Source organism: Cohnella thailandensis, assembly GCF_014212135.1.
In the GTDB taxonomy this organism is placed as follows: Bacteria; Bacillota; Bacilli; order Paenibacillales; family Paenibacillaceae; genus Cohnella; species Cohnella thailandensis.
Genome location: NZ_JACJVQ010000003.1, coordinates 57,672 through 171,124, shown reverse-complemented (window position 1 = coordinate 171,124; position 113,453 = coordinate 57,672). Strand labels below are relative to the sequence as shown.

Annotated in this window: 107 protein-coding genes and 1 other annotated feature (1 of these 108 only partly in view); of the genes, 68 read left to right on the top strand and 39 right to left on the bottom strand. The window is 57.8% G+C overall.

The annotated features are described in order from the left end of the window. Positions 1–117: 117 nt before the first annotated feature. Together H7B67_RS03135 and H7B67_RS03130 are read right to left on the bottom strand one after the other, a co-directional pair. Complete coding sequence (locus tag H7B67_RS03135) at positions 118–1,416, bottom strand: MFS transporter (protein ID WP_185118342.1); 1,299 nt, start codon at positions 1,414–1,416, stop codon at positions 118–120. A gap of 22 nt (positions 1,417–1,438) precedes the next feature. Beyond that, positions 1,439–2,245 (bottom strand): methyltransferase domain-containing protein, encoded by an 807-nt coding sequence (locus tag H7B67_RS03130; protein WP_185118341.1) that lies wholly within the window; start codon positions 2,243–2,245, stop codon positions 1,439–1,441. 142 nt (positions 2,246–2,387) lie between these two features. On the opposite strand from H7B67_RS03130, the gene H7B67_RS03125 reads away from it, so the two are divergent. Together H7B67_RS03125 and H7B67_RS03120 are read left to right on the top strand one after the other, a co-directional pair. Beyond that, positions 2,388–2,768 (top strand): hypothetical protein, encoded by a 381-nt coding sequence (locus tag H7B67_RS03125; RefSeq protein ID WP_185118340.1) that lies wholly within the window; start codon positions 2,388–2,390, stop codon positions 2,766–2,768. Positions 2,769–2,943: 175 nt separating this feature from the next. Next, the gene (locus H7B67_RS03120; protein ID WP_185118339.1) at positions 2,944–4,122 is read left to right on the top strand and encodes an acyl-CoA dehydrogenase family protein; all 1,179 of its coding nucleotides are present in this window, start codon (positions 2,944–2,946) and stop codon (positions 4,120–4,122) included. A 1-nt stretch (position 4,123) separates the two neighbouring features. Here the strand turns inward: H7B67_RS03120 and H7B67_RS03115 are convergent, their stop codons facing one another. Beyond that, positions 4,124–5,722: a hypothetical protein gene (locus tag H7B67_RS03115; protein ID WP_185118338.1), complete on the bottom strand. Its 1,599-nt coding sequence runs from the start codon at positions 5,720–5,722 to the stop codon at positions 4,124–4,126. Beyond that, positions 5,706–6,422 (bottom strand): ABC transporter ATP-binding protein, encoded by a 717-nt coding sequence (locus H7B67_RS03110; protein WP_185118337.1) that lies wholly within the window; start codon positions 6,420–6,422, stop codon positions 5,706–5,708. The genes H7B67_RS03115 and H7B67_RS03110 overlap by 17 nt, the downstream gene beginning before the upstream one ends. Positions 6,423–6,617: 195 nt before the next feature. On the opposite strand from H7B67_RS03110, the gene H7B67_RS03105 reads away from it, so the two are divergent. The 10 genes from H7B67_RS03105 to H7B67_RS03055 all read left to right on the top strand — a co-directional run bounded on the left by H7B67_RS03105 (position 6,618) and on the right by H7B67_RS03055 (position 18,281). Next, positions 6,618–7,478, top strand: a complete 861-nt coding sequence (locus H7B67_RS03105) for a S1 family peptidase (protein WP_185118336.1) — start codon at positions 6,618–6,620, stop codon at positions 7,476–7,478. 198 nt (positions 7,479–7,676) lie between these two features. After that, complete coding sequence (locus H7B67_RS03100) at positions 7,677–8,648, top strand: hypothetical protein (RefSeq protein ID WP_185118335.1); 972 nt, start codon at positions 7,677–7,679, stop codon at positions 8,646–8,648. Positions 8,649–8,676: 28 nt separating this feature from the next. Then, on the top strand, positions 8,677–9,402 hold the full coding sequence (locus H7B67_RS03095) for an ABC transporter ATP-binding protein (RefSeq protein WP_185118334.1): 726 nt from the start codon (positions 8,677–8,679) through the stop codon (positions 9,400–9,402). Next, positions 9,399–10,118 (top strand): ABC transporter permease, encoded by a 720-nt coding sequence (locus tag H7B67_RS03090; protein ID WP_185118333.1) that lies wholly within the window; start codon positions 9,399–9,401, stop codon positions 10,116–10,118. The genes H7B67_RS03095 and H7B67_RS03090 overlap by 4 nt, the downstream gene beginning before the upstream one ends. Positions 10,119–10,121: 3 nt before the next feature. After that, positions 10,122–11,603 (top strand): sensor histidine kinase, encoded by a 1,482-nt coding sequence (locus H7B67_RS03085; protein ID WP_185118332.1) that lies wholly within the window; start codon positions 10,122–10,124, stop codon positions 11,601–11,603. A gap of 1 nt (position 11,604) precedes the next feature. Further along, positions 11,605–12,321, top strand: coding sequence for a response regulator transcription factor (locus H7B67_RS03080; RefSeq protein WP_185118331.1), 717 nt, complete (start codon positions 11,605–11,607; stop codon positions 12,319–12,321). A 457-nt stretch (positions 12,322–12,778) separates the two neighbouring features. Then, positions 12,779–13,768, top strand: coding sequence for an ABC transporter substrate-binding protein (locus H7B67_RS03075; RefSeq protein ID WP_185118330.1), 990 nt, complete (start codon positions 12,779–12,781; stop codon positions 13,766–13,768). Continuing rightward, positions 13,755–15,380 carry an AraC family transcriptional regulator gene (locus H7B67_RS03070; RefSeq protein WP_185118329.1) on the top strand — a complete coding sequence of 542 codons (1,626 nt, stop codon included), beginning with the start codon at positions 13,755–13,757 and terminating at the stop codon, positions 15,378–15,380. The genes H7B67_RS03075 and H7B67_RS03070 overlap by 14 nt, the downstream gene beginning before the upstream one ends. A gap of 525 nt (positions 15,381–15,905) precedes the next feature. Continuing rightward, positions 15,906–16,529, top strand: a complete 624-nt coding sequence (locus H7B67_RS03060) for a helix-turn-helix transcriptional regulator (RefSeq protein WP_245363748.1) — start codon at positions 15,906–15,908, stop codon at positions 16,527–16,529. A gap of 123 nt (positions 16,530–16,652) precedes the next feature. Continuing rightward, on the top strand, positions 16,653–18,281 hold the full coding sequence (locus H7B67_RS03055; RefSeq protein ID WP_185118326.1) for a helix-turn-helix domain-containing protein: 1,629 nt from the start codon (positions 16,653–16,655) through the stop codon (positions 18,279–18,281). 76 nt (positions 18,282–18,357) lie between these two features. On the opposite strand, the gene H7B67_RS03050 is transcribed toward H7B67_RS03055, so the two are convergent. The 3 genes from H7B67_RS03050 to H7B67_RS03040 all read right to left on the bottom strand — a co-directional run bounded on the left by H7B67_RS03050 (position 18,358) and on the right by H7B67_RS03040 (position 23,303). Further along, positions 18,358–19,143, bottom strand: a complete 786-nt coding sequence (locus H7B67_RS03050) for an IucA/IucC family C-terminal-domain containing protein (protein ID WP_185118515.1) — start codon at positions 19,141–19,143, stop codon at positions 18,358–18,360. A 1-nt stretch (position 19,144) separates the two neighbouring features. Further along, positions 19,145–21,103, bottom strand: coding sequence for an AraC family transcriptional regulator (locus tag H7B67_RS03045; protein WP_185118325.1), 1,959 nt, complete (start codon positions 21,101–21,103; stop codon positions 19,145–19,147). 196 nt (positions 21,104–21,299) lie between these two features. Further along, positions 21,300–23,303, bottom strand: a complete 2,004-nt coding sequence (locus tag H7B67_RS03040; protein ID WP_185118324.1) for a methyl-accepting chemotaxis protein — start codon at positions 23,301–23,303, stop codon at positions 21,300–21,302. A 297-nt stretch (positions 23,304–23,600) separates the two neighbouring features. Between H7B67_RS03040 and H7B67_RS03035 the strand changes: the two genes are divergently transcribed. Then, positions 23,601–24,494 carry a helix-turn-helix domain-containing protein gene (locus H7B67_RS03035; protein WP_185118323.1) on the top strand — a complete coding sequence of 298 codons (894 nt, stop codon included), beginning with the start codon at positions 23,601–23,603 and terminating at the stop codon, positions 24,492–24,494. Positions 24,495–24,623: 129 nt separating this feature from the next. On the opposite strand, the gene H7B67_RS03030 is transcribed toward H7B67_RS03035, so the two are convergent. The 3 genes from H7B67_RS03030 to H7B67_RS03020 form a co-directional block, all read right to left on the bottom strand. Further along, positions 24,624–26,168 (bottom strand): histidine kinase N-terminal 7TM domain-containing diguanylate cyclase, encoded by a 1,545-nt coding sequence (locus H7B67_RS03030; RefSeq protein WP_185118322.1) that lies wholly within the window; start codon positions 26,166–26,168, stop codon positions 24,624–24,626. Positions 26,169–26,279: 111 nt separating this feature from the next. Next, a complete protein-coding gene (locus H7B67_RS03025; RefSeq protein ID WP_185118321.1) occupies positions 26,280–27,473 on the bottom strand; it encodes an EAL domain-containing protein in 1,194 nt (397 codons plus the stop codon). A gap of 21 nt (positions 27,474–27,494) precedes the next feature. Continuing rightward, positions 27,495–28,946 (bottom strand): diguanylate cyclase domain-containing protein, encoded by a 1,452-nt coding sequence (locus H7B67_RS03020; RefSeq protein ID WP_185118320.1) that lies wholly within the window; start codon positions 28,944–28,946, stop codon positions 27,495–27,497. A 202-nt stretch (positions 28,947–29,148) separates the two neighbouring features. Here H7B67_RS03020 and H7B67_RS03015 point away from each other — a divergent pair, with 202 nt between their 5' ends. The 3 genes from H7B67_RS03015 (at position 29,149) to H7B67_RS03005 (ending at position 30,779) form a co-directional block, all read left to right on the top strand. Next, on the top strand, positions 29,149–30,006 hold the full coding sequence (locus H7B67_RS03015) for an SDR family oxidoreductase (RefSeq protein ID WP_185118319.1): 858 nt from the start codon (positions 29,149–29,151) through the stop codon (positions 30,004–30,006). An 85-nt stretch (positions 30,007–30,091) separates the two neighbouring features. Beyond that, the gene (locus tag H7B67_RS03010) at positions 30,092–30,460 is read left to right on the top strand and encodes a DUF6864 domain-containing function (protein ID WP_185118318.1); all 369 of its coding nucleotides are present in this window, start codon (positions 30,092–30,094) and stop codon (positions 30,458–30,460) included. Beyond that, positions 30,453–30,779 carry a hypothetical protein gene (locus H7B67_RS03005; RefSeq protein ID WP_185118317.1) on the top strand — a complete coding sequence of 109 codons (327 nt, stop codon included), beginning with the start codon at positions 30,453–30,455 and terminating at the stop codon, positions 30,777–30,779. The genes H7B67_RS03010 and H7B67_RS03005 overlap by 8 nt, the downstream gene beginning before the upstream one ends. A 284-nt stretch (positions 30,780–31,063) precedes the next feature. Here H7B67_RS03005 and H7B67_RS03000 read toward each other — a convergent pair whose 3' ends face one another. Then, the gene (locus H7B67_RS03000) at positions 31,064–31,747 is read right to left on the bottom strand and encodes a hypothetical protein (protein ID WP_185118316.1); all 684 of its coding nucleotides are present in this window, start codon (positions 31,745–31,747) and stop codon (positions 31,064–31,066) included. 185 nt (positions 31,748–31,932) lie between these two features. Between H7B67_RS03000 and H7B67_RS02995 the strand changes: the two genes are divergently transcribed. Both H7B67_RS02995 and H7B67_RS02990 read left to right on the top strand, forming a co-directional pair. Further along, positions 31,933–32,514 carry a dienelactone hydrolase family protein gene (locus H7B67_RS02995; protein WP_185118315.1) on the top strand — a complete coding sequence of 194 codons (582 nt, stop codon included), beginning with the start codon at positions 31,933–31,935 and terminating at the stop codon, positions 32,512–32,514. Positions 32,515–32,609: 95 nt separating this feature from the next. After that, on the top strand, positions 32,610–35,696 hold the full coding sequence (locus H7B67_RS02990) for an ATP-binding protein (protein WP_342592544.1): 3,087 nt from the start codon (positions 32,610–32,612) through the stop codon (positions 35,694–35,696). Between the two features lie 390 nt (positions 35,697–36,086). Here the strand turns inward: H7B67_RS02990 and H7B67_RS02985 are convergent, their stop codons facing one another. Continuing rightward, entirely contained in the window at positions 36,087–36,770 is a 684-nt protein-coding gene (locus H7B67_RS02985) for a hypothetical protein (protein ID WP_185118314.1), read from the bottom strand. Positions 36,771–37,072: 302 nt separating this feature from the next. On the opposite strand from H7B67_RS02985, the gene H7B67_RS02980 reads away from it, so the two are divergent. The 3 genes from H7B67_RS02980 to H7B67_RS02970 are packed head-to-tail and all read left to right on the top strand — an operon-like array spanning position 37,073 to position 38,244. Next, the gene (locus tag H7B67_RS02980) at positions 37,073–37,564 is read left to right on the top strand and encodes a MarR family winged helix-turn-helix transcriptional regulator (protein WP_245363704.1); all 492 of its coding nucleotides are present in this window, start codon (positions 37,073–37,075) and stop codon (positions 37,562–37,564) included. Then, positions 37,561–37,872: a luciferase domain-containing protein gene (locus H7B67_RS02975; RefSeq protein ID WP_185118313.1), complete on the top strand. Its 312-nt coding sequence runs from the start codon at positions 37,561–37,563 to the stop codon at positions 37,870–37,872. Before H7B67_RS02980 ends, H7B67_RS02975 begins: the two co-directional genes overlap by 4 nt. A gap of 3 nt (positions 37,873–37,875) precedes the next feature. After that, the gene (locus H7B67_RS02970) at positions 37,876–38,244 is read left to right on the top strand and encodes a VOC family protein (RefSeq protein WP_185118312.1); all 369 of its coding nucleotides are present in this window, start codon (positions 37,876–37,878) and stop codon (positions 38,242–38,244) included. Positions 38,245–38,253: 9 nt separating this feature from the next. Here H7B67_RS02970 and H7B67_RS02965 read toward each other — a convergent pair whose 3' ends face one another. Beyond that, positions 38,254–39,264, bottom strand: coding sequence for a zinc-dependent alcohol dehydrogenase family protein (locus H7B67_RS02965; protein ID WP_185118311.1), 1,011 nt, complete (start codon positions 39,262–39,264; stop codon positions 38,254–38,256). A gap of 114 nt (positions 39,265–39,378) precedes the next feature. On the opposite strand from H7B67_RS02965, the gene H7B67_RS02960 reads away from it, so the two are divergent. Further along, on the top strand, positions 39,379–39,756 hold the full coding sequence (locus tag H7B67_RS02960) for a winged helix-turn-helix transcriptional regulator (RefSeq protein ID WP_185118310.1): 378 nt from the start codon (positions 39,379–39,381) through the stop codon (positions 39,754–39,756). Positions 39,757–39,802: 46 nt separating this feature from the next. Here the strand turns inward: H7B67_RS02960 and H7B67_RS02955 are convergent, their stop codons facing one another. Next, complete coding sequence (locus H7B67_RS02955) at positions 39,803–40,450, bottom strand: GntR family transcriptional regulator (protein ID WP_185118309.1); 648 nt, start codon at positions 40,448–40,450, stop codon at positions 39,803–39,805. A gap of 173 nt (positions 40,451–40,623) precedes the next feature. Here H7B67_RS02955 and H7B67_RS02950 point away from each other — a divergent pair, with 173 nt between their 5' ends. From H7B67_RS02950 to H7B67_RS02915, 8 genes are all read left to right on the top strand, one after another. Next, complete coding sequence (locus tag H7B67_RS02950) at positions 40,624–41,517, top strand: phosphate/phosphite/phosphonate ABC transporter substrate-binding protein (protein WP_185118308.1); 894 nt, start codon at positions 40,624–40,626, stop codon at positions 41,515–41,517. A gap of 39 nt (positions 41,518–41,556) precedes the next feature. Then, entirely contained in the window at positions 41,557–42,342 is a 786-nt protein-coding gene (gene phnE / locus H7B67_RS02945; RefSeq protein WP_185118307.1) for a phosphonate ABC transporter, permease protein PhnE, read from the top strand. After that, positions 42,342–43,133 carry a PhnE/PtxC family ABC transporter permease gene (locus H7B67_RS02940; protein WP_185118306.1) on the top strand — a complete coding sequence of 264 codons (792 nt, stop codon included), beginning with the start codon at positions 42,342–42,344 and terminating at the stop codon, positions 43,131–43,133. The genes phnE and H7B67_RS02940 overlap by 1 nt, the downstream gene beginning before the upstream one ends. Positions 43,134–43,156: 23 nt before the next feature. Then, a complete protein-coding gene (gene phnC, locus H7B67_RS02935) occupies positions 43,157–43,969 on the top strand; it encodes a phosphonate ABC transporter ATP-binding protein (RefSeq protein WP_185118305.1) in 813 nt (270 codons plus the stop codon). Positions 43,970–43,998: 29 nt separating this feature from the next. Next, positions 43,999–44,790 (top strand): tyrosine-protein phosphatase, encoded by a 792-nt coding sequence (locus H7B67_RS02930; protein ID WP_185118304.1) that lies wholly within the window; start codon positions 43,999–44,001, stop codon positions 44,788–44,790. Positions 44,791–45,001: 211 nt separating this feature from the next. Beyond that, positions 45,002–45,988, top strand: a complete 987-nt coding sequence (locus tag H7B67_RS02925) for an iron-hydroxamate ABC transporter substrate-binding protein (RefSeq protein ID WP_185118303.1) — start codon at positions 45,002–45,004, stop codon at positions 45,986–45,988. A 107-nt stretch (positions 45,989–46,095) separates the two neighbouring features. Continuing rightward, positions 46,096–47,106 (top strand): FecCD family ABC transporter permease, encoded by a 1,011-nt coding sequence (locus tag H7B67_RS02920; RefSeq protein WP_185118302.1) that lies wholly within the window; start codon positions 46,096–46,098, stop codon positions 47,104–47,106. Next, entirely contained in the window at positions 47,103–48,110 is a 1,008-nt protein-coding gene (locus H7B67_RS02915) for a FecCD family ABC transporter permease (RefSeq protein ID WP_185118301.1), read from the top strand. Before H7B67_RS02920 ends, H7B67_RS02915 begins: the two co-directional genes overlap by 4 nt. Before the next feature lie 37 nt (positions 48,111–48,147). Here the strand turns inward: H7B67_RS02915 and H7B67_RS02910 are convergent, their stop codons facing one another. Continuing rightward, on the bottom strand, positions 48,148–49,032 hold the full coding sequence (locus H7B67_RS02910) for an alpha/beta fold hydrolase (RefSeq protein WP_185118300.1): 885 nt from the start codon (positions 49,030–49,032) through the stop codon (positions 48,148–48,150). A 74-nt stretch (positions 49,033–49,106) separates the two neighbouring features. Continuing rightward, a complete protein-coding gene (locus H7B67_RS02905; RefSeq protein WP_185118299.1) occupies positions 49,107–49,562 on the bottom strand; it encodes a MarR family winged helix-turn-helix transcriptional regulator in 456 nt (151 codons plus the stop codon). 204 nt (positions 49,563–49,766) lie between these two features. On the opposite strand from H7B67_RS02905, the gene sigY reads away from it, so the two are divergent. The 6 genes from sigY to H7B67_RS02875 are packed head-to-tail and all read left to right on the top strand — an operon-like array spanning position 49,767 to position 52,825. Next, a complete protein-coding gene (sigY, locus tag H7B67_RS02900; protein ID WP_185118298.1) occupies positions 49,767–50,327 on the top strand; it encodes an RNA polymerase sigma factor SigY in 561 nt (186 codons plus the stop codon). Next, a complete protein-coding gene (locus H7B67_RS02895; RefSeq protein ID WP_185118297.1) occupies positions 50,299–50,712 on the top strand; it encodes a YxlC family protein in 414 nt (137 codons plus the stop codon). The genes sigY and H7B67_RS02895 overlap by 29 nt, the downstream gene beginning before the upstream one ends. Further along, positions 50,700–50,885, top strand: coding sequence for a sigmaY antisigma factor component (locus H7B67_RS02890; protein ID WP_185118296.1), 186 nt, complete (start codon positions 50,700–50,702; stop codon positions 50,883–50,885). The genes H7B67_RS02895 and H7B67_RS02890 overlap by 13 nt, the downstream gene beginning before the upstream one ends. A 19-nt stretch (positions 50,886–50,904) precedes the next feature. Then, positions 50,905–51,108, top strand: coding sequence for a PLD nuclease N-terminal domain-containing protein (locus H7B67_RS02885; protein WP_185118295.1), 204 nt, complete (start codon positions 50,905–50,907; stop codon positions 51,106–51,108). A 2-nt stretch (positions 51,109–51,110) separates the two neighbouring features. Next, positions 51,111–52,034, top strand: a complete 924-nt coding sequence (locus H7B67_RS02880) for an ABC transporter ATP-binding protein (RefSeq protein ID WP_185118294.1) — start codon at positions 51,111–51,113, stop codon at positions 52,032–52,034. Next, positions 52,031–52,825, top strand: a complete 795-nt coding sequence (locus H7B67_RS02875; RefSeq protein ID WP_185118293.1) for an ABC transporter permease — start codon at positions 52,031–52,033, stop codon at positions 52,823–52,825. The genes H7B67_RS02880 and H7B67_RS02875 overlap by 4 nt, the downstream gene beginning before the upstream one ends. Before the next feature lie 75 nt (positions 52,826–52,900). On the opposite strand, the gene asd is transcribed toward H7B67_RS02875, so the two are convergent. Continuing rightward, on the bottom strand, positions 52,901–53,989 hold the full coding sequence (gene asd, locus H7B67_RS02870; protein WP_185118292.1) for an aspartate-semialdehyde dehydrogenase: 1,089 nt from the start codon (positions 53,987–53,989) through the stop codon (positions 52,901–52,903). Between the two features lie 116 nt (positions 53,990–54,105). Continuing rightward, positions 54,106–54,374 (bottom strand) — a binding site (T-box leader). Between the two features lie 169 nt (positions 54,375–54,543). Between asd and H7B67_RS02865 the strand changes: the two genes are divergently transcribed. Together H7B67_RS02865 and H7B67_RS02860 are read left to right on the top strand one after the other, a co-directional pair. Further along, the gene (locus H7B67_RS02865) at positions 54,544–58,092 is read left to right on the top strand and encodes an InlB B-repeat-containing protein (protein WP_185118291.1); all 3,549 of its coding nucleotides are present in this window, start codon (positions 54,544–54,546) and stop codon (positions 58,090–58,092) included. Between the two features lie 159 nt (positions 58,093–58,251). Then, the gene (locus H7B67_RS02860) at positions 58,252–60,279 is read left to right on the top strand and encodes a methyl-accepting chemotaxis protein (RefSeq protein ID WP_185118290.1); all 2,028 of its coding nucleotides are present in this window, start codon (positions 58,252–58,254) and stop codon (positions 60,277–60,279) included. Between the two features lie 99 nt (positions 60,280–60,378). On the opposite strand, the gene H7B67_RS02855 is transcribed toward H7B67_RS02860, so the two are convergent. Continuing rightward, on the bottom strand, positions 60,379–60,888 hold the full coding sequence (locus H7B67_RS02855) for a DUF2167 domain-containing protein (protein ID WP_185118289.1): 510 nt from the start codon (positions 60,886–60,888) through the stop codon (positions 60,379–60,381). Between the two features lie 238 nt (positions 60,889–61,126). Here H7B67_RS02855 and H7B67_RS02850 point away from each other — a divergent pair, with 238 nt between their 5' ends. Further along, a complete protein-coding gene (locus H7B67_RS02850; protein ID WP_185118288.1) occupies positions 61,127–61,363 on the top strand; it encodes an NHLP leader peptide family RiPP precursor in 237 nt (78 codons plus the stop codon). Here the strand turns inward: H7B67_RS02850 and H7B67_RS02845 are convergent. Beyond that, the gene (locus tag H7B67_RS02845) at positions 61,360–63,255 is read right to left on the bottom strand and encodes a sensor histidine kinase (protein WP_185118287.1); all 1,896 of its coding nucleotides are present in this window, start codon (positions 63,253–63,255) and stop codon (positions 61,360–61,362) included. The two genes, H7B67_RS02850 and H7B67_RS02845, sit on opposite strands and share 4 nt — an antisense overlap. A gap of 169 nt (positions 63,256–63,424) precedes the next feature. On the opposite strand from H7B67_RS02845, the gene H7B67_RS02840 reads away from it, so the two are divergent. The 3 genes from H7B67_RS02840 (at position 63,425) to H7B67_RS02830 (ending at position 65,323) form a co-directional block, all read left to right on the top strand. Beyond that, on the top strand, positions 63,425–63,703 hold the full coding sequence (locus H7B67_RS02840) for a LysR substrate-binding domain-containing protein (protein WP_185118286.1): 279 nt from the start codon (positions 63,425–63,427) through the stop codon (positions 63,701–63,703). Between the two features lie 290 nt (positions 63,704–63,993). Continuing rightward, on the top strand, positions 63,994–64,287 hold the full coding sequence (locus tag H7B67_RS02835; protein WP_185118285.1) for a hypothetical protein: 294 nt from the start codon (positions 63,994–63,996) through the stop codon (positions 64,285–64,287). Positions 64,288–64,450: 163 nt separating this feature from the next. Beyond that, complete coding sequence (locus tag H7B67_RS02830; RefSeq protein ID WP_185118284.1) at positions 64,451–65,323, top strand: AraC family transcriptional regulator; 873 nt, start codon at positions 64,451–64,453, stop codon at positions 65,321–65,323. Positions 65,324–65,332: 9 nt separating this feature from the next. Here H7B67_RS02830 and H7B67_RS02825 read toward each other — a convergent pair whose 3' ends face one another. After that, on the bottom strand, positions 65,333–66,556 hold the full coding sequence (locus H7B67_RS02825; RefSeq protein WP_185118283.1) for an MFS transporter: 1,224 nt from the start codon (positions 66,554–66,556) through the stop codon (positions 65,333–65,335). 60 nt (positions 66,557–66,616) lie between these two features. Beyond that, positions 66,617–67,756 carry a winged helix-turn-helix domain-containing protein gene (locus H7B67_RS02820; protein ID WP_185118282.1) on the bottom strand — a complete coding sequence of 380 codons (1,140 nt, stop codon included), beginning with the start codon at positions 67,754–67,756 and terminating at the stop codon, positions 66,617–66,619. Positions 67,757–67,953: 197 nt separating this feature from the next. Here H7B67_RS02820 and H7B67_RS02815 point away from each other — a divergent pair, with 197 nt between their 5' ends. Next, complete coding sequence (locus H7B67_RS02815) at positions 67,954–68,886, top strand: DMT family transporter (protein WP_185118281.1); 933 nt, start codon at positions 67,954–67,956, stop codon at positions 68,884–68,886. A gap of 295 nt (positions 68,887–69,181) precedes the next feature. Here the strand turns inward: H7B67_RS02815 and H7B67_RS02810 are convergent, their stop codons facing one another. The 4 genes from H7B67_RS02810 to H7B67_RS02795 form a co-directional block, all read right to left on the bottom strand. Further along, positions 69,182–70,084: a hypothetical protein gene (locus H7B67_RS02810; RefSeq protein ID WP_185118280.1), complete on the bottom strand. Its 903-nt coding sequence runs from the start codon at positions 70,082–70,084 to the stop codon at positions 69,182–69,184. After that, a complete protein-coding gene (locus tag H7B67_RS02805) occupies positions 70,071–70,616 on the bottom strand; it encodes an RNA polymerase sigma factor (RefSeq protein ID WP_245363707.1) in 546 nt (181 codons plus the stop codon). Before H7B67_RS02805 ends, H7B67_RS02810 begins: the two co-directional genes overlap by 14 nt. A gap of 71 nt (positions 70,617–70,687) precedes the next feature. Continuing rightward, positions 70,688–71,455 carry a TSUP family transporter gene (locus tag H7B67_RS02800; RefSeq protein WP_185118279.1) on the bottom strand — a complete coding sequence of 256 codons (768 nt, stop codon included), beginning with the start codon at positions 71,453–71,455 and terminating at the stop codon, positions 70,688–70,690. Positions 71,456–71,573: 118 nt separating this feature from the next. After that, the gene (locus H7B67_RS02795) at positions 71,574–75,068 is read right to left on the bottom strand and encodes a choice-of-anchor I family protein (protein ID WP_185118278.1); all 3,495 of its coding nucleotides are present in this window, start codon (positions 75,066–75,068) and stop codon (positions 71,574–71,576) included. A gap of 224 nt (positions 75,069–75,292) precedes the next feature. On the opposite strand from H7B67_RS02795, the gene H7B67_RS02790 reads away from it, so the two are divergent. The 6 genes from H7B67_RS02790 to H7B67_RS02765 all read left to right on the top strand — a co-directional run bounded on the left by H7B67_RS02790 (position 75,293) and on the right by H7B67_RS02765 (position 81,008). Then, entirely contained in the window at positions 75,293–75,721 is a 429-nt protein-coding gene (locus H7B67_RS02790) for a GNAT family N-acetyltransferase (protein ID WP_185118277.1), read from the top strand. A 117-nt stretch (positions 75,722–75,838) separates the two neighbouring features. Then, the gene (locus H7B67_RS02785; protein ID WP_185118276.1) at positions 75,839–76,360 is read left to right on the top strand and encodes a TetR/AcrR family transcriptional regulator; all 522 of its coding nucleotides are present in this window, start codon (positions 75,839–75,841) and stop codon (positions 76,358–76,360) included. A 355-nt stretch (positions 76,361–76,715) separates the two neighbouring features. Then, the gene (locus H7B67_RS02780; RefSeq protein ID WP_185118275.1) at positions 76,716–78,173 is read left to right on the top strand and encodes an MFS transporter; all 1,458 of its coding nucleotides are present in this window, start codon (positions 76,716–76,718) and stop codon (positions 78,171–78,173) included. A gap of 2 nt (positions 78,174–78,175) precedes the next feature. After that, entirely contained in the window at positions 78,176–79,663 is a 1,488-nt protein-coding gene (locus H7B67_RS02775) for a multicopper oxidase family protein (RefSeq protein ID WP_185118274.1), read from the top strand. A gap of 41 nt (positions 79,664–79,704) precedes the next feature. After that, positions 79,705–80,568, top strand: a complete 864-nt coding sequence (locus H7B67_RS02770) for a Rossmann-fold NAD(P)-binding domain-containing protein (protein ID WP_185118273.1) — start codon at positions 79,705–79,707, stop codon at positions 80,566–80,568. Positions 80,569–80,660: 92 nt separating this feature from the next. Then, positions 80,661–81,008 (top strand): DUF805 domain-containing protein, encoded by a 348-nt coding sequence (locus H7B67_RS02765; RefSeq protein ID WP_185118272.1) that lies wholly within the window; start codon positions 80,661–80,663, stop codon positions 81,006–81,008. A 39-nt stretch (positions 81,009–81,047) separates the two neighbouring features. Here the strand turns inward: H7B67_RS02765 and H7B67_RS02760 are convergent, their stop codons facing one another. Genes H7B67_RS02760 through H7B67_RS02750 form a run of 3 tightly spaced genes read right to left on the bottom strand, consistent with a single transcriptional unit; the run spans position 81,048 to position 82,919 of the window. Then, positions 81,048–81,668: an ABC-2 transporter permease gene (locus tag H7B67_RS02760; RefSeq protein ID WP_185118271.1), complete on the bottom strand. Its 621-nt coding sequence runs from the start codon at positions 81,666–81,668 to the stop codon at positions 81,048–81,050. Then, the gene (locus H7B67_RS02755; RefSeq protein WP_185118270.1) at positions 81,661–82,533 is read right to left on the bottom strand and encodes an ABC transporter ATP-binding protein; all 873 of its coding nucleotides are present in this window, start codon (positions 82,531–82,533) and stop codon (positions 81,661–81,663) included. Before H7B67_RS02755 ends, H7B67_RS02760 begins: the two co-directional genes overlap by 8 nt. Further along, positions 82,530–82,919 (bottom strand): GntR family transcriptional regulator, encoded by a 390-nt coding sequence (locus H7B67_RS02750; protein ID WP_185118269.1) that lies wholly within the window; start codon positions 82,917–82,919, stop codon positions 82,530–82,532. Before H7B67_RS02750 ends, H7B67_RS02755 begins: the two co-directional genes overlap by 4 nt. A 138-nt stretch (positions 82,920–83,057) precedes the next feature. Between H7B67_RS02750 and H7B67_RS02745 the strand changes: the two genes are divergently transcribed. After that, positions 83,058–84,536, top strand: a complete 1,479-nt coding sequence (locus H7B67_RS02745) for a protein adenylyltransferase SelO (protein ID WP_185118268.1) — start codon at positions 83,058–83,060, stop codon at positions 84,534–84,536. A 105-nt stretch (positions 84,537–84,641) separates the two neighbouring features. Continuing rightward, positions 84,642–85,352, top strand: a complete 711-nt coding sequence (locus H7B67_RS02740) for a tyrosine-protein phosphatase (RefSeq protein ID WP_185118267.1) — start codon at positions 84,642–84,644, stop codon at positions 85,350–85,352. A 49-nt stretch (positions 85,353–85,401) separates the two neighbouring features. Here the strand turns inward: H7B67_RS02740 and H7B67_RS02735 are convergent, their stop codons facing one another. Further along, positions 85,402–86,505, bottom strand: coding sequence for an ABC transporter substrate-binding protein (locus H7B67_RS02735; RefSeq protein ID WP_245363709.1), 1,104 nt, complete (start codon positions 86,503–86,505; stop codon positions 85,402–85,404). Positions 86,506–86,679: 174 nt separating this feature from the next. On the opposite strand from H7B67_RS02735, the gene H7B67_RS02730 reads away from it, so the two are divergent. Both H7B67_RS02730 and H7B67_RS02725 read left to right on the top strand, forming a co-directional pair. Beyond that, positions 86,680–87,789 (top strand): FecCD family ABC transporter permease, encoded by a 1,110-nt coding sequence (locus H7B67_RS02730; protein ID WP_185118265.1) that lies wholly within the window; start codon positions 86,680–86,682, stop codon positions 87,787–87,789. Between the two features lies 1 nt (position 87,790). Next, positions 87,791–88,558 (top strand): ABC transporter ATP-binding protein, encoded by a 768-nt coding sequence (locus H7B67_RS02725; protein WP_185118264.1) that lies wholly within the window; start codon positions 87,791–87,793, stop codon positions 88,556–88,558. Positions 88,559–88,620: 62 nt separating this feature from the next. On the opposite strand, the gene H7B67_RS02720 is transcribed toward H7B67_RS02725, so the two are convergent. Further along, complete coding sequence (locus H7B67_RS02720; protein WP_185118263.1) at positions 88,621–88,887, bottom strand: DUF6171 family protein; 267 nt, start codon at positions 88,885–88,887, stop codon at positions 88,621–88,623. A 31-nt stretch (positions 88,888–88,918) separates the two neighbouring features. Further along, positions 88,919–89,848, bottom strand: a complete 930-nt coding sequence (locus H7B67_RS02715; protein ID WP_185118262.1) for an ArsR/SmtB family transcription factor — start codon at positions 89,846–89,848, stop codon at positions 88,919–88,921. Between the two features lie 211 nt (positions 89,849–90,059). Between H7B67_RS02715 and H7B67_RS02710 the strand changes: the two genes are divergently transcribed. The 3 genes from H7B67_RS02710 (at position 90,060) to H7B67_RS02700 (ending at position 93,756) form a co-directional block, all read left to right on the top strand. Further along, a complete protein-coding gene (locus H7B67_RS02710) occupies positions 90,060–91,544 on the top strand; it encodes an alpha-N-arabinofuranosidase (RefSeq protein WP_185118261.1) in 1,485 nt (494 codons plus the stop codon). 163 nt (positions 91,545–91,707) lie between these two features. After that, positions 91,708–92,532 (top strand): AraC family transcriptional regulator, encoded by an 825-nt coding sequence (locus tag H7B67_RS02705; protein WP_185118260.1) that lies wholly within the window; start codon positions 91,708–91,710, stop codon positions 92,530–92,532. A gap of 168 nt (positions 92,533–92,700) precedes the next feature. Then, positions 92,701–93,756 carry an ABC transporter substrate-binding protein gene (locus H7B67_RS02700; RefSeq protein ID WP_245363711.1) on the top strand — a complete coding sequence of 352 codons (1,056 nt, stop codon included), beginning with the start codon at positions 92,701–92,703 and terminating at the stop codon, positions 93,754–93,756. Positions 93,757–93,815: 59 nt separating this feature from the next. On the opposite strand, the gene H7B67_RS02695 is transcribed toward H7B67_RS02700, so the two are convergent. The 4 genes from H7B67_RS02695 to H7B67_RS02680 are packed head-to-tail and all read right to left on the bottom strand — an operon-like array spanning position 93,816 to position 97,587. Further along, positions 93,816–94,586 carry an ATP-binding cassette domain-containing protein gene (locus H7B67_RS02695; protein ID WP_185118259.1) on the bottom strand — a complete coding sequence of 257 codons (771 nt, stop codon included), beginning with the start codon at positions 94,584–94,586 and terminating at the stop codon, positions 93,816–93,818. Positions 94,587–94,601: 15 nt separating this feature from the next. Further along, positions 94,602–95,381: an aliphatic sulfonate ABC transporter permease SsuC gene (ssuC, locus tag H7B67_RS02690; protein ID WP_185118258.1), complete on the bottom strand. Its 780-nt coding sequence runs from the start codon at positions 95,379–95,381 to the stop codon at positions 94,602–94,604. Continuing rightward, positions 95,353–96,540: an FMNH2-dependent alkanesulfonate monooxygenase gene (ssuD, locus tag H7B67_RS02685; RefSeq protein ID WP_185118257.1), complete on the bottom strand. Its 1,188-nt coding sequence runs from the start codon at positions 96,538–96,540 to the stop codon at positions 95,353–95,355. Before ssuD ends, ssuC begins: the two co-directional genes overlap by 29 nt. A gap of 24 nt (positions 96,541–96,564) precedes the next feature. Next, a complete protein-coding gene (locus H7B67_RS02680) occupies positions 96,565–97,587 on the bottom strand; it encodes a sulfonate ABC transporter substrate-binding protein (protein ID WP_245363713.1) in 1,023 nt (340 codons plus the stop codon). Positions 97,588–97,858: 271 nt separating this feature from the next. Here H7B67_RS02680 and H7B67_RS02675 point away from each other — a divergent pair, with 271 nt between their 5' ends. The 4 genes from H7B67_RS02675 (at position 97,859) to H7B67_RS02660 (ending at position 101,437) form a co-directional block, all read left to right on the top strand. Next, positions 97,859–99,058: a helix-turn-helix domain-containing protein gene (locus H7B67_RS02675; protein ID WP_185118256.1), complete on the top strand. Its 1,200-nt coding sequence runs from the start codon at positions 97,859–97,861 to the stop codon at positions 99,056–99,058. A gap of 322 nt (positions 99,059–99,380) precedes the next feature. After that, positions 99,381–100,412 (top strand): GDP-mannose 4,6-dehydratase, encoded by a 1,032-nt coding sequence (locus H7B67_RS02670; RefSeq protein ID WP_185118255.1) that lies wholly within the window; start codon positions 99,381–99,383, stop codon positions 100,410–100,412. Then, positions 100,409–101,116, top strand: a complete 708-nt coding sequence (locus tag H7B67_RS02665) for a glycosyltransferase family 2 protein (RefSeq protein WP_185118254.1) — start codon at positions 100,409–100,411, stop codon at positions 101,114–101,116. The genes H7B67_RS02670 and H7B67_RS02665 overlap by 4 nt, the downstream gene beginning before the upstream one ends. Before the next feature lie 3 nt (positions 101,117–101,119). Continuing rightward, the gene (locus tag H7B67_RS02660) at positions 101,120–101,437 is read left to right on the top strand and encodes a lipid-A-disaccharide synthase N-terminal domain-containing protein (protein ID WP_185118253.1); all 318 of its coding nucleotides are present in this window, start codon (positions 101,120–101,122) and stop codon (positions 101,435–101,437) included. 172 nt (positions 101,438–101,609) lie between these two features. Here the strand turns inward: H7B67_RS02660 and H7B67_RS02655 are convergent, their stop codons facing one another. Next, positions 101,610–102,482: a pentapeptide repeat-containing protein gene (locus H7B67_RS02655; RefSeq protein WP_185118252.1), complete on the bottom strand. Its 873-nt coding sequence runs from the start codon at positions 102,480–102,482 to the stop codon at positions 101,610–101,612. 266 nt (positions 102,483–102,748) lie between these two features. On the opposite strand from H7B67_RS02655, the gene H7B67_RS02650 reads away from it, so the two are divergent. Together H7B67_RS02650 and aguB are read left to right on the top strand one after the other, a co-directional pair. Continuing rightward, a complete protein-coding gene (locus H7B67_RS02650) occupies positions 102,749–103,762 on the top strand; it encodes an agmatine deiminase family protein (RefSeq protein ID WP_221468658.1) in 1,014 nt (337 codons plus the stop codon). Then, entirely contained in the window at positions 103,759–104,634 is an 876-nt protein-coding gene (aguB, locus tag H7B67_RS02645; protein WP_185118250.1) for an N-carbamoylputrescine amidase, read from the top strand. Before H7B67_RS02650 ends, aguB begins: the two co-directional genes overlap by 4 nt. Before the next feature lie 58 nt (positions 104,635–104,692). Here the strand turns inward: aguB and H7B67_RS02640 are convergent, their stop codons facing one another. The 3 genes from H7B67_RS02640 to H7B67_RS02630 form a co-directional block, all read right to left on the bottom strand. Beyond that, positions 104,693–105,745, bottom strand: coding sequence for an FAD-dependent oxidoreductase (locus H7B67_RS02640; RefSeq protein ID WP_185118249.1), 1,053 nt, complete (start codon positions 105,743–105,745; stop codon positions 104,693–104,695). A gap of 209 nt (positions 105,746–105,954) precedes the next feature. Continuing rightward, on the bottom strand, positions 105,955–107,046 hold the full coding sequence (locus H7B67_RS02635; RefSeq protein ID WP_185118248.1) for a mechanosensitive ion channel family protein: 1,092 nt from the start codon (positions 107,044–107,046) through the stop codon (positions 105,955–105,957). A gap of 84 nt (positions 107,047–107,130) precedes the next feature. Continuing rightward, a complete protein-coding gene (locus tag H7B67_RS02630; RefSeq protein ID WP_185118247.1) occupies positions 107,131–107,580 on the bottom strand; it encodes a MarR family winged helix-turn-helix transcriptional regulator in 450 nt (149 codons plus the stop codon). 246 nt (positions 107,581–107,826) lie between these two features. Between H7B67_RS02630 and H7B67_RS02625 the strand changes: the two genes are divergently transcribed. The 6 genes from H7B67_RS02625 to H7B67_RS02600 form a co-directional block, all read left to right on the top strand. Next, positions 107,827–108,705, top strand: a complete 879-nt coding sequence (locus H7B67_RS02625; protein ID WP_185118246.1) for an alpha/beta fold hydrolase — start codon at positions 107,827–107,829, stop codon at positions 108,703–108,705. Further along, positions 108,702–109,496 carry a DUF1684 domain-containing protein gene (locus H7B67_RS02620; protein ID WP_185118245.1) on the top strand — a complete coding sequence of 265 codons (795 nt, stop codon included), beginning with the start codon at positions 108,702–108,704 and terminating at the stop codon, positions 109,494–109,496. The genes H7B67_RS02625 and H7B67_RS02620 overlap by 4 nt, the downstream gene beginning before the upstream one ends. Before the next feature lie 245 nt (positions 109,497–109,741). Beyond that, positions 109,742–111,379: an ABC transporter substrate-binding protein gene (locus H7B67_RS02615; RefSeq protein WP_185118244.1), complete on the top strand. Its 1,638-nt coding sequence runs from the start codon at positions 109,742–109,744 to the stop codon at positions 111,377–111,379. A gap of 52 nt (positions 111,380–111,431) precedes the next feature. Then, on the top strand, positions 111,432–112,433 hold the full coding sequence (locus tag H7B67_RS02610; protein WP_185118243.1) for an ABC transporter ATP-binding protein: 1,002 nt from the start codon (positions 111,432–111,434) through the stop codon (positions 112,431–112,433). Next, positions 112,430–113,422 (top strand): ABC transporter ATP-binding protein, encoded by a 993-nt coding sequence (locus H7B67_RS02605; RefSeq protein ID WP_185118242.1) that lies wholly within the window; start codon positions 112,430–112,432, stop codon positions 113,420–113,422. The genes H7B67_RS02610 and H7B67_RS02605 overlap by 4 nt, the downstream gene beginning before the upstream one ends. Positions 113,423–113,443: 21 nt before the next feature. Next, on the top strand, positions 113,444–113,453 hold the 5' end (the start) of the coding sequence (locus H7B67_RS02600; RefSeq protein WP_185118241.1) for an ABC transporter permease. It continues 965 nt past the right edge of the window; the window shows 10 of its 975 coding nt (coding positions 1–10); it begins with the start codon at positions 113,444–113,446; its stop codon lies off the right edge, out of view.

Sequence of the window (113,453 nt, the reverse complement as noted above, 5' to 3'; positions counted from 1 at the left end):
ATCATTCCTTCATTGTAAGGACGAATTGTCAAAATCAGTTTATCGTTGATGGCGATCGAGATCAAATTACGCGGAAAAGAAGAAGGCAGCCGATCGCTCGATCGGCTGCCTTGTGAGTTAGTTCAACGGGATCCCGTCCGGAGAGACGGGCTTCGGTTTCCTGCGGGACCATAGCACCACGGGCACGAGCAGGAGAGCGAGTCCGCCGCCGGCAAGCGAAAGCGCCGCGTAGCTGGAATAGGCGGCGACCATGCCGGATAAGGCTCCGCCCGACGCCCCCGCCAGCGCGATCAGCACGTCGATCGTTCCTTGGGTTCGGGCGCGGGTTATCGGATCCGTCGCATCGACGATAAGCGCGGTACCGCTGATCAGGCCCAAGTTCCAGCCAAGACCTAGCAGGGCAAGAGCAACGATAAGAACGAATAAGGAATCGGCCGGCGCCAGAGCGGCGACAATCCCGGCAGCCAGCAGAACCGCGCCCGAAGCGATCGACATCGTCGTGCGACCGATCTTATCGACGAGAACGCCCGTAAGCAGAGAGGGCAGAAACATGAATCCGATATGGATGCTGATGACCAAGCCTACATCGCCCAAGCCATGTCCGTGATGCTTCATGTGGATAGGCGTCATCGTCATGATCGCGACCATGACGATCTGAGTCAAGATCATCACGGCGGCCCCGACGATGAGATTTCGGTTGTTCCGCATGGGGGTACCCGGCGTGGCTTCCGCGGGAAGGCCCTGCTCCGATCGGGCCTCGTATATCGCCTTTGCAACGACGGACGGGTCCGGACGGAGGAACAGATAGAAGACGAACCCGGCCAGGATAAAAGCGACGGCGGCAAAAATAAAAGGGCCCGCAAGAGCCGGGATGCCGACGGACGTTGCGAAACGACCCATGGCATCCACCAGATTAGGACCGGCTACCGCTCCCAACGTCGTCGAGACCATGGCGAAGCTGATCGCTTTGGCTCGTTGGTCGGGTTTAGCCAAGTCCGTGCCGGCATAACGCGCTTGCAGGTTCGTGGACGTCCCCGCCCCATAAACGAACAAAGAGAGGAACAGAAGAACTATGCTCTCGTTCATGGCGGCGATAATGACCCCTATCGCTCCGATGCCCCCCGCGAAGAACCCGGCGGCCAGACCCAAGCGGCGCCCGTGCCGCTGCGAATGACGCCCCACGAGAAAAGCAGCCAGGGCCGAGCCCAAGGTGAACAATGCCGTGGGCATCCCCGCGTAGCTTTCCGTGCCCAACATATCCTGGGCCAGAAGCGCGCCTACGGTTACCCCCGCGGCAAGGCCGGCTCCTCCGAAAATCTGCGAGAGGATGACGATCAGCAAGGATCGCTTGAATAGCTTGTGCTGCATGCTTGGAGAATCGACGTACTCTTGCATGCTGCGGGGTTCATGCCTCATAGCGTAGAACCGCCTTTCGTTGCTAGATTCGAGTTCCTTCGACGGCGAGGAGGTACATCGTTTGGCTGACGGCCTCTTCCGCGATCCAGTCTCGGTAGGAGGCCTCGGCATTAGCGCGCTCTTCCTCGGACAGATAACCATCGGTAACCAATTGATGCCCCCGGCTGGCCGCGACCTCGGCCCAGATGGCGATGCCGGCTTCGAACCCGGGCTCGCCTCTCTTCACCGTCTCCGATTGATCGGAGACGCGTACGTGGGTCAGCCCGGCGGCTTCGAACATCCCCTGCAGCTCGTCGGCGATCGCGTTATGCATGCCGCCGTCCGATCGCCACTTCAGGAACTGATCATAGAAGTGGCGGAATGCGGCCGGCGGCTCCGGCTCCCAGACGATCTTCTCGTGGTTGTAGTCGAGTACGAGCACTTGGCCGCCGGGCTTCGCCGCCTCGATCATTTGCCCCAGCGCCGCTTTCGGGCGGTCCAACCATTGCAGCACTCTCGCGGCGGCGACGATATCGAAGCTCCCGCTCGAAGGCAAGGCGTAGATATCGGCGATCTCGAAGCGGAGCGTCCCGCCTTTATCCCCGTGCTGCCGACGCGCATCCGCGATCAATCGCTCGTTGACGTCGACGCCCACCGCTTCGCCTTGCGGACCTACCGCTTCCGCAATGCCCCCCGTGATCGCTCCGCTTCCGCAGCCGACGTCGAGCGCCGACATGCCGGGCTTCAGAAGCTCGGCTAACCTCTTGTTGGACGCGGCGAGAGACCGCTTGTTAATGACCGCGTTCGTTCCTTCCGGCATATGGGCTCGCGCCCGGGATACGTCTGCCATGGCTGTACCGCCTCTCGAGAAATTTTCCCATATTATAGGTTGGCGCGGCTCGCTTGGGAAGGGGGAAAATCGGCAATGTGCATAATTCCTCTGCGCGAGACAGAAGCTACCAGCGTCAATTGCGATTGGAGGGAAGCTTCCTATGTCGGAGAGAACGCTGTTTGCTTACTTCAACACGCCCGATCAGGCCAAGGAAGCCGTGGATCGGATGAAGTCGCTTAGGCTGATCGACTACGCCATCGAGCGGATCGACGGCTTTGCCGGCACGGGATTTCAAAGCCTGGACAGGATCGGCGGAACGATAACGGGGGACTTCCCCGGCTTGGGCCACCTGACGCTAGGCGGCGACTTCGACGGCCCGGACGCCGGCGTGCTTGCCGCCGCCAATGTCAGCGCGAGCGGGATGAGCTCCGGCGGCTACGAGAATCGGGAGACCGGGCGGGACATCATGCTCGTCGCCATCTTCGAGGAAGAGGACTACGACGAGGCGGAGCGGATCGCTCAAGAATGCGGGGCTTTGTAAGGGGGGCGAGTCTAACCGTTTGTTTTCGGGATAACGCTATAGCTGTGCCGCTGAGACGATCAGCGGCTCTTTGCCGTCGGCGCGGCGGTTGACGCTCGAAGGGAATGGTGTTAGCGTTTAACCATACTTAGCGGCTAAGGAAAGGTAGCTTTTGGGCGAGGAGGAGGTTGGCGGCATGATAAGCAACGGCAGTTTCGCAAGAACGCCGGAGCAGGAGGAGCGGCTCCGGCTTATCGGCAAGGCGGCGGACGAGATGAAGATCGGCGCGCACGAGACGGATTTGGCCAATGGCTTCAGCCATCGTCATATCGAATTGCTGAGGGAGATCGGCTATCCCGGCTGGACGGTTCCGAAGGAATACGGCGGCGCGGAGATTAGCCTTTACGAATTCTTGCTCTACCAGGAACGGCTCGCGCAGGGCGATCCGGCCATCGCTCTCGGAATGGGGTGGCACCTGAGCGTTGTTTTCGAACTGGCGGTAAGACGACCCTGGTCGGAGGCGGCTCTGGAGCGGGTTTTCCGGTCGGCGGTGGCGGGTGGTCTTACGAATCGGGCGAATTCGGAGAAGGCGACGGGGAGCCCGTCTCGGGGCGGCCAATATCAGACGAAGGCGAAGCGGTCGGCTCAAGGCGGCTACGTGCTGAACGGGCGTAAAACCTTCACCACCCTGTCCCCGGTACTCGATACGGCGATCGTCGGCGTAACGCTGGAGGAAGAGGGAGAGCACGCGGACTTCCTGATCCCGATGTCGGCCCCCGGAGTGTCGGTCGATCCGACCTGGAACGTGATGGGGATGCGGGGGACGGGCAGCCACGACCTCGCGCTCGATAACGTCGAGCTTCCGGCCGACGCCCTCGTGTTCCGCGCTTCGCAGAAGGCCGGCCCGACGGTGAATCCGTACCTGCTGCACATTCCGGCCTGCTACTTGGGGATCGCCCTTGCGGCGAGGGCGGAAGCGATCGCCTTCGCCGAGAGCTATCAGCCGAACACGCTCGACCGCCCGATCCTGTACGCGCCGAACATCGGCCAGCAGATCGCCGCGATCGATCTCGAGCTGTCGGCGGCGCGGCACTATATGTATTCCGCGGCGGCCCGTTACGAGGAATCGGACGGTGATCCGAGCTACTGGCTGGCGGAACTGGGGGCGGTCAAGGTGTTCGCCGTTCAAACGGCCTTGTCCGTTGTGGACAAGGCGCTTCGCATTGCCGGAGCGCACGGGCTGTCGCAGACCCATCCGCTCCAACGGCTCTATCGCGACGTGAGGTTCGGCCTTTCTAACCCTCCGATGGAAGATTCGGTCATGCGTCTCATCCACCAAAGGGCGATTCTGGAGGTCGAGCGGCAGAAGGGTTGACTTATTTAATCCGGAAAGTGCGATAACCGATTCGGCGAACGAGCACGAGCGCGATCGCGAAGTAAAGCGGCGTCAGAACCAGAGCGACGGTGATGAAGACGGCGGACGGAGCGTGAAGCCATATGCTGGCCCCGCAGAACATCGAGATGACCGTATTCACGATATGGAAGACCGGACTCTTCGTCGTCCATTCGACGCTGTACGGCTGGAAGATGTAATACATGAACAGATGATGAATGGAGAACAGCACGGACAGCGCCAGAACGTAAATCCACAGCAGGAGAAGAGTTCCGTTTATCGCTGTTCCTGCAGCGACGGCCATGACCGTCATTGCGGCGCCAAGCGCGGCTGCGATCGCCAGATTCAGGCCGATGACCCGGAACAGGCGGATTCGGAAGTGCCGATCGGCCGCGCTGCGATAGAAGCTGTACCGCATCAAGCTCTGATCGCAGTTGTAGAACATCGCCTTGCATGCTCTTTCTCCCACGGAGAAGAAGAAAACGGTAATGGGCAGATACGGGAATAACGCCGCCAGCTCCAGCTGAGCGGCTTGTTCGCGATACAGCAAAGCGAGGACCGCCCCGACGATGCCGATGGCCAAGGCGATCGCGAGTCTCTTATACACCGGTTGCGCGATTAGCTTGCGGTGACGCGAGAAGAAGAGCGAGTTTAAGTAGGCGTACCCCTCTTTGCCCCGTGCCGACTCGTCCGTCAACGTTTTCAGAGAATAATCCCCGGTCGCTTGCTTCACGTCGGCCTTCTGCGCGTCCGCGATCATCTGCCCGATATTGAGCAGCGGATCGTCCTTCTTCGTCGCGGCTTCGACGGCTTTCGCGTAATCGGGGTAACGGGCTAGCCGGACAGCCGAGACAAGGCCCCATACGGTTACGGCCAGGGCGACGGGTACATTGGCCAGCAACGAAACCCAGGTTGGAGTTGCCTCCATTAGTAGCGGCGCATAGGCGGCTGCACATCCAAGTCCGATGGTTAGCCACACGATCGCATTCTTTTTGATCAGGACCACGCCGGTCTTATCGTACAGCCACAGATGAAAGCGCTCGATCCATACCCTCCACAACGTGACCGACACCGCCAGCAGGATCCCCTGCAGAATGGAGCCTCCCAGAAGAGAAACGAATACCGGCAGGGCGGCTAAGTACGTGACGAAGAACAAGGCGTACCGATAGCCGAGCGAAGCCTTCATGTAACGGGCAGCGGGCAGCCTCATCAGCTTTACCGCGATGTACTTCTCCCTCTTGGTCTCCAAGATAACGGCGTAAGAGACGCCCGCGACGATAAAGCTAAGCAGGATAAAAATATGGAAAAACAGCAGAAGCCGATCTTCCTGCGGCAGCTCCCCGCCGAGCGACGCGGCAGGCCAGAAGACGAACAACCCCGTATAAGCGAACTTCGAGACGAATGCCCATACGTAGCTGAAGATTCGAACGAGCACGGCAACGAACCGCTTTAGCTTCAGGTTGGAGTAGGCGGAAGCAGGCATGATTCGTCCGAGGAGCGGCAGCTTGCGGAAAAAATAAATAAACCAGTTGGCGGCGGAAGACGTGCGGATGGCGAGCAGCGTATTAAGCGTCTTCAGCATGGCTCTCATCCTTCAGCAGCTCGATCACGCTGGCTTCGAATTCCGGACTGCGCAGCAGGTCGGACGGAACGGGAGACAGTTGCCCGTTGTTCAGGACGACCAGCTCGTCGCACAGATCGGTTGCGAGCTGCAGAATATGCGTCGAGAAAATCAGAATGTGGTCCTGCTTCATCGACCGCAGCAGGTTCTTCATCTCCAGCGCCACGATGACGTCGAAGGAGGTCAGAGGTTCGTCCAGCAGAATGACCGGCGGCTTCGTCATGAGGAACAGCAGCATCTGGATTTTGTTCTTCATGCCGTGCGAGTACCCCTTGATCAGCCGGTGCCGGTCTTCCTCCGCGATGCTCATCAAGTCGAAATAATCGTCCGGAGTCTTATTCGGCTCGAGCTTCTCCCGGTTGATGTCCATGAAGAACTTCACGAACTCGTAGCCGGTCAGGAACTCGGGCAGAATCGGAAGCGAGTACACATAGCCGACGTCCTGCTCCCTCAGCTCGCGGGTCGTGCCGTTCTCCTCGATCAGCGCCTTCCCGCCATCCATCTTCGTTTCTCCGCTTAGGCAGTTGAACAGCGTTGTTTTGCCCGCGCCATTGCGTCCAAGCAGGCCGTAGATCTTCCCCTTCTCAAAAGTAAACCCAGCTCCTTGGAGCACCTTCTTGTTGTCGAATGTTTTTGCGATTTGGTCCAGGACCAACTGCAATGGGCTTCCCCTCCGATCTCCTAGTTAAGCCGCAAATCAGGCATTTCTATCTATTTACGGGAATGGGGGGAAGAGGTCTCGAACGCTTCGTTTTTTCGATACGTCGTATTTGCTTTTATGCAGGAGTAAAATAAGAAGAAGGGATTTGGTCATACAATTTTGGGACAAGATTACGGCGAGTACGGGAGGATACGCATGGCAAATAATCCGAATCGAAACAAAGAGAACTCCTTTTCTAATTCCGATGATAAGCAAGAAAATGAGAATCGCGACACGTATGCAGACGAGGAGTGGGACTTTGACTCGGAAGAGGAGGAGGATGACGGGGGGTCATCAGCCAACCGACGGAAATGGATCAGAAATACGATCCTATTCCTGCTCGTGGCCGCTCTAGTCGGAAATATATTGGCATTCTGGCCGCGAATCTACAACATGAAGACGCTGCCCCTCTTGTTCGAGTCGAAGGAATTATCCAGCCAGGCTGAAATTCTAAGGTATAAAGAAGCGGTTGTCACAGTCAGCACGGATAACGGAAAAGGCACCGGATTCCACATAAACGACGGCTACATTGTGACCAACTACCACGTAATCGAAAATAACGGCTATATCATCGTGAGGTTTCCGGAGCAAAGTCAGAGTTACAAAGCGAAGCTGTCGGCCAGTAATCCCGATCTGGATATCGCCATACTGAAGGCGGATATCGGGGATCAACAGCTGCCGTTCATCGAAATCGAGCGGGACAAGCAATGGGAGGCGGGGGAGCCTATCTACGTAATCGGCAATCCGCTTTATTTCACGCAAATCGCCATCGAAGGCGCTATTATCGGCTTGGTCCCGATCCGAGGCCGTCAGACGCCGGTCATGGCCCTTCAAGCGCCGGTCTATAGCGGCAATAGCGGCTCTCCCGTCATTAACGAACATGGCAAAGCCATCGCCGTTGTATACGCCACCGCGGATATCCAGCATCAAGACCAAATAATAGAGGCCGGTTTGGCCGTACCGATTACCGACATGGAGAGCCTGCTGCGAACATCGCTGCCGCCGGAGGCGAAGTAGGCCCAGCTCGTTAGGATTCAAAGAGCCAGTCATCGAAAGCGAAGCACAACACCTGAATGATTATGAATCATGATATTGATATAGATCTCCGATTTTAGAAAACTTTTCGAATTGCTTTCGAGGGGCTTTAGACTCCTCCTTTAGACTAAGGTTGTAGGCAAGAGAGAGACCAAACAACCTTAAAGGAGAGAGTGGAAAATGAAAAAGAAAAGCAAAGTCATCATGATAGGCTCGGCTGTTGGCGCAATGACACTATTTACGGCGACGGCTTTCGCGTATAGTCCGAACACGGAAGGGTATGATGCGTTCAAAGCGATGCTTAAAGCGAACCCTATGTCGGGGGCCGCCATCGAGAGCGCGACGGTCAACGGGAACTTCACCGTGACGGTTGACGGCGAGACGGTTCTGAAGGCAGACGGCTCGGGGAAGATGGGGGAAGCAGGCGGCGAATACAACGTCAGCGGCGACCTCGACTTCACGCTTATGGGTGTCGAGCGAAACGCCAGCCTGTACAGCAGTGGAGATGACAAGGTCTATCTCGTAGACCGGACGCATGATCTGCATTATCAGGTGATCAACTTGGACGATGAACGCGCCGGCGAACATCGCGAATGGTCGGATGAGGAGGAGTTCCAGGATCGTCCGATGAACAAAGCGGAAGAAGCGCTCCTCGATTTTATGGTCGGCGACCTGAAGGACAACTTCAGCGTGGCGAACCAGGCGGACGGCTCGAAGACGATTACGGTCGACATCAGCAAGGAGGATATTCCGCTCCCGCTACGTTTACTAATGGATGCGGCATCGGCTGAAGACCGGGCAGGGCGCGCACTTGCGCCGGAAGCGCATACGGAGTGGGATCAGCTCAGTCAGCTTCCTTTCTTCCAAGGACTTGAAGGGATCGACCTGGAAGCGCAGTTGCCGGAGCTGACGGAAGACGTTGCCATTGAACATGTGCGGCTGCAAATGACGGTCGATGCGAATAACGAGGTACAAGGCGTGCAAGGCGAGCTTGAAGTGAGCGGCAAAGATGAGGCTGGCATCGCCCACCGCGTAGAGCTGGAAGGCGCAGGCCACGTTAGCGACATCAATGCCACGACGCCAGAGGCATATGACCCAGCCGGCAAGTCCGTGGAAATAATCGACGCGGCAACGTTCGACGATCGCAGCTAACCCAATAGACCACGGGAGGACCATACCTATGTTTGAAGCAAACGATCTGACGAAGGTCTATCCCGGCGGTCGCGGCATCCAAGGGCTGAACCTCACCGTGCGAGCCGGTGAGGTTGTCGCCTTATTGGGACCGAACGGCGCCGGGAAGACGACGGCGCTGCAGGCGATGGCTGGCTGGATCGGGACACAACGCGGGGAAGCTCTCTGGAACGGCGCCTCCGTCGCCGACCGGCCCGAGTTGACGAGGCCGCACATGGGCTTGATGATCGGGGAGCCGTCCCCGTACCCCTATCTCACGGGATATGACTATTTGAGGTGCTACCATAAGCTATATCCGGGTGTAGACGAAGCCCGCATCCGGCAGACGCTGGAGCTCGTGGGCATGACGAAGCACCAAAATCTAAAGATCAGAAAATACTCCACCGGCATGAAGCAACGGATAGAGCTGGCCAGCGTGCTGCTCCATCGGCCCAAGCTGCTGCTGCTCGATGAGCCCTTCTCGGGCATGGACATCGAGGGCAGGCGGGAAATCGCGTTGATGCTGCGCCGCCTGGTTGCCGACACGGGGATGAGCGTCATCGTGTCGTCGCATCAGGTGCACGACATCGAGGACTGGATCACGCATGCTTGCATCGTCTGCGAGGGGCGGCATGTCCATACGGCGGGCGTCGTGCAGATCAGGGAGTCGTTTGCCCGCGTGGAGGACTATTATTTGCATCATCTCGCACAGGAAAGGAGCGGGGCCGCCGTATGATCGCGCAGATGAATTACCTCGCCGCGGAGGAGCTGCGCAAGCTGTTCCGCGGAGGAAAGCTGAAGGCTTTGCTGCTGCTCTCCTTCGTCATTGGCGTTCTCTTCGTCTTTATCGGCGACCGTCTTGGACTGGGCGACAACCTGCCGCTGATGGCAATCGAGCTGCTTGCGGTCGTGCTCCCTTTCTTCATGGTGGCGCTCGGCAGCGACCTTATGATCGGCGAAAGCAAGGGGATGATCAAGCATGCGCTGAAGCTGCCGGTCGGCCGGGAGTTTCTCTTCATCGGAAAATTGCTCGCGGGGTGGGCGGCCGGTGCTTTGATCGTCCTGTGTATGTTCGTGCCAGCATACATTGGAGGCATCATTGTTCACGGCGCATCTGCGGCGTCCTCTCTCGGAGCGGGTATAGCAGAGCTTGGGGGCGCGATCCTGTTCGGCGGCTTGCTGCTCGTATTGGCGAACAGCGTATCCCTATGGGCGGGGAGCAGCGGCGTTGGGCTGGCGGTGAGCGTCGTGCTGTGGATGGGGATGAGTGCCGTCGGTTTTCTCGAGCCGCAGCTGAATCGGTTTTTTGTCACGAGCTATGCGGATTGGCTGCAACCGCTCCTGTACGGGGGGGATGCCGATAGGACGGTTTCAACGTTGCTATTTATGATAGCCTACTATATCATTGGCACTATATTGGGCTTGCTTGCCTTCCAAAGAAAAGAGTTATGACGTATGTCCATTCGATTGAAACTCATTTTAACTTATTTGGTTGGCGCTTTACTGACGGCGATTATCGTTGCGATGACCGGAATCGGAATCGTCACGGCTGTCCTCTCGTATTTCGCAAGCGGTATCGTGAAGGATCAATCCCCGGATGAAGCATTTTCTAGGGGCATCGATCTGTTCGTGGATCTGCGTTATGCGGAGCGATACACGCCGGAGGAGCTGACGTCCCCCGCGTTTGCAGCCACCATCGGAGACCGGCTGCAGCCTTTCGGGGGCTTCCTTGTCGTCAGGCAAGGGGACCGCTGGGAAAGCTACGGCGCGCTCAGCGAGGGGGAAGCGTTCCTGAAGCAGCTGCGGCAGGATGTGTCCGCCGCTGGGCGGCATGCAAACGATGTGTTCGTCGTGAGCGCGTGGGAGGAACGCGACTTGCTCTCGGTGGGATACGATTTCCCTGAGATCGATGATCCTTTGACGTATTACCTGATCGCCGACATGACGGCCGCGGATTCCAAGACGAACCGGTTCGAGTCATTCGTGCTTCTCGGTATCGCCATTCTAGTCGGTATCATTCTGGTCCCGCTGCTCTGGATCACGACGAAGGATATCGTAAGGCCGCTGCGACAGCTCGAACAGGGCTCCCGGCGCATTGCGGAAGGGGATTTGAACTTCCGTCTGGAATCCAAGGTGCGCAACGAAGTGGGAAGCGTGATCCGCTCGTATGAAAAGATGCGCAGCGAGCTGCAGCGATCGATCGACGCTCAGCTAGCGTTGGAGGAGAACCGCAAGGAGCTGATCTCGAATATTTCGCATGATCTGAAGACGCCGCTGACTTCGATCAAAGGTTATGTGGAGGGAATTCGGGTAGGCATTACGGACGATCCGGAGAAGCTGAAGAAGTATATCGACGTGATTTATGCGAAGACGCTCGATATGGACCGGATGATCGACGATCTGTTCCTATTGTCGAAGCTGGATCTCGAACAGGAGCGTTTCCACATGGAGACGGTGCCGCTTGAGTCGTTCTATCGGCAGACGATGAGCGAACTGCAAATGGAGTACGAGAGCGCTGGCGTGCGGCTAACGAGCGAATATGAGGCGGGGCAAGATGATGTTGTGACGATGGATGTCCAGAAGATGAGGCGCGTCATGCTGAACATTGTCGGTAATTCGGTGAAATTCATGGATAAGAAGGAGCCCCATATCCATGTTTATTTCGGGCGGCAGTCGGAGAATTGGGTATTCGCGGTTACGGATAACGGACCCGGAATGGGACCGGACGAGCTGGAGCGGATCTTCGACCGTTTCTATCGCGCGGATACGAACCGGAATCAGAACGTGGCCGGCTCCGGGTTAGGCCTTGCCATCGTGAAGCAGATTATCGCGAATCATGGAGGAACGATCCATGCGAGAAGCGAACCGGGACGGTTCATGACGGTGATGATTAGCATTCCGATGAAACGGGATAACAAAGAAACGGGGAGAGCGTGAGATGTCGAAGCGGAAAGTGCTAATCGTTGAGGACGATCACGCGATCGCCGAGCTGGAGCGGGATTTTCTCGAGGTACACGGCTATGAGGTGACCCTAAGGGCAGACGGCCGACAGGCGCTTGAGGAGGCGCTGAAGCAAGAATACGATCTGATCATTCTGGACGTCATGCTGCCGGGCATGGACGGCTTTGAACTACTGCGACGGATCCGGGAAACCAAATTTATTCCGGTGCTCATGGTATCCGCCCGCAAGGAGGATATCGACAAGATCCGAGGTCTAGGCTTAGGGGCGGACGATTATGTGACGAAGCCGTTCAGCCCGACGGAGCTCGTGGCGCGGGTAAAGGCGCATCTCGAACGATATGACCGATTGACCGGTGTCGCGGCAGGCACCGGGCTTTCGCATGCCCGGAAGTCGCGCGAGCTGAACATTCGCGAGCTCACGATTCAGGTCGATGCAAGACGGGTGACGCTGCGCGGGACGGATGTTACGATGACGGCAAAAGAATTCGACCTGCTGCTGTTCCTCGCGGAAAACCCGGATCGGGTCTATTCCAAGGAGGCGCTGCTGGATCGGGTGTGGGGGATCGAGAATTACGGCGATACCGCCACGGTCACGGTTCACGTAGGGAAGATCCGGGATAAGATCCAGAAAGACCCGTCGCAGCACCAGTTTATCGAAACCGTATGGGGCGCGGGTTATCGCTTCAAGGTTTAAATGCGCAAGCAGTCCCCGTGATTCGCGGGGACTGTTTTTAGTCGGGTATGATGAACCGTATCTCAATACAGGTCTAAACGGATGAAAGAAATTGTGTGGAGTGGAGGTGGATTCGGTTAGAAACCAATAGTGCAAACCGAGTCGGAACTGTTCGAACACTTAAGCCGGATGAACAGGGCGAATTCACGTCCGCATCCCGTTCCACGTTTCCCGTTGCGCCCGTAATTCCCCGTAAATCACCGACTCCCCACTGTTCCGGGCATTCCTTCAAGCAGTGAAAAAAATACATAGAGCCAAGGAACCCAAAACTTCTCCGCACGTCCGCATGGAATGATTATCGCAACAATGCGCTCGGTTACCCAAAAGACAGCACGATCCCTTATTCACAATGGAGGCAGTTGGCTCTATACTGATTGAGATAATGATAATCAATCTCAACTTTAGGAGCTGCAAAGAAATGAAGCTGTCCAAACATACACTATCGGCAGGGCTGATGGCCCTTATGATGATTCTGCTAGCCGCATGCGGGAATTCCAACAATTCGAACGAAGATGCCACGCCAGCGACCACATCGCCGTCGGCTGCGCAGACCGAGGCGGCAGCGTCATCTGCTAACGGGGAAGAGGCTGCCCCTCGCGTTCTCACGGATGCCATGGGACACCAAGTAGAGGTGCCTGCCCATCCGCAGCGCATTATCGCTCCATTCCTGGAGGATCCTCTCTCCGCAATGGGCGTGTCACCGGTCGCGCAATGGAGCGCCGGAGGCCAACCCCAGCAGTACTTGCAGGACAAGCTTTCCGGGGTTCCGTCTCTGAATATGGACAACGGGTTGACGGCGGAAGAGACGCTCTCTTACAAGCCGGACCTGATCCTCTTCTTGTCTCCGGCCTACATGGGCCAAATCGATTACGACCAGTTCTCCAAGATCGCTCCGACCTTCGTGCTCTCGGAGGACAACACGGACTGGCGGACGAATCTGGAGAAGCTTGGCGATTTGCTCGGGGAACAGGATGCCGCGAAGAAGGCTCTCGAACAATACGAGGAGAAGATGGAGGCCGCTGAGAGCCAGTTGGGGAATCTGCCATCCGAGAAGACGGCGGTCATTCTGCTTCCGCAGGACGATAAGAGCTTTAAACTGTTCGGACCTAACTTCTATGGCGGCAAGACCCTCTATCAGACGCTCGGGTTTAAGCAGCCTGCCGCTCTGAAGGGCGACTTCGAGGCTTACTCCATGGAGACGTTGGCCGAACTCAAGGACGTCGATTACGTCTTTGTCATCTCCGGGCCGGGACGTTCGGAGCCTCCGGAGGATAACGCGCTATGGAAGTCTCTGAAAGCCGTTCAGGAAGGCACGATATTCAAGGTGGATTCCGGCCACTGGTTCAACGATAATCCGGTGGCGAACGGCCTCATAGCCGATGATGTGCTAAACCATGTCCATGAATAACCCTTCCCCGCTAGGCCTGCAGCAGGATGCTGCAGGCCTTCTCGGCTATCGGCTGCTCGACGTCCGAATTCTAAGGGATGCTCCCCGTTCTTCTTTAACGGAGAGAGCGTTCATCAAGCCGAAGGCCCATCTCCTTCTTCTCTCGAACGCTCCCGGCGGCAGGCTGGTCATTGACGGCCGCCCTCACGCCCTCCGGCACGGATCGTTATTCGTCTGCGCGCCGGGACAGCTCATCGAATGGACGAATTATTGGGAGAGCCCGCTGGAATTATTGCTGCTGGAATTCCAGGTCTTCTTTACGCCGAAGGACGACGCTCCCTCATTCGCAAACCGCGAGAAGGCCGTTTTTCCGTTCTTAGGGGAGGCGGCCATGCCTTCTTCCTCGTCGACAGGCGCGCTCTTCGATTTAATTGCCGATGAGTGGGCCCGGATGACGCCTTCGTCCCGGCTCCGCTGCGAGGCCGGTCTTCTTGAGCTGCTGAGCGTCGCGCTTAACCATCAGGAGCGGCAAACGGAGATTGCGCTGGAGGCTTCCCGGATTCAGCTGGAGCGCAATTACGCGAGCGAGATTACCGTCGATGCGCTTGCGTCCTCCGCCGGCCTTAGCCGGTTCCACTTCATGCGACTGTTTAAGGAACGTTTCGGCAAGGGGGTCATGGAATACCGGACGGACTTGCGGCTGCAGGAGGCGAAGCGTCTCATGAACGAAGGCAACCATTCCCTGACGGATATCGTTCAACGGATCGGGTATGCGAGCGAGAGCTACTTCAGCCACCTGTTCAAAAAACAAGTCGGCTTCGCGCCCGCCATCTATCAACGCAACCAGAGACGGAAAATAGCGGCGTACAGCTGGGCGAACATCGGACAATTGCTGGCCCTTCGCATGATTCCTTGCGCGGCGCCGATGGACCAGTTCTGGACGGATCGCTATCGCAGCCGATACGCCTATGAGGTTCGGACGGCGTTGAGCCACCGATACGACTTCAACTTGGAGGCGCTGCGCGAGGTGCGGCCCGAGCGAATCATCGGGTTCGACGGACTCGTTCCCGTCGAGGAGCAGGAGAAGCTGAGAGAGATCGCGCCCTCCTTGTTCCTGAACGGGGAGGAGGATTGGCGCGCGCACTTCAGGCAGGCAGCTAGCTTTTTGGAAAAGGACGAGGAAGCGGAGGCATGGTTGAAGCGCTACGACCGCACGGCGGAGGCGGTTCGAGAGAAGTTAGAGCCTATCGTCTGCCGAGACGCCGTGCTGGTCCTTCTTGTCGGCCGCGACCGGCTTATGGTCTGGGGGCGCCGCGCGGGCACGGTTTTGTACGACGATCTCTGTTTTGTCGCGCCGGAGGGGATCAGGGAGACTCCTTGGTTCCGGGAGATCGAGCCGGGCGAGCTATCTGGCATGGGAGCGGATCGAATTCTTGTTCACGTGAACCGGAGCCCGGCTTCTCAATCGAGGTGGACCGAGCTTATCGCGACAAGGCTGTGGAAGGAGCTGCCCGCCGTTCGCGAGAACAAAGTCGATCTCCTCGCGGACAACGATTTCCTGGAAGCTCCATGGAACGAATATTCGGCGGAGCCGATCGGCCGCTTCTTGGAGAGCTGCCGCACTCTTTTCTAACCGACCCCCTCCCCAACCCAACATTTTGCCAAATACTTAAGAACATTCCCAACGGCTCGCGAACTAAGCTATGATACTCTCAGGGCAACTTTTTTTGTCGAAGAGGCTAAGTCCAATCGACCAAACATTCTGAGGTTCAAACCGGGACGCAGAGGGTGGCCAAACAAGCGAAAAACAGGTATCCTTAATAAGAGCCAATCAAGCTTGGCGCTTATAACCGTCGACTAGACTAACTAGAGGCACGCGCATCCTTCAAGGGATGTGCTGTGCCTTTTTTGGTCTTAAGGGAGGTAGACGTTTGAAGGAAACCGCTTATGAATACGTGGATTTCCGCTACTATACGCCGTCCGAATTCGAGAAGCTGGGAGGGCTCTGGCCCATCCGGTCCGGCACTAACGTGGCCAAGGCCAATTACGCGGTCGGTACGCGCATGATCGAGTGCTATTCCATCCACGTCATTCTTAATGGTTCCGTGGATTACACGTTCGAGGATGGCAAGGCGCGTCTGAGGAAGGGGGATTTGTTCTGCCTGTACCCCGCCGGAAGCACAGCTATCAGGCGGCCGATTACGCGCATCACTCGCCGCTTCGCTTGCATTGGCTGGCGATGGACGGACCGCAGGTCTTGCCGCTCCTCCAGAGAATCGGGCTGACGGAGGCCGAGCCGTATCTTCGCGACCGAACCACGGGAGAGATTCTCGACCTTCTTCGACAGATTTTCGCTTGGATACCCGAGGAAGGAATGGAGCTGCAGCTGCAGCAAGCCCTGTATCGGCTGTTCGCGTTGCTGTCTCTGCCGCCGAACGCGGGACAGAAGAAAGCCGTCGAATGGCTGAAGAAGTGCGAGGACTATATCGACAGCCATTACATGGAGCTGATCACGGTGTCCGACATCGCGGAAATCGCGGGCGTTCACCGATCCCATCTATACATGGAATTTAACCGAAATTACGGGATGAGCCCCAAAACGTATTTGATCCGCAAGAGGATGGAGAAGGCGGCAGAGCTGCTTCGGCACCCGGCGCTTACGGTAACGGAGATCGCTCTCTCGCTCGGTTATGCGGACGTGTATGCTTTCTCCCGCGCTTTCTACAATTTTAACGGCATTTCGCCTACGGCCTATCGGCTTGGTCGCCAAGCGTCAAAGTGACGGAAACTCGCCTAAAATGGGGAAAAGCGGCCTGACGTCGGTTTCTATTCCGACTTTAATGGGTGGATAACTGTATGTATAATTGGAGTTTCGAGATTCCGCTCGAGAGGAGGGAGAATGACCATGCTAAACGTTCTGCTAGTGGATGACGAGCCGCTGGCTCTCTCCCATATGCGGCGGCTTATCGATTGGAACCGGCACGGCTTCCGGATCTGCGGGGAAGCCCGGAACGGGAAGGAAGCGATCGAGCTGATCGAACGGCAGACGCCGCATATCGTCGTCGCGGACATTCATATGGCGGGAATGAGCGGCGTGGAGCTGAACCGATACGTCTATGAACGGTACCGCGGCAAGATCAAGACGGTGATGGTCAGCAGCTTCGACGATTACGACTTCGTCAGAGAAACGATGCGCAATGGAGCTTCCGATTACGTGCTGAAGCACCGAATCGAAGCGGACGGATGGCTGGAGCTGCTCGCTCGGCTAAAGGAAGAGATTCGGCAGACGGAAGACAAATCCGAAGGGCTGGACTTCGTCGAGCGCAACTGGCCGGCCGTCCATGCGGAGCTCGAGCAGACCTACCTGAGGAACATCGCGCTCGGGCTCGAGGTCGATCGGGCGAGCGCGGAGGAGTATCTCCGCCGGCTGTCGCCCCTAGGCAGCGGACGGCTTGTCGTCGCGGCGCTTCGATTATCGGAGGCGAGCAGCCCGGTGGACCGTTTTCCCGACGAGGAGCGGAAAATTCAACGGGCGAGGGCGACCCTGGACCTGATTCGGCAGTGCATGACCGAGGAGAGAGGAATCGCGGTTCCCGTGGAGGAGGGGCGCTACCTGCTGCTGTTCTCCTTCGACGAAGAGCGCAGCGAGTACGCGATCCATCAACGCGTTCGAGTTTGCCTGAGGCGGGTGGCCGACCTGCTTAAGCTTTATATGAACATGCAGGTCGTGTACGGCATCGGGCCGGTCGGCACCGGCCTGGACCAGTTGGCCGCGTACTATCGCTCCGCCTTGGAGGCGGCTCCCGACGGAGTCCGTCCGGCATCGAAGGCGGAGATCCCTGGAGGCGGGGGTACCGCAACCGCTGCCGCAACAGGAATTTCCTTGCGGCAGGAGAAGGCGCTGATCGGCGCGGCGGAGCAAGCGGGTTCTATCGCCGTTGACGCGATCCTGGACGATATTTTCTCCACTCTCCGGGACTCCGGCAACAGGCAATCGATGGCGCAATCCGTCACCGAACTGATTGAGCTCGCGGATAAAATCTGGAAGAAATCCGGCCTGCACGGGGACGCCTACTACGAAGGAGAGTGGCTTTCGCGCGCGGAGCGGTCCGATCCGAACCGGCTGGACGCGGTCGAAGAATGGACGAAGTCGCTGTACGCGCAGCTCATCGCCAAGCTGGAGTCCGGGCATCAAAGCTTTGGCCGTTTTTCTATCCACGTGCAGCAGGCGATCCAACTCATCCGAGCTCATTACGCGAGCCCGATCTCCCTCGAGCAAACGGCCGATCGGATCGGCATTTCCGATACGTATCTGGGCCGGATTTTTAAGCGGGAGACGGGGACCTACTTCACCGATTACTTGAACCGGTTCCGGATCGAGGCCGCGAAGCAGCTGATCGACGGCGGCGGGCACAAGGCCAAGCAGATTTACGAGCGAGTCGGTTTTACGAGCTATACGTACTTTTTTAAGGTGTTCAAGGTCATAACGGGAATGACGCCTCAGGAGTATGCCAGAAGCAGTCTCCATCAATAGAGCAGCTTGTTCTCGGCGCCGCCGAATAAACGGAATAAGGCCTCCAACCCGCCCAAGCGGATGGAGGCCTATTCTTTTATTCCCGAGACTCCTGCGGAAGAGGACATTGCCTGCAATATTCCGCCGAGACTTTGTAGTAAAGGCAGCAAGTGCGCCTTAGACGATGCTTATAATCTCCTTCCGGATCCATCCCGGTCGACTCGACCAGGGCGGAGAGAGGGTTGCGGCGTTCGCCGAACAGCTCTCCCGGGGCTTCGCGGGCGATGTAGCGGAAGTCCTCGCGGATGCGCGCGGCGGCGGTCGGGTCCTCGGCCGAGTCGATGGCTTCCTTGAACAGCGGGACCATGCGCACGAGCGCATTTTCCCATAGAATCATCTTGGACACCCGGGCGATCTCGGACAGGGAGCGGATCAAGGGAGTCAGATGCCCGGCGAACAGCTCGCGCACCGTATGCTCCCGCCAGTTCCGGCGTTGATCGGGAGCCGGCAGGCTGATCCCGTACGAAGATACGCTGAGATAGGGAAGCTTCGTGCCAAGCGGGTTATGCTCCGGAAGCTCGGGCGTTTCGAGGAGGCAATGCTCCAGCTCAAGCGTCAAACCCTTGTTATTTACGGTCATGGAATACAGAGCGGGCGAAACGGCAATCGCAGCATATCTCTTGACCAAGGTGGAAGCCGTCGCTTGGCGCGTCGGAGATCCGATGTAGTCTCCCAGCCAGTCCAGATAGGACTCGCATGCCGCGCGATCCAGCAGCTCCATGGCCGTAATGCTGCGGAGGCAGGGACGGGGATCGTCCTGCAACCGCAAACCGTAGCGCTCGGATAAGTATGAACGCTCCTCAAGCGACAGATGCTGCCGCATGTTAAGAAGTTCCTAGCAGGTAGCGGGCAATCTCGTCGACGACCAGGTTAATCGCAACCGGACCGTAATAGCCGATCCACATCGTCGTGTCTACGGTGTAGACACGATTATTCTTGGCCGCTTCGAGCGACTGCCAGGTGGCCGTGCTCTGGAATTCCTTCACCAGCTCCCCGAACATGTCGTCCGTCAGCAGGAAGTAGTGGTCGGCATCGACCTCGGCCAGCGATTCGAGCGAGACGTTGAAGGACGTATCGTCGACTTCGCTGACCATCTTCGGAGCCGGGAGCCCCAAGTCCTTATAAAGAATGGCGCCCGTGCGGTGATCGCCCGTATGCACGCGAATGGCATCGTCGCGAGGGCGAATTAACGAGACGGTCTGTCCGTCCAGCTTGGCGGCGAGCTCGGAGGAGAGCTTTGCCGTTTTCTCTTTGTAAGCCTCCACCAGCTGCTCGGCTTCCGACTCCTTGCCCATGATTTTGCCGAATGTGGACAGCGTGTCCCGCCAGTCGTCATTGCGGATGAGCATGATGGTCGGCGCGATCTTGTTCAGACTCTCGTAAATTTCCTCATGAACCTCGGTGCAGATGATCAGATCCGGGTTCATCGCCACGATGGCTTCCAGATTGGGCTCCTCGTAGGTGCCGAGCACTTTTACGTCGGATAGCTTGTCGGACAGGTATTCGGGGAAGTCCGCGTCGGACCCGGCAGCCTTGACGCTCCCGGCCGGCTGCTCGTTCAAGGCGACCAGCTGATCGACGTATTGAACGTCCAGCACGGCGATGTTCTCTGGCTTTTGCTCGAGCGTGAAGTCCCCTTTGACGTGCTTTATCGTTACCGGATAGCTGCTTTGCGGCGTCTCGGCCGCGGCCGAAGCCGACGGTGCGGGCGTCGTGGAAGCCGCCGACGACGGCGATGCGTTGTTAGCCCCGTTGTTATTGCCGCCCAGAGAGCAGGCTCCCAATAACAGCATAAGAACGAGCAGGAAATTAACGGTAACCAATGTTCTCGTGCGCGAATTCATTCTTGCAACCCCTCTGCCTGTTTGTTGATAATGATTTTCATCATCAACATTACTATAAGAGAGGTCCTCTTCGGAGCCAATGGACGAAAGCGACGGCGAAAATGGATTATTGCGACCGGAGCGACGATATTGCAGGGGAGGAACTCCGGAATGCTTCTTGAAATACCGGCTAAAGTGATACGCGTCGGGATAGCCCACGGCTTCGGCGATGTCCGCAATCGGCGCGGAGGTTCGAAGAAGCAGCTCCTTGGCCTTCTCCATCCGAAGCCGAATCAGATACTCCATGGGGCTTATTCCGTAATGAGCCTTGAATAACCTCTGCAGCTGCCGGACTCCGCATTGGAGATCGTTCGCGAGGTCGTCCAGGCTAAACGGCTCGACATAGTGCTGTTCCATCAGCCGGACGGCCCGTTCGATGAGGTCGCCGCGAGGATCCCGGGCAGGCTCCGCCTGTTGGCGCTGCCGCAGAAGCTCGAATACGAGCTGATGGAAGAGGGCTCGGACATGGAATTTGGCGAGCGGATCTCCCTGACCCCAGTGCAGATGCATCTGTTCTATTTTGGTTAAAAGCCGAAGCGGGTTCGCGGGGACGAAGCCGTACGAATCCCGAAACGGGTTGCTGTCTCGGTACAAGTCAAGCAGATGCCGGCGATAGGGAGGGACCAAAACCGCTTTATAGTAGATAAGAAAATAATCCATGGCCTCCGTCACCCGGACGATGTTCATAGAAGCGCCTTTGCCGGCATGCCAGACATGGCCGGGGGCGATGGCGTGGATCGCGCCGTCGAGCCTCAGCTGTCCTCTTCCGCCGTTGGCGTACAGGAACGCGCTTGCCGGCAGCCGCAGCATCAGATCGTCCCCCGGCTCGACGGAGCATCGCCGCACGTCGAGTACCGTGATTGCCGCGTGATTCCACAACGGCAGTTGTTTATCCAGCATCTGTTCGTCACCTCCGCCCCGTTCGCGCGAATATAGAAAGGCAACTCAAATGGGCAACCCAATTGAGAATTGTTTTCACTACCTTGCTATTATAGAGGGTTCTTATCCATCAGACAATGGCTTCCAGGTCCAAAGAGCCACTAAACGAAAATCGGCCGTCCTTCGGGAAAAATCCCGCCGAACGGCCGATTCTTATTTACTTCACCTTGAACAACGCCGCGCGTTCCTTCAAATCGTTCATCATCCGCGTCAATTCGTTCGTCGCCGCCGACATTTCGTCGATCAGCTTCAGTTGAGCCGACGAATGGTCCGCGACCTGCTTCGAATTGCTGGCCGATGCTTGGGCGATATTGACCATCTCCCCCATGGAAGCGGAGATTTCTTCGGTTCCCGCGGACATCTCCTCCGAGGCGGCCGAGATCTCCTGCACCTGGCCCGTTACGTCTATAATGGCATGCCGGATGCCGGTGAAGGACTCCTCCACTTGGCGCATGCTCCTTAAGCCGAGCTCGATATCCTGCTTGTTCTGAACGATCGCTTGAGAGGCTCCGCGAGACGCCGTCTGTATGGTTCCGATCAATCCCGCGATGTTATTCACCGACGTATTGGTTTGCTCCGCCAACTTCTTCACTTCGTTCGCGACGACGGCGAAGCCTTTGCCCGCTTCTCCGGCCCGTGCCGCTTCGATGGAAGCGTTCAGCGACAGCAGGGACGTCTGGTTCGAAATGTCGGAGATGAGGTCTACGATATGCCCGATTTCCGACGAATGAGCGTTCAGCTCCTCGATCACGCGAGCCGTCTGGTTCGCCGATTCGCTGATGGTATGAATTTGCTTGATCGCATGCTGGATCTCCTCGTTGCCGCTTTCGACCTCCTGCATCACGGTGGAGGCTTGCTCGGACACGGAGTTGGAGGATTCCGCGATTTTTTGCACGCCGCTCGCCATCTCTTCCGATGCCATCGCCGTTTGTTCCGAGGCGGACAGCTGGCTTGCCGTGCCTTCCGCGATGACGTTGACGGTTCTTCCGATTTCGTGCGAGAGAGAGGAGGATCGTTCCGTCGCCTCCCGCAGCTGCTCGCTTGCCGCTACGACCCCGGCGATAGACTCGTTGATCTTCTCTACGGTGGCGGAGAAGGCATCCAGCATCGCGTTCGTGTTGATCTTCATCTGACCGATCTCGTCGCTGGAATCGACATTCAACCGCTCGGTCAGATTGCCTCCCGCAACCTTCTTCATGAAGGCGGCGATCGTCAGCATGATATTCGAGATATACCGCGACACAAGGACGGCAATCGCGATCGTGAGCAACGCGACGACGGCTACGATGATAACGGACAGATTCCGCGATTGATTCACCGATTCCAGCACTTCGCGCTCCGGAACGGAGACGACGAGCTTCCACTTCGTCCCCGGAATCGTCTCGAATTGATTGATCGTCTTGACACCGTTCTCGTCCTTGTAAGCGATGGCGCCGGACTCCTCCTTCAGGAGCCGATCGATGAAGGACTGCGCGCCCTTCCCGGTAAGGTATTCCGAGATATTCTTGCCGATGCGCTCTTTGTCCGGGTAGGTATAGTATTCGCCCGTGCCGGAGACGAGGTATCCGAAGCCGCTCTCTTTGAGCTTGATCTGATTCGTCAAGACGGAGAAGGTATCGGGCGAGACGGTGCCGACGATAACGCCGGCCAGGTTGCCCGAAGCGTCGAGCACGGGAACGTCGATCGGGAAGACGTAGGTATTGGACACTTTGCTGACGAGCATATCCCCGATCGCGGTTTGCTTGGATTCCTTGGCCGCGAGGAAGTGCGCGCGATCGCTGACATCGATGGAATTGCCTGAGATATCAATGCCGGCGCCTTCGGGGTTTATGAAGTTATAATTCTGAATTTCGTTGTCGCTTTCTTTGATCGTGCGAAGCAGAGGGAGAATCTGATCGGCGTTGCCTTCGGCGAATTCCGGATGGCTCGCGACAAGCGTCTCGGCCTTGGCCGCTTTGTCCCGAATCCACTTGTCGATCTGAGACGTATAGATGGAGACGATTTCTTTCTGCGTGTCGTGGTTTTCGGCCTCGGTCGTCCTGCTGGTGTACGTGATGGACAAGGCGGTCGCGATCAGAAGGGGAACGACGGAGATCGCGAGCAACAGAACGATGAGTTTGAAGCGAATGGAGCTGTTCTTGAAGCTAAGCTTGCGTTTCATGAGTCTGCCTCCAATGTTGGTCTCGATTTATAAGCGCGTAATCGACAGACAAGCCTAATGCGGTTGATGTCGCTGAAGCCTGCTGGAACTCCTTCCATTTGCTGTTGTGAATTAGGACCAAAATCTTATTGAATTGCTAATTTTTCTCCTTGTTAACTATCGGTCTCCTAAATCGATTTCTGAATAGCAATTCGCACAGCGTTTGGCTGCTGGGACCCGGGATCTTTTATTCCGCAATTTCGGTCAAAACGAGGAGGGCATCCTCATGGTAAATTAAGTTCAGAAAGGAGAGAGGCCATGACCGCGGAGAAAAGGATAAACGGATTGGAGTCGGTGCTGGCGATCATCGAGAGACGCCTCAAGGAAGACCTGTCCTTGTCGTCGGTCGCGGGGAGGGCGGCTTTCTCCAAGTACCACTTTCATCGCCTGTTCCGCGGCGGCGTCGGCATGCCGCTCGCGGACTATATCCGCAGGCGGCGCCTGGCGAGCGCGGCGGCCGAGCTGATCGCGTCGGACAGGGGCATTCTGGACATCGCGCTCGACTATCGGTTCGAATCGCAGGAGGCGTTCACCCGCGCCTTCAAGAAGGTTTACTTCACGACGCCGGGCCGTTACCGGCGGACGATGTCGGGCCTAGCGGGTCATCAGGAGAGGGAAAAGGAGACGAGAACGATGTACGAAGCGCCTAAAGGTTGGGTATTGACGGGAAGCCATCCGGGAGATTACGAGGCGGGAATCGATCGGAACGAGGTCCACTTGGGAAGCGCGTCGGGCTATTTGCGGTCGAGGAGCGGCGGCGCGGACGGCTTCGCCACGATGATGCAGACGTTCAAAGCCGACGAGTATCGGGGGCGGAGGCTTCAATTGACGGGATTCGTGAAGACCGAAGACGTCAAGAACCGGTGCGGTCTATGGATGCGAATCGACGGCCAAAGCGGCGAGATGCTCGGGTTCGACAATATGGGGAGAAGGCCGATCGTCGGCAGCCGACCCTGGAACCAGTACCGGATCGTGCTGGACGTGCCCAAGGATGCTCTCGCGATCGCGTTCGGGCTGCTGCTGAGCGGGCCCGGCCGAGCTTGGGTAGACACGCTTAGATTCGAGGAGGTAAGCGACCGGGTGCCGGTTACGGGCGAAGAGGAGGAGAACGACCTTCCGGACTCCCCGGCGAACTTAACTTTCGAGCTATAGGGAACTGACGGGCCATCAGGCTCTGTTCATCCTATGAGGGGCAAGCCCCTTGCCAGCGAAAAAGGAAGGCTCAAGTCCGAGGACCCGAGCCTTCCTTTATCGTTGCGGGCAGACGGCTTACGCCGCTCCTTATGCGCTGACGCGATTGCGTCCGTTGCGCTTGGACTCGTATAGCGCCTCGTCGGCCCGGCCGAGCAGGACGTCCAGCGTCTCGCCGCTCCCCTTCGTCTCGGCGACTCCGAAGCTCGACGTAAGGGCGACGGTTCCTTGCTGCGTGACGAGCGGAGCATGCTCGAGCGCGTCTCGGAGGCTCTCGGCGAAGCGGCAGCCTTCCGCCAAATCCCGGGAAGGAAGGGCGAGAACGAATTCTTCTCCCCCATAACGGGCGAACAGCATATCCTCTTCCAGCCTTCCGCCGCAGACCGAGACGACGTGCCGGATCACCTTATCCCCCATGTCGTGACCGTAAGTATCGTTGACTCGCTTAAAGAAGTCGATGTCGAACAGCACGACCGTGAACGATCGGCCGGCGCGTAGGGACTGCTCCAGCAGATCCCGGGCTAGCTGGACGAAGTGGGCGCGGTTGTAGATCTGGGTTAGGCCGTCGTGGTAAGCCTGATGCTCCAGCTCCATCTGCAGCCTTTTCATCTCGGTCACGTTGATCAGGGAGAGCAGGCGCCCGGCCTCTTCCCCGTCCCGATGCCGAAGGACGGAGCAGCGAACCTCATAATACAACCGGGAGCCGCCGGCCGCCGTCAAGTTCAGTTCCTCCAGCTTGCCCTTGGGCAAATCCGGATGGGATAGGGACTTGCCCGTGAGCTCGACCCAGAGCCTGTGGATCCCCCAACCGATCATATAGGGGTCGATAGAAGGGAGCAGCCGTCCCGCCGTTCGATTGTAATCGATCAGCCGGTTCGTCGAATCGAGGACGAGGAAGCCCACCTCCGTGCTGTCGAAAATCGTCTCCTTGGCGATCGGAACGACGGTGAGGCGCTTGTTCGCCAGCACGGCCCACACGTAGAGCCCCGAGCTGCCGGTCAATCCGAGCGGTATCGGATCGAGGGGAGGTATAATCCCGAATAAATAGACGAACCCGGCGACCATCGGCGCTATCTGGCCGAGGATAAGTGCGAGCAGCTGAGGGCGATACGTCTTCCTTGTCTGCTTCCATCGGTTCATCAGAAGCATGAGGCCGGCGAGCCAGCAGCAGAACGCATAGCTAGAGAAGACGATGTACCCTTCCCCGACTCCGATCGTCAACCGGGGAGCGCCGCCGCTGCCTTCGAGCAAAGCGAACTCTTTATAGAAGAAGTGATGAAGATCGTTGGTGGCGACGAGAACCCAAGTCGCGATCGGAATGACAAATAGGAGGTTCCGGTAAGCGCGGGCGGGCTTTCTGCCGAGATACTGGAGAATCACGAGAAGGCCGATCGGGATGGAGAAGGACAAGCCGACGTACTCCAGGGTATTCCACAGCTTAACTTCTCCGGTGGAAGTGCTGTTCAGCTCGAAGGCATAGCCGAAGCTGTAAACGGCCAGCGCCAGCGAGTACAAGATCAGCAGGGAAGAGCTCGGGACCCGACTTCTTCGGGGGAAAACGTAGAGGCCCAAGAAGACATTGAATATCCCCGATAAGCTGATCAGCGTAAGATATATCGTCAATTGCGAATTCACCGTGTTAGACTCCATCCCTTGTCCTTTTCTCATGCTATACTAGGGTACCATAGGAACGCCGGGATGCGTCCATTTTTCACCAAATCGACAATTGACGTCCGTGCGCCTCCTTCATCTCCCTTGCCCCAATCGAATCTCTCCCGGACGCCCCAGAAGATAGCCTTGCGCGTAATTCACCCCCATCGACAGAATCTTGTCCAGCTCCTCCTGAGTTTCCACGCCTTCGGCGATGAGCTCGATTCCCATCCGGTTCGCGGTCAGGACAAGAGTCTCGAGGATGTGCGCTTTGAACGTGTCCGCGTGCAGGCCGCTTACGATCGACCGGTCCACTTTGATGTAATCGGGCTTTAGCTCGACGATGGACAGCAGCGACGAATAGCCTGCGCCGACGTCGTCGATGGCGATTTTGTAGCCTTGGCTGCGATAATGCGCCAGCACGCGCTCCACCGAGCCGAAGTCCTCGATGCTGGACCGTTCCGTGATTTCGAATACGACCTGCTCCGGAGTCAGGCGGTGTTCCCGAAGCAGAGAGAGCGTTTGCCACGGGGTGAATTGCGGATCGTTGATGATCTGCGGAGTCAGGTTCAGGAACAGCTTCTCTCCCGGATGGAGCCCCATGCTGCCGGAGATGGCTTGCTCGCGGGCGAGCTGATCCAGCGGATAATCCTTGCCGGCGCGTTCCGCGAATTCGAACAAAGGAAGCGGCCCGGGGAAGACCGCGGAGTTCTGCGGCCTCGACAGCGCTTCATAGCCGAGCGGCCGTCCCTCGCGGATATTCACGATCGGCTGATATACGCAACGCAGCGCCTTTTCCTCCAGCAGACGATCCAGCTCGCTCAAGCGAAGGGCATCGTCCAGCGCGTCGGGGCTATGGCTGCTTCGCATCGCTTCTCGCGTCAATTCATGCAGCTGCCGCTCCGGATCCTTCCCTCTCTTGAGAAGGCCGAACGCGCATCCGGCATGAAGCTTAACCTCCCCGGACGGTCCCCGCAGCGCCAGGAGCGTCTCCTCTAGTTTCTTCCTATAGACCTGTGCGGCCAGCAGGAGCGAACGCCTGAACGGCGCGGGGCTCTGTTGTTTGGACGCGCGGAAAAACAGTATCAAATCGCCATGAGCCCATTCCAATCGGTAAGGAAGCAGCGGCCCGTCGAAGCACTCCCGGACCCATTGCTCCGCCCGTTGCTTAAACCGAGCCTCCAGAAGGGAGCTTCTTCTTCCGTCGCTGCTCCAATAAAAGTAGATCAAGGCCGTTTCCTTTTCCGTTGCCCGCGATACTCGTTGCACGGGGGATGTTCCCAGCGCCATTCCTTTTCCTCCTCGCTGTTGTTAAAGCATGTCTCCGAATGACGCTTCGTATATCGCATACGAGCTTCCCGGTTTGTTCTTGGCGATCTTCTTGTAAGCCGCGGCCCATTGCGAGAGCTGCTCGTGGCTCACGGCCCGGGATCCGTCCCAACGAATGACGGCGATGGACAGCGACACGCCAGGCTGCTCCACCGTCCCTCCGTGCCGATTCAACACGATCTCCGGACGGGAGGAGCCGTAGAAGGCGTCAACGCCCGCGTGGAACCTCTCGATGAAGGAGCGGCAGCAAGCATCGGCGTCCGCTCGGTCGCTGATCGCGATAAAATCGTCCCCGCCGATATGGCCCAAGAAAGAGCGGGTTTCCTCCTCCGAATCCCCGAGCACCGAGCCCAGAACGGAGGCGGTGTACTTGATCATGTCGTCTCCGGCGCTATAGCCGTAGCTGTCATTAAACCATTTGAAATAATCGAGGTCCGCGTAATAGACGCTGAACGGCTTCTTTAATCGGACGAGCGCTTCGATCTCCCGACGGATGCTGTCTCCGCCCGGAAGTCCCGTGAGCGGATTCACGCGCCTCGCAGCTTCCGCTTGCAGCGAAGCGAAGGATTCCAGCAGCACTTTAACGGTAACGCCGCCCAGGCAGCGACCGTGCTCCGTCACGATCACCGTGTCGTACAGTTGGGAATCCGGCCGGTTCATGGCGCGCCGGGCCACGGCCTCCACCGGCGAATGGACGTCCGCGACAAGCGGGTTCTCCACCATGATCTTGTCGATAGTCCGATTCCAATAGAGCGGCACGCCGAACTTGGAGGCCAGCATTCCGTTCAGCCTCTCCCTCGTAATCAAGCCCTGAGGGGTGCCGCCAGTCTCCACGACGATACTGTGGCTGTCGGGTTGGGACTCGAACCATTCGGCTGCGGCCGATACCCGAGCGTCGGGAGCCATCGTGGCGATAGAAGTCGCAAGCTTCCCGATCGTCATGCCGGAGGTCTCGGGATTCCAGCTCTCGTCCGCGCGATGTTCGCGCCCCGGCTTCGCCGGCTTGGCGGTTTCTTCGGTTAGAGACTTGCCGGCCAGCGCCGATGCTTCCAATATCTCATCGAGCAGCTGCTGCTCGGTATACCGGTGCTGCGGGCGCGCGGCAACCCATGCAAATCCGAACCCGACGGGGGCCGAAGCCCCGGTAGGTTCGCCGACGATCCGGCGCAGCTCCAGCTCGGTCCGGGCGAGCTTGTCCTCCGCGAACGGTTTGTCCTCGGGCATGCGAAGAGCGAGCAGCAGCAGCCGATCGCTTAGCCAGGCCCACAGCAAGTCCGGTCGGCCTTCCGACCAGTTCTTCAATTTTTTGCGAGGCCATGACGCCGCTTCCGGCGGCAGTCGTCCGGCCAGCAAGCCGACGGCGCCTTTCCGCATTCCCTCGGCTATCCGACTTACTCCGTCCTGGTTCAATAGACTATTCGACCATTTGCCCAACGGTAGTCGCCTCCCTGCTATTTCTTTATTGTAGAGGCGGAACGTTAACACTAGGTAATTTTTACCCCGCAAAAATAAAAAAATGAACCTTTTTGCTCGAATCCTAAGTCCTAGTCATCGCTTAGGGTCGAATTGCCGTCTTCTTTTGCCGGCGACGGGATGGGGTAAAGCTATAAGGAAGGAAAAAAAGGAGGAGATCGATATGACAAGCGAGTACGAGCGCAAAGGAAGAGTGCAGGACAAGGTGGCTCTGGTGACCGGAGGAGCGTCGGGGATCGGCTTGGCGACCGCGATTCGGATGGCGGAAGAAGGCGCGAGGGTGGCCATCCTGGGCCGGGACGAGAAGGAGCTCGCGCAGGCGGCGGAGCTCATCGAGAGGGCTGCTGTTCAGTCGCAGGGGGCAGAGAGCGACGCCGGACAAAAGGATAAGGATAAGCGGTGCATGACGGTGCTGGCGGATATCGCGAACGAGCGGCAGGTGAGCCAAGCGGTGGAGGACGTCGTGAAGCGTTGGGGACGGCTCGACATTCTGTTCGCCAACGCGGGCGTCAACGGCGTTCTCGCCCCGATCGAAGAGATGGAGCTGGCCGATTGGGAGACGACGATCAAGATCAACCTGACGGGGACGTTCCTGTGCGTGAAGCATGCGATCGGACCGATGAAGGAAGCCGGAGGGGGCAGCATCGTCATCACCAGCTCGGTGAACGGCAACCGGATTTTCTCCAACTTCGGGTTCAGCGCGTACAGTTCTTCGAAGGCAGGAGAGGTCGCTTTTGCGAAAATGGCGGCATTGGAGCTGGCGCGTTACCGGATCCGGGTCAACGCCGTCTGTCCGGGAGGCATCCGCACGAACATCGGAGAGAACACCGAGCGGGAGCCGGAGGTCGACGAGATCGTCATCCCGGTCGAGTATCCGGAAGGCAGCCAGCCGCTGCGGCATGCGCCCGGCGATCCAAGACAGGTCGCCAACGTCGTGCTGTTTCTCTCCTCGCCGGAATCCGACCATGTGACGGGCTCGGTCGTGTTCGTGGACGGAGCGGAGTCTCTGCTGCGGGGATAAGGGTGTCATGCGGCGGCGCGTTCCTTCGTAGAATAGACCGAGAGAGCCTGTACGAATCGGTTTAGTAGCGGGGGAGGGGATCGCCATGCGCATTACGTCCGGAGGCTACGAAGCGGTGTACCACGGCCGCGTCTTCGCCTATGGCATGAATCCGATCGAGATCGTCCTGTCCGAGGAGCGAGACCCGCTCACGTTCGTCTTCAGCATCGAGCGCGATCCGGACCGGGACGACTTCGACACGGACATTCGGCTTGTGCGCGCGGACATGGTGAAGATCGTCTGCGTCAACTTTCCGCGGGGCAAGCCGATCGGCAACCGGGACCTGATTCATCTCGGCGTGCTGAACAACCGCAAGCTGTCCTTGCGCTACGAGGTCAACATCCATTACGACCTGTCGACCTGGATGCTGGCGTTCACGTTCTTCGCGGGGGAGGGGGTCCCGGCCGGTGAATAAGCTCGAGATTCAAGACCCCAAGGTCGCCAGCAAAATCATCGCGGCCAACGCGGAGAGCGAGAAACGCAAGGCGGAGCTGGGCGTTCTGGGAAAGTTCTTCGGCTCGGGGGAAAATGTCCGCTTGTACATTGTCGGCACGATCGCGCTCGGCATCCTTATCATCGCGCTTGCCTACACGCTGATTCCGGACCGGTTCCGCTCGGCCGACTTCGGCCTGAAGGAGATGTGGACGCTGGTAGTGCTGCCCGTGGAATCCACCATTATCGGGTACCTGATCGGGTCCCGGTCGGCGGGGACTTCGGGCAGGGAGGAGAAGTAGGGGAACTATAGCGGAATGGATCGAGGGCGCAAGCCGGGAACAGGATTTGGAAGGAGGGAGGGCTGCGACTGCCTGCCGTGAGGTGGGATTGATGCAGCCCTATTTAAATAAACGTGAAATTTCATGTTCATATATCTACCTAGAACCTAAATTAAGCAATTAAGCATGAAAAATCATGTTTATCCGGCCCCTTCTCGAGGCTGTAGGACAATAAACATGAAAAATCATGTTTAATCGGATGATTCTGCTCCCCCGGCAAAAATAAACATGATAATTCATGTTCATTAAAGCAGGTCCGGACTCTGGATCGTCCCAATATACTCGTAGTAGGTCACTCTCCGGGAGGCTCCTCGTGCAACAGCGCGAAATTTCCCCTTTTCAACCAGGCTCCGGCAGTGCTTGACGACTGTAGCCGCATACAGCTCCAGCTCCTTCGCAGCTTCGCCGGGACGCAGGATGCGGTTGCGGCGAATGGCGATGCGCATCAATTCGCGTTCGATTTTGCTGTAGGCCGTCTCTTTCCGTCTAGCGTTTCTGCTTTCTACCAACAAATAAGGGGCTAGAGCATTCCTGAGCGTGGCAAGAATAAACCCGGGGTTCTCCTTCAACTCATCCAATGAGATGTAGAAGACAGTACAATTTTGAGACTGCAGGTAGAGGCCGCGGTTTAGATCCTTCCGGTATTTGCTCCGATCGGTGCCGTGGGAGCCGAAGTCCATAATCTCGAAGACGATCCGCAACGCTCCCACGATCCACATGAAGTCGATGAAGTAGGATCTCCCGCGCCAATCCTTCACTTCGTACTCCGGATGCAAATCGCGAAAGTGACCGACTAGCTCCCACCAGATTTTTTCGGCGAACAACCGATTCCCGTAACCGTGACCGCGTCTGAGCGCGTCCCTGCGTTCTCCTCTCCTCCGCTTTAGATGTTCGGTTATCCAATTCTCATGCTCCATCTCAAAGCTCATTGCCTTCACCTCTTCCAATGGGATAAACGTACAAAACCCCGCCTCATTCCAATAAGGAAGGAAGCGGGGCATTCTTTGCCACTCGGGTTTGATGGTATAGCCACATTGTGCCACAACCTATTGCAGGAACGCAACGGCATAACGAAGAATTCGTATAGGCGTGATCATAGCGGGGGAGGAGAAAAATGGCCAAGATTCTTTTATTTCACCATGTACTAGGACGGACGGAGGGAGTGCATGCTTTCGCCGACGAGCTTAGAAGCGAGGGGCACGCGGTACATCTTCCGGACCTCTTCGACGGCCGCGTATTTGCCTCCATCGAGGAAGGTCTGGCTTATGTCGAGCAAATCGGATTCGAAAAGATCGTAAACCGCGGTGTGGAAGCGGCGGAGGGGCTTCCGCGCGAAACCGTTTATGCGGGGTTCTCGCTCGGCGTAGTAGCGGCTCAGAGGCTCGCCCAGACTCGCGAAAGAGCTCGGGGAGCGTTATTCTTCGACGCCTGCGTTCCGACCTCGATGTTCGGATCGCCTTGGCCAGAGGACCTGCCGGTACAAATTCACGGAATGGCCGAGGATCCCTATTTCGTCGAAGAGGGAGACATCGACGCGGCACGGGAGCTCTCGGCGTCGGCTAAACATGCCGAGCTCTTCTTGTATCCGGGCGATCGGCACCTTTTCGCCGATAGCAGCTTGCCGTCGTACGACGCTGAAGCGGCGAAGCTGGCGCTGCAACGCGCACTCGAATTCCTCCGGCAATTGGATAGCTGAGTCACCGGGTCCAATAGTGTCTTCTCGACTTGGGCAGGAAGGATTTTCCCGGTTTTTGTCGAACCCGTATTCTTATGATGAAAAGAAGAAAAATCGTGGCCATCGTCGGTCTGGTCCTTCTCGTGCTGACGGGGATTCGCTTGGCCTGGGTCGGCCTGCATACGACTACCGCGAGGGCCGACGCCGAAGCCGGCTTGCTGGATCTGAGCCGTTGGGACCCCTCGGCCAAACCGATCCTCGCTCTCTACGGACAATGGGATTTCTATCCCTCGCAGCTAGCGACGCCCGGTCCGGATGGCTCCTTCCCATTGGCAAACGGCGTTGCCAAGTCGGTGGCGGTTCCCGAAAGCTGGAGAGAGGATCTCTATCCGTCCAAGAAATCGACCATAGGATACGGAACCTATCGACTGCGCGTCCTGCTGCCTTCCGAAGGCTTGCCGGAGCTGACCGTTCGCGTGCCGGGGATCTCCGCTTCTTCGGCCTTGTATATAAACGGAAGCTTGATGGGCAGCTCCGGCCACCCGGCGGAGCGGGCCTCTTCCTATACGGCGAATAACGTGCCTTATTCCGTCTCGTTCGAAGCCGATCGCGGCGTTCTGGACCTCGTTCTGCAAGTGGCCAATTACGACGACCGCGTCATGGGCGGTCTGACGGAGCCCGTCAAGCTTGGGGAGACCGAGGCGATGAGCCGGGCGTATTGGTTATCCATCGGATCGCAGGCGGCGGTTATCCTGCTGGCGTTCATGCATGCCTTGTACGCCTTCGCCCTTTACTTCATCGGTGCCCGGCAGAGGCCGCTTCTGATCTTCTCCTTGTTGGGGGCATGCGGAGCGGTAACCGTTCTTACCAACACGGATCGGCTTCTGACGGTCTGGTTCGGAGTCGGATTCGAGGCCGCCTATAAAGTCTTCTATTTATCCTATCTAGGCGTGGCGGCATTGCTGCTGGTGTACGTAAGAAGCCTGCTGCCCGAATTCCCGATTCTGCGTCATTCCCGCTGGTACTTCGTCGTCTGCGCCCTTTTCGGGTTGTCCGTGCTGGCGCTGCCGGTCAAGTCGTTTACCTACGCGGACGCGTTTCATACGGCACTATTGCTGGTCGGCTTCGGTGCGGCCCCTATCTTCTTCTACCGGGCGGTTCGCAAAGGCGTTCCGGATGCGATCTATCTGCTGTTGGGAACGGTGACCCTTGCATTGAGCTTGGCATGGGGAATCTTCAGTTATTCGAGTTCTTTCGACGTCGGCTATTATCCTTTCGACATGCTTGCCTTCTTTATCTTCCTCGCTCTTTATTGGTTTAAGCGATATTTCCGCAACGCCTCCGAGACCGTCCGGTTGGCGGAGAAGCTTCAAGCGGCGGACAAACGCAAGGACGAATTCCTGGTTCATACCTCGCATGAGCTGAGGAATCCTCTGCACGGCATTTTGAATATGGCCCAAGCCGTGCTCGACAGCGGCGAGCCGATAAACGAGGATGCCAACCGGGAGCGGCTCTCGCTGCTCGTTTCGGTGGGCAAGCGCATGTCCTTCCTGCTGCATGACCTTATCGATCTGGATCGGCTGAGGGAGAATCGCCTGAGGGTGAATCCGGCGCTTCTTCGGCTCCAGGCGGAGGCGGCGGGCGTGCTCGACATCGTCCGGTTCATGACGGACGGCAAGCCGGTTCGGCTCGTTAACCGGGTTCCGGATTCGCTGCCCGCGGTGCTGGCGGACGGGAACCGGCTGGTGCAAATCCTGTTCAACCTGCTGCATAACGCGGTCAAGTTTACGAACGAGGGGCAGATCTCGATCGAAGCGGCGATCGAAGGCGACAAGGTTGTCGTCCGCATTGCGGACACCGGGATCGGGATGGACGAGGAGACGGTCGGCCGGATTTTCCATCCTTATGAACAAGGAGAGGTTCAAGCGGAGACGAACGCAGCGGGATTCGGGCTGGGCCTTGCGGTCAGCAAGCGTCTGGTGGAGCTTCACGGCGGACAATTGACGGTCGACTCGACGCCTGGCGTCGGCTCCGTCTTTCGGTTTACGCTTCCCATGGCGGAGATGGCAGGAACGGATCAGGCGACGGACGAGGTTGCCGCGGGCAGGCTGCTCGAAGTGGATGAAGTACCCTTGGGCGCATATGCGGCAGCCGATCCCGTGCCGGAGGCGCCCGCGTCCGAGAACCGGGCCCGCGTCTTGGCCGTCGACGACGATCCGGTGAATCTGCGCATCCTGAAGCACGTGCTGGCCTCGGATCCATACGAGATCGCGACGGTGACAAGCGGTTCGGAGGCGCTGTCCCTTCTGGGTTCGGGACCTTGGGATCTGCTGGTTGCGGATGTCATGATGCCCGACATGTCCGGTTATGAAGTGGCCCGGACGGTCCGTACCTTCTTCTCGTCCTCGGAACTGCCGATTCTGCTGCTCACGGCCCGCTATCGGGAGGAAGATATCGAAGCGGGCTTTCTAGCGGGGGCCAACGATTACATCGTAAAGCCCGTAGGCGCGCAAGAGTTGAGAATGAGGGTGAAGGCGCTGACCGACGTGGCGCGGGCGGCCCGCGAACAGAAGCGTCTGGAGGCGGCTTGGCTGCAGGCGCAAATTCAGCCTCACTTTCTGTTCAATACGCTCAATTCCATCGCCGCGCTCGCGGATGTCGACACCGCCCGAATGCGCGACCTGCTGATCGCCTTCGGAGATTACCTGAGGGCGAGCTTCGATTCCGCCAACTCGGAGCAGTTGGTTTCGCTGAGGAAGGAGCTGGAGCTGGTCCGGGTTTATCTCTATATCGAGAAGGAACGGTTCGAAGACCGGATCCAAGTCGCGTGGGAGGTCGACGAACTACCGGGTCTGCAGATTCCGCCTTTGTCTATTCAGCCCTTGGTGGAAAACGCCGTTCGTCACGGCGTGCTCAGGCGCTACGCGGGCGGTACTGTCCGGATTCGGATCCAAGACCTAGGGGACGGGGCGGAGATCACGGTCGAAGACGACGGAGTCGGATTGGAGCTAGACAAATTGCCGCAAGCGCCGTTTAGGGGGGAGCCGACCGGCCGACACGCGGGAATCGGACTGGCCAATACCGACCGCCGGCTGAAGCAAATCTACGGAAAAGGACTGCTTATTCGCAGCCGCCCCGGAGAAGGAACGAGCGTGTCCTTCGCCGTTCCTAAGCAGCCGCCTTATGGGACGGCCCGCTCTTGAGCTTGAAGCCCTCGCGCAGCTCCCGGCGCGAGGTGCGACGGCGCGTGCCGTACCGGAGCCCGCTGGCTTGGCGATTGGCGGGTTCCCGATACGGGCGCCAAACCGGTATGGATGCTGATGCCGGCATGGGTGTCGAGTTCGCTGCCATTCCTCGTTCAACACGGCACGCAACGCATATGGACGATTTATCGACTATAATTCAAGCCGAAACCCCAAAATTGGAGTATATGTATGATATTTCATACATAAATTCCGATTTTTTTGAAAGTGGAAGAGATATGTGCGATTTTTCATCCATAACGACGGTTTCTGCCCAAATCGCAAAGAATAAGGTCGAAATTCCATACATAATCCTTCGTGAGACCAAGCCGTCCTGCCCGACATACGATCTCACACCAGGTCCGGGCTCTGCAAGGTTCCTATATACTCATAGGAAGTGACTCGCCCGGATGCTCCTTGAGCCATGGCGCGAAACTTCCCCTTGTCCACCAAGAGGCGGCAGTACTTGATGACCGTCATCTTATGCAACTCCAGCCTTTTCGCCGCTTCGGACGGCCGAAGAACCCTATTGTTGCGAATGGCGGTGCGCATCAATTCCCTTTCGATCTTGGAGTAGCGGTACTCTGCGCTTCCGGAACGCTTAGGCTGCGCCAGTAAATAAGGAGCCAGCGTATTTCGCAAAGTGGCTAGGATAAAATCGGGGTTCTCTTTCAACTCGTCAAGAGAAATATAGAAGACGATACACTCTTGGGATTGCAGATAAAGCCCGCGATTCAGGTCCCTGCGGTACTTGCTTCTGTCGGTGCCGTGCGAGCCGAAATCCATGATCTCGAAGACGATGCGCAAGAAGCCCACGATCCACATAAAATCGACGAAGTAGGATCTTCCCCGCCAATCCTTCACCTCATATTCCGGATGCAACCCGTGGAAGTGTCCGGCTAACGCCCACCAAATTTTCTCCGCGAACAATCGGTTGCCGAACCCGTGACCCCGTCGCAGCGCGTCCAGACGTCCCCCTTTTCTAAGCTTTAAATGCCTCCCGATCCACTGCTCGTGTTCCGCCTCGAAGCTCATTCCTTTCCTCCTTATTTTCCGACGCACAAAAGCCCCGCCTCCATTCCGTTCAGGAAGGAAGCGGGGCATTCTTTGCCGCGCGGCTTGTCGTATAGAATAACTCTAGTTTGCCACACCTCGGTTCAATTGGGCAAGAGCGATTTCGAACACGTCGTTCGTCTGCGGCGAGCTCGTTGTATCACGGCAACCGGTTGGGCGGCGTTTAACGGTATGGATAAAACTTGAAAAAATAGTTGCAATAGCATCCTATTGAGCGTATACTGCAATTAGTTGCAATAGCATCCTATCTGGGGGTGAGACCATTGAGCGAGCAATGGAAACCGAGTTCGAGCCCGAGCTCGAGTTCGAGCGACAAAGGCGCCACGGAGTCGCACGGCCAATACATCTCCGCGATTTACCGCCACATGCAGGTCCTGATCTCGGCCGAGCTGGCTCCGTACCGAATCGGTGCCGGACAGTACATTTTCCTCATGGCGATCTCGTTCCGGCAGCCGGTCACGCAGAAGGCGCTGAGCGAAACGCTGCTGATCGACAAGACGACGACGGCCAAGGCGATCGCCAAGCTGGAAGAGGAGGGGTACGTGCGAAGGGAAGCCGATCCCGCCGATAACCGGTACCAGCTGCTTTACTTGACGGAAGCGGGACGCGAGGTCGTGCCGAAGGTGCAGGAGGCGCTCTGGCGCGTGAAGAGCAAGACCCGCAAGGGCATAAGCGACGAGGAGTATGACTTGCTGTTAGGCCTGCTGCGAATCGTGCTGAGAAATCTGACCGAACGGGAGGAGATGGCGGAATGAGCGGAACCGGGTTAACGGAAGAGCTGCTGACTTGGGACGGAGTGACGACATGTCCCCATCGTTTCGGGGGAGTAGAGTTCCGGTGGAACGGCAAAGAGATCGGACACCTTCACGACGACCGCTTATTCGACATTCTCCTGCCCAAGCCGGAGCGCGATCGCCGAATCGAGGAGGGGAAGGCGAAGCCTCATCATATTTTCCCCGATTCCGGTTGGGTGTCCGTCTATTTGAACGACGAGCAAGATGTCGCGAACGCGATCGAAATCGCCCGTGCCAAGTACGACCAAATGATCCTGAGGGGGATGTAACCCATGATAGCGACTCCTTTTATCACGGTGGAGAACTGCAAGGACGAGATCAAGCACTACCAAAGCGTGTTCGGCGGCGAGATCGAGATTTTGCGCAAGCAAGGAGAAGCGGTGCTGAACGCGGATCTTCACGCGAAGGGCGCAACCTTGAAATTCGCCGATACGCTGGCCGCGAAGCCGGTTCAGAAAGGCGATTATGTACGGGTCTTCCTGAGAATCGAGACGGAGGAGGAGTTCCGGAGGATCTATGGCGAGCTGTCTGTCTCCGGAATCATCAACGCGGAAGCGTACGAAGCCCCGTTTAACGGACTGCTCGCCATCGTGACCGACCGGAACGGCGTATGCTGGGTGCTGTCCCACTATCGAGCTTAATTCGACGGCTTAGAACTGGATGCAGATCTTGCCGAAATACGAGCCCTTCGCCAGATGGGCGAGAGCTTCGACCGCTTGCGAGAAGGGATATACGCTGTCGATGACCGGGCGAAGACGATGGTATTCGATTGCGGCATTCATGTTCTCGAACATTGAGCGGCTGCCTACGTTTATGGCTTGAAGCTTGGCTCGTCTCAGGATGGCGGGGACGATCTCGAGCTCGGCGCTAGCGCCTGACAGAAGGCCTACCATGCTGATTTGGCCGCCTACTTTCAAGGCGGAGACGGAGCGGTTGAGCGTGGCCCCGCCCCCGAGATCGACGATATGATCGGCCCCGGCTCCTTGCGTGAGCTCCAATACGGCCTTGTCCCATTCCGGCGTGTCCTTGTAGTTGATTCCATAATCGGCGCCTAGCGCTTTAGCGCGGTTCAGCTTGCTGTCGCTGCTTGAGGTTACGATCACTCGAGCGCCCTGGAGCTTGGCGAACTGGAGAGCGAACAAGGAGACACCGCCGGTGCCTTGAACGACAACCGTATCTCCGGCTTTCGCCTTGCCTTCCTCAGCGATCGCATGCCAGGCCGTGACCCCGGCGCAAGGAAGAGTCGCGGCTTCGACATCGGTCAAATGCTCGGGCACGCGAACCAATCCTTCCTCCGGCAGCACGACATATTCCGCAAGCAGCCCTTGCAGCGGACTTCCTAACGTGCTTGCCCAGTTCTCTCTCGTAGCTTCGCCCGACTTCCAGCTCTGGGTAAAAATCGCGCTCACTCGTTCTCCGATCCGGAACTTGCCTGCATTTCCCCCCGCGGCGGCGATTACGCCTACCCCATCGGATACCGGAACGAGAGGCCCTTCCAGCACGGGTTTGTAGAACCCGTCTATGACTCCGATATCGCGCGCGTTCAGTGACACGGCCTTCATTCGAATCAGAACTTCTCCTTGGCCCGGAGTCGGCACGGCCCGATCCGCTTCCGAAAGTCGATCGAGCCCGAAGCCGCCTTGAAGAACATAAGCTTTCATTGTGCATCTCTCCTTATCAGGGGTATAGACACACCATAAACCACCCACTAAGATGGAGCTAGACGGCACTTTAAAGTCGGTAACGCACCCGAAGGTGCGTAAGGAGGCAAGCGAATGAAGTCGCGGGACATCTCCTTGGCGGCCTGCAGTTACAGCCATGTGTTGGAGATTATTTCGAATAAATGGACCGCGTTGGTCATCTATTCCTTGGAGAACGGGACCATCCGATATGGGGAGATACAGAGGCGCATTGAAGGCATCTCGCAGAAAATGCTGACGCAAACGTTGAGGCAGCTGGAGAGGGACGGCCTGGTGAGCCGGAAAGTCACACCGTCGGTTCCTCCGATCGTGGAGTACGCGTTGACCCCTCTCGGAGACTCCTTGATTCCGTGCATGAAGATGCTCAAAGACTGGGCGGCCGACCATTACTCCGAAGTCGGGAAGGCCAGAGAAGCGTATGACACAAGCGGGGCGGAGCCCGTCGTTCGATAATAGGCAAACGGAGCCGGGCGATAGCATCGCCCGGCTCCGTTTATTTTCAAACTTTGGCAATCCTCATCATCCGTTGCTGATTCCGATTGTAAGCATCGGTAAGAACCTTGCGAATGCCTTCGTAATCTTCCGCCACCAGGAGCTCGTAGATCTCGCGATTCTGCCGGTTGGCGGAGTAATGCGGCTCGTGAGGCGTTCTTAGATAGTTGATGGTGCCGTAGAGAACGAGCTTCTCGACGCTGGTTTCCACGATACGGGAGATGGCCGTATTGTTCAGAACCGCCACGTAGCAGCCGATAAATTCGAAGGCGTTCTCGAGATAACGACCGTACTCGTTCTGCCGTTCCGCCTCGAACTGCCGGTCGAGGAGCTCCTGAAGCTTCTTGAGATCGGGCTTCTCCCCGCTCTCCATCATCTGTTCGGTGGCCTGCTTCTGGAAAATGTACAGCAGCTCTACCGTATCCATGGCATCCTTGAGCGATACTTCCTTGACCAGAACGCCCCGATTCTTCAGCGTGGAGAGAAGGCCCTCCGTCTCAAGCCGCGAGATGGCCGCGCGAATCGGCGTGCGGCTCATGTTCAGTTGCTCCGCAAGCTCGTTCTCGGACAGAAGCGTTCCGGGCATGAGCTCGCCTGCGAGAATTCGATTGCGAATATGCGAGTAAGCGGATTCGATCAGTGCAGAGCTAGCCATATCGTTTAAGATTCCTCTCTCTTGACTTACCTGTATCTTATGACACGGGAGAGAGAGTTCGCAACATTTGAGTTATTTACATATATTTTACGTTTCATTAATTCCTCGCGAATAGTGTTCAATTAGAATTCAAGTTGTACACAAGTTGTATAATTATCGAGGGGGAACCATTCTTGAAAAAGTCTCTACTGCTCATCTTATCCGCTTTTCTGCTGATCGCCATCCTGGCAGGCTGCAGCTCGAACAACGGCGGCAAGCTGGATAAATTCACCGTCGTTTATCTGCCGCAGGAATCCGACGAGCAAGCCCAAGAGTTGAACAAGGACTTCGAAGACAAGCTGTCCGAGAAGCTGGGAGTTCCCGTCGAGTCCATCAAAGCGAACAGCTACAACGCCGCGATCGAAGCGATGAAGAACGGCAAGGCCGATTATGCGATGTTCGGACCCTTCTCTTATATCGTAGCCGTAGATCGCGCGAAGGTAGAACCGGTCGCCGAGATTACGATTCCGTCCATGGCGAACGGCCCGGCTTCCGTCATCTTCGTTCCGAAGGATTCGCCGATCCAGACCGTCGCCGACCTGAAGGGCAAGACGTTCGGCTTCGTCGATCCGGTCTCCACGACCGGCCACCTGCTTCCTAAATACACGATCGTCAACGAACTCGGCATCTCCGTCGATGAATTGGACTCCTTCTTCAAGGACGTACAATTCGCCGGCGGCCATGACAAGGCGATTATCGGCGCCGCTCGCGGCCAATACGACGCCGCCGCTTCTTCCCCGATGGTCATCAACATGATGGAAGAGAAAGGCGTTATCGAGAAGGGCTCCCTTCGCGTCATCGCCGAATCCGAATCCCTTCCGGGTACGGCCATCGGCATCCGCGGCGACCTTCCGGACGACGTGAAGACGAAGGTCAAGGAATTCCTGCTTAGCTACGACAACGCGGAATACTTCTCCATGCTCGGCATGACGGGCGCCAAGTTCGTGGAAGCGAACGACAGCAACTACGACCATCTTCGCCAGATCGCGAAGGACCTGAAGCTCAGCTCCGACGAATTGCTGCAATAACCGAGCTCCCCACGAATCCAACGAAGAGGAGAACCCCTCATGAATCGCGCTGAAATGCTGGCGCGGCAAAGGAAGGCGAAGCGGCTTCTGTCGCTTCTCCTCTTTGTTGCCGCAACCCTGTTCTCGGTATGGTTTATCGAATTCGACATCATGGAATTCCTAAGCGGGATTCCGCTGTTCCTGAACTTCCTGTTCGTCGACTTCATGCCGCCTAATCTCGACGATTTATCGAAATATCTACAGCCCGTTCTCGACACCTTGGCTTTCGGAGTCGTGGCTACGGTCCTCTCCTCCGTCATCGCCCTGATTATCGCGTTCTTGATGGCTCACAACACGTCGCCTCATCCGGTCGTCCGCGTCGTGCTGCGCAGCATCATTTCGTTTATCCGCAACGTGCCCTTTCTCGTATGGGCCGCCATTCTGGTCGTCTTGTTCGGAGTCGGAACGATGCCGGGCATCTTCGCGCTAATTCTTCTCGGCATCGGCTTCCTCTCCCGCTTATATGCCGAATCGATCGAAGAGATCGACAAGCATGCGGTGGAGGCCGTCGAAGCGACCGGTGCCACTTACCTGCAGAAACTGAGGCAGGCGATCATTCCGCAATTCATGCCCGGCTACATCTCTTGGACGCTGTTCATGTTCGAAATCACCATTCGCGCCTCCGCCATCCTTGGAATCGTCGGAGCGGGAGGGATCGGTTCCCAAATCAAGCTGACGATGGACCTGTTCCAATACAGCAGCACGGCTACCGTCGTTGTGATCATGATTATTATGATCCTGGTCGTCGAATATGTGACCCAGCGCATAAGGGAGCGTCTACTCTAATGAAAATACCGATTTCACATAAAGCGACGAAACGAAATCAACGTCTGTTTTTCCTCGTCATGATCGTGTTGTTCGTCCCTTGCTTGTTCTATCTCAATCTTAGCGCGACGCAGTTCGCGGAAGGGATCGCCCGAATTCCCGATATCGCGAAGCAATTCCTGCAAATCTCGTTGGACGATCTGCCGAAGCTGCTGACCGAGCTGCTGACCTCCGTCATCATCGCTTTCCTAAGCGTCGTCATCAGCGTGATCGTGGCGCTCCTGCTGTCCTTCGTCATCGCCGACACGACGGCGCCGAATCGCCATGTCGCCAAAGTGCTGCGAGTCATCGTGGTCGTCATCCGCACCATTCCGACGACGATCTGGGTGCTGCTCGCGGTGGCCAGCATGGGCTTCGGCTCCATGGCGGGCGTTCTCGGGCTGCTTTTTCCCACGACCTCCTTCCTCATTAAGTCGTTCACGGCGCAGATCGACGAGGCGGGCAAAGATTCGGTCGAAGCGATCCGGGCCCTCGGGGGAACCTGGTGGCACGTGGTGTGCAACGGCGCGATTCCGACGCTGTATACGACTTTCCTGGCGCTCATCGCCTTTAATTTCGAGATGACGGTCGCGGAGACGGTCATCCTCGGGATGGTCGGAGCCGGAGGGATCGGCGTTCTGCTGCAGGAGTACATCAGCTACTACGAGTTCGCACCGCTGCTCATGGGGATTCTCGTCGTCTTCATCACGTTGTTCCTGCTTGAAATGATGACCAATCAAATTCGCAAACGGCTCAATAGTCAGGCTCGCTGATCGCGGGCAAGGGAGGGAAAGCCATGACAATCCTACTGGAGATCAAAGGCTTAACGAAGAAGTACAACGCCGGAACGGTCGCCTTGGACGGCATCGACCTGCAGGTCAAGTCCAAGGAGTTCATCGCGGTCATCGGGCCGAGCGGCGCCGGCAAATCCACGCTGCTCCGATGCATCAATCGCCTGGTCGAGCCGACCTCGGGAAGCATCGATTTCCTTGGGCAGCGCGTCGAGAAAGCGAATTCCAGAGATTTGCGCCACGTTCGCTCGCAGATCGGGATGATTTTCCAGCATTACAATCTCGTGAGCCGGCTGAGCGTGCTTGAGAACGTTCTGCATGGACGGTTGGGCTATATGAGCTCCATCGCCGGCGTCTTCAATCGCTACAGCGAAGAGGACAAGAAGAAGGCGATTGCCTTGCTGCATAAGGTCGGGTTGGAAAACGAGGTCTACAAGCGAGCGGACGAACTGTCCGGGGGACAGAAGCAGCGCGTCGGCGTCTGCCGGGCTCTCGCCCAGCAGCCGCAGCTGATCCTGGCGGACGAACCGATCGCTTCGCTCGACCCGAAGTCCTCCGCGGTCGTCATGGATGCTATACATCGCAATTGCACCGAGCAAGGCATCGCCTGTCTGGTCAATCTCCACCAGGTCGAGGTCGCCAAGCAATACGCGAGCCGGATCATCGGCATCAAGAACGGCAAGATGGTGTTCGACGGGCCGCCGGAGGCGCTGACCGACTACCACGCGGCGCTTATCTATGAAGGTAAAGAAAGCCAGATGTATCAGCAGCAGGTTGCGGAAGAGCAGCCGAACCCGACCGGGCGCAAGTACGCCTAAACCAACTTACCGAGAGAGAGGAATTTTTTATGTACGCAAACACTGCTTTTCCTGATTTGGCCGATCGCGTTCTGCCATTCGAAGGGGTCCTGAACTTCCGCGACATGGGCGGGTATGCCACGGAGGACGGCCGCCGCGTCAAATACGGCATCCTGTTCCGCGCCGCCGAGCTGACGGGAATGACCGAGAAGGACAAGGAGCTGTTCCGTTCGCTCGGCGTCAAGACGATATTCGATTATCGCGGCGCTCAAGAGGCGTCGGCCAAGCCGGATCCGGTCTTCGAAGGCGTGACGAACATTCACCTTCCGGCCATTGCCCAAGAGGTACCCGCCGACGTGCGAGAGATGATCAAGCTCCATATGAAGGAAATGGCTAACGGAAGTTTCCTCGATACGATGTACCTGGATATGGCCTTCGGCAACCCGTCCTTCAAGAGGCTGATGGAGGCGGTCACGGACGCGGACGGCCTCGGGCTTCTTCACCACTGCGCCGGGGGAAGAGACCGCACGGGCGTCGGTTCGGCCTTCATCCTGCTCGCGCTCGGCGTTCCGAGGGAGACGATTATCGAAGACTATCTGATCTCCAACCGCACGCTGGCTCCGATGAACGAGAGCATGAAGGAGCAGCTGGCCGCCCATCTTCCGGCCGAGCAAGTGGAACAATTCGTTGCCGGGCTCGAGCTGCGCCGCGAGACGATGCTGGCCGTCTTCTCCGCCATCGACGAGCGCTACGGAAGCGTGGAAGCGTTCCTCGAGCAGGAGTTCGGCCTCGACGCGGAGAAGCGCAAGCAGTTCCGGGATCGGTGCCTGGAAGCGGTTTAAGGCTTCGCGGTGAGAAAATAGGGCATAAGGGACCTCCTTTATGCCCTATTTCCATTGAAACGAAATTCCCCTCAAACGAGTCGCCTGCTTAGCAAGAAAGAATTGCTGTCGGGACGGCTCCTTTGCGTTGACAACCCAAAGGAATGGCAGTATATTAATTTACGTGTGCAATTGATAATCAATATCAATTAAATAATAAAGGGGTCTCGAAATGAGCAAAAAATGGCTTCTTCCAATCTTTCTCGTGTTAACCGTCATCTTGGTTAGCGCTTGCGGCAACAACTCCAATAACAACAACGGCGCAGCGTCTCCAAGCGCGAGCTCCGGTTCCAGCCCGAGCGCAAGCGCGAGCGAACCGGCGGCCTCCCCGTCCGAGTCCGACGCGGCTTCCGGCACGATTACCTATCAATCCGAGACCGGCCCTGTCGAAGTTCCGGCGAATCCGCAGCGCATCGTCGCTCTGGGATACGCGCCGAACGTCATCTCGATGGGAGGCACGCTTGTCGGCGTCGACGAGTGGACGAACATGAGCCCTCACTTCACCGAGAAGCTTAAGGGAGTGGAAGTCGTCTCCGAGGACAACCTCGAGAAGATCATCGAACTGGATCCGGATCTGATCATCGTCGATGCCAGCAGCAAGAGCATCGATAAGCTGAAGGAGATCGCTCCTACCGTTGCCTTCACGTGGGGCAAACTCGACTACCTGCAGCAGCAAATCGAGATCGGCAAGATGCTGAACAAGGAAGCGGAAGCGCAAGCTTGGGCGGACGACTTCACGAAGCGCGCCAAGGAGATTGGCGATCAGATCAAGGCGAAGATCGGCGAGAGCGCGACGGTATCGGTATTCGAGACCGATTCCAAGAACTTCTACGTGTTCGGCGACGCATGGGCCCGCGGAACGGAAATCCTGTATCAAGCCATGGGATTGAACATGCCGGAGAAGGTCAAGGCGGATGCGCTGGGAGCAGGCTACTACACGCTGTCCCCTGAAGTCCTCAGCGATTATGCCGGCGATTATATCGTCCTCAGCAGAAGCGCCTCGGGAGACAACTCCTTCATGGAGACGGACACGTGGAAGAAGATCCCTGCCGTGGCGAACGGACATCTTATCGAGATCGACACGGAAGCTTCCACGTACAGCGATCCGACGACGCTCGAATACTTGCTGAACATCTTCAAGGATGCCTTCCTGAAATAAGCGTTCGCTTTATAACGGGCTGGTGAAGAAGGCCGAGATGCCTCTGCAATAGGAGGCTGCCTCGGTCTTCTTCTCGCCCTTTATGACCTTGGAGGAGGAATAGCAACATGAGTGGCAGTCGGAAGCCCAAGTCTTTTGCCCTTAAAGCCGTACTTAGCGTCGCGGCTCTTGCGGTCGTGTTTTTGCTCGCCATGCTGCTCGGCGCGAAGGATGTATCCATGCGAGAGCTATGGCTTGTCCTATTTAACCAAGGCGGGGACAACGATAAAGTAGCGATGCTGCGGGAGATCCGCTATCCGCGGGAAGTCGCCGCCGTGCTCGTCGGAGCCGCGCTGGCGGTGGCCGGAGCGATCATGCAGGGGCTGACGCGCAACCCGCTCGCGGATCCCGGGCTTCTCGGACTGTCCGCCGGCGCGAACGCTTCGCTTGCCGTGGTCGTCGCCATGATCCCTTCGTTGAATTACTCCGGAATCATGTTGGTCTGCTTCGTCGGGGCGGCGCTTGGCATGCTGCTTGTGATCGGGATTGGCACGATTAAGAAGGGGGGCATGTCTCCTTTCCGGATCGTGCTTGCCGGATCGGCCATATCGGCCTTTCTGTACGCCGTCGCGGACGGCATCGGTCTCCTGTTCAAGACGTCCAAGGACGTCACGATGTGGACGTCGGGAGGACTTATCGGCACGAATTGGGAACAAGTTCAATCGATCTGCCCCGTTATCGCTGCGGCTCTTCTTGTAGCCGTCGCCTTCTCCAAGCCGCTGACGATATTAAGCTTGAACGAAGAAGCCGCCGTCGGGTTGGGGCTTCGAACGGCCTACGTGAAAGCTTTCCTCTATATCGTCATTATTTTGCTGGCCGGAGCCTCCGTCGCGCTCGTCGGCAATATGGCGTTCGTCGGCCTGATGATTCCCCATATGGTCAGGGCGATGTTCGGAACCGATTATCGGGCGGTCCTTCCGATGTCGGCGATCTGGGGAGCGGCGTTCATGCTGATGGCGGACACGCTCGGCCGTACGATTTTTGCTCCGTACGAGACGCCGGTCGTCGCCATCATCGCGGTGCTCGGGCTTCCGTTCTTCTTGTTCGTCGTTCGTAAAGGGGTGAAGTCGCTGTCATGATCCGGACTGCCAAGCTTCAGAAGCAAGCCGTCGTTATCCTAAGCCTGCTGCTGCTCATCGCGGCGACGATCATCGTCGGGGCTAGCCTGGGTTCCGGGGCGCTTCCGTTCGATCGGTTTTTTGCGACGCTGTTCGGGCATGGGACCGCCAAGGAGCATCTCGTGCTGTTCTCCTTCCGGCTGCCGCGAATCGTCGTTACGCTGCTGGCCGGCATGGCTCTCGCTCTATCCGGCGCCATTCTGCAAGGCGTAACGCGAAACGACTTGGCCGATCCCGGCGTCATCGGCATTAATGCGGGAGCCGGCGTGGCGATCGCAACGTTCTATCTTTTTCTCCCTGTCGATCCGAGTTCGTTCGCTTATGTGCTCCCGCTTGTCGCCTTCTTGGGAGCGCTGGCTACGGCCGCCATCATTTACTTGTTCTCTTATTCCAAGCAGACGGGATTGCAACCGGTCAAGCTCGTTCTCGTCGGTATCGGTTTCGCGCTGGCCTTAAACGGCTTAATGGTCGTCCTGATCTCTTCCACCGATCCTCGCAAGGTCGATTTTATCGCAAAATGGCTGGCTGGAAACATCTGGGGGGCGGATTGGCCGTTCGTGTTGGCTCTCCTGCCTTGGCTGGTCGTTCTGCTGCCGTACACGCTCTATAAGTCGAATACGCTTAATCTGCTTGCGATGGATGAAGGGATAGCCGTCGGAACTGGCGTCTCCGTCAACCGGGAGCGGCTGCTTCTGCTCGGGACGGCCGTCGCCCTGGCCTCGTCGGCGGTAGCCGTTACGGGCGGCATCGCGTTCGTCGGCCTGATGGCTCCGCATATCGCCAAGGCCATCGTCGGCCGCCGCCATCAGATCTATGTTCCGGTCGCCGTCCTCATGGGCGGATGGCTGCTCTTGTTCGCCGACACCGTCGGGCGGCATCTCGTCGAGCCGGCCGGCATCCCGGCGGGCATCATGGTCGCCCTGATCGGCGGGCCGTACTTCTTGTATCTTCTTCTGAGGAAATAGATTGATCGGCGCGTATCTCTTATAGATGCGCGCCTTTCTATTGAACGCGCTCCCTAATCGCGCTCAGAATATCTCTCCAAATCACCTCGTCGTCGGTAAGAAAATGCCCGGCCCCAGCAACATAGCGAGCTTTGCAGTCGGCTAGGCTCGGCGCCAGCTTACGGATCTCGCTCGCCGGAGCCATCGTGTCGATCTCGCCGTGCCAAATGTCGATCGGACCCTTCATGTCGCTCCATTGGAATCCCCACGGTTTAGCGATCAGAGCCGGTTCGTTCGCGCATTCGTCCACGGAGGAGCGCATGGCCTCGCCGAGGTGCAGTATAAAGCTCTCCAACTGCTCATCCGTTCTAAGAAACCTTCGATCCCACTCGTTCATCCGCTTCCCTTCCGCAAGCAAGCTTCTCTTGAACGCTTCCGGCCGTTTAGAAATCAACTTTTTCTGCGCCCGATAATTGGCTTTCAGCACTCCCGGCCACTTCCGGCTTAGGAAGAACGCGATCCGGTTCCCGCGCGACATCGACTTCGGCGGCTTGCCATCCGCAAAAGGCGCGATGCTGGACACCAAGGCGGCGGAATGAAGCCGTTCCGGGATCCGGTAAGCGCAAGCGGCCGCATAAGCTCCTCCGCCGGATACGCCGATGACCGAGAACTTCTTCAGTCCCAATAGATCCGCGGCTTCCCGCACATCGTCCGTCCAATCCAGAAGGGTGCGGCCCGGCTTTGGGTCCGAGAGACCGAACCCGGGGCGATCCAAGCTGATCAGCCGAATGCCCAGGGAGATACAGGCGGGATCGTCGTCCAGGAACAGCAGTCTTGAGCCGGGAGTTCCATGGAAAAACAGCACGGGAACGCCCGAACGGTCGCCGTATTCCGCATAACCGAGTTTTCTGCCATCCTTAAGGTTGAGAACGAGACTATCCATGCGAATTCACGCTCCATATTTTAGTTTTATTAAAAATTAAGTTAACTTAACTATTGAGCGGGAAGAAGGAGGGACTAGTCCGTCTTCCGGGTCTCCGACGCGATCGCATACAGCTTCTCGTTCAACTCCAGCAGCTTACGAAGGTCGGGCAAGGGCATCTTGGCATAATACTTCTCGACCAGGGACAGCTGCAACTCATCGAGCAAAGTCATGTACTGCCGTCCTTTCTCGCCAAGCCCTACGATGATCTCCCGCCGATTGTTCGGATTGATCTCGCGCGTCACGTAATCCTGCTTCTCCAGCTTGGAAACCAGTTGGCTTGCCGCGCTTGGAGTGATGGAGAAGTAGGCCGCGATCTCGTTGACGGTTCGACTTCCCGTGCGAATGAGCTCCAGCAGGATTTTCTGTTTCGTGGATAGTTCCGTATGCTCGCCTTCCAGAATTCGTTTGATGTCCTCTAGGAAGAGAACGCTGAGCTCGTTGGAGATATCGATGATTCTCATGCAGATGGCTGCGGTTTGTTGGTCCATGGAGGAAATCACCTCTTCGATATCTAAATTATAAACTGGCTTAATAGTTAAGTAAACTTAAATAATTCAAAGTAGATATCCTGGAAAATGGAAAAATCATTTCCGATCCCGCGTGAACTTTTCCGACCCTTCGAGCGTCCTATGACCGGTTGCGAACGAGAGACGCTGTTTCTATTTAACTATCCGAGAGGAGCCCCGGCTGTCATGAGCACGAACGAGCTTGAAGCCTCTGCCCAGATCCGACTAGCCGTCCGGGGCGATACGAAGGCGCTGGCCAGCTTGTTGCACGACCATTACGCCCTGCTTTACAAATACATGCTCAAGATCACGATGAATAAGGCGTTGGCGGAGGATCTCGTGCAGGAGACGATGCTGAAGGCGATCGAGCGGATCGGGACTTTCCAGGCGAAAGCGAAGTTCTCGACCTGGCTCATCTCCATCGCGACGAGATTGTACATGGACGAGATGCGGCGCAAGGGGAGAGAGCGCAAGTGGCAATCGGACGAGCAAGCCCTTCAGGCGATTCGTTTCGAGGCCGCGATGTCCCGGGAGGAGTGGCCGAGCGCGCTCGACGCTTTGGCCGGGCTGCCGCCGGACGTACGAGTGCCGATCATGCTGAAGCATTATTACGGTTATTCGTACGAGGAGATCGCCCAATGGCTCGACATTCCGCTCGGGACGGTCCGGTCAAGGCTGCACAACGGTTTGAGCCGACTGAGAAAGGAGTTGAACGACGATGACGGGACGCAGACTGGAACGAAATAGCGGCGATACGGGAAAAGACGAGGGATTCCGCAAGACGCAGCCGGAGAAGAGAGCGACGGAAGCGGAGGAGGCGAAGGCGTTCGAGGAGCTGCTTGGCGAGCCGTTAAGGGGCTGGGACGAGAGAATCGAGCCGTCCGTGCCGCATCTTCTGGAGCTGGAGGCGCTGGTGACCCGCCACCGGGAGGAGTCCGGCCGCAAGCTATGGCGCGACCTCTTCATGCTGTGGCTGCTCGGCATCCTCGTCATTAGCGGGATGATTCTCCTCTATCGATGGAATGTCATCGCGTTCGCGGTCCTGCAAGCTCTCGCGGTAGCGGGCGCCGTTCTCTTCCTGGCCGTCTCATCCCGCAAGAACCGGGAGGCGAAGCGCGAATGGACGACGTGAAAATCTGGGTTCTGGCGGCCGTCATTCCGCTGATGCTGTGCCAATCCACCTGGCTCTATACCGACGCGCGGAAGCGCGGCCGATACCCGTGGTTCTGGGCGATCTGGGGGCTGATCCAATGCCCTATGCCGCTTCTTTTCTACTGGTTGATCGTTCGCAGGAAAAGACGCTGACTAGGAGGCTTGAACTCTAATGGATAATCTAACGAATTCTCAATGGATCTCCCTGATCGTCCCTTTGCTTATCGTGCAGTTAATCCTTATCGCGGTTGCTCTTACCGTGCTGGTTAAAGCGGACAGGACGAGAGGGCCGAAGTGGCTCTGGGCGATCGTGATCGTGCTGGTGAACCTGCTGGGCCCGATCGCCTTCTTCCTGTTCGGCAGGAGGTCGGATTAACGATGGCGCTGCTTACGGTAGATCGGCTGACCAAACGATTCGAAGGCACGCTGGCGGTCGACGGCATCAGCTTCGCCATCGGCGAGGGCCGTTGCGTCGCTCTGCTGGGCCCGAACGGCGCCGGCAAAACGACGACCATCCGGATGCTGACGGGCTTGCTGCAGCCGTCCTCCGGGGCCATTCGGCTTGAAGGGATGAAGCCGGGCCAGGACCTTAGGGCATGGATCGGCTACCTGCCCCAGACTCCGGCGTTCTACGGCTGGATGACGGGGCGCGAATTTCTCGTCTACGCGGGCCGGCTGTGCGGGCTCTCGGCGAAGGAGGCCTACGCTAGAAGCGACGAGCTGCTGGCGCGCGTCGGCATCGGCGCCGCCGGCAAGCGCCGAATCTCCGGCTACTCCGGCGGCATGAAGCAGCGGCTCGGCCTTGCGCAGGCGCTGATCCACCGGCCGAAGCTGCTCATCCTGGACGAGCCCGTCTCCGCGCTCGATCCGATCGGCCGGCGCGAGGTCATGACGCTGCTCGGGGAGCTGAAGAGCGAGACGACGGTGTTGTTCTCGACGCATGTGCTCCATGACGCGGAGGAGCTGTGCGACGATGTTCTTATCATGAGCGCGGGGCGTCTCGCGGAAGGAGGCTCGCTGAGCGGCATTCGCGAGGCGAACCGGCAGCCGATGATGTCGCTGGAGACCGAGGGGGATTCCCGTTCCAAGGAGTGGCTCGAAGGCTGGCTAAAGCGGCTTCCGGCCGGCTTCGAAGCCGCATCGGCGACGCCGGCGGGAGCCCGGCTTATCGTTCGGGATCTCGAGACGGCGCGCCGAACGGTTATCCGGGAGCTGGCCGACGCGGACGTTCGCGTAACGAAGCTGGAGGTCGGCTACACGACTCTCGAGGATCTGTTCCTGAAGGCGGTGGCTCACTCATGAAACAATGGTTCGTGCTGTTTAACAAAGAATGGCTGGAGATTCTCCGCAGCTATCGCATCATATGGTTGCCCATCGGCTTTATCGTGCTCGGAGCTTCCCAGCCGATCGCTACCTTTTTCATGCCCGACATTCTCGCCAGCGCGGGCAATATGCCCGAGGGCGCCGTCATTCGGATTCCGACTCCCCAGCCGTTCGAAGTCATGGCCGGCGCCCTTTCGCAATTCGGCGTCATCGGCCTGCTGCTTGTCGCCTTATCCGGCATGGGAGCCATCTCGGGCGAGAAAGCTTCGGGAACGGCCGCGATGGTTCTTGTCAAACCGGTCTCGCACGTGTCCTTCGTGACGGCGAAATGGGCGGCCCTTCTCTTGCTCGCGGTATTGTCGTTCGCCGCCGGCTACGGTGCCGCCTGGTATTATACGGCCAGCCTCTTCGACTCCGTAGGATGGGGAGAGGTCGTGCAAAGCGCGCTGCTATTCGCGCTTTGGCTCGGCTTCGTCGGCACGCTCGCGCTGCTGTTCAGCTCTCTGCTCCGAAGCGCCGCCGCGGCGACCTTCGGGGCCTTGGCGACGGCCGCCGTGCTCTCCATCGCGTCAAGCTCGCTTCCGTTCGAGCAGAGCTGGAACCCCGGCCGCTTGTCCGGACTCGCGGCCGAGAGCCTGAATGCCGGCGCCGCTTCTCCGGGCGATGGCCAAGGAGCCGTCTGGCTGACGGTTATCGTCACCGCGACGGCCATGCTCGCGGCGCTCGCCGCCTCCGCAAGATCCTTAAAGCGCATGCCGTCCAACGACTAGCGAAACCATAATAAAGGCCGGAGCTCCTCGAACTCGAGGACTCCGGCCTTCTTCGCGCTGCATTGCCGTGTCGGCTTATTGCTTCGCCTTAATATATCCTTCCGCCGTCAGCAGCTCGGCGATCAGAACCGCGCCGCCCGCCGCTCCGCGGAGCGTGTTGTGGGAGAGGCCGACGAACTTGAAGTCGTACAGGGAGTCCTCGCGCAGTCGGCCTGCGGAGACGCCCATTCCGCCTTCGATGTCGCGGTCCAGATTCGTCTGCGGACGGTTCTCTTCCTCGAAGTACGTGATGAACTGCTTCGGCGCGCTAGGGAGCTCGAGCTCCTGCGGACGTCCCTTGTAGCCCTTCCAGGCTTCGAGAATTTGTTCCTTCGAAGGCTTCTTCCCGAACGAGACGAATACCGTCGCGAGGTGGCCGTCCGTTACCGGAACGCGGATGCATTGAGTCGTGATGTGCGGCTCGCTCGCCTTGACGATCGCTCCGTTCTCCACGGTCCCCCAGATGCGCAGAGGCTCTTGCTCGCTTTTCTCCTCTTCGCCCCCGATGTAAGGGATAACGTTGTCCAGCATCTCCGGCCAGTCGGAGAAGTTCTTGCCTGCCCCGGAGATCGCTTGGTAAGTCGAAGCGACGACCGTCTTCGGCTGGAATTCCTGCAGCGCGTGAAGCATCGGAACATAGCTCTGGATCGAGCAGTTCGGCTTGACGGCGATGAAGCCGGTCTCCGTTCCCAGGCGCTTGCGCTGGGCTTCGATCACTTCGAGGTGGCCCGGATTGATCTCCGGAATCACCATCGGGACGTCCGGCGTCCAACGGTGAGCCGAGTTGTTCGAGACGACGGGCGTTCCCGTCTTGGCATAGGCTTCCTCGAGCGCCTTGATCTCATCCTTCTTCATGTCCACCGCGCAGAAAATAAAGTCGACGCCGGAGGCGACCTCTTCGACCTTGGAAGCGTCTTGCACGACGATGGATTTCACTTCCTCCGGAATCGGAGTGGCGAGCTTCCATCTGCCCTGCACGGATTGCTCGTAGGTCTTGCCCGCCGAGCTTGCGCTGGCCGCGATTGCCGTTACCTTAAACCAAGGATGCCCATCCAGCAGTTGAATGAACCGTTGCCCTACCATACCCGTTCCGCCGACGATGCCGACCTTCAGTACTTGCGTCATTCGATTTATCTCCCCTCAAGTTGTTCTTTTCGACACTTTTCTTTACTTCCTATTACATGTGTTCCGGACTTCTTTTGCAACAATAAAAAAATCCCACCCCCAAGACTGCTTCCAGTCTTAGGGACGAGATTGGATTCCCGTGGTACCACCCCAGATTCGCGGAGATGTCGCCATGTCCGCCTCTTCGAGTACGGCCGGATCGAATCGGGCTTATACTCTAGCTCTGTAACAGGAGCTCCCGTCGCGCCACCCCCGCATCCATCGGACCGGTTCCGGCGCGCTGCTCAGAGTCTTTTTTCGATAACGGGTTCTTTGCTCCTTCACAGCGACCGGAGCTCTCTGGGAAAGAATCCTTGTTACCTACTCTTCTCTTCATCGCATTTCATTTGAATTATTTTAACAGATAACTAGCCCGGCGGTAAACGGTTTTCTTGAAATTTTGATCGGCCGGCATATTTGGGTCTGTCGAACTATTTGACATATCTAGTTAAATTGCCGAATTTTGTTTAAAATTATCTATGCAATAAGGAGTCACAGAATCGGGGGAGAAAACTATGGGCAGAAGAACCGGGTTCCGGTGGAAAAACGCGTTGATCGTCTTCATCGCCGTCCTGCTGGGAACGACGGGATGGATTCCTTTGGCGCCGGGCGGCTGGATGGACAGCGCCGCGGCATCGGCGAACCATTATTACATCAGCACGGTGGCAGGGAACGGAACGCCCGGAAGCATCGGGGATGGGGGGCCGGCGACTTCCGCGCAATTGTACTCCCCTATCGGAATAGCGGTAGACCCTGCGGGGGATCTCTACATATCGGAACGAAACAACAGCACCCTGCGGAAGGTGGATGCTTCGGGGACGATCAGTACGATAACGGACCCTTTGATGTTCTGGCAAACAGGCATTGTCTTCGACGATAGCGGGAATCTATATATCGCCAATACCGGACGACATACCATTCTTAAACGAACGCCGTCCGGAACCGTCTCGGTCGTGGCCGGCTCTCTGGGCTCTCAGGGCTACTCCGGGGACGGAGACCCAGCGACCTCGGCCTTGTTGGATATCCCGACCGCGGTGGCATTGGACGAGGACGGCAATCTGTATTTCTCGGATAGCGGTAACCACGTGGTACGCCGGGTGGATAACCTTACGGGGAAGATCAGCACGGTGGCGGGCAACGGCAGCTCTGGCTATTCGGGCGACGGCGGTTCCGCTCTTGATGCCAGATTTATAAATCCGCAAGGACTGGCGTTCGATGGTGACGGAAATCTGTATGTCGCCGATGTGGGAACCGGAACGGTACGGAGGGTAGATAAGGCGACGGGGATTATCGACACATACGCCGGATCCGGGAGCAGGGGGCACTCCGGCGACGGGGGGCCGGCCGTTTCGGCGCAGCTCGCTTCACCGTTGGGAATAATCTTCGACGGAGAAGGGAATTTGTACATCTCGGAAGAGTACTATATCCGCAAGGTGGATCCGGCAGGCGTTATCCGCACGATAGCGGGTTCGGGAACGCCGGGGTACTCCGGCGACGGAGGCGAAGCCGCCATGGCCTCGATGACCGCCATGCAATTCATGGACTTCGATAGAGACGGGCATTTGCTCTTCTCGGATGCAAACGCCGGCGTGGTCCGGAAGCTGGTCCCTTTCTATAAGGCAAGCTTCGAGAGCAACGGCGGTTCGGCTGTTGCCGCACAGAACGTAGACCCGGGGGATGTCGCGGCGGAGCCGGCTGCTCCGACGAAGACAGGCCATACGTTCGGCGGATGGTACGCGGACGCGGCTTTTACGACACTCTACGACTTCTCCGCCGCCGTTAACGAGGATTTGACCCTTTACGCCAAGTGGACGCCTATCCCGTATACGGTTACGTTCGACAAGAACGGCGGAGACACGGAGGCAAGCCCGGCTTCCTTGACGGTGAACTACGGCTCGTCGCCGGGAACGCTGCCGACCCCGCCTAGCCGGGCAGGGTACCGCTTCCTCGGATGGAACACATTCGCGGATGGCAGCGGTACGGCTTTCGGAGCGCCGACGGTCGTTACGGGGGATATAACGGTATACGCTCAATGGACCTTGGCATCGCCCGTTCTTTCGGCCGCGGCCGGCGACGGTCAAGCGACATTAACTTGGACGGACGTGCCGGGTGCCTTAACATACAGCCTTTATAGACGTTCCGGAAGGGACGCGTACGGGGTCGTTCCTCCCGACTCGGTGACCGGGACGGTCTATAAGGTAACCGGTCTGACGAACGGTACGACCTATACCTTCGCGGTACTGGCTCAAACCTCATCGGAAGCGGTGGTGTCCAACGAAATTCAGGTTACGCCAACGGACTCTCCCGTTGCCTTCTACGAAATAAGCTTCGAGAGCAACGGCGGAACGGCAGTCGCCTCTCTGAACGTGAACTCGGGGGATGCGGCGTTGGAGCCGTCGGCTCCGACGAAGACAGGCCATGCGTTCGGCGGATGGTATATGGACAAGGCCCTAACGATACCGTACGACTTCTCGGAGGCGGTCACTACGGACTTGACGTTATATGCCCAATGGACTCCGATCTCTTATACGGTGACGTTCGACAAGAACGGCGGCGATGCGGAGGCGAACCCCTCGATTCTAACGGTTGTTTACGGCTCGTCGGCGGGAACGCTGCCGGCTCCGCCTAGCCGGGCCGGATACCGATTCGACGGATGGAATACGGCGGCGGATGGAAGCGGGGCCTCGTTTGATGCTTCGACGATCGTCTCGGGTCATGTGACCTTATACGCCCAGTGGACAGCGTTGCCTGCCTCGCCTCCTGCCAGTTCGGCCATAACCATCGATATCGTCGACGGCAAGGGAGGCACGACCGTCGATTCCGCAGTCGTGAATCGAACGATCGTAGACGGACTGTACGAGGATCGGGTTCCGCTGTCCGCCGGGAAGGCGGCCCAAGCCTTCGGCAGGCTGAAGGAGCTTGGTTCGGATTACGGGAAGCTTGTCTTCCCGGACGACAAGGGCAAGGCGCGTTACTTGAGCGTGATGTTTGCGAACGAGACGGCCAAGCTGTTGTCGGACAGCGGGACGAACGCGGAGATCCAATCCGTCCATGCCAGAATCTATATCCCCGGCAATTCGTTCGCAGGGGCGACGGAGGATTGGACGTTCGGAATCGTTCCGATTCTGGAGGAAGAAGTCCGAAAGGAAGTCGTCTCCAAGGCGAAGACGGATGCGTTGACACAAGAAGCAGCAGGGGGAGCCGGCGCCGAAGTCGATGCCGCCGGCAAGCCTGTCCGGATCGAGTCGAATTCGTCCGACCGCAAGATCGATCTCATCTTGCCATTGGAAGGGACGCCGACCGACGAGGAGGAACTGATCGCGTTCGTCGAACATGAAGACGGGACGAAGGAGCTAATTCCAGGAAAGGTTGTCGATTACGATGCCGAAGGCAAACTAGGCTTCCGCATTTCCGTCGATAAGTTCGGCACTTTCACGGTCCTGAATCTGCCGAAGGACCTGGAAGAACACATAGCCTTCATTCTCGGCTATGGAGACGGAACCTTCGGACCTGAACGGAATCTGACGCGAGCGGAGATGGCGGCAATTCTGTCTCGTGTCATCGATCGTGGCGAGAATGATGAAGCTAGAGCGTATTCCGACATCGCAGCGGGATACTGGGCGCAGGACGAGATCGTTCGGACGACCCGAATGGGCCTGATGAGCGGGTACACGGACGGCCGCTTCAAGCCGGATGCTCCGATCACCCGCGCGGAGATGGCGAGCGTTCTCTCGCGGCTTCTGACCCTCGATGCAAACGGCGGCTTCGGATTCCCCGACACCGAAGGCACTTGGGCGGCTCTATCTATTCGTAAGGCGCAAGCCGCCGGTGTCGTAACAGGGTACGAGGACGGCTCGTTCCGTCCGAACGCCAAGCTGACGCGCGCCGAAGCGGTCGCGATGATCGATCGGCTATTGGGCAGAGGCCCGCTGTCCGGCGCGCCGCAGCAATGGAAGGATGTCCCGCCTGCTTATTGGGCATATGGTTACATTCAAGAAGCGTCGATCGATCATCGATTCGAAGAAGAGGCGAATAGGGAAGAGGTATACGTTCCTATTCCGTAATCAAGCGAGTTGCGCGAAAGAGCCTTCGACCGCCATGGGCGCGAGAAGGCTCTTCTTAATATGGCATTATTTTCATGGATTCTTTAGACGGGTTTCAGCGGGAATTCAGCTTTGGAGGTCTATAATCGGGAAACCGTTGGAATGAAGGAGACCTCTACCATGAATATTGCCTCTAAGCTTAACCCTTCCAAATTCAAGTTGAAGATCGGCTCGGTCCGGAATAAATTGGTGCTTTCCTTCCTGCTGATTCTGCTGCTGCCGAGCCTGGCGATCGGAACGTTCGGATACATAACGGCCAAGGATAAAGTGGACGAGCAGCTGGAAAGCATGGCGACGACCGATATTGCCCTCGTCAGCGACCTGGTCGATCAATACATACAAGAGAAAATATCGGACGTGAACCAGTTGTCGCGGCAGCTGTCGAATATGCCGGCAAGCGAGCTGCTGGATGCCTACGCCCAGAGCCATTCCGAAGCGGAATCGGTCACGGCCGTCATGGACGATGGAGCGTCCTTCTATTCGACGAGCAGCGTGCAGACGGCATCCGATTTCATGGAGAGCGATGTGTACGCCCAAGCGATGAATAGCAAAGGGGAGGTCGTTCTAACCGAGCCTTATACGTCGGAGGATTCGGGAGATACGGTCGTGGCGCTCGCCAAAGCCTCGGACGACGGTCGATCGTTCGTCTCCGTCGTTCTGGATTTGACCGGACTAAGCGACATCGTTGGCGGGGTCCGGATCGGGGAGAACGGCTTTATCGTCATCTTCAGCTCCAGCGGCGCCAACATCGTCTCTCCTCCTTGGGGCGTGGGAGGAACGGGGCAGCAAGGCGGCGACGTGCCTGCAGAGGGGGCGGAGGCGCCGCCGGCCGACGGTTCCGGCGGGCAGCAGGTTCTCTTCGACGGAGATTCGGGCGAGATCGATCAGGTTTCTCCGGAGGGAGATTCCAGGCATCTGATCTACATCACGAATGAATTGACCGGCTGGAAAATCGCGGGCGACCGTTCGCCGAGCGAAGTAACGAATGCGGCCTCCCCTATTTTGAATAATACGTTGATCGTCATCGTGATCTTCACGGTGATCGGCGCCGGCCTCATTCATTTGATTATCCGATCGATTACGAGGCCGCTCAAGGCTTTAACGGAAGCATCCCAAGTGATCAGCGAAGGGGATTTAAGCCGGCGAGCGGATGTGAAGGCGAAGGATGAGTTCGGGGAGCTGGGGGCGGCGTTCAATCGCATGGTCGATTCGCTCCGGTCCGTCGTGTCCGAAGTGGCGGACTCCTCGAATCAGTTGACGGCTTCTTCGCAGGAGCTATCGGCTAGCGCCGGTCAGACCGCGACGGCGGCGGACCATATCGTGGCGGCAATCGAACGGATGGCGGACGGAGCCGCCCGGCAGGCGAACCGGGTAGAGGATAGCTCGCGAACGATCCATGAGGTATCGGATCGAATCGGACAGATCGTCGGCAGCGCGCATACCGCCGCCGATACGACAAGACAGGTCGCGGCGAGATCCGCGGAAGGCGGGGAAGCCATTCGGAACGCCGTCCGGCAGATGAGTTCGATCAGCGGCTCGGTCGACGGGCTGGCGGAGGTCATCGATCGATTGGTCGCAACCTCCCTGGAGATCGGCCAGACCATCGGCGTGATCTCGGATCTCTCCCAGCAGACGAACATTCTGGCTCTGAACGCGGCTATCGAGGCGGCGAGGGCCGGAGAAGAAGGCCAAGGCTTCGGCGTCGTGGCGGGCGAAGTGAAGAAGCTCGCCGAGCAGTCCGCGAAGTCGGCGAAGCAAGTCGCTTCCCTGAACTCCGCTATCCGGGCGGAGATCGCCAACGTCCAAGTCTCGATGCGATCGGCCATGGATGAAGTAAACGAAGGGATCGAAGTCGTCGAGACGGCGGGAAGGCTGTTTACCGAGATCGAGGCTTCCGTCGACGAAGTGCGCTGCCAAGTGCAAGGCGTTACTCATTCGGCCGAGGAGATCGCCAAAGGAACGGCTCTAGTCGTGAAAGCGATCGAGGACATCTCGAAGGTGTCCCAACAGGCGGCGGCCGGCGCGCAAACCGTGTCGGCATCCACGCAACAGCAGCTGGCTTCCATGGAACAGATCTCTTCGTCTTCGTCCTCTTTGAGCCAAATGGCCGTTCAACTGCAAGGTTTAGTGGATAGATTCAAGCTTTAAAGCAGTTGGCGCATAATACGGCAATGTGTTCGCAAAAAAACAAGGCTCCCTGCTCGCAGGGGGCCTTGTTGCGGCTATGAAGCGTTGATATCGTCGAGGTTATCCGTCCTTCGAAGCCGTGGATTCCTGGTCTCGAGGAGTCGTGCTCGCATTGGAATTGGCATTGGCATTAGCTTTGGCTTTGGACTTGCCGCGGAGCCACCGCCAGAGTCCCGCCGCCGCCGCGACAATGACGATGCCGAATTTCTTGAGGGCGATCAGGATGACCGCGAGCAGGCCCGCCTTCTTGGCTACGGCCAGACCGGCGCCGCCTACGACCAATGCCGCAAGCCCCATGTTCGACTTTTTATCCGTCGAGGCGTCGAAGTCCTCGTAGCGGCTTCCTTCCTTAATGGCAAGCCCGCCAAGAACGTCGGATTCCATCCGCGCTCTCGATGACGCAAGCCGGTCGGGATCGCAAACCAGGATCGCGGATATGTAGCCTTCTCTAGTCAGCAAGCGAATGTTGTAATTGATGATTTGATTCTGATAAATATCGTGGGCGATAAGAGACCAAGTCAGGCTGTGCAAGCCTTCATCGTAATGAGGGGCGGTCTCCCATCCGTCCACGAACGTTTACAGCGAATATCGTTCTAAGTAACCAGGCCCTCTGCGCCTATGCAAAGGGCCTACGAGACTATATTTGGGAACGGAGTCATTGGCAGCCTGGGCTTCCGGGGATAAGGGATCGGCCGTCATGCGTCGATTGTAACCTACTATGTCGATTCAAATAATTCTATGACGAAAAAAGAGAAATTATGGTAACATAGAGAAGTAGTCCAATTAGCCTAGGAAGGTCGTGTAGCCAATGTCCGTGGAATCGTTGAAAGTGCAAATTATCAAGAAGGCATGGGAAGATCCGGAATTCAAGAAGCTGTTGCTTGCCGACCCCAAGGGCGCGATCAAGCAAGAATTCGGCATCGACGTGCCGGCGGATGTCGAGCTGAAGGTCGTCGAAGAGACTTCCTCGAGCTATTATCTGGTCATTCCTCCGGCTCCGGATGCGGCTTCGGCGGATAATTCGGTCAAGTACACTTGGACCTAGTTTGGGTGCGTAAGCGGGAACCGAATCCAAGCTTCGGTTCCTTTTCCTTTCTCGCTTCGGAATTCCAACGTCCCGTTCATGACTTCGATAATACGGAACGTAACCATTAAACCAAGTCCGGTTCCTTTCGTCTTTGTCGAGAAATACGGTTCTCCCAATCTGGCGACTTGCTCCTTCTCCATCCCCTCCCCGTTATCCGCGATACGAATGACCGCCATTGAATTTTCCTCCTTCGCATCGATCTCAATGATTCCGTTATCTTGCAAGGCCTCGATGCTGTTCTTGATGATATTCATGAAGGCTTGCTTGAACTTTGAAGGGTTGCCGAGGATATGCAATTGGTCCGGCACTTTGACTTGGAAGACCGCTCCGTTAATTGCGGCCAAAGGGCTCATGATCGTCTCTACGGTGGTTAGCTCCTCTTTAAGATTTAAGGCAACGATAGAGTCTAGTTCGGGCTTGGCAAAGGTAAGGAAATCCGTAATGATCATTGAGGCCCGGTCTAACTCGTTGATCGCCATGGAGAAGTGGGTCTTGTTGACTTCGTTGGATCTGGCGGAGATCAATTGCAGAAAGCCTCTGGTGACTTGCAGCGGGTTGCGAACCTCATGCGCGATTGAAGCGGCGAGCTCGCTTACGAATTCCAGTTTCTCGGTTCGCTGCAGCTGATGGTTAAACAACTCCAGTTCCTTGGAATAGGCCAAGAGCTTCTGGTGGTCGGCCGAAATTTTCCGCGCGAGCACGATTACGAGGGAAACTATCAACAACACGATCCCGATCTTCCATCGGTACACGAGAGGCATAGTATCGCTTGTATAGATCGTTACCAGGTCGGCAACGCCCGAGACAGCTAGAGCAAGAAAACCAAGGGAAACGATGATGCCGTCTTTATTCCCCCGAACGGATTGAATGACGGAATGGCTTAGAACCAGAAGCAAATGAATAAAAATCATCGGAGCCAATAACCAAAAGGTAAACAGCTTATAATAGAAAAAGAAGGATTCGCCTATGATTCCGTTAAGAATCAAGATAAGAAAACCAAATACGGAGTAGCCCGCAAACCATTTGCCGAACCTGCGGAAGAAGACAAGCTTGCCGTCAAAGATGGAAGCCACATAAAAATGAAGAGCGGGAAAGACAACGAGCATCGAAGTATCAAATAAAAACTGAAGGATTTTTCCTATTTCGGGGAAATAAATGAACGGCAAAGTAGAATACATGATAATCAAGACGCTCGTCGCCAACGCTATGAGGCTAAGGGACACCCAGGCTCCGCGTTGTTGGCGTTTGAGATATCCGGATATCAACAGCATCAGGATGGATAGGAACGCGATAGAAGCCCCGAGCAGCAGGCTTGGAAGCTCCTTGCGGTTATAGGATTTGGACAACTCGTAGAAATCGCCGACATGGACGGCACTGACGATTCCCGCCCGGTCCATGGATGCAACGCGAATATACAAATCGGCGGATTGAGGTTTCGAATGGAGTGCTAGCAGCAGAGTGTTTCTATCGAAGATGGAATTCCGTTTGGAATCGTATAAGAGAAGTCCGTCTTCATAAACGGAAATGTGAAGCCCGTACATATGTTCGATGAGAAGCCCGGGAGTCAGCCATTTAGAGGTCGGCGGAATGGTTACATGGATCCATGCTCCGTTATATCCTTGGGGAACCGTCGTAGTCGGCTTATGGACGTTAACGTGGAGCCAGGGATCGTCAAGGGATGGAGATCCGCTTGTTTGCGTTTTATCGTTAAACCATTGGATTTCCCATTCTTTAATCATAACCGTTTCGCTTTCGTCAGACTCGGCATGCCCCGTTAACGGGCAAAGGGCGAGGAGGACGGCTAGCAAACCGATAATAAAGGGAACCGCCTTATAGCGGATAGCGTACATTATCTCACTCCTTAAGGCCAGGAATATCCCACGATAAGATCGTTCGACATTATTCGTCATAATCCTATATATCCAATATATCACATAATCATGTGGTAAAAAGGTACTATCAGAATGTATACGTAAAGAAAAAGACGGCACCGTCCCGTAGGGATGCGGTGCCGTCTTAATGGGCTATAGGGGTTACATGATCCGCGACCTTCTGCTGGACGGCACCGTGCACGTGGTGATCCGATACGACCCTCCCGAGCATCCGAAGGTATCCAGCGAGCTGTTATTCGAGGACGAGATCGTGTTGGTATCGGCAAAAGAAGGAACGATCGCGGATTTCTACTCCCCGAACTACTGCCATATCGAGTGGGGAGCCCCGTTCCCGGAACGGTTCGCGAGCCTGGTCGGACCCGGCTACCTTCCTCGCTGCATACGAACCGCTCCGGCACTATGCTGACGATGCTCCTGCAAGGCTCTGTCTTCGGATTTCTCCCTCTTTCGATCGTTCAGCCTTACCTCGAGGCTCGGAGGCTTTTCCGGCTGCCTCTCGAAGCGCCGAGTCTCATCATGAGGGGATACGCAAGCTATCTGATGGAGAAAAGGGGGCATTCCAGCGTGAGGCTGGGGTTAGCGATGCTTGGAATCGATCCGCGATAGCTGCAGTTAAGCTCCCGCCCTCACAAGCATGTCCTCTCCGACATACATTGCTACAAGAAACTTATTCTATGTAGGAGAGGATGATACGGTATGGCAGTTGCGCTGACGTATTGGATGGAAGTCGCCCTATGGGTCGCTTTGGGAGCGATGGCGGTCGATTTCCTGGCCGGGCTCTTCCAATCGCTCAAAGGAAACACGATCTCCAGCTTAAACGAGCCCGTGCTCGGCTACTTGAAAGATATCGTCTATTACGTGCTGCCGCTTCTCATGCTGGCGGGATTCTCGACGATGGACGAGACGGAATGGATCGTGAAGGCCGCTTACTTCGTAGGCGCCGCCGCGGTCGTGATCAAGTATCTGAAGGATATTAGGGCGAAGTTTTAATCGCTTGCCCTCTCGGCCAAGGCCTCTTGCGAATAACGCAAGGGGCCTTCTTGCCGCTTACGGATGATATAATGCCGTTAACGGGAAGGCCGCATAACGGTGCACGGATTGTCGGACGCTTCCGCCGCAATTCCGTTACCTTAATGGTAGAGGAGGTCAGGACATGGATTCGCTGAAGCATATGAACGACGCGCTTGCCTATATCGAACGGAACCTTGCGGGCGAGATCGATTACCGGGAAGCGGCGCTGCGGGCGCTCTGCTCCGAATATCATTTCAAGAGGATGTTCTCTTTCCTGGCGGGAGTTCCATTGTCGGAGTACGTTCGCCGCCGCAGGCTGACCCTTGCCGCGCTCGAGCTGCAAGGTAGCGGCATTCGGGTCATCGACCTGGCGATCAAGTACGGGTACGATTCGCCGGACTCGTTCTCGAGGGCGTTCCAGCAGCTGCACGGAATGACCCCGTCCGAAGCCAGGGGCAGCGGCCGCGCGCTTAAGGCGTATCCGCCCATGACCTTCCGACTTTCGATTCAGGGAGGCAACGGAATGAATTATCGCATCGTCGACAAGGAAGCATTCCGCATCGTAGGACTTAAGAAGAGGGTTCCGATCGTCTTCGAAGGGGTGAACCCGGAGATTGCCGCCATGTGGGCCAGCCTGGACATGGAAACGATCGATCTGCTCAAGAGGCTGTCGAATGTCGAGCCTATAGGATTGATCAGCGCTTCCGCGAACTTCGACGAGGGTCGAATGGAGGAGTGGGGGGAGCTGGATCATTATATCGGCGCCGCGACGACGGAAGAATGTCCGGAACGCTTGGCGAAGCTTGAGGTCGGGGCATCTACGTGGGCGGTATTCGAGGCGGTCGGTCCATTCCCAAGCGCGCTGCAGGACGTGTGGGGACGCATCTACTCGGAGTGGTTCCCGTCCTCCGGGTATGAGCTGGCGCCGGGACCGGAGATTCTGTGGAACGAGTCGAAGGACACGTCCTCGCCGAAGTACCGGAGCGAGATTTGGATTCCGGTGGTTCGCCGATAAGGGGGGGGGTTAATCGTTCGAATAGATGACCCTTTTCCAAAGCTTCCTCTGAAGGACGATCCCCGTCAGCCCGATGAACCCGACTAGAATTCCCACGGTCATAAAAGTGCCGGGAGCTCCCCGCCAACCGATCAGCAGGCCGCCCGCGAGCGGAGCAACGATGAAGATGGCGCTGGACAACGAGTCGAAGATGCCGCTTACCCGGCCGATCGCGTCCGGCGGGGTTTCCTTCTGCAGAATGTAGTTCATGCCGGTGGAGGTGAGTCCGGTCCCGACCCCGCCGACGAAGAAGACGAGCAGGAGCAGCCAGAGCGGATCCTCCGGCCGGAACATTCCCGCGGCGGCGAACATCAGGCCGATCAGCGCCGCGCCTCCTCCCAGCAGCCAGCCGTAGGCATGGAGCTGCTTGTAGCGGTGGAGCCACGCGACGCCGGACAGTCCGCCGGTTCCGATCGCGGTGACGATCCAGCCGATCAGCTCGGGCTTGTCGGGAGCGACCTCGCGCAGCAGAACGGCAAGCTGGGCGTCGATCAGCTGAATGCCGGCCAGGCCGGTCAGGCAGAAGCCTACGCTAGCGAGCAGCGTTCGGCTCCGCAGCAGGATTCGCCAGCCCTCGCTCCAAGCCGAGCGCAGGGCGGCCATTCCGGCGAGCGGGGCCGTCGCCTTGCTCACGCGTCCATGACGCGCCGGAACCGAAGCGAGCAGCAGCGCGGACAGGACGTAGCAGGCGGAGTTCACCGCCATGCAGCCGGCGGGAGAGACGGCCGTCGCGACGGAAGCGCCCAGAAGCGGTCCCAGGATCTTGGACAGCTGGAAGACGGCGCCGTTCAAGGAAGTCGCTTGAAGAAGCTGCCCGGCGTCGACGACGCTCCGGGTCATGGCCTGCTGGGCGGGATAATGGAAGACGCGGACGGCCGCGCGAAGCGTAATGAGCCCGAGCAGAACGCCCGGATTCGGGGCGAAGATCAATAGAACGGTAAGTACAGCGCGAATGAGGTCGGCGGCGATCATAAGGTTCCGCTTGTTCCACCAGTCCGCCGCGATTCCCGCGAATTGTCCGAATAGGATGCCGGGCACCGCGTAGGAGATCGGCACGAGCGCGACCGTCATCGCATCGGCCTTCCAGATGAAGCCGAGAAGAATCGAGACCGCCATGAGATCGAAGTAATCCCCGAACGCGGACAAGCCGTACGAAGCGAACATTTTGGCAAACGAGCGATTGCGCCTTAACATGCGGAAACCCCCTGTTTCGAGTCTTTGCAGACAGCGTAACAGGGGATTGTCAGAGAATGATCAGAGGAGCCGGCCGAGCAGAGACTCCGACAGCCGCAGCAGCCTGTCGAAGCCGTATTGCTCCGACAATCGCTCCCAGAGGCGCCGGCATTCGGACCGATAAAGGTCGTCGCGGCCCCTCGTGTCCAGGTATCTCAAGAGCATATTTACGCTGGCGATCAGATGAGGAGCGAACGACGTTTGCCTTAATGTCTCAATGGCCTCGCCTGCCGCTTGCCTGGCCGCCTCCGCCTCTCCCTTTTCATAGAGGAAGATGGCCTTGCCCGCCTGATACGCTCCGCGCTCCCGTTGAATGGGATGCTCGGCCAGAAGCTCGTCGCATTCCCGAAGCTTCGCCTCCGCCGCGTCACGATGGCCCTCGAGCAAGAGGAGCTGCATCTCCTTCAGCAGAAAATGCGAGGCGAAGCTGGGGGAATCCATATCCCGAATCGGCCGACGAATCGCTTCGAGCTCCGATCGGGCCTCCTGGAATCTGCCAAGCTCCAGGTAGAGGGAGACCGCGTTCAAACGAAGGTCGCACAGCCAATCGGTAGGGATGGATTCTCCCCGGGCGATCAGCTTCTCGAAATAGGGGAGAGAACGGCCCGGATCGGGTTGAATCGACGCATGGATAAAAACCGCGTAGGCCGCCTTCAGCCTGTCTTCGAGGCCGTCCGACCGCAGCAGCCATTCGAAATCCCCGCGCACGAAATGAACGTACACATCGTAGTAAGGATCGCTGGGCAGGCCGAGGGTCGCCTTGTTGGCCGCGAGAAGCTGAAGCGCCGCTCCCATTCCCAATCCGTGATATTTGGCGAGCATCCGCTTTACGTCCGACGCGAACTGCTCATCCTGCAGCAGTGGGCTTGCCGCCGAAGTCCGGTCGCGGCGCGTCAGCTTGTACCCTTGCCCCCGTACCGTTTCGATGCTCAGCAGATGCGGCCATCGGGCCGTTTTTTTGCGCAGGCGGTAGATATGGTCGTCCACGGTTCGATCCGTCGGCGCCTCGAGCGGCCAGACGGCGTCAAGCAGCGCTTCCCGGGAGAAGGAGCGTCCGTCGTGCTCGTACAAAAAACGCAGCAGGGCGAACTCCTTCGGAAGCAGAGGAAGGCTCTCTCCCGCGTAAGAGACCTGATAGGTATCCGGGTCGAACTGAATCATGGCGAGCCTCCTGCCGTTCACGCACGAAATGGGCTTATTTCCTAAAATGATGGCACGCGCCATAGGAGAAAGCAAGCCTCGCGCAAAGCTTTCTATTCCCATTTCTTTTCCCCAGGGCTATTGAAATAAAATCGCCTCTCTCCTACACTCAGGTGGTATGCTTTCAATAAACGACTACGGCAGGAGAGATCCGTCTCATGGCTAAGCCGCGGCATCTGAAGTCCAACCTTCTCTTGTTGCTGACCGCCTGCATCTGGGGCTTCGCTTTCGTCGCCCAGCGGGAAGGGATGGAGCATCTTGGGCCTTTCACCTTCAACGCGGCGCGTTTCGCCTTGGGGGCATTATCGCTCGTTCCGCTCATTCTATGGTTGGACGGAAGATCGGGGCGTTCTTCGGACGAGAGGGGAAAAGAGTACAAAAGAGGCGCGTCGGCAGGCATATGGGCGGGGATTATCCTGTTCGGCGGTTCTTCCCTTCAGCAGATAGGGCTTCTGTACACCACGGCAGGCAAGGCGGCTTTCGTCACCGGGCTCTATATCGTAATCGTGCCCTTTCTCGGCTTGTTCTTGAAGCAGCGCCTGAATCTCAACAACTGGGCGGGGGCGCTCCTGGCCATCGCCGGTCTTTATCTCCTATGCGTAACGAATGATCTGTCGCTGAACAGAGGAGATCTCTACGAGCTTGCCGGCGCCTTCCTCTGGTCGCTTCACATTCTTATGATCGACAAGCTGTCCCGTACGACTGACGGGCTCAAGCTGTCGTTGTTCCAAATAGTCACCTGCGCGGTTCTAAGCTTGATAGCGGCGCTTGCTTCGGAGACGATTCGGCTCGCCGATCTGTCGAACGCGCTCATTCCTCTGTTGTATGGCGGCATCTGCTCGGTCGGGATCGCGTATACGTTGCAAATCATCGGGCAGCAAAAGGCTCATCCGACGCAAGCGGCCATCATTCTGAGCATGGAGGCGGTGTTCGCGGCGGTAGGGGGCTACTTGATCTTAAACGAGCTTCTGGGAGTCCGCGGAGTGCTCGGCTGCTTGCTGATGCTGGCGGGAATGCTCCTTCCGCAGCTTCCTCCGAACCGGGATTGGCGTCTTGCCCGGGATACGAAAGGACATCAGCCTCTCCCGTAACGTAACGGAAATGAGAGCCCTTATTTCGTTCCGAAAGCCCGTTCTAGGAATGTAACGGAAGTGAGCGCCGTTATTTTGGGGAAAGGGGCAACAAAAGGGGATTCTACGCCGAATAAGGGCTCCTAGTTCCGTTAGAATCGGAAAGGGCGGTTTGGAGCCCGAATAAGGGCTGTCAGATCCGTTAGAGATGAGGAACGGCCGGCGGGGTGGGGGGATAAGGTTCGCAAGCAGCAGGAGAGACGGCGGAAAGCCGGTTCGCCCGTCGAGGAGAGGGGAGTCCCGGCTTTCGCAAAGTTTAATAGTAGTAAAATCTCGATTCGCTAGCGATGACGTTCCCGTCCGAGTCGATGCCTTCGAGCTTATACTCGTGGCTGTCGGCCGGCAGAAGACCGAACCAGTAAGTCTCGCCGTCCTTGCTGAACATGTTCAATTCGATCGGTTTATCGCTCCCGGTATCGCTCCCGGTATCGATAGCCTTTATTCGAACGATCCCAGGGTCGATAACCATTCCGAAGGAGTAAGGAATCCGTTTTTTACCGATTTCGTGATTCAGGGTGCCATCCAAGACGGTAAAGCCGGTTACGGGCCGGAACTTCGAGGAATAAGAATCCAGTTTCGTGATGACGCCGTTCTGCTTCAATAGACTATAAGCGATGCCGCCACTCGGCTCCCACCCGATTCCCTTCGATTCCTCCCAATAGAACTGATCGATTCCGAGATTCAAGGCCAGGATTCCGTTCTTCTCTTCGCCGTTCTTCCACATCAACATCATGAATTGGTTCCCGATGAGTACTTTGCCAATCAATTCTTTATTCTTTATAGCGGATTTCTCGACCATCAATCTCCGCCATTCCTCATCCGTCGGCTCCGGCTTGGACGCGATCCGTTCGATCGATTCCTTCAGGAGCGGGAGATCCTCCGGCAACGGAGCCGTCGGCACGACGGCGGGGGCGTTCGAGGGGACGACGGGAGGAGTAACGGGCGAATTCTCATCTCTCAAGAAGGCAAACAGGAGGATCGCAGCTACACCCAGCAAGGCCGCACAATAGGTTGCGTACCGCATCCCGCCTCGACGCCTCCTGCCGCCTCCGGATTCGGCATTCTCCCTGATTCGCCAAGCGAGCCGTTCGGTAAAAGCAACCGTTCTCAAAGGGTGCTCCCGAAGCTCCTCGTACCATTCCGGATTAGACGGGCTCATACGTGAATTCCTCCTTCAGCAGGTTGGACATTCGCTTGCGCGCTCCGAACAGCCTCGACTTGACGGTGCCTTCCGGAACGTCGAGAATGCGGGCGATCTCGAGAAGGGAGAGCTGGTACTTCGCGTGGAGCACGAGCACTTCCCGCTGTTTGACCGGCAGGGAGAATACATGCTTCCAGACGTCGTTCGCGGCCTCTTGCTCGAAGAAGGCCTGCTCGGCGGAGCGGTCGCTGCCGGAGGAAGTCCATGCCTCGATGAGGAGCACCCTGCGGAAGAAGGCCGAATTCCGGTAATTGAGGCTGATGTTGCGCGCGATCCGCAGCAGCCACGTTCGCACGGAGGCTTCGCCGCGGAAGGAGACGAGGTTGCGGTACGCCTGAAGGAACGCGTCCTGCGCGACGTCGTCGGCCATGGCGCGGTTCTTCGTGATGGAATAGGCGAAGCTCCAGACATCTTGGCCGTATTCCTTCATGAGCTCCTCTAACGTTAGAGGATCCATGGCCGTCATATGCTTCAATGAATCAGGGCTCAACGATGATCACCTCTACCGAATAGACAAGGGATACCGGACCGAAGTTCATTTTTATCGCAAAAATATTCCTGTTAAGCTAGCAATAACCAGACCTGCCGGGCAATGAGCACGAGGCTTACCGCGAGGAAAAGCAGCCGGACGTAGCGGGAGCCTTGTTTGATGGCGATACGGGAGCCGATGAGCGAGCCCGCGACCATCGCCGCCCCCATGACGAGGCCAATGCCGAAGGCGACTTGTCCGAGCAGCAGGAACACGACCAGGCTGCAGACGTTGCTCGTGAAGTTCAGCAGCTTCGCGTTGCCGGCCGCCTGCACGAAGTCGAGCCCCGAGAGCAGGAACGCGAAGATCAGGAACGAGCCGGTTCCCGGGCCGAAGAAGCCGTCGTAGCCGCCGAGCAGCAGAGCGGCCGCGGCCATCCCGAGCTTGCCCGCCCGCGATAGCGTTCTTGCCGCATCCCCGCGAACCGCGCCCCAATCGCGTTTCAACAGCGTATACAAGGTTACCGCGATCAGCATGGCGACGATAATCGGCCGCATCCAATCGGAGGATACCTGCTGCAGAAGAAGGGCCCCGCCTGCCGCTCCTATTGCGGTTAGAGGGACAAGCTTACCCGTACCTCTCCAGTCCACATAGCCGGATCGCATGAAGGTCAAGGTGCTGGTCAGGGAAGACAGCGTCCCGGCCAGCTTGTTGGTGCCTAGCGCCAGGTGGGGCGGAAGCCCCGCCGTCAGCAGGACGGGGACGGAGATCAGCCCTCCTCCTCCCACGACGGAATCGATAAAAGCGGCGAGAAAACCTCCCGCCGCGACTAGAATGACCATCTCCAAAGTAAGTTCCATAGATGCGTTGATGCCTGCCTTTTTCGCCTTATCTAATAAAAGCTCCTCTATTGTCGCAGAAAAGGGACAAAAAGAGAACCGGGAGCCAGGGAGGCTCCCGATTCTCTTCGATCCGTGCTTATTCGAGGAAAGAGGCGATAATCTTCGCGATCTCCGCGCGGGTGATCGTCTTCTTCGGATTCAGTTGGCCGTCCGAGCCGCCTTGCAGCACTCCCGCCTGTACCAGCGCGGCTACCGCTTCTCTGGCCCAAGGAGAGACCTTGCCGCCGTCCTTGAAGGAATCCAGGGCGGTGTCTCCGGAAGCCGCATCGAGCTTAACCTTGATGGCTCGGTAGAGCAGGACGAACGCTTCCTCGCGGGTGAGCTCCTGGTTCGGGCGGAAGCTTCCGTCCGAGAACCCGCCCGCGATTCCTTGCTCGGCCAGCTTGTTGATGGAAGAGCTGTACCACTTGCCGTTCGGCACGTCCGAGAACTTGCCGCCGGAGGTTCCGGTCGTGTCCAGCCCGAGGAAACGGGCGAGAACGGTCATAAACTCGGCGCGCGTGATTTGTTTGTTCGGCTGGAAGCTGCCGTCCGGCATTCCTTGCATGATGCCTTGAGCGGCGAGCTTGCCGATGGATTCGCTCGCCCAATGTCCGCTGCTTACGTCGCTGAAGCTAGGAGCGGACGGTTCCGGATTCGTCGTGGCCGGAGGCTTAGGTTCCGTGGATGGCTCCTCCGGCTCCGGACTCGGCTTCGTCGTCGTAGGCGGCGTATACGGGTTGCTTGGCGCGGCCGACACCGTAACGACGGCCTCGGCGCTGCCGTAGCCGTCGGCGCTGACGGCGCGAATGACCGCCGTGCCCGCGTTCTGCGGACGAACGACGCCGTTCGCGTCGACGGTTGCCACCGCCGTGTTGGAGCTGGTCCAGGCGACCGTCGCATCGCTGCCGCCGACCGGGGTTACGGTAGCCTTCAGCGTCGCGGAGGAACCGAATGCCGTCAGCGACAGAGCCTTCTGGTCCAAGACGACCTTCGTCGTATCCAATTCATAGACGGCTACCTTGCCGCCAACCTCGAAGGCGGCCAGAAGGAGCGGCTTGCCGGTCGGGCTTTCTTCCGCCGGAATGAATTCGAGGCCTTCCGGACCGGTGAACGTGTCGAGATTCTTCTTGCCTTGCTCATTCAGGAAGACGCGGCTGTTCGTGTAATTCGCGAACGTCGGTGCCGCCGGATTCGTTACGTCGTACGTCATGATGCCGCCGATGCGTTCCAGTCCGACGAATGCGAACACATGGTTGCCGACGACGCCCGTCTTAACGTCCTCCGGTTCGGGACCTTTCTTCGTGCTGCGGTCGTCCATATCGACTTTGCTGTTGCTGGCGTTGAAGAATTCCGGAAGACGCTGCGAAGTGATCGTCTCGAAGTCGCTTCCGCTGTCGTACACCTGCTCCATCGTTTCGGCGTTCCAGATCGAGAAGGAGCGCCCGCCGAGCATGTAGATGCCGTCGTTGCCGCGGTCGGTCAGAACTTCCACGGCGTCGTATTTATCCGTTCCGTTCACGAAGGCGTAAGCTTCCGATTCCGGATCGAGAGAGCTCTTGATGTCTTTAAGCTTGGCGATATTCACCCGAGTCGGATCCTCCGCCGGCCATTCGGTGGCGTCCCCTTCGTTCGCCGTCAGCAGGTAGGTTACGCCGCTGACGCTATAAGAGGCGATTCCGTCCGGCATGTAGGTGCCTTTGAACGGTACGTTCTCCAGCAGGATCGATCCGTCCTTTTGCACGTCGAGCGCGTTGGCCGCTTCGTTGAAGTCCTTAAAGCCAAGGCTCTTTACGGACAAGACCTTCTTCCGAGCGATATCGATTACCGCAATCGCGTTGTTCTCCTGCAGGGAGACATATGCCAAATCATTCTTATCGGACAAGGCGATGTATTCAGGCTCGAAATCCAGATAAGCATCCGCTTTGGAGCCCTTGGAGCGAATAACGCCGTCTTCGTCAACGCTTCCGCGGATATGAACGTCGTCGGCAATGACCGATTGATCGTTAAAATAAACCTGAGCGGTCACGCTCGTCTGCGTATCTACGATCGTCACGCTGCCGGCGGGATCGTTAACGCCGTCGCGAGGCTCCGCTTCGTCCGCGGACAGAACGTAACGGCCGTCCTTCGTGGACTTGATCATATCCGGCTGAATACCGGCCTTAAAGGAACGGATCAGATTGCCGTCGTAGTCGAGCTCGAGGATGAGGCCTTGTTTAAGAAAATCCTCTTCTTGGACGGCCGCATAGATTCTCTTGGTCGTCGTATTCACGTCAACGCTCGTCAGATCGCCGAACGAGAAGCCTTCCGTCTTCTCGGCGAGGTCGGCTACGAGAACGCTTTTCTCTTTCTCCAGCGTGCCGCCGGCTTGTCCCAAGCTTACGATATCTAAGCTCGGAGGATTCGCGGAGCCGTTCACGAGATAGAACTTGCCGTTGTCCTTGTTGTACTTGACGATCTCGGCGACTCCGCCGTCTTCATTCGTGGTGCCGACGGAATATTCCGCGATCTTGTTGATGGCCAACGTGTCGTTCATCGTAGGACGATACGTGTCCACGTTAAGCGACAGCGTCGTTTGCTTAACCCTGGCGGGGGTGGCGCTGTCCGTGACCGTTACTTGGACCGGAATCCCCCTGGCAACTTCGGTAGGAGTACCGTAAACGGCCCCCTCTGCCGACAGGTTAAGGCCGTTAGGCAGTCCCGTGGCGGTGAAGGCGTACGGCTCGTCGCCGCCATAGACGGAGATCGCCGCCGAATAAGGCTGATTCGCATAAGCGGTCGGAAGGGAGGTCGTCAGAATGCGGAGCGCCGCCCAGTCTCCGTCCGAGCTGTCGTGCGGGCGGTTCGCTTCGAGCTCCGCGCCCGCGATCTTGCTGTAATCGACTTGAACGAAGTCGGCTTTGTTGTTGTCGGTATCCTGGAAGTCGATGCGGCGCACCGCTTTCTTCTTGGATTGGCCTTCGGCATCGCCGGACGGGTAAGCCGTTTCGTATCCGTCGATGTCGCTTCCGTCGTCGTTGCTGCCCGTTCCGAGCATGTCCACGTAGCCGGCAGGCTTCGTGACGAACGGGTTCACGTCGGTTACGAGAGTCGGGCTGCTCATGAGGACAACCTTCAGGCCTTTGTTGTTGATGTAGCGATCCCACGTAAGATCGCCTTTATTCGACAGATCCACTTTGGCCCCCGACGTGCCTGTTGCCCTGCCTTTAATCAAGAAAGAGGACTTGGCTTGGATCGTGCCGTGGAGGTCGAACTTCTCCCAAGCGTTCGTCGGACCCGTCGTGTTCTTGTTGCCGCGATCCGCATATTGCAGCGACCAGCCGTCCAGGCTGATATCGCTGTCGGTCGGGTTAAACAGTTCGATAAAGCCGTGAGAAGCGAATGCGTCGCTTGCGCCGCTCAAGCCAGCGCCGTACACCTGCTGAATGACGATATGAGGCACGGAGACGTTATACTGTCCGTTTTGGTCGTAAGGCGTTCCCGGTATTACCGACACCGGTTCCGCTGCAGACGCGATTCCTGTCAGCCATGCTCCGACGGACATCTGAGCCGCCAGAAGCGTTGCGACAAGCTTCTTCGTGGTACGATTCAAAGTCAGATCACTCCCATTGGATAGAGTTGGACTATTCTCTAGTGTAGATGGGGACTATTCGACTACTGTTAATGAATGTGTAAGCGCAGTGTTAAATTGGCCGAGCTCAAATGAATGAAGGGTGCCGAGGGCTGCGGACCAGTCGAAAATCGGCGAATTGGCTCTGTCGCAAGCCTTCGAATTCGACTAAAGTAGGGAATATGTCCCGATGAGAGGTGAGTGCAATGACGATTAAAGTCATCGATAGCGAGGAAGAGATAGCCGCGACCTATTCGGTCATGAAGCAGCTGCGCCCGCACCTGGAGGAAGAGACCTACGTGAGCGCGATCAAACGACTGCAAGCGGAGACCGGATACCGGCTTGTCGCGTTGTACGAAGAAGGCGTTGTCCGAGCGGCCGCCGGATACCGTATCGTCCGTACGCTGGCCAGCGGCCGATTCCTGTACATGGACGACCTCATTACCGAAGAAGCCAGCCGTTCCCGAGGGTATGCGAAGCGGTTATTCGATTGGTTGGAGAGAGAGGCGGCGGATCGGGAATGCGAGGCCTTGCATTTGGATTCCGGGGTTCAGCGGTTCGAGGCTCACCGATTCTATCTGAAGCAAAAGATGAGAATCTCCTGCCATCACTTCGAGAAGTCCATAACCATCTGAGGAGAACGAGCCTCCCGAATTCGGGAGGCTTCGCCTTCGGAGGCGGATTTGCATTGGCCGATCGTTCCGTTTATACTAACGGTAGTGATTAATCAATAACTAATTGAGGTGAGCCCCATGGCCAAGGATTCCGCTACTTCCGTCAACCGCAAATCCGAGATCTTGTCCGCCGCGATCGAGGTATTCGCCGAGACCGGCTACTACCGGGCGACGACCGCGATGGTCGCCGAGCGGGCGAAGATTTCCCAGCCTTACGTTTTTCGCTTTTTTCCGTCGAAGGAAGCGCTCTTGCTGAGCGCGCTCGAGGTTTCTTGGGAACGGATTGTCGGTTCCTTCCGGCAAGTCGTCCAATCGGCTGCGCCGGAGAACATGGAGAAAGAGCTGATCGTCGCGTACGAACGAATAATGGAAGAGCATCGCAACGAAATTCTTCTTCAGATGCAAGCGCAGACGATCGCCGAGGAGACGATTCGCGAATCGATGCGCGGCGGATTCCGGGAGGTGCGCGAGATCGTGCTGGAAGCGTTCCGGGGCGCGGGGATCGAGAAGCCGGAGGAACGGACCTTCCTGTTCCTGGCTAGAGGAATGCTGTGCAACGTCGCGGATGCCATCGATATGCCCGAATTGAAGATGACGTAAGGAGACGCGAAGCGTTCTCCTTCTCCTCCGAAAGGGGAGTCGCTACAAGCGGAGAAAAACAAAAAAAGTTATTGACCAATCACTAACTATGCTTTATGATGAAATCAAGTTAGTAATTGATCAATAACAAATCGAGCCTGCCATCTCCCAAACGAAAGGAGAGTTCCCATGAACAGCCGTTCCGCGCGTAACCGCAAGCTCGGCCGAACTCAACGGACAAACGCGGCTAAGCAGCTCCCGTTGAATCTCTATCCGCAGCAAGCTGCCGGGTATGGCAGCGGCAAGGCATGCAAATCCGCATCGAGTAGTAAGTAATCAATCAATCACAAACCAAAACCAAAAGGAGAATGATCCAATGAATCTCAAGGCTGCATCCCATTCCTCGGCGGCCGCGGCAAAGCCCGCCCCGCAATCCGCCGCTCAGCTTCGCTGGTGGGCGCTCGTCGTTCTGGCTCTCGCCCAATTCCTGGTCGTGCTCGACGCGTCCATCGTGAACATCGCGCTCCCTTCGCTGGGCTCGGACCTGAACCTGAATTCGGAGCTGCTCAGCTGGGTGATCACCGCTTACGTTCTTCCCTTCGGAGGCTTCCTGCTCCTCGGGGGAAGGCTGGGCGACCGCTACGGACACCGCCTGCTATTCCTGTCGGGAGTCGCCGGCTTCACGCTCGCCTCGGCCGCCGCGGGCCTCGCCCAATCGGGAGCCTGGCTGCTCGCGGCCAGAGCGTTCCAAGGCGCTTCGGCCGCTTTGCTTGCCCCCGCCGCTCTCGCTCTGGTAGCCCGGCTGTTCCCGGATCCGCGCGACCGGGCGAAAGCTCTCGGCATCTGGGGAGCGGTCGCCGGAATCGGCAGCGCCGCCGGCGTTCTTCTGGGCGGGGTGCTGACGTCCGCTTTCGGCTGGTCCGCCGTCTTCTACGTCAACGTTCCGATCGGCCTTCTGGTCGTCCTGACCCTTCCTTCTCTCGTCTCTCGGGACCGGAGAGGAGAACGCAACGCGCTCGATATGCCGGGCGCCGTCACGATCACCGCCGCTCTTGTCGCCTTGGTCGCCGCTCTCGCCCGGATCGAGAGATCGGGCTGGACCTCTCCGGTTACGCTGGCGTTGGCCGGAGTATCCGCGGCCGCCCTCGCCGCTTTCCTTCTGATCGAACGCCGGGCTTCCCAACCGCTGCTGCCGTTCTCGATCTTCCGCAACAAATCGGTGCTTGGCGGCAACCTGGCCATGTTCCTCATCGGAGGAGCCACGACGGGCTTGTTCTTCGCTCTCTCCGTCTACATGCAGCAAGTGCTTCTTTACGGCGCCATGAAGGCAGGACTTACGCAACTGCCGCTTGCCGGCGCTCTGGTTCTCGTAGCCGGCGTCATCCCGGCGATCGTCTCGAAGCTCGGAACCCGCCTGACGCTGGCCGTCTCTCTGTTCGTCTTGGCCGGAGGCCTGGTCTGGCTGGCTCAGGCGCCAAGCGAGGCTACGTTCGCGGGGAACCTTCTTCTGCCGTCCATCGCGATCGGCCTCGGACTAGGAGGCGCCTTCGTCGTCGGCACCGACCTCGCGGTCCACGGCGTCTCGGAGAAGGAAGCCGGCCTCGCCAGCGGCTTGGTCAACACGGGTCAACAGGTCGGCGGCGCCGTGGGCCTGGCCATCCTAACGACGGCGGCATCGATGCGAACGACCAATCTATTGGGCGAGGGAGCCTCCGAAGCGAACGCCTTAACGGGCGGGTTCCAATGGGTGTTCCTCGGCGCGGCGATCCTATCCGCCCTGGCAGGCATTCTCGTTCTCCTCATCGTACGGTCCTCTCAAGGAAAGGGGAGATAAGAATGGCGAAGAGCCTCGGCAAGAAAAGCAAGAAGAAGCTGTTTCTGTGGGGAATCCCAGCCCTCCTCGTCGGACTCGCATTGGTGCTGGTCGCCGTTTATTTCTGGCAAATTCGGCTGCAGAAGCCCGTCGAAGTCAACATGGCGCATCACCATCATGAGATGAGCGCCGATATGGCCTCGATGCCGGATCATTCCCATGCGTCGTCTTCGGCCATCGCCTGCGAAGCCATCGTAGAGGAGGATACGGACGCCCCCGTCAAGACGTATGAGCTCGTCGCTGCCAGGACGGTCCTGTCCCTGGGGAACGGCAAGACGAAGGCTGCTAGGACCTTCAACGGCACCTCCCCCGGACCGGAGCTTCGCGTGACGGAAGGCGACAAGGTCGTCGTCACCCTCAAGAATAAGGATATCGAGGACGGAGTTACGCTCCATTGGCACGGAATCAACGTGCCGTGCTCGCAGGATGGGGTGGCCGGAGTCTCGCAAGACGCCGTAGCTCCCGGAGAACAGTTCACTTACACGTTCGTCGCCGACGAACCCGGCACCTACTGGTACCACTCCCATCAGATGAGCTCGATTCAGGCTCGAATGGGCCTGCTGGGCTCCATCGTGGTCCTGCCTAAATCGGCCGGCGCCGAGACCGAGATCATGGATGTCAACGCGATCTATCAGGAATTGGATTCCACGCCGCTTCTGAACGGCTCGGCGGAAGGATTGACTTTGGACGGCCATCCGGGCGACCTGGTAAGGCTCCGCTTGACCAACGCCGGGAACGGCACCCTTCGCTTCCGCGTCGACGGGGCTTCCTTCCAAGTCGCGGCCATGGACGGGCACGAACTGAACGAGCCGGGACCGCTCCGGGACGTCGAGGTTCCGGTCGGAGCCGGCCAGCGGTACGACCTGCTTTTCCGAATACCCGATTCCCATAAGGTCGTCGTCCGTAGCGACTCCTTGAAGAATCTGCCCATCACGATAGGAGAAGGAGCCGTTCCTCCCGAGTCCGGAGGCAAGGAGAGATTCTCCTTCGTCGACTACGGCTCGCCGCTCGCGGAGGGTCAGGATCGGAAGCCGGCCGCGGATCGAGGCTTCGAGCTGAAGCTGGGCCAGTCGTTGTTCGTCAACACCATCAACGGCCGATCCTTTCACGAGATTCCGCCGATGAACGTGAAGGAAGGGGAGACGGTTCGGATCGCGATCGTCAACGAAGGAGGCGGCGACCATCCGTTCCACATCCATGGGCATACGTTCCGGGTATGGAGCAAGAACGGCGTCCCGCTGACCGGCAGTCCCGTCTACCTCGATACCCTGCTGACGACCAAGGGCGACCGCTTCGAGGTGACGCTGACCGCCGACAACCCGGGGCTGTGGATGGCGCATTGCCATAATCTCGAGCATGCCTCGATGGGAATGAGCATGATGCTCAATTACGAAGGAATCACGACGTCCTATACGGTCGGAACCCGTTCGGGCAACCTGCCGGATCTCTAATGAATATTACCGACATTAATGATTAAAGGAGAGAATGATCGATGCATAAAGCGATGATCGTCAGAGTAGGCAACGGAATCGAAGAGGTTATGATCGAACGGCTGCTGGGGCAAGGGGTCGAGGTCGTCGCGTACTCCGGGTCGGAGCGGAAGCTAGCCAAACTGCGGGAACGCCATGCCGATTCCTCGCTGCTGCAAACCGTGAAGGGGGCTGCCGGAGACGAGGGCGGGCTGCTGGCTGCGGCCCGGGGCGCGGACGCGATTTTCTGCTGCGTATACGTCGCCTATGACGAGCGGGAGGAACGCGTCGAAAGGATGCTTAACGCTCTCAATTATGTATCCGGGACGCTGAACATTCCCCTTGTCCTTCTGGAAGGAACTTACCGCTTCCTAGCCCGGAAGCCGTTCCGCTTCTCGTCGCCGGACCGCGTCCTGCGCCTGGCGGCGCCCGAGCTTTACGGGGAGACGGCCGCCGACACGGTTATCCATTATTATCTGAAGAAAATAGCGAAGGGGGAAAAGCCGGACGTCATCGGGAATCCCCAAGCGGCGAGAGGGTATTTGTACTTGGGAGACGCCGCGGAGTACGCGATCGAGCTTGCCCGGGAGGAGTCCTCCTACGGCAAGACATGGCTGCTGCCGGCCGGCGCTCCCCTGACCTTGGCCGAATTCGGCGAGCGGGCCGCCGCGGCCGCCGGTTCCGGGTCGCGGCCGTCGAGCCTGAGCCCTTGGAAGCGCCGGCTGCTGGGGTGGGCAATGCCCGAAATGAGGGAGCTCTTGATCCGGTACGAGCTTGCCGGGGTAGAGCAGGAGTCGCCGACGGAATTCCGGGGCCGGCCTCTCCGGACGGACTATTCGGAGGGAATCGTCCGAACGATGGAGGGATTAAGCCGGCGGTATCGATAAATCGGCGATTGCGGCCCCCGTCCACATGGAAACAGACAAACCCTCATATAGATGAAGGAGGGGCGTTCACTCTGTCGCTAAGGAGAGATCCTATGGAATGGTACGTGCGGGTGATGAGGAAATACGCCGTTTTCGAAGGGAGAGCCCGGAGAAAAGAGTTCTGGATATTCGCGCTGGCGAATTTCGTCATCGGAATCTTGCTTTCCATTATAGGAACGATAACGTCGACCGGCGATTCGCTTCGCGATCTCTACAACCTGGCCGTCCTTATCCCGAATCTCGCCGTGGGCGTCAGAAGGCTCCACGACATCGGCAGAAGCGGTTGGTGGCTGCTGCTTGCTCTCGTTCCGATTATCGGAGCTGTCGTGCTTATCGTATTCTGGTGCATCGACAGCGAGGGAGACAACCGATACGGGCCGAATCCCAAGTACGCTGAATAGAGCCGCGCAGAGAAGCCGGGCCCCTGAGGGAGCCCGGCTTTATCCTTCCATATCCTTGCGGGAGAAGATCGAGAGCGACAACCGATAGGAACCGTAGAATAGGACGAGTCCGAGCAGCGGCAGGCCGACCGTCAGCTGAGCCTGGGAAGGAATGCCGACTTCCGATAGGTCGATCGACTTGTTCAAGCCTCCCGCTAGCGCGGATGCCAGGAAGATCATAAGAACGGAGATGATGGAAGAATTTCGGCTGCCGAGAATGTAATACAAAGGATAATAAATAGCCGAGAATAGCAGAGCCACGCTGGAGGCGATCAAGACGGCCGTTCCGGTCAGCGGGAAGCTTTGATCCAGGATATGTTCGTTCAGAAGATACATGATCGCGGCTAGAGCGAGTCCGATTCCGATATAAACGAAGACAGACAGGTACTTCGCCAAGACGATTTGGCGGCGGCGGACCGGCAGGCTTCCGACGAACAGCATGCTCTTGTTGCGAAGCTCGATGTTGGCCACGAAGATCGTGAGCATGATGGCAGGCAGCAGGCTTACGAGCAAGGGGGAATAGGGACTTGTCGCGATCGTACCGAACACGAGCCCGTACCCCAGCACGAATAGAAAGTACCATTTTAGCGAAATCAGGTCCTTGCGTATCAAATTAACCATGAACGGTCACCCCCTTGGCCGTAAAAAACATAATGTCCTCCAGAGTGGCGCGTTCGATCCGGGCGAACCCGGAGAACAACCGCTCGGCTTCCTCCCGGTCGCTCGTCAGCGCTTCGAAGCCGACCGGCGTCTCTCGAATGCCGACGAACGAGCGGCGGACGTCCGCGTCCAGAAGCGAGTTCTCGGCCCGCACGACCGCGTAGCGATCGAAGATCTCCTCCTTGGATTCGTGGAAAACCAGCCTGCCTTGGTGCAGGAACGCGATGTAGTCGGCGACGCGGTCCAGGTCCGTCGTGATATGCGTCGAGAACAGGATCGTATGGCGTTCGTCCAGCATCAGCTCCGCCAGAATATCCAACAGCTCGCGACGGAAGACCGGGTCCAAGCCGGCGGTCGGTTCATCCATGATCAGAAGCTCCGCTTGATGGGACAGCGCGAAGGCGAGCGCCAGCTTCATCTTCATTCCCTTGGAGAGGCTCCGGATCAGAGCCTTCGGTGAGAGTCCGAACCGATCCAGATATCGGCGGAATAGACGGTCGTCCCACTTCCGGTAGAAAGGAGCGTAAATACTCTTCATGGCTTGAATCGACAGGTGCTCGTAGAAGTGGCTGTCGTCCGCCACGTAGCCGATCCGCTCCTTGAGCTCCGCTTCGTTCTTGGCGAGCGGTTCTCCGAATAGCCGCACTTCGCCGGCAAGCGGCAGGCTCATTCCCATCAACAGCTTGATCAACGAGCTTTTGCCCGCGCCGTTGGCTCCGACGAGTCCGGTGATATAGCCTTGCTTGACGTTCAGGGTAATATCCTCAAGGGCAAAACGGCCGTATCGCTTCGTCACGTTGCGGACTTCGATGCAAGGGTCGTTCATTCGGCAGTCTCCTCCATTTCTTCAAGTACGAATCTCATGTGGGCGACCAGCTCGTCAAACGTCATCTGCAGCGACCGGCTCTCCTGAAGCACTTCGGCTATTTTGCCCTCCAGCAGCCGCAGTCGCTGTTCTTTAAGGAATTCCGGGCTGGCGCCCGAGACATATGAGCCCTTGCCCATGACGGAATCGATCAAGCCTTCCTTCTCGAGCTCCTCGTATGCGCGCTTGGTCGTAATGACGCTGATCTGGAGATCCTTGGCCAGCTGGCGGATGGACGGCAAGCTCTGCCCGGGGGCCAGCTCTCCGCCTATAATCGAATCCCGGATCTGGCGTACGATCTGTCCGTAGATCGGCTCGGGGGAAGAATTGGACAAAATAATCTGCATGGAGGTCACCGCGCTAAGTGTATTTAAAGTATATATTCAGTATATACAGTATATATAATAAAAGTCAATAAGCCATCCATCGCGGAAGAGGGTATAATGACATCCATAGACGATAGTGAAGAAAAGGGAGGAATGACGATGAACGAGGAACGGACGGGCAGCGACGCGGCCGCGGGCTGGAACTTCGACAACAGCTATTCGCGGCTGCCGGAATCCTTCTTTACGCGCATTGAGCCGATGCCGGTGAGTTCGCCGCGCTTGATCGTCTTGAATGAGCCGCTTGCGGCATCCCTCGGGCTGAACGCGGAGGCGCTAAGCAGCGAGGATCAAGTAGCGGTTCTTGCCGGCAACCGGATTCCGGAGGGCTCGGCGCCGTTGGCTCAAGCTTACGGCGGCCACCAGTTCGGCCATTTCAACAGGCTGGGCGACGGAAGGGCGATCCTGCTGGGCGAGCAGCTTACGCCGTCCGGGGGACGTTTCGATATCCAACTGAAGGGATCGGGCCCGACCCCATACTCCCGCCGAGGCGACGGCCGCGCCGCTCTCGGTCCGATGCTGCGGGAGTACATTATCAGCGAAGCGATGTACGCTTTGGGCATTCCGACGACCCGCAGCCTGGCCGTGACGTCTACCGGAGAGACGATTTACCGCGAGACCTCCCTGCCTGGAGCGGTCCTGGCCCGAGTGGCCGCGAGCCATCTGCGCGTGGGAACCTTCCAGTATATGATGGCATGGGGAACGGCGGAGGATGTTCGCGCGTTAGCCGATTACGCCATCGAGCGCCATTATCCGGAGATCGCGGATTCGGAGAAGAGGTATCTCGCTTTGCTGGAGGAAGTCGTCAAGCGCCAAGCCGAGCTTATCGCCCAGTGGCAGCTGGTCGGCTTTATCCACGGCGTCATGAACACCGACAACATGGCGATCAGCGGAGAGACGATCGATTACGGTCCTTGCGCCTTCATGGACGCTTACGATCCGGCTACCGTGTTCAGCTCCATCGATACCCAGGGCAGATACGCCTACGGCAATCAGCCTCCGATCGCCGGCTGGAACCTGGCCCGATTCGCGGAGACGCTGCTGCCGCTCCTGCATGAGGACGAGGAGCAAGCGGTCGTCATCGCGGAAGAGACGCTCTCGATCTACCCGGAGCTGTATCTGAAGCACTTCCTGTCCGGCATGAGAGAGAAGCTGGGCCTCTTCGGCGAAGAGGAGGAGGACGAGACGCTGATCAAGGATCTCCTGGGTCTGATGCAGGAACATCAAGCCGATTACACGAATACGTTCCGTGCGCTTACTTTGAACGAGAGGGAGAACTCCCCCTTAGCGGGAATCGCCGAATTCGACGCGTGGCATCGGCGCTGGGAGGAGAGACGCTCCAGGCAGTCTCCATCCCAAGAAGCGTCGTATGAGCGGATGCGAAGCCGCAACCCGGCGGTCGTTCCGCGCAACCACCGGGTCGAAGAAGCTCTTGAAGCCGCCGGACAAGGGGATCTTAGCCTGATGGAGAAGCTGCTCTCCGTGTTGCAAAATCCTTTCGCTTACACGGCCGAACAGGAGGAATACGCGAGGCTTCCCGAACAGCCGGACCTTCCGTACCAAACCTTCTGCGGCACTTAAATCGATCGCCCGCGGGTCGCCGAACGACTCGCGGGCGATTTTTTGCATATTGCCTGATGGGAGGAACCCTGTTAGGATAGGTCGAAACGGAAGGAGGGGATTGCCATGATCGACATTCATTGTCATATCTTGCCCGGAGTAGACGACGGCTCGAGGGATCTGGAAGAATCGGCAGCCATGGCTAGAATCGCGTATGAGGACGGAATTCGGGATATCATTGTCACTCCTCACTTCAACGAGGTTTATCTCACCATGGCCGATCGAGTCCATCGGGAGCTGGAACAACTTCAGAAGGAGCTGGACCGGCAAGGGATCGGCATCCGGCTTCATCCGGGCAACGAGGTCCGGGTGGAGAGCAAGGATTTCTTCGACGGCCATCATCGAAGCGGCGCTTTCTCCCGGCTGGGATGGGGAGGCACGCACGTCCTGGTCGAACAGCGATGGAAAGGCTACGACCCCGATACGCCCGAGATCGTGGAGAGGCTTCTCGATGCCGGAATTACTCCGATCCTCGCGCATCCGGAGCGGCATTATTTCTTCCGCGAGAACTCCGAGGATCTGCTTCGGCTGATCGAGCTCGGCATGTGGACACAGGTATCGGCGGACAGTATCGTCGGCAACTTCGGTCCCGAGGCGCAGTCCTTCGGCCGCAAGCTTATCCAGGCGGGACATGCCCACACGATCGCCACCGATGCCCATAACGTGGAGCGCAAGCCGAACCTGAGCGCGGGATTGGTCGTGTTCGAGGAGATCGCCGGCAAGCAGGCGAGGCTGGAGCTGGAGGCCCGCATGCGGAGCATCGTGGACCGCTCCTAACGACAAAGGCGTTGAAGAAGCCTGTTTAGGCTTCCTCAACGCCTTTCGTTTATTGCGCCGTCATCTCGTCCGCGAGCTTCTCGACGCCTCCGACAATCTGATCGCCATATCCCCAGTACGTGTTGAAGTCGATGACATAGACCTTCTTGTTCTTGACCGCGTTGATGTCCTTCAACTGCTCGTTCTTATACAACTTATCCAGCGTCGTCTGAGCATCCGGCGATCCCGTATACCAAGACAACAGCAGAACGTCCGGATTGGCGGCGATGAGCTGCTCGAGGCTGATGCTCGATTCCTCCACGTCCGCGAAGGCGTTCGTCAAGCCCAGCAGGTTAAGGACATCGCCCTGGAACGTATCGACGTAGCCGCTGTACGTGTTGATGCCGCCTTCGCCGTTGTCCGACACGTAAGCGAATTTCTGCTCCGGAAGGCCGGCTGCCTTCGTCTTAAGCGCTTCGGCCCGGACCTTCAGCGCGTCCACGTATTCCGCCGCCTTGTCTTGGATGTCGAAGATCTGCCCGATATTCGAGATGTCCTGATAGAGGCTGTCCAAGGTGGCGCCTCTCACGCCCGTGCTGTGTACGAAAGTGTTGATGCCCAGATCGTTCAGGCTGTCTACCGTCCCAACGCCCCAATCGGCATCCGCGAACAAATCTGCCCGCCCCATGACCAGGTCCGGATTCGCGCCGACGACCGGTTCCTTGCCGACGTAATCCTTGGAGAGAACCGGAATCTTCTCGAATTCCTCCTTAAGCTCGGGATCCATTTCGCCGTACAGGGCGGCCACGCCGACCATCTTGTCGGTCAAGCCGAGCCGGATGAGCATCTCGGCGATCGGCTGCGTGTTCGCCACGACGCGTTCGGGCGCTTTCTCGAACGTTTGATTCTTCTTGACCCAGGTTCCGGAATCGCCCGACGAGGTATAGTTCTCGATGGTGAGCGGGTAGGACGTCTTGCCGGCGGCCGGCGCCGATTCGGAAGGAGCCGCGCTCTGGCTTGCCGAAGGCGAAGCGGAAGCCGAAGAAGATTCGGACGGAGAAGCGGCGCCCTCGTTATTCGAATTGCTGGAACACCCCGCCAATACCACTAAACAGATAGCAAGACAGAATGCCGATATCGCTTGCCAAGAACGAAAATTTTTCAAAGAATTCAATGGATCATGACCTCTTTTCAACTTGTTTTTGTCTCTCGACATGACTGATAAGGATTATCATTATCAATATTAACGAAAACGAACGCCCTGTCAATCATTAACGACGAAATAATTGACAAAGATAATCATTCTCACTTATTCTGAACGTATCGATTCGGAAAGGGTAGGATTGGAATGACCGATATTCAAGCACAACCCTTGAGGCCGTCCTACGAGCGCGCGCTCGTCACTAGCCGGTATGGCTTCCTTTTGGTTCAGCTCGTTCTCCTAGCGATCGCGATATTCTCAATCGGAGTGGCGATATCGATCGGACAGGTGCATATCCCGCTCGGAGATTCCTTCCGGATTCTCGTCTACAAGCTTAGCGGGATCGAGATCGGGGACATCCCGGCGCTTCTTCAGGGGCAGGGAGCGAATATCATCTGGAACATCCGATTTCCCCGGGTGCTGCTGGCGCTTCTCATCGGAGCGGGACTCAGCCTGTGCGGTACGATCATGCAAGCCGCCGTCCAGAATCCTCTGGCCGATCCGTACATCTTGGGCGTCTCCTCGGGCGCGACCCTCGGCGCGACCTTCGCGATCATGATCGGGTTCGGTTCGATCGGCTTCCTGAGCCAGATGGGAGTCGCTTTCGGCGCGTTCGCCGGGGCGTTCGGAGCCGCGATGATGGTCATGGTGCTGGCGGGACTCGGCGGGAAAATGTCTTCGGTGAAGCTGGTCCTGTCCGGGATGGTCATCAATGCGCTCTGCACGGCGTTCGCCAACTTCATCATCTACTTGGCGAACAACACGGAAGGGATCCGTACGGTCACCTTCTGGACAATGGGAAGCCTCGCGGCCGCCAAATGGGATAAACTCCCGCTCGTCGCCATCGTCATGGGACTCGCCGTACTCTTCTTTCTTTTGCAATCCCGTATACTCAACACGATGCTGATGGGCGACGAAGCGGCCGTTACGCTCGGAATCAATCTAAGCGCCTACCGCAGGCTATACTTGCTGTTGACGGCGATCGTTACCGGAGTCTTGGTGGCGAGCTGCGGCATGATCGGCTTCGTCGGCCTCATCATTCCTCACCTGATCCGGGGGCTCGTCGGCTCCGATCATCGGCGGCTTCTGCCGACGTCGATCTGGATCGGCGGGATTTTCCTCGTGTGGACGGATCTCCTGGCAAGGGTCCTGATCCCGAAGGTCGAGCTTCCGATCGGGATTATTACGGCGCTCATCGGCGGTCCTCTGTTCATGTACATGCTGATCAAAAAAGGCTACAGCTTTGGAGGCAAATAAGATGGAGCTGAACGTAAGGGACCTCTCCGTCTCGCTGGGCGGAGCGTCGATCGTCAACAAAATCTCTCTTCAAGTGCAGGAGAAGAAATTCGTCGGCCTGCTCGGGCCTAACGGCTGCGGCAAGTCGACTCTGCTGAAGAGCATCTATAAGGTCATCAAGCCCGACGAGGGCCAGGTCCATCTGTCCGGCACCGACCTGCTGAAGTCCAGCCCGAAGGCGGTCTCTCAGCTGATGGGCGTCGTCGGCCAGTTCAACGATCTCAGCTTCGACTTCACCGTGCGCGAGATGGTCATGATGGGGCGGACCCCGCATAAGAAGCTGCTCGACGCGGATAACGCGGCCGACTTTCGGATCGTGGACGAGGCTATCCGCAAGGTCGGCCTGGAAGCCTACTCGTCGCGCAGCTACTTGTCGCTGTCCGGCGGAGAGAAGCAGCGGGTCATTCTGGCCAGGGCTCTTGCCCAGCAGCCGCAGTTCCTCGTTCTCGACGAGCCCACGAACCATCTGGACGTCAAATATCAGCTTCAGATCCTGAATATCGTGAGGTCGCTGAACATCGGCGTGCTGGCCGCCTTGCACGACCTGTCCCTGGCGGCGAAATATTGCGATTACCTGTACCTGATCAAGAAAGGAAAGGTCGCGGCACGAGGGGAGCCCAAGGAGGTGCTCACACGGGAGCGGATCGCCGACGTCTTCGAGGTGGAATGCGAAATTTATGACATCCCCGTCACTGGGGGACTAGGTATCGCTTACCTGGCATCCAAGTAAGGGAATACAATGAACAAAGAAGGCTGCCCTGCTTGCGATCGGCAAGAGGGCAGCTTCTTATGTTATGCGCTCCAGAAGCCGTGCTCGCCGCCGGGAGCGGGACAGGTCTTGTCCTTCAGCTTCGCCCGGACCTGCACGACGCAGCCGCAGTAAGCGCACGTCGTGCCGTACTGCAGGGAAGGGCAGGCGAAGCAACGGGAGAGACGCCGCTCGTAAACCTCGTCCGTCACGCACATCTCGCTTATCCTCGAGACTTTCTCCACCATGCGCCGAATATTTTCATCGGATAGATACACGCTGGCCGAACAGCCTTTGCAATCCTCGTTCAAGGCGAACCCCTCTCTTTCCTTGCCGCGATGCTTACTCGGCCTGGCTTGTCTCGCTGGCCGTGTACGACAGCTTAAACTGCAGATCCTGGTGGTAGTTGCCGAAGCCCGTGCCGTAGAGGGTCAGCCCGCCGCGGTTGTTGGCATCCTCCCGGACGGATAGCTTCAGCTCCCATTGGGGCTTGCGGATCCCGACGTCCTGAATCGTATAGCCGGAAACCCGCGTTCCTTCGATAAACGTGCCGTCCGAGTTGATGCGGATATGGACGAGGATTCCGTATTGGTTCAGGTTGAGATCCCACCATTCCGGCGTGTACTTCCCCCGCGTTCCTCCGAAGTCTCCGGGACTCGTCCACTTGCCGAGATTGATCCCGTTGAAGGTGAAGTCGATGTCGGACGGCCAATGCTCATTGAACGAAGGGGCCTCGGAGGCGATCTCCATCGTGATCTCCAGTTCTTCGGGGGTCTCCGCCTCCAGTAAATAATTCGGAATCTTATAGGTAACGTAGCCTTGGGAAAACCACAGGATCTTGGCGTCCACCCGTTCGGGTTCCAGGAAGTAGCGCGGGTCGTCGAAGCCGCCTCCGATGACCTTGGTCTTGGTGGCCAGGCCGCAGGTAGGCTTGACGTCGAAGTCGACGAAATGCCCGATCGCGATGCTGGAGAGGTGGAAGCTCCGGGGGAGAACTCCCGGTCGCGGGAACACGAGCTCCATCCGGTCGGCGGTTAGCCGGCACAGCTTCTGGGCCGCGCCTTTGCCGGGAATCATCTCGACCCGGACAAGCCCGGCTCGCTCCAGCTTCTTGATATGCATCGTAATGATCGAGTTGCTCAGTCCGGTGGCGGAGGCTAGATCCTTCATGACCATCGGCTCCTGGGCGAGCAGCTCGATGATCCGAATTCTCACGCCGCTGGCCAGCGCTTCGAACAGAGGCAGGTTGCTCTCGGAGACTAACGTTTCCATAATGACCTCTTTAACGATCTTATTTTCTTCAGCATATCTTCTTGTTCCGGTCGTGGCAATATAATTCTCTTTATGACTTAATATTTCTCTAAAATATAAAATATTAAACAAAAACATGTTGACCATACAGAATAGCGGGCTTATAGTGAAGGAGAATCTGGCCTAAAGGCCAAACGATCAGAGGAGCTATCCGCCATTAAGGAGATGAACCATGCCGAACCGAATTGTGATTCATGCCGATTGGACGCTTGGCACGATCAACAAGAACATCTACGGACACTTCGCAGAGCATCTTGGACGCTGCATTTATGAAGGACTCTGGGTAGGGGAAGATTCCTCCGTCCCGAATACGCAAGGGATTCGCAACGACGTGCTCGCCGCATTGAAGAAGTTGAACATTCCCGTGCTCCGCTGGCCGGGCGGCTGCTTCGCGGACGAATACCATTGGAAGGACGGCATCGGCCCGCGCCAGAACCGCAAGCGCATGATCAACACGCATTGGGGCGGCGTCGTCGAGAACAACCATTTCGGTACCCATGAGTTTTTCCAGCTGTGCGAGTTACTCGGAAGCGAGCCTTATATCTGCGGCAATGTTGGAAGCGGTTCCGTTCAGGAGATGTCGGAATGGGTCGAGTATATGACGTTCGACGGGGAGTCGCCGATGGCCAACCTTCGTCAAGAGAATGGCCGCGAGAAGCCTTGGAAGCTCAAGTACTTCGGAGTCGGCAACGAGAACTGGGGCTGCGGCGGCAGCATGACGGCGGAATATTATGCCGACCAATATCGCCGTTACCAGACCTATGCCCGCAACTATGGGGACAACAAGCTTTATAAGATCGCCGGGGGAGCGAATTCCGACGATTACCATTGGACGGACGTTCTCATGAAGCAAGCCCACTCGATGATGGACGGCCTTAGCCTTCATTACTATACGGTTCCGGGGACGTGGGCGAACAAAGGCTCGGCGACCGACTTCGACAAGCGGGAATGGTTCGCGACGATGCGGAAGGCTAACCACATGGACGAGCTTCTGACGAGGCACGGCACGGTCATGGACCGCTACGATCCGAAGAAGCGGGTCGGCATCATCGTCGACGAGTGGGGCACCTGGTACGATGTGGAGCCGGGAACGAACCCGGGCTTCCTCTACCAGCAGAACACGATGCGCGACGCCATCGTGGCAGCGCATCACCTGCATATCTTCCAGAAGCATTGCGACCGCGTTCAGATGGCGAACCTGGCGCAGATGGTCAACGTGCTCCAGGCGGTCGTTCTGACGGAAGGCGAGAAAATGCTGCTGACGCCTACGTATCATGTCCTCGAGATGTTCAAGGTCCACCAGGACGCCGAAGCGCTCGCGTTCCACGGGACGTTCGGGGAATACTCGCTGGGCGGCGAAGAGACGCTGCCGCAGGTCAGCGTATCGGCCTCGAAGAAGGACGGCAAGGTTCACGTCAGCTTGTGCAATCTGAGTCCGGACGATTCCGCCGAGCTCGAGCTGGAGCTTCGCGGAGCGGAAGAGGCTCATACCTGCACCGGCGTTATCCTGGCTAACGACGCGATTAATGCGCACAACACGTTCGAGCAGCCGAACCTCGTAGCTCCGGCGGCTTTCGAAGGGGCGCGGATGACGGGCAACAAGCTGAAGATCTCTCTGCCTCCGGCATCGGTCGTCATGCTGACGTTGGAGCCGTAAGCGGGCAAGGAATTCGGAATAGGGATTAGCAGGAAGAGGTGCCTCCGGCGGGAATTCGGCCGCGGGCGCCTCTTCCTTATTGTTCCGATCCGAGGATGGTAGATGAGCCGGGGGCATTCCAGTACAATGAGAGGGAGAAGGGAAGAAGGAGGAGTCGTTGCCTATGCCGATCCTTTACGAGGAATTGGCCCAAGACCTCGCGTCGGTCCCGCTTGACGTGTTCGGCGTATACCGTACGGAGCTGACTCCGGGCGGCCTCTATGACGGGCACGTCATGCAGCCCACGACCAAGTGCGCGATCATCTTGAGCTTGAATGGACAAGCGGACTTCGTCTTTAACGAATCGGAGCGGTACCGGCTGGATCCGGGAAAGGTTCTGCTCGGGGGCCTGGGCAAGCAGTTGAAGATCGAGGTCGGCGACGAAGGCTTCGAATACGGCTTGGTGCATTATTTGCCGACCGGAGGGAGCGAGGACGCGATCCGCCGCTTGGCCGAAGTATCGATGCTGCAGGTGACGCCCGATCCGGAGATCGTCCAGCTGCACTCGCAGCTGCTTCAGGCCGCTTCCTCCCCGGACAGCATGAGCCTTCTGGAGAAGAAGGCGCTGTTCTATCGCTTGCTCAACAAGCTGCTTCTATCGGAACGGCTGAACCGGAACCCGGAGAGCTATACCGTGATCGACGAAGCGATCCAATATATTCAGATGCATTATATGGAGCCCCTTACCCTGCAGCGACTGGCCGAGCGATATCGGATGAAGCCGAAGTATTTCTCGTACCTCTTCCGCAAGTACGTCGGCTTGGCGCCGATCGATTATTTGATCCAATACCGGATGAACCGGGCCAACGAGCTGCTGCTGCAAGGGCGATTCCCGGTCGCCAGCGTCGCGAGAAGCGTCGGCTATTCCGATCCTTATTATTTCAGCAGGCTCTTCAAGAAGCATAAAGGGCTGCCGCCGGGCCAGGCGGGGCATGGGCCGCAGCAATAGAGCCGGCAGGAGGCGCGCTAGTTGGCGCAGCGGTTACGGCAGGTGAAATAGTCCATCCTTGCATCGGGAATCTCTCTATTCCCATCCTCCGAAGGAGATGGTAAGGTATTGAGTGATAATGAGAAACATTATCACTCAATACACAGGGGCAGAGAGAGGATGCTTGATATGGTTAAGAAGATGAAAGGGATGACCTTCCTCATAGCGTTATTATGCGGAATTATGCTGGTAAGCGCATGCTCGAACTCGAATTCGAATTCTTCCGCGTCCGGCAGTCCGTCGGCATCGCAATCGGCTTCCGAGTCGGAGCCGGCCTCGCCGTCCGCCCAGCCTGCGGCTTCCGCCAGCGAAGAGGCGGGCAAATTCCCGCGCGCGATTCAAGCGGCGAACGGCGAGATTACGATCCAAGAGGAGCCGAAGAAGATCGCGGTCGTTCACTGGGGCTACGGGGATTCGATTCTGTTGTTCAATCTCGAATCGTTGGCGCTGGCGCTTCCGTTCAGCGAAGAGACCTCGGTACTTAAGACGGACAGCTATAAGCCTTACGTCGATAAAGTGAAGGAACTGAAGACCGTCGGCGAGAATACGCAGGTGAACCTAGAGGCGCTCGTCGCTTACGATCCGGATCTGATCATCGGCGGCAACAGCGTCAATGCCGAAATCGCGGGCGAGCTGGAGAAGATAGCGCCTACCGTCCTAATCGATGAAGCGACGACGAATATTTGGGGAGACTGGCCTGCGGTCGTCACGAAGTTCGGCGAGATTCTCGGCCAGGAAGAGGTCGCGTCCGATTACATCTCGGAATTCCGCGGCAAGGTGGAAGAGGCTAAGGCGAAGCTTGCCGATCTCGGCGGCAATGTAGCCTTCCTGCAAGTAAGAGAGAAAGAAGCTTGGCTGCAAGGCACGAATTACCTGCAGCCCTATTACGAAGGCGGCCTTAATCTGACCCCGCCGGATTCTGCCGACATCAAGGAAGGAGCCCAGCTCAGCCTGGAAGGTCTCGCGGAGCTGAACCCGGATTATTTGTTCCTGGGCTACTTCAATTATGGAGATAAATCCGTCCCCGCCCTGACCGACGAATGGGAGAAGAGCGAGGTCTGGAAGAAGCTGAAGGCCGTTCAGGACGGCCGCGTCTACGGCATCAACGGCGAGCTGGCTCTCGGCTACGGTCCGATCGGCAACTCGTACGGGGTGCAGGCGATCGTGGACTCGCTCGGCCAATAAATCGGAATAAAGGAAGAACCCGCCGTCTCCGTTCGGAGAAGCGGGTTTTTTTGCGAGTCTTATATGGAATAAGACAGCTTCTTGCCGCGAGGGGCTTCCGAGGAATCCCGTTCGAGAATCCGATCGAGAATCAGCTTCTCGAAGTGGACGAACCCGCCGTCCCTCTCGCGAGGACGGTCGAGGGTGATGTTCACGTCCAGCGAGATGCGTCCGCTCTCGATCAGGATGACCCGATCCGCCAGCGCGACCGCTTCGCTCACGTCGTGAGTGACGAGCACGGCGGTGAAGCCCTGCTCCAGCCACAGGCGCTCGATTAGCTGCTGCATCTCTATGCGAGTCAGGGCATCGAGAGCGCCGAGCGGTTCGTCCAGCAGCAGCAGCCGAGGCTGGCCGGCGAGCGCGCGGGCCAGCGCGACCCGCTGCCGTTGGCCGCCGGAGAGGACGCCCGGCCACTCGTTCGCCTTGTCGGCGAGACCTACCTGGGAGAGCGCGTCCAGAGCCCGTTCGCGGCTTCTCGTACGAAGTCCGACTTGCACGTTATCGACGGCCTTCCTCCAAGGCAGCAGTCTCGCGTCCTGGAACAGCATTCGGGTGTCGGCGTGGTGGCCGCCGATCGTTTCGCCGTCAAGCGTCAGTTCCCCGTCGCTCGGGGGTTCCAGCCCCGCGATCAAGCGCAGCAGCGTGCTCTTGCCGCAGCCGCTTCGTCCGACGATGGCGACGAATTGACCGGCGGGGATGGTCAAATCGATGCCGCGCAGCACTTCCTGCTCTCCAAAGCGTTTAATTGCCGATTGAATGTGGAGCCGGGCTCCGAGACGATGTGTGCTCATGGACGTCACCTCTTATTAAGACTTGGTGTAATTCGGATTCCAGCGCAAGAGCCGTCGCTCCATCAGCTTGGCCGCGGAGTCGGACAGCTTGCCCAGAATCGCGTACAGGATGATGGCGAACACGACGATATCCAGCCTCATGAATTCCCGGGCGTTCATGGCCATATAGCCGATCCCGGAATTGGCCGAGATCGTCTCCGCGACGATCAGGGTAAGCCACATGAAGCCAAGCGCATAACGGAGCCCGACGAGAACGGAGGAGAGGGCTCCCGGAAGAATCACCTCGCGGTAGAAGGCAAACCCCTTGAGCTCGTAGACCTTGGCCATCTCGATCAGTCCGGGGTCGATGGAACGGATGCCATGCACCGTGTTCATGTAGATCGGGAAGAATACGCCCAGAGCCACGAGGAAAATCTTGGCCGTCTCATCGATTCCGAACCAGAGAATGACAAGCGGGATCAAGGCGAGATGGGGGACGTTGCGGATCATCTGGAGAGAGCTGTCGAGGTACCGGTTGGCGATCGGGAACAGCCCGTTGACAACCCCGAGAACGAACCCTATCCCGCCTCCGATTACGAGACCGATGAACGCTCTCTTCGCGCTGTCGTAAATATATTGGAAAATCTCCCCCGACTTCGCAAGCGAAATGCCGGCCTCCGCTACTTGGAGCGGAGTCGGCAAGGTTCGGGTCGAGATATATCCGTACTGGCCCAGCAGCTGCCAAACCGCCACGGCCAGAACGGGAAGATAATATGGGGTGTATCGATTAACGGCCAGCTTGCGGAACGGCTTCATGGGCGACTCCTCCAGACTGCGGACGGGATCGTTTGTCCGGGCGTTTATTGTAGGCGACCAACTCTCCGACGGCCTCGATCGCCGAGGCCGGGGAAGGCTGCTCGCGGGCGGCAAGGGGCAGCAGCGGGAACAGCAGCTCGGCAGCCGTATAGGCTTCCTCGAGGTGCGGATAACCGGAGAGAACGAACGTTTCGATGCCAAGCTCTCGGTATTCCTTGATGCGGGCGGACACCGATTCGGCGTTTCCCACGAGAGCGGTGCCCGCGCCGCCGCGAACGAGGCCGATGCCGGCCCATAGGTTCGGGGCTATGACGAGCGAGGATCGGTCTCCCTTATGCAGGTCGGCCATGCGCTTCTGGCCGACCGAGTCGTAGCGGGACAGAATTCGCTGCGCTTCCGCGATCGATTCTTCGTCGACATATCGGATGAGCCGGTCGGCTGCCGCCCAAGCTTCTTCCTCGGTCTCCCGAACGATGACGTGCAGGCGGATGCCGAACTTGACCTTGCGGCCGCGGGCTTCGGCGAGCGAGCGCACCACCTGAATCTTCTTCGCCACCTCCTCCGGCGGCTCTCCCCACGTCAGATAGCAGTCGACGTGATCCGCGGCAATATTCAATGCGGCCGGCGAGGAGCCTCCGAAGTAGACGGGAGGATAGGGCTTCTGGATCGGAGGGAAGAACAGCTCGCTCTCTTCGGCGCGCAGGTGCTTGCCCGAGAAGCTGACCTTCTCGCCTTGCATGAGCTTGCGCCAAACGTCCATGAATTCGTCGGTCTGCTCGTAACGCTCGGAGTGATTCAAGAAGATCCCGTCCCCTGCCAGCTCGTGCGGATCGCCGCCCGTGACGACGTTGACCAGAAGCCTCCCTCCGGACAAGCGATCGAAGGTGGAAGCCATTCGCGCCGCGGCGGACGGTGACATGAGGCCCGGCCGGACGGCGACAAGGAACTTGAGACTCTCGGTCGCGGAGATCAGCGAGGATGCGGCAATCCAGGCATCCTCGCAGGCCTTGCCCGTAGGGACGAGTACGCCGTGGTAGCCTAAGCTATCCGCCGCTTGCGCGATTTGCCGGATATAGTTGTAATCGACGGCGCGGGCGCCCTCGGAGCTTCCGAGATAACGGCCGTCCCCGTGCAAGGGAATGAACCAGAAGATTTCCATTGGATGTCCTCCTTCCTCCTAACCTTATTCGACGATAGCTTCGCGAATATCGATCTTGTCGGGAATCAGCTTAAGATCGTAGAAAACGTCGGCGATCTTCTGCTGCGCTTCGGCGATGTCGTCCGTGATCGGCTCAACGCCGAAGCTCCGATGCGAGAGCGCCTGTTCCAAGGAAGGCACGTCGAGTCCGAGCGCCGGCGCGAGCAGGTCGGCCAATTCCGACTGGTTATCCTTCGCCCAGGCATCGGATTGCTGCAATTGCTCCAGCAGAACGTCAAGCGCGGCTTTGTCGTTCTCGTAGAACTTGCGGGTGGACAAATAGAATTCATAATTGCTGACGAGACCTTCGCCGTCCGAGAGAACGCGGGCCTTGGTGGCGAGCTGCGCGGCGGAGTAGAACGGCTCCCAGATGACCCAGGCGTCGACGCTGCCGCTCTCGAACGCGGCTCTCGCGTCCGCCGGAGGGAGGAAGACGACTTCGATGTCGGAGTACTTCAGCCCTTCGCGCTCGAGGTATTTGACGAGGAGGTAATGAACGTTCGAGCCTTTGTTGAGAGCGACCTTCTTGCCCTTCAGATCGGCGCCGGTCTTGATCGGGGAATTCTCGGGAACGAGAATCGCTTCCGCCTTCGGGCTCGCGGGGGAATGCCCGAGATAGACGAGCGGCGTGCCTGCCGCCTGAGCGAAGATCGGAGGCGCTTCGCCGACGTTGCCGAAGTCGATGCTGCCGACGTTGACGGCTTCCAGAAGCTGCGGTCCTCCGGGGAACTCGGTCCATTCGACCTTGTAGCCGATCTCGGCGAGCTTCTCTTCCAAGCCGCCTCTAACCTTGAGAATATTGATGGAAGCATACTTCTGATAACCGATTCGGATCTTTTTGTCTAATTCCGCATTGCCGCTCGCGGGAGCTTCGGCGCTCTTGTCGGCCGAGCCGGCCGTCTCGTTCGAATCGTTCGCCCCGCAAGCCGACAGAAGCGTCAGCGCCAGGATAAGGGCGAAAGTCGTCACTCCGCCTAAGAACGTGCGTTTTTTTGTCCCCATTCTCATTTTTTGCACAACCCTTCTTGATCGCGTGATCTTCTTCATTGACTCAATTCCAACTAAACAACTTTGATTAATATGTATGAAAATAACATTGCCCCCTTGCAGTGTCAATAAGATGAGGAGGAATGAGGAATATCGAGCGGGAATGAGGAAAATCCGGTTTGTCCGAGCCGCGTAGGCATTGAAATCACAGGGGGGATCGCTTATGATCAAATTAACTGATAAATCTCATCAAAATAGTTTGAATTAAGATTGGAAAAGGGAGCGTGCGATCATGGCTAACGAAAGATTCAATCTGCTCAGCCTTCAGGAAGCGATGGATATTTTGGGCGTTAGCCGGGCAACGATCGACCGTTGGCGCAAGGATAAGCAGCTCCCGCATATTAAGGTAGGCAAGGAGATCTGGATCGACAAAGAGAAGCTGGAAGCTTGGGTTTATCTGCATTCCAGACAGCATCAGCCGGCGGAGAGGCCGAAGGAAAGGCCGGGGCGAGAGGTGACGGTCGGCTATCAGAGCGGGGCGGCCTTGCTGTGGAGCACGCTGATCATCAAACGGCTGGGCCTGTTCGAGGAAGAGTTGAAACGGACGAGTCCATCGGGCTCTTACCGCGTCACTTGGGCGAATGCCCCGAACGGAATGGAACTGGTGGAGAGCTTGATCGGGGGACGGGTCCAGATCGCCTCGATCGGGGATTATCCGATGATCGCGAGTCATTCGCTCAGTCGGGTGCTGCCGAGGTTCCGGCCGTTATTCTTGGCGTTCGACGGCAAGACGAGCAACGGAGGAGGGCTCGCTCTGGTCGTTCCGAAGGGAAGCAACCTTCGGTATGCGGACGAGTTAACCGACCGGGCGATCTCGACGGTCGGTCATTCGAGCGCTTCGCACCGGCTGAGGCAGTGGATGAGCGCGAACGGGCTCGTATCCGATCCCGTGGTTCATCGGACCATGAGCGAATGTCTCGACGGCATCGTGAAAGGGAACGTAGGGGCGAGCTTCATGTGGGAGCCTTATCTAAGCTGGGCGAGGTCCATCGGGGCGGGCGTTCCGTTCCCCTCGGAGGGGTTCGGAGGGGATTATTTAACCGGAATCATGGCGGATGGGAATTGGGCCGCTGGCCACGAAGACGTCATCATTTCCTATCTTAAGGCTCATCTGCGGGCTCATGCCTTCATGAGAAGCAACCCGGATAAGGCTTCCGTCATCATCGCCGAGGAGAGCGGGTATCCCGTTCAAGTCGTCGCGGGCGTCATTCCAAGCATTCGATGGGATGCTTCCCTCTATGAGCGGGATGTTCATACGCTTCGCCGGTTAAACGAAACCCACGCGGGCTTGATCCCCGCCGCCGAGGATAGGGGGCAGCCCGGGTTCGGCCCCGGACAGCCCTATCTTCAATACGCGGCGGAAGGCTTAAAGCTGCCCGGTCTCTCCGATGCTCCCCTCATCGGCGAATGGTCGGACGAGGAGTATTATTGAACAGAATAGTCCAACAAGCGAAGCCGTCTTCCGACCGGGGAAGACGGCTGTTTCGTTACTTATAAGACAAATCGGATGAATGTGTATAATAATAGAAAAAATACTTTGATGAATTTAATAAAAATATGACGAATCGTTTAAATATCTAGAAATAATCGATTTACAACTTAGATTATTTGAACTAATATGTAGGTTGTCGGTGGACATAGGACGGAAAGAGCAGCATAAAGTTACAGATAGAGAGAAGAGATTAAGGGCATTTGGGCCGTGGGCAATGCCTTATTTTTCATTGCGATTTTATAGGCGGAAGGGGGATGCACTCATGTCTACTTATCTGGTGACAGGCGGGGCGGGCTTTATCGGGTCGCACCTCGGAGAGAGCCTCATGGCGAGCGGGCACCGCGTCATCTGTCTCGACAGCTTCTCCGATTCCTACGACTATCGCGTCAAAATGCGCAACGTCCAGCAGGATTCCTGTCGGGACAGCGTTGCGGCCATTACGGGCAAGAAAGAGGCCCTGGCCGAGCTGAGCCGCTGTTTGGAGAGCGAACGGTATCGGCTGGAGACGGTCGATATTCGGGATCGGGCGGCGTTGGAGCGCATTTTCCAATCGGAACCGATCGACGCGGTCGTTCACCTGGCGGCATTGCCCGGCGTACGGGCCTCCATCGAGCAGCCGCTATTGTTCGACGACGTCAATGTAAGGGGCACGCTCCTTCTGCTGGAGACGATGAAGAAATACGGCGTCCGCAAGTGGGTATGCGCGTCCTCGTCATCGGTCTACGGGAATAATAAGCGAATACCCTTCTCGGAGAACGATTCGGTGGACTCTCCTATCTCGCTGTATGCCGCCACGAAAAAAAGCTGCGAGCTTATGGGATACACTTACCACCATCTATACGGGATAGACGGAATGATGTTGCGTTTTTTTACGGTGTACGGGGAACGGCAGCGGCCGGATCTTGCGATCCATAAGTTCGCCAAGCTCATCGATCAAGGGAGCGAGGTTCCGTTCTACGGAGACGGCTCGACCAAGAGAGACTATACCTATATCGGGGATATCGTCGGCGGAATCCGCGGAGCGCTCGAATATGCGGAGAACAACGAGTCGGTCTACGAGGTGCTTAACCTGGGCAACAGCCGGATGGTCTCGCTCGGCGAGATGGTGGAATGCTTGGAGAAGGAGCTCGGCAAGAAGGCGATTCTTCGGAAGCTGCCCGCTCAGCCGGGAGACATGACGATGACCTTCGCCGACATCGGCAAGGCCAGGCGATTGATCGGATACGAGCCTCGAACGAGCTTCGAGGATGGAATACGGAATTTCGCACGGTGGCATGGAGGGAGAACATCATGAAGGAAGTGTCGGTAGTCGTTCCGATCTATAACGAGCGCGACGACTTGATGAGGCTTTATTTTGCGATTACGGGGGCGCTCGATCCGCATGTCGGGGAATACGAGATCATATTGGTCAACGACGGCAGCACGGATGGCAGCGGTCCCCAGCTCGATAAGCTCGCGGAGAGCGACGCGAAGATTCGGGTCATCCACTTCGAGCAAAACTGCGGGCAGACGGCGGCGATCTCCGCGGGCTTGAAGGCAGCCGAAGGCCGTTATGTCGCGCTGATGGACGGAGACCTGCAGACGTTCCCGGAAGACATCGTCAAGCTTCTTCCTTATATGGAGCAGTATGATTTCGCGAACGGAACCCGGGTCGACCGCAAGGACACGCTGGTCAAAAAGGTCTCGTCCAAAGTGGGCAACGGGGTGCGCAACAAGATTACCGGGGATCGGATCCAGGACACCGGGTGCCCGATGAAGCTCTTCAAACGGGAAGTGGCCCAGAGCTTCAATCTGTACGAAGGCTTCCACCGGTTCCTGCCGACCTTGGCGAGAATGAACGGCTTCAGCGTCGTCGAGGTTCCGGTCGGCCACCGCGAGAGAACGGCAGGCACCTCGAAGTACGGGGTTCTTAACCGGGCGTTCGTCGGGCTGATGGACGCGATCGTCATCGGATGGCTTCGCAAGCGAACGATAAACTACCAGATCAGGGGCGAGTAAACGATGGCCGGTCACGCGCGGGAATGGTTCTGGGTCGGCTTCGGCTTGATCGGGCAGCTTATGTTCACCGGACGTTTCGTCGTCCAGTGGATCGCCAGCGAGAAAGCGAAGCAGAGCATCGTGACGAAGTCCTTCTGGGTATTCGGCATTCTGGGCAGCTCGATTCTGTCCGTCTATGCCATCTACCGGAGGGACCCTGTGTACATTCTGGGGCAGGTTCCCGGGGTCTTTATCTATGCCCGCAACCTGATCCTGATGAGGAACACGGACAAGGCGAAGGCCGCGCAGGGTTCGAAGGGAAGGCTTCAAGGTAAAGGATAAGCCAAATAGGCAAAAGGCTGTCTCGCTTCAGGTCCATCCAAGGCCGGCGAGGGAGCCTTTTTGTCGATTTGGCATTTGCATCTCTTCTGCGCGTGTTCGCTGTCGTTCCGAGCTTGTCATCCTCTTGACGGTGCCTCTCCGCATCTTCCGGCGACGTCGTCTGCCGATAGAGTTAGCTCTGCCAATGGTCGGGGCGCGACAGCCTTGCCGGAATGCGGGTCGTCTGGTCGCCCTTGGCGGCATTCAGCTGCGATTGGGAGACGAAGAGGGCGTCCGTCAGATCGGCGCCGCGCAGGTCCGTGTCGCGCAGATCGGCTCCGATCAAGTCGGCGGACCTCAGATCGGCCTCGCGCAGGTCGGCGGCGATCAGGTAAGCGCCTCTCAGGTTCGCGCAGCGCAGATCGGCTTCCCGGAGCTTGGCCCCGATCAGGTCGGCGCCTCGCCCGGCCTTCTTGGGCGTGCGAAGCGGGCCCTTGAATCGCTTGCGCGCCTCTTGGCGAACAAGCTCGCTGACCTGGTGCAGCAGCGGGTTCACGGCCGCCCGCTGGGCGGATACGGACAGTTGAAGCAGCTTGTCCGGGTTCAGCCTGGTAAGCTCGTCCGTGTCCCGGAGCGCCTGCAGGAGCTCATGGCGAATCGGCTCGGCAGGCTCGCGGGATAACGCGTCGGTCAGGAACCAGAGGAGCTCGTGGAGCTGCCACATGATCGGGAATACCTCGAACATTCGGGCGGAGGCGTCGGGGGCTTCCTTCCAGCCGCGTCCTTCGAAGGTGAGCTGCGACACCTTCTGGCCGGCGCCGAAGCAGTCGTAGACCGTGCAGCCGCGGTAGCCGCTCGGCCTTAGCTTGCTATGGATGCCGCAGCGATAATCGTCGCGCAGCTCCGGGCAAGGCTGCCCGGCCGCCTTGTCCTTGGCGAAGTCGCTCGATGCGGCGAAAGGCAGCGCCGCGCAGCATAAGCCGAAGCAGCTCTCGCAGTCGGCTCGCAGATGGCTTAAGGGGATGATCTCCCTATCGTTGGCCTCTGCGGAGGGAATGTCAGGCATTGGAATTCCTCTTTCTTCTTCGTGGTGGGAGGCTTCTTCGCTCTAAGAGCCTCCGATCGTAAGTCGAGTATAACAGATCGGAGGCGGGGTGTAGATGAGAATTGCTTCATAGGCAAGGAGTAAGGGGCTGGTGATGTAGGCGATGCTGAGAATATTTCCAAGCCTCCTCCGTCATTGAGATCGTAAGGCATATCGTATATGATGTTCTGAGAAAATACGATAAAGAGAGCTGAATCGCTGTGAACCCACAAGAGCTTCAATTTACGATGCCTCCCGAATGGACGGAACACGAGCGCACGTTCATGTCCTGGCCGGTGAAGGATTCGATGGTATACCCCGAAGACCACGAGGAGGTCTGCGCCGGCTACGCCCAGATCGTGAAGGCGATCGCCGAGTTCGAGCCGGTATCCGTGCTCGTCAACGCCGCCGACGCGGAGCTGGCGCAGCGTTATCTGGACCAGTCCAATATCGAACTGGTCGTTATCCCGCACAGCGACGCTTGGCTGCGGGACAACGGCCCGACCTTCGTCGTCGGCAAGGACGGAGAGCTCGCGGGCGTGAACTGGAAGTTTAACGCCTGGGGCGGCAAGTACGCCCCTTGGGATCTGGACGATGCGGTCGCGCCGCAGATTCTGGATCGCGTCGGCGCCCGCCGCTTCGACGCTCCTCTCGTCATGGAGGGCGGTTCCCTGCATGTCGACGGGGAAGGCACCGTCATCACGACGGAAGAGTGCCTGCTGAACCCGAACCGCAACCCGGAGCTGAGCCGCGAGGAGGTCGAGGAGAACCTGAAGAAGTTCCTTAACGTCCGTAAGGTGATTTGGCTGAAGCGCGGGTTGGACGGCGACGAGACGGACGGCCATGTCGACAACATCGCATGCTTCGCGGCTCCCGGCAAGGTGATCATCCAAGTATGCGAAGATCCTTCCGACGAGAACTATGCGATTACGCAGGAGAACCTGCGGATCCTGGCGGAGGAGACGGACGCGAAGGGGCGCAAACTGGACATCGTCAAGATTCCCCAGCCTCCGAAGGCCATGTTCGAGGACAGCCGTCTGACGCTAAGCTATCTTAACTTCTACTTCGTGAACGGCGGCATCGTGCTGCCGGTATTCGGCGGTCCGGCGGCGGAAGCCGACCGCGAGGCGGAGCGGATCCTGCAGGCGACGTTCCCGAACCGCAAGATCCGGACGGTAGACGGAATGGCCATTATCAAAGAAGGCGGCAACGTGCATTGCACGACGCAGCAAATGCCGCGACAAGGAGGAGCAGCCAAGTGAGAAAAGTAACCGTAGCGGCCACGCAGATGGCTTGTTCCTGCAACATTGAGGAGAACATCGCCAAGGCGGACAAGCTCGTGCGCGAGGCAGCCGCCCAAGGCGCCCAGATCATCCTCATTCAGGAGCTGTTCGAGACGCCGTACTTCTGCCAGAAGGAGAAGTCGGACTATTACGTATACGCGACGGAGCTGGAGAACAACAAAGCGGTGAATCACTTCAAGAAGGTCGCCAAGGAGCTTCAAGTGGTGCTGCCGATCAGCTTCTACGAGAAAAAGAACTACGCCCGTTACAATTCCCTCGCGGTCATCGACGCGGACGGTTCCGTGCTTGGAACGTATCGCAAAAGCCATATTCCGGACGGACCGGGGTACGAGGAGAAGTTCTACTTCAATCCGGGAGATACGGGGTTCAAAGTGTGGAATACCCGCTATGCGAAAATCGGCGTCGGCGTCTGCTGGGACCAATGGTACCCGGAAGCGGCGCGCTGCATGGCGCTCATGGGAGCGGAGCTTCTGTTCTACCCGACGGCGATCGGCTCGGAGCCTCAGGACGGCTCGATCGATTCGAAGGATCACTGGCAGATGTGCATGCGCGGCCATGCCGCGAGCAACCTGATGCCGGTCATCGCCTCGAATCGCGTCGGGGAAGAATCGGACGACGATTCTTCGATCACCTTCTACGGCTCCTCCTTCATCGCCGGCCCGCAGGGCAACCTGGTGAAGGAAGCGGGGCGCGCGGAGGAGACGACGCTCGTGGCCGAATTCGACCTCGACCAGCTGGAGGTTCAACGCATCGAATGGGGGATTTTCCGCGATCGGCGTCCCGACCTGTATCGCGTCATTGCCTCCTACGACGGAAGCACGATGATCTAAACAAAGCAAAAGCCGAGTTCCCCCGTTCGGGAGAAACTCGGCTTTTATTTTATTGGGATCAGTGCTCGTCGTCCTCGTCCACCTTCACGCCGAGCGCCTTGTTGCGCTCTTTGAACTTGGAGTTATGCGAGGAGACGTAAGCGACCTTCTCGGCATCGGGCTCGATATAGAGCTTGGCGCTGTTGAGCGCAAGCACGGCATCGGTGAACGTTCCCGCGATCAGCCGCACCTTGCCGCCGTGATCGACGAAGTCGCCCGCCGCGAATACTCCCGGGATGTTCGTCTGCAGGCCCGGACCGACTTTGGCGTTCCATTCGGTCATGTCGAGCCCCCAGTCCCTCACGGGGCCGAAGTTGTAGCGCAAGCCATGGCTGACGACGACCGCGTCGACATCGATGCATTCGCTCTCTCCGCTCTCGATGTAAGAGATCGTCACCTGGTCGATATCGCAGCCGTTCTTGCTGTGCAGGGAATCGACGACGCAAGGGGTGAGAACTCTGGCCGAGGATTCCTTCATTTTGGCGACGTTCCGTTCATGCCCGCCGAACTTGTCGCGGCGATGGACGACCGTGAGGCTCTTCGCGATCGGCTCGAGCGCGTTCGCCCAGTCTACCGCGGAGTCGCCGCCTCCGGAGATCAGGACGCGCTTGCCGCGGAAGACCTCCAGCTCCTGCACGGTGTAGTGCAGGTTGGAGACTTCGAAGCGGTCGGCTCCTTCGATCTCCAGCTTCGCGTGCTCCAGGATGCCGTAGCCGATGGCCAGGACGACGGTTTTGGACCAATGGCGCTCCCCGTTAGCCGAAGTAAGCAGCAGCGTTCCGTCCGCCTGGCGCTCGAGCTTCACGATCTGCTGGCCGAGCACGATCGTCGGATCGAAGGTCATGGCCTGCTGCTTCAACTGCTCGATCAGCTTGCTGCCGAGAGTCGGGGTTAGGCCCCCCACGTCCCAGATCATCTTCTCCGGGTAAATGAGGATCCGGCCGCCCAGCTGGTCGTTGGCATCGATCAGCTTCGTCTTCAGATCCCTCATGCCGCTGTAGAATGCCGTATACATTCCGGCGGGGCCTCCGCCGATTATCGTCACGTCGTATAGCTCAAGCTGTTCGTTCACGTGTCGGTCCTTCTTTCCGTATAGGAATCGCCTTCGTTAAGGCAATATAGTTCGAAAGGTATACCTCTATTTTATTGATAATAATTATCATCGTCAATGAGGAAGGCGAATAATATTTGACAAAACGGCGAAGCGCCCTGCTTTGAAAGGGCGCTTCGCCGTTTTGCGCGGTTGACTTGCCGTACGGAGGGCCGGAAATTCGGTTGAAGCTACAGCCCGGCCTCGACCGGGAACCTCCGTTCCGAAGCCTCGGATTCGAGCAGAACGCGCTGGATCGGGTAGGCCAACTTGATCCCTTCGCTTGCAAGCACTTCGAGAATCATGAAGTTGATGTCCTGGCGGATTCTCGTGTGCTCGACCCACACCGTCGTATTCGTGAAGAAGTAAATAAAGATGCCGAGCGAGCCCTGCATGAATTCGTTAAACCGAACCATGACGAGATCGGGGTGGATCTCATCGTTCAGGCGAAGCTCCATCTCGATGCGGGAGACGGCTCTTTCGAGAGCGACCGGATCCGTATCCAGGGCGACTCCGAACGTATACGTCACGCGGCGCTTGCCCATTCGGCTCCAATTCGTGATCGGCTGGCTGGCGAGCGTGGCGTTCGGCACCGTCACGACGGAATCGGCGAACGTGCGGATTTTGGAGCTGCGGAACGTGATGTCCTCCACGAAGCCTTCGACGCTTGGAGTCAGAATCCAATCTCCCTTGGAGAAGGGCTTCTCCGTGATGATGACGATTCCGCCGATCACGTTGCTAAGGGTATCCTTGGCCGCCAAGGCGACGGCCAGGCTGCCAAGCCCCATGCCGGCGACGACTCCGTTCACGTTGAAGCCCCAGTCCGTCGCGATCGCCGCCAGCGCCAGCGCGCCGATAAGGAAGCGGATGACCTTGGAGAGGAAAGGAATGAGCATGCTCGATTCGTCCTTGCCAAGCCGCCGGTAGATCGATTGAAACACGGCGGAGGAAACCGCGGCGATATTGTACAATGCCCAGCTAGCGAAGAAGACGGCGAGGCTCCGGACGATTTTTTGCAGCAGCGGTTCGTGCGCCCAACCGGAAGGAACGTAGAATTCCAACGCCGCATAGATTCCGATCAGCAGAAACAGGGCATGGGAGGGCTTGCGGACGGAGTTCATCCACGAGGCCGAATCCTCCCCATGAGCCCAACGGCGCAGCAGCCTCGGCAACAGCAACCTGGTGAAGAACAGGCTGATTAGATAGAAAAGAAAAACGATGCCGAGCGCGATCAGCAGCTCTTTGCCCCGAATGCGGTCAATGAATGTTTCGAGCCAATCCATAAGCGATTCCTCCCTAAAGCCGATAATGGATGACGAATGCCGTTAGGGATGTACCGCTTACTTGGTCATTCGAATAGCTACTTGTCATGTCGATTTAAGTAATTTATTCTTTAAAATTCCGAGAGAGAGATAAAGCATATTCAGCTCTTCTTGCTCCATGTTCTCGAAGGATCTTGCGAGATCTTCGGCGTCTTCGGGAACGGTGAGAAGCTTCGCTCCCTCTTCGGTCAAATTAATGAAGTGGCTTCTGCGATCGTCAGGGTTTTCTATTCGATCGACTAGCCCCCTCTTTACCAATAAGTCGATAATATAGGTCATGGATGCGGCCTTGAGGGACAGATGATTAGCCAAGTGAATGGAGGAGCAATCCTTCTGGTGGTGAACGATGTTCAAGACCGAAAACTGGTTGAGCGATAAATCGTTTTTCCTTAGATGTTCGGCAAGCTTCCGTACGCGCTGGCTGGAGAAGTGCTTGGATATTTGATTGTACATCTGAACGATCATGTCGGGACTGACTTGGAATTCCGTGCTCAATGACGTCACCTGCTTTCAACGGATCAGAATCATTTTAATTCAAGCCTTCTAAGCTGTAAAATAAAAATCCTTTTAAAATACGCCTTTATCTCCTATTTTACTTAGAATTTACGAAATAAGGCACCTTTGTCTACTCTCGTTTTACATTCGTTTAGCGCCGTTCTCCGGGGTTGTTGACCCGAGATTGCCCGTATTGGATAATGGGAAGCATGGTTGTAATCGACATCGAGAAAGCGAAGTGTGGCAATGTTTGCGAAAATAAACGGAACTCGTCTTTATTTCGACATCGAAGGGTCGGGGTATGTGCCGGTGAAGGACCGGATGGTCCATCGGCCCGTTCTATTCGCCGTACACGGCGGGCCGGGCAGCGACCATTCCGATTTCAAGCCGTGGCTTACCCCTCTTACGGAACACGTTCAGATCGTCTACGTCGACCAGAGGTGCAACGGGCAATCCGAACGCGTCGATCCCGCGACGTGCACGCTGGAGCAGCTTGCCGACGACCTTGAGGAGCTTCGCCGTTATTTGGGCTTCGGGAGGATCAGCGTGCTGGGACATTCCTTCGGCGGAATGGTCGCCCAGGTATACGCCACGAGGCATCCAGAATCGCTGGATAAGCTCCTGCTCGTCAATACGGCTCCTAGCAAGGATTTCTACCCGGCGGCTTTGGAGTATGCAAGCCGGGCGGCGACGGCGGAGCAGCTGGCCGTCATCCCCGAGCTGTTCGAAGGAAGAATAGAGGACGACGCTCATCTGGTCAGATGGTGGGATATTTGCTACCCTCTCTATTTCCACGTTCAGGATGAGGTCGTGATGCAGGAGACGGGCAACCGCCCGATCGGATCCCTGGAGGTTGCGAATCATACCTTTAAGCACTTTATTCCGAATTACGACGTACGAGACAAGCTGCCGCGTCTCCGCGTGCCGACTCTTATCGTGGGAGCGAGATACGATTGGATCACCCCGATCTCCCAATCCGAGGAGATGCACAGGCTGATTCCGGGCTCCAAGCTCGTTGTATTCGAGCAGAGCGGGCATATGCCGTTTATCGAAGAGCATGCTTCCTTCCTTAATAAAGTAACCGACTTCCTGAAGAGCGATTCGACGGGAGAATCGGGTCTATGACGACGCTGCGGGAATGGAGAGCTTACCGGGAGCAATCGGCGGCAGGTCCCCAAGGGGATCTGTCGATGATTGCTCTTTATTCCGTCGACCGTCCGGGAACGTTGGAAGGCCTTCCGGGCGTCTGGGCGCCGCTCGCTCCGGGCCTTCCGGGGCTGACGCTGTCCGCGGAGGCGAAGGACGGCATAACGGCCGATGGCGTTATCGTGGACGGAACCGTGACGCTGTCGGTCGACAAGATGCTCGTGAAGCTGTCGGACAGGCTTACCGCCATGGCGACCGAGCAGCCGGGCTCGGATCATCTGCTGGAAGTATGGGATTCCGCGGCGGAAAATCTAGAGGGCTATGAAGGGATTTCCTTCTATCCGGAGGATCCCCGCTGGGCGATTCGCGGCGAGTTCGTCTCGGGCGGGGAAGGATGCACGGTCGGCTTCGCCCACCAATCCGACCGGGAGGGAGCGACCCGGAAGCATCGTTCCCCCGGAGACATTCGGATCGAAGTGGACGGGGAGCCTTACGTGCTTACGCCGTTCTTGTCGGGAGATTCGCTGATCGTCGTGTTCGGCGACCGGACGAACGGGAACGAAACGTATGAGATGGGTCGAATGGCGATCGTGACGATGGAGGAAGGGGGCGTCGCCGTCCTCGACTTCAACCGGGCGTTCCTGCCTCCTTGCGCCTTCTCGTATGCGTTCAATTGCCCGATGCCTCCCCGCAACAACCGTTTGCCCTTCGCGGTAGAAGCGGGCGAGAAGCAGGTTTTGCGAAAGGGAATCCAATATTTTCCTAAGTAACAACTGTAAATACGATAAAGAACTAGTTTATAAATAGGATTTTGTAATGAATTTTTATAAGTTTTCTTAGCCATGCATTTCGGGACAAGTAACGAATAGAGAGCCGAAATCCCAGTCGTGGCGCGGTTCCTTTCATTCCGTCGGGAAAATTAGGAAGAGAGAAATTGTATTGACTTTTTAGACAAACGTCTTACTATTATTAAAGCATAGTAAGATCATGGGGATTAATAAAAGGGAGTGCACAAATGAGAGCTAGAGGGTCTAAGAAGGTTTCGCTCGCCATCCTGATCATTGCGGTATTGACGATTCTATCCGCGTGCAGCGGCAATAATAATGCGAGTACGAACGCGGAAGGCTCTGCGAGCCAACCGGCCGCAGGCGGCAAGAAGACGGTAAACATCGGCGTTACCTACGCGCCGAGCGGCATTAACCCTCTCGCTCCCGTCGGCTTGGTGTCGACCTACGTGGCGGGACTGATGTACCCTCCGCTCATGGAGATCGACTCCGATCTGACGTACAAGCCGATGCTGGCGGATTCGATCGAGACGACGGACAACGCGACGTTCACCGTTAAGCTGAACGAGAACGCGAAGTGGACCGACGGTACTCCGGTAACGGCCGACGACGTAATTTATACGCTTAAATTGATGAGCAACCCGGCGATCGCGTCGAACTTCGCTTACATCTTCGCCAGCCTGGAAGGCCTCGACGATGCGGGCTATCTGCCAGAGGGTCAGTCCGAAATCTCCGGCGTCGCCAAGGTAGACGACCACACGCTGACGATGAAAACGAAGGCTCCCACGACTCTGGACATTTTCAAAGACACGATAGGACGCAACCTGATGACGCTGCCGCAAGCCGCGCTGAAGGATATCGCTCCGGAAGACCTTAACAAGAGCGACTTCATGCAGAAGCCGACCGTAACGAGCGGTCCGTACAAGCTCGTGGACATCGACCGCGACCATTACGTGACGATGGAGGCGAACAAGGATTACTTCCGCGGCGCTCCCAAGATCGAACAGCTGAACTTCAAGGTCTTGCAAGGCACGGCCATCGCGGCTCAACTGCAGAGCGGCGAGATCGACATGAACATTCCTTCGGCGGGCGTCATTCCGATCGAAGATTACGAGAAGGTTCAAGGGCTTGGCAACGTAACGACGACGGAAGGCACTCCGCTGGCTACTCAATACATGTACATCAACGAGAAGGTCGTTCCGGACGCGAAGCAGAGACAAGCGATCTCTTACGCGATGAACCGCGAGCTGATCGTCGAGAAGCTGCTTAAGGGCGCCGGCGAAGCCGTGGACGGCTACTTCAACAGCACGAGCCCGTACCTGAGCGAGAATATCAAGCCGGTCGGCTACGATCCGGAGAAGGCGAAGAGCCTGCTGCAAGAGTCCGGCTGGGATTCCGGCAAGCAGCTGACGATGTCCGTCCTGTCCGGCGACGCTACGCTGGAGCAAGCGGCCCAAATCATCGCCGAGAACCTGAATGCCGTCGGCGTCAAAGTAAACATCCAAATGCTCGATCTGGGAACTCTGCTCGACAAGCTCGTGAGGATGGAATACGATCTGGGCATTCTGACGGTATCCTTGACTCCGATCAATCCGCTGCCGGATATCGCTTATTTCCTGAACGAAGGCAATCCGAACGGCTATAAGAACGCGGAAGCCGAGAAGCTGATCGCGTCGATCGGCGCCGAAGTGGACGAAGCGAAGATCAAGGAATCGTACGGCAAGCTGCAAGAGATTATCGCGCAGGACGTTCCGATGCCGTCGATTTACGCGACGAAGGCGCTTGGCGCGGTCAACAACCGCGTGACGGGAGCGACGCCGAAGGACTTCGGAATGTTCATCAACGTCTACGAATGGGATATTAAGTAAGAAAGGAAGGGGGCGCCGCCCCCCTTCTTTGCAGGAAATGGAGGCGATCGCGATGGATAGCTTATTGGCCGTTACCGATCTCCGAACGTCGTTCGATACGGATCAGGGGCAGGTTGTGAGCGTCGATCGCGTCAGCTTCGATCTCAAGGCCGGCGAGACTCTGGCGATCGTAGGGGAATCCGGCTCCGGAAAGAGTGTCACGGCGTTGTCCATCATGCGGCTGCTCGGGAAGGGCAGCCGCATTCAGGATGGCGAGATTCGGCTTGAAGGCGAAAATATACTCGAGCTGGACGAGAAGAAGATGAGGGATGTTCGCGGGAATCGGATATCGATGATTTTCCAGGAGCCGATGACCTCGCTTAACCCCGTTTTTACGATCGGCAATCAGCTGATGGAGGCGATCCGTCTTCATCTGAACCGGGACAAGAGGCAGGCAAAGGCCCATGCCGTCGAGATGCTGAGGAAGGTCGGGCTGCCGAGACCTGAGCAGATCATGGACGAGTATCCGTTCGCGCTCTCCGGCGGGATGAGGCAGCGGGTCATGATCGCGATGGCGCTGGCGTGCCGCCCGAGCGTATTGATCGCGGACGAGCCGACGACCGCATTGGATGTCACCGTGCAAGCCCAGATAATGCGGATCATGAAAGAGCTGTGCGCGGAAGCGGGCACGGCGATCGTTCTGATCACGCACGATCTGGGCGTCGTGGCGGAGATGGCCGATCGCGTCTTGGTCATGTATGCCGGCCAGGTCGTCGAAGAGGCCGACGTGTTCACCCTGTTCGACCATCCGAGGCACCCCTACACGCAAGGGCTGCTGCGCTCCGTGCCCCATCTGGATTTGGACGACGAGGACGATCTGCAGTCCATTCCGGGGGCGGTTCCGGCGCGCTATCATTCGATGCAAGGCTGCCGGTTCCATAACCGTTGCCCCTTCGCGACGGACAAGTGCGCGGCGGAGCTTCCTCCTCTCTTCGAGACGCAGGAAGGGCATAAGTCGCGCTGCTGGGAGATCGAAGCGGCAACGGCTCGCTGGGAGGAGGCGAAAGCGTTATGAACGAAGGATGGAAGGAACCTCCCCAATCGCCTTTGCTCGTTCTGGAGAATCTGAAGAAGCATTATCCGATCAAGCGCGGCTTGCTGAACCGTACATCCGATTACGTTAAAGCCGTCGACGGGGTCGATCTGAACATTATGCCCGGGGAAACCTTGGGCCTCGTCGGGGAGTCGGGCTGCGGCAAATCGACGATCGGCCGATCGATCGTAGGGCTCGAACGCCCGACGGACGGACGAATTAGGTTCCAAGGAGCCGACATCTCCAAGCTGTCCGGCCGGGAGATGATCCGGCTAAGGTCGCAAGTGCAAATCGTCTTCCAAGACCCGTATTCTTCGCTGAACCCTCGCAAGACGGTAGGCAGCTTGATCGCGGAGGCGGTTAGGGTGCACCGGGTCGTGCAGCCGGGCGAAGTAGACGCCGAGGTCGATCGGCTGCTGGACCTCGTCGGGCTTCCGAAGAACAGCAAGTCGAGATATCCCCACGAGTTCTCCGGGGGTCAGCGGCAGCGGGTCGGAATCGCCCGGGCGCTTGCGCTGAAGCCGAAGCTGATCGTCTGCGACGAGCCGGTATCCGCGCTCGACGTCTCGATTCAGGCGCAGGTTCTGAACCTGCTCAAGCAGCTGCAGAAGGAATTGAACCTGACGTATTTGTTCATCGCCCATGGTCTGGGCGCCGTCCGGTACATCAGCGACCGGATCGCGGTCATGTATCTGGGCAAGGTCGTCGAAGTAGGGCCGACGAAGGAGATCTTCCGCAACCCGAAGCATCCCTACACGAGAGCGCTTCTGGATTCCTACCCGATCGCAAACCCGCATCTCCGCGATCGGGAGAGGATCGTGCTGGAGGGCGATGTCCCGAGTCCGGTCAATCCGCCGAGCGGATGCCGGTTTCATACGCGCTGCCCGATGGCCCAGGCGCAGTGCCGCCAAGAGGAGCCGAGGCTGGCGGGCGAGGGTTCGCATTCTGCCGCTTGCTTGTTCTCCCATTGATGAAGATCCGAGGTGCTTGAGTTGTATAATT

What these genes read in the sequence shown, in the direction of transcription:
- H7B67_RS02785 (WP_185118276.1), top strand. Translation starts at nt 75,839, where the DNA reads ATGGCCAAGGATTCCGCTACTTCCGTCAACCGCAAATCCGAGATCTTG.
- H7B67_RS02875 (WP_185118293.1), top strand. Translation starts at nt 52,031, where the DNA reads ATGAAACAATGGTTCGTGCTGTTTAACAAAGAATGGCTGGAGATTCTC.
- H7B67_RS02660 (WP_185118253.1), top strand. Translation starts at nt 101,120, where the DNA reads ATGGCCGGTCACGCGCGGGAATGGTTCTGGGTCGGCTTCGGCTTGATC.
- ssuC (WP_185118258.1), bottom strand. Translation starts at nt 95,381, where the DNA reads ATGAAGCCGTTCCGCAAGCTGGCCGTTAATCGATACACCCCATATTAT.
- H7B67_RS02815 (WP_185118281.1), top strand. Translation starts at nt 67,954, where the DNA reads ATGGCTAAGCCGCGGCATCTGAAGTCCAACCTTCTCTTGTTGCTGACC.
- H7B67_RS02700 (WP_245363711.1), top strand. Translation starts at nt 92,701, where the DNA reads ATGGTTAAGAAGATGAAAGGGATGACCTTCCTCATAGCGTTATTATGC.
- H7B67_RS02695 (WP_185118259.1), bottom strand. Translation starts at nt 94,586, where the DNA reads ATGAGCACACATCGTCTCGGAGCCCGGCTCCACATTCAATCGGCAATT.
- H7B67_RS02965 (WP_185118311.1), bottom strand. Translation starts at nt 39,264, where the DNA reads ATGAAAGCTTATGTTCTTCAAGGCGGCTTCGGGCTCGATCGACTTTCG.
- H7B67_RS03095 (WP_185118334.1), top strand. Translation starts at nt 8,677, where the DNA reads ATGTTTGAAGCAAACGATCTGACGAAGGTCTATCCCGGCGGTCGCGGC.
- H7B67_RS03010 (WP_185118318.1), top strand. Translation starts at nt 30,092, where the DNA reads ATGCGCATTACGTCCGGAGGCTACGAAGCGGTGTACCACGGCCGCGTC.
- H7B67_RS02755 (WP_185118270.1), bottom strand. Translation starts at nt 82,533, where the DNA reads ATGAACGACCCTTGCATCGAAGTCCGCAACGTGACGAAGCGATACGGC.
- H7B67_RS02725 (WP_185118264.1), top strand. Translation starts at nt 87,791, where the DNA reads ATGGAGCTGAACGTAAGGGACCTCTCCGTCTCGCTGGGCGGAGCGTCG.
- H7B67_RS02765 (WP_185118272.1), top strand. Translation starts at nt 80,661, where the DNA reads ATGGAATGGTACGTGCGGGTGATGAGGAAATACGCCGTTTTCGAAGGG.
- H7B67_RS03070 (WP_185118329.1), top strand. Translation starts at nt 13,755, where the DNA reads ATGTCCATGAATAACCCTTCCCCGCTAGGCCTGCAGCAGGATGCTGCA.
- H7B67_RS02655 (WP_185118252.1), bottom strand. Translation starts at nt 102,482, where the DNA reads ATGCCTGACATTCCCTCCGCAGAGGCCAACGATAGGGAGATCATCCCC.
- H7B67_RS02610 (WP_185118243.1), top strand. Translation starts at nt 111,432, where the DNA reads ATGGATAGCTTATTGGCCGTTACCGATCTCCGAACGTCGTTCGATACG.
- H7B67_RS03040 (WP_185118324.1), bottom strand. Translation starts at nt 23,303, where the DNA reads ATGAAACGCAAGCTTAGCTTCAAGAACAGCTCCATTCGCTTCAAACTC.
- H7B67_RS03090 (WP_185118333.1), top strand. Translation starts at nt 9,399, where the DNA reads ATGATCGCGCAGATGAATTACCTCGCCGCGGAGGAGCTGCGCAAGCTG.
- H7B67_RS02670 (WP_185118255.1), top strand. Translation starts at nt 99,381, where the DNA reads ATGTCTACTTATCTGGTGACAGGCGGGGCGGGCTTTATCGGGTCGCAC.
- H7B67_RS02800 (WP_185118279.1), bottom strand. Translation starts at nt 71,455, where the DNA reads ATGGAACTTACTTTGGAGATGGTCATTCTAGTCGCGGCGGGAGGTTTT.
- H7B67_RS02750 (WP_185118269.1), bottom strand. Translation starts at nt 82,919, where the DNA reads ATGCAGATTATTTTGTCCAATTCTTCCCCCGAGCCGATCTACGGACAG.
- H7B67_RS03135 (WP_185118342.1), bottom strand. Translation starts at nt 1,416, where the DNA reads ATGAGGCATGAACCCCGCAGCATGCAAGAGTACGTCGATTCTCCAAGC.
- H7B67_RS02715 (WP_185118262.1), bottom strand. Translation starts at nt 89,848, where the DNA reads ATGGAAACGTTAGTCTCCGAGAGCAACCTGCCTCTGTTCGAAGCGCTG.
- H7B67_RS03015 (WP_185118319.1), top strand. Translation starts at nt 29,149, where the DNA reads ATGACAAGCGAGTACGAGCGCAAAGGAAGAGTGCAGGACAAGGTGGCT.
- H7B67_RS02705 (WP_185118260.1), top strand. Translation starts at nt 91,708, where the DNA reads ATGCCGATCCTTTACGAGGAATTGGCCCAAGACCTCGCGTCGGTCCCG.
- H7B67_RS02955 (WP_185118309.1), bottom strand. Translation starts at nt 40,450, where the DNA reads ATGGCTAGCTCTGCACTGATCGAATCCGCTTACTCGCATATTCGCAAT.
- H7B67_RS02615 (WP_185118244.1), top strand. Translation starts at nt 109,742, where the DNA reads ATGAGAGCTAGAGGGTCTAAGAAGGTTTCGCTCGCCATCCTGATCATT.
- asd (WP_185118292.1), bottom strand. Translation starts at nt 53,989, where the DNA reads ATGACGCAAGTACTGAAGGTCGGCATCGTCGGCGGAACGGGTATGGTA.
- H7B67_RS03045 (WP_185118325.1), bottom strand. Translation starts at nt 21,103, where the DNA reads ATGCTGGATAAACAACTGCCGTTGTGGAATCACGCGGCAATCACGGTA.
- H7B67_RS02635 (WP_185118248.1), bottom strand. Translation starts at nt 107,046, where the DNA reads ATGGATTGGCTCGAAACATTCATTGACCGCATTCGGGGCAAAGAGCTG.
- H7B67_RS02680 (WP_245363713.1), bottom strand. Translation starts at nt 97,587, where the DNA reads ATGAGAATGGGGACAAAAAAACGCACGTTCTTAGGCGGAGTGACGACT.
- H7B67_RS02675 (WP_185118256.1), top strand. Translation starts at nt 97,859, where the DNA reads ATGGCTAACGAAAGATTCAATCTGCTCAGCCTTCAGGAAGCGATGGAT.
- H7B67_RS02605 (WP_185118242.1), top strand. Translation starts at nt 112,430, where the DNA reads ATGAACGAAGGATGGAAGGAACCTCCCCAATCGCCTTTGCTCGTTCTG.
- H7B67_RS02620 (WP_185118245.1), top strand. Translation starts at nt 108,702, where the DNA reads ATGACGACGCTGCGGGAATGGAGAGCTTACCGGGAGCAATCGGCGGCA.
- H7B67_RS02760 (WP_185118271.1), bottom strand. Translation starts at nt 81,668, where the DNA reads ATGGTTAATTTGATACGCAAGGACCTGATTTCGCTAAAATGGTACTTT.
- sigY (WP_185118298.1), top strand. Translation starts at nt 49,767, where the DNA reads ATGAGCACGAACGAGCTTGAAGCCTCTGCCCAGATCCGACTAGCCGTC.
- H7B67_RS03080 (WP_185118331.1), top strand. Translation starts at nt 11,605, where the DNA reads ATGTCGAAGCGGAAAGTGCTAATCGTTGAGGACGATCACGCGATCGCC.
- H7B67_RS02910 (WP_185118300.1), bottom strand. Translation starts at nt 49,032, where the DNA reads ATGGATAGTCTCGTTCTCAACCTTAAGGATGGCAGAAAACTCGGTTAT.
- ssuD (WP_185118257.1), bottom strand. Translation starts at nt 96,540, where the DNA reads ATGGAAATCTTCTGGTTCATTCCCTTGCACGGGGACGGCCGTTATCTC.
- H7B67_RS02745 (WP_185118268.1), top strand. Translation starts at nt 83,058, where the DNA reads ATGAACGAGGAACGGACGGGCAGCGACGCGGCCGCGGGCTGGAACTTC.
- H7B67_RS02860 (WP_185118290.1), top strand. Translation starts at nt 58,252, where the DNA reads ATGAATATTGCCTCTAAGCTTAACCCTTCCAAATTCAAGTTGAAGATC.
- H7B67_RS03000 (WP_185118316.1), bottom strand. Translation starts at nt 31,747, where the DNA reads ATGAGCTTTGAGATGGAGCATGAGAATTGGATAACCGAACATCTAAAG.
- H7B67_RS02840 (WP_185118286.1), top strand. Translation starts at nt 63,425, where the DNA reads ATGGGCTATAGGGGTTACATGATCCGCGACCTTCTGCTGGACGGCACC.
- H7B67_RS03055 (WP_185118326.1), top strand. Translation starts at nt 16,653, where the DNA reads ATGCTAAACGTTCTGCTAGTGGATGACGAGCCGCTGGCTCTCTCCCAT.
- H7B67_RS02895 (WP_185118297.1), top strand. Translation starts at nt 50,299, where the DNA reads ATGACGGGACGCAGACTGGAACGAAATAGCGGCGATACGGGAAAAGAC.
- H7B67_RS03100 (WP_185118335.1), top strand. Translation starts at nt 7,677, where the DNA reads ATGAAAAAGAAAAGCAAAGTCATCATGATAGGCTCGGCTGTTGGCGCA.
- H7B67_RS02920 (WP_185118302.1), top strand. Translation starts at nt 46,096, where the DNA reads ATGAGTGGCAGTCGGAAGCCCAAGTCTTTTGCCCTTAAAGCCGTACTT.
- H7B67_RS02650 (WP_221468658.1), top strand. Translation starts at nt 102,749, where the DNA reads ATGCCTCCCGAATGGACGGAACACGAGCGCACGTTCATGTCCTGGCCG.
- H7B67_RS02930 (WP_185118304.1), top strand. Translation starts at nt 43,999, where the DNA reads ATGTACGCAAACACTGCTTTTCCTGATTTGGCCGATCGCGTTCTGCCA.
- H7B67_RS02880 (WP_185118294.1), top strand. Translation starts at nt 51,111, where the DNA reads ATGGCGCTGCTTACGGTAGATCGGCTGACCAAACGATTCGAAGGCACG.
- H7B67_RS02775 (WP_185118274.1), top strand. Translation starts at nt 78,176, where the DNA reads ATGGCGAAGAGCCTCGGCAAGAAAAGCAAGAAGAAGCTGTTTCTGTGG.
- H7B67_RS02770 (WP_185118273.1), top strand. Translation starts at nt 79,705, where the DNA reads ATGCATAAAGCGATGATCGTCAGAGTAGGCAACGGAATCGAAGAGGTT.
- H7B67_RS02810 (WP_185118280.1), bottom strand. Translation starts at nt 70,084, where the DNA reads ATGAGCCCGTCTAATCCGGAATGGTACGAGGAGCTTCGGGAGCACCCT.
- H7B67_RS02885 (WP_185118295.1), top strand. Translation starts at nt 50,905, where the DNA reads ATGGATAATCTAACGAATTCTCAATGGATCTCCCTGATCGTCCCTTTG.
- H7B67_RS02665 (WP_185118254.1), top strand. Translation starts at nt 100,409, where the DNA reads ATGAAGGAAGTGTCGGTAGTCGTTCCGATCTATAACGAGCGCGACGAC.
- H7B67_RS03115 (WP_185118338.1), bottom strand. Translation starts at nt 5,722, where the DNA reads ATGCTGAAGACGCTTAATACGCTGCTCGCCATCCGCACGTCTTCCGCC.
- H7B67_RS02625 (WP_185118246.1), top strand. Translation starts at nt 107,827, where the DNA reads ATGTTTGCGAAAATAAACGGAACTCGTCTTTATTTCGACATCGAAGGG.
- H7B67_RS02970 (WP_185118312.1), top strand. Translation starts at nt 37,876, where the DNA reads ATGATAGCGACTCCTTTTATCACGGTGGAGAACTGCAAGGACGAGATC.
- H7B67_RS02730 (WP_185118265.1), top strand. Translation starts at nt 86,680, where the DNA reads ATGACCGATATTCAAGCACAACCCTTGAGGCCGTCCTACGAGCGCGCG.
- H7B67_RS02825 (WP_185118283.1), bottom strand. Translation starts at nt 66,556, where the DNA reads ATGTTAAGGCGCAATCGCTCGTTTGCCAAAATGTTCGCTTCGTACGGC.
- phnE (WP_185118307.1), top strand. Translation starts at nt 41,557, where the DNA reads ATGAATCGCGCTGAAATGCTGGCGCGGCAAAGGAAGGCGAAGCGGCTT.
- H7B67_RS02995 (WP_185118315.1), top strand. Translation starts at nt 31,933, where the DNA reads ATGGCCAAGATTCTTTTATTTCACCATGTACTAGGACGGACGGAGGGA.
- H7B67_RS02845 (WP_185118287.1), bottom strand. Translation starts at nt 63,255, where the DNA reads ATGTACGCTATCCGCTATAAGGCGGTTCCCTTTATTATCGGTTTGCTA.
- H7B67_RS02940 (WP_185118306.1), top strand. Translation starts at nt 42,342, where the DNA reads ATGAAAATACCGATTTCACATAAAGCGACGAAACGAAATCAACGTCTG.
- H7B67_RS02820 (WP_185118282.1), bottom strand. Translation starts at nt 67,756, where the DNA reads ATGATTCAGTTCGACCCGGATACCTATCAGGTCTCTTACGCGGGAGAG.
- H7B67_RS03050 (WP_185118515.1), bottom strand. Translation starts at nt 19,143, where the DNA reads ATGCGGCAGCATCTGTCGCTTGAGGAGCGTTCATACTTATCCGAGCGC.
- H7B67_RS02790 (WP_185118277.1), top strand. Translation starts at nt 75,293, where the DNA reads ATGACGATTAAAGTCATCGATAGCGAGGAAGAGATAGCCGCGACCTAT.
- H7B67_RS02835 (WP_185118285.1), top strand. Translation starts at nt 63,994, where the DNA reads ATGGCAGTTGCGCTGACGTATTGGATGGAAGTCGCCCTATGGGTCGCT.
- H7B67_RS02780 (WP_185118275.1), top strand. Translation starts at nt 76,716, where the DNA reads ATGAATCTCAAGGCTGCATCCCATTCCTCGGCGGCCGCGGCAAAGCCC.
- H7B67_RS02865 (WP_185118291.1), top strand. Translation starts at nt 54,544, where the DNA reads ATGGGCAGAAGAACCGGGTTCCGGTGGAAAAACGCGTTGATCGTCTTC.
- H7B67_RS02830 (WP_185118284.1), top strand. Translation starts at nt 64,451, where the DNA reads ATGGATTCGCTGAAGCATATGAACGACGCGCTTGCCTATATCGAACGG.
- H7B67_RS02960 (WP_185118310.1), top strand. Translation starts at nt 39,379, where the DNA reads ATGAAGTCGCGGGACATCTCCTTGGCGGCCTGCAGTTACAGCCATGTG.
- H7B67_RS02740 (WP_185118267.1), top strand. Translation starts at nt 84,642, where the DNA reads ATGATCGACATTCATTGTCATATCTTGCCCGGAGTAGACGACGGCTCG.
- H7B67_RS02850 (WP_185118288.1), top strand. Translation starts at nt 61,127, where the DNA reads ATGTCCGTGGAATCGTTGAAAGTGCAAATTATCAAGAAGGCATGGGAA.
- phnC (WP_185118305.1), top strand. Translation starts at nt 43,157, where the DNA reads ATGACAATCCTACTGGAGATCAAAGGCTTAACGAAGAAGTACAACGCC.
- H7B67_RS03130 (WP_185118341.1), bottom strand. Translation starts at nt 2,245, where the DNA reads ATGGCAGACGTATCCCGGGCGCGAGCCCATATGCCGGAAGGAACGAAC.
- H7B67_RS03025 (WP_185118321.1), bottom strand. Translation starts at nt 27,473, where the DNA reads ATGGCGCTGGGAACATCCCCCGTGCAACGAGTATCGCGGGCAACGGAA.
- H7B67_RS02985 (WP_185118314.1), bottom strand. Translation starts at nt 36,770, where the DNA reads ATGAGCTTCGAGGCGGAACACGAGCAGTGGATCGGGAGGCATTTAAAG.
- H7B67_RS02975 (WP_185118313.1), top strand. Translation starts at nt 37,561, where the DNA reads ATGAGCGGAACCGGGTTAACGGAAGAGCTGCTGACTTGGGACGGAGTG.
- H7B67_RS03125 (WP_185118340.1), top strand. Translation starts at nt 2,388, where the DNA reads ATGTCGGAGAGAACGCTGTTTGCTTACTTCAACACGCCCGATCAGGCC.
- H7B67_RS02925 (WP_185118303.1), top strand. Translation starts at nt 45,002, where the DNA reads ATGAGCAAAAAATGGCTTCTTCCAATCTTTCTCGTGTTAACCGTCATC.
- H7B67_RS02905 (WP_185118299.1), bottom strand. Translation starts at nt 49,562, where the DNA reads ATGGACCAACAAACCGCAGCCATCTGCATGAGAATCATCGATATCTCC.
- H7B67_RS03075 (WP_185118330.1), top strand. Translation starts at nt 12,779, where the DNA reads ATGAAGCTGTCCAAACATACACTATCGGCAGGGCTGATGGCCCTTATG.
- H7B67_RS02710 (WP_185118261.1), top strand. Translation starts at nt 90,060, where the DNA reads ATGCCGAACCGAATTGTGATTCATGCCGATTGGACGCTTGGCACGATC.
- H7B67_RS02915 (WP_185118301.1), top strand. Translation starts at nt 47,103, where the DNA reads ATGATCCGGACTGCCAAGCTTCAGAAGCAAGCCGTCGTTATCCTAAGC.
- H7B67_RS03085 (WP_185118332.1), top strand. Translation starts at nt 10,122, where the DNA reads ATGTCCATTCGATTGAAACTCATTTTAACTTATTTGGTTGGCGCTTTA.
- H7B67_RS03035 (WP_185118323.1), top strand. Translation starts at nt 23,601, where the DNA reads ATGACCGCGGAGAAAAGGATAAACGGATTGGAGTCGGTGCTGGCGATC.
- H7B67_RS03105 (WP_185118336.1), top strand. Translation starts at nt 6,618, where the DNA reads ATGGCAAATAATCCGAATCGAAACAAAGAGAACTCCTTTTCTAATTCC.
- H7B67_RS03120 (WP_185118339.1), top strand. Translation starts at nt 2,944, where the DNA reads ATGATAAGCAACGGCAGTTTCGCAAGAACGCCGGAGCAGGAGGAGCGG.
- H7B67_RS02890 (WP_185118296.1), top strand. Translation starts at nt 50,700, where the DNA reads ATGGACGACGTGAAAATCTGGGTTCTGGCGGCCGTCATTCCGCTGATG.